The sequence below is a fragment of the Sphingomonas sp. LY29 genome (genome assembly GCF_035593985.1).
Lineage (GTDB): Bacteria > Pseudomonadota > Alphaproteobacteria > Sphingomonadales > Sphingomonadaceae > Sphingomicrobium.
Map to the genome: position 1 here is coordinate 1,514,432 of NZ_CP141587.1, position 90,569 is coordinate 1,605,000.

At 67.0% G+C, this 90,569-nt stretch carries 92 protein-coding genes, 1 tRNA gene and 1 pseudogene (2 of these 94 running past the window's edge); 61 read left to right on the forward strand and 33 right to left on the reverse strand.

Going from position 1 to position 90,569, the window contains the following annotated elements:
* The 3 genes in view from SH584_RS07690 to SH584_RS07700 are tightly spaced (at most 27 nt apart) and all read left to right on the forward strand, a layout consistent with a single transcriptional unit that may run on beyond the window.
* A protein-coding gene (locus SH584_RS07690) for a fimbrial biogenesis chaperone (RefSeq protein WP_324806048.1) crosses the window boundary here: on the forward strand, positions 1-463 show its 3' portion. Its footprint begins 365 nt before the window's first position; 463 of the gene's 828 nt are visible here — the last part of the coding sequence; its start codon lies off the left edge, out of view; it ends in the stop codon at positions 461-463.
* A gap of 27 nt (positions 464-490) precedes the next feature.
* Complete coding sequence (locus SH584_RS07695; RefSeq protein WP_324806050.1) at positions 491-3,013, forward strand: carboxypeptidase regulatory-like domain-containing protein; 2,523 nt, start codon at positions 491-493, stop codon at positions 3,011-3,013.
* The gene (locus SH584_RS07700) at positions 2,922-3,218 is read left to right on the forward strand and encodes a hypothetical protein (RefSeq protein WP_324806052.1); all 297 of its coding nucleotides are present in this window, start codon (positions 2,922-2,924) and stop codon (positions 3,216-3,218) included. The genes SH584_RS07695 and SH584_RS07700 overlap by 92 nt, the downstream gene beginning before the upstream one ends.
* Before the next feature lie 78 nt (positions 3,219-3,296).
* Here SH584_RS07700 and SH584_RS07705 read toward each other — a convergent pair.
* Positions 3,297-3,383 (reverse strand) — tRNA-Leu (locus tag SH584_RS07705).
* 166 nt (positions 3,384-3,549) lie between these two features.
* Between SH584_RS07705 and SH584_RS07710 the strand changes: the two genes are divergently transcribed.
* Positions 3,550-3,813, forward strand: coding sequence for a hypothetical protein (locus SH584_RS07710; RefSeq protein WP_324806054.1), 264 nt, complete (start codon positions 3,550-3,552; stop codon positions 3,811-3,813).
* Between the two features lie 3 nt (positions 3,814-3,816).
* Here the strand turns inward: SH584_RS07710 and SH584_RS07715 are convergent, their stop codons facing one another.
* Positions 3,817-4,722, reverse strand: coding sequence for a zinc-ribbon domain-containing protein (locus SH584_RS07715; protein WP_324806055.1), 906 nt, complete (start codon positions 4,720-4,722; stop codon positions 3,817-3,819).
* A gap of 111 nt (positions 4,723-4,833) precedes the next feature.
* Between SH584_RS07715 and ftsE the strand changes: the two genes are divergently transcribed.
* From ftsE to SH584_RS07735, 4 genes are read left to right on the forward strand one after another with little or no spacing between them, the layout of a single operon-like run.
* Positions 4,834-5,559 carry a cell division ATP-binding protein FtsE gene (ftsE, locus tag SH584_RS07720; RefSeq protein ID WP_324806057.1) on the forward strand — a complete coding sequence of 242 codons (726 nt, stop codon included), beginning with the start codon at positions 4,834-4,836 and terminating at the stop codon, positions 5,557-5,559.
* A complete protein-coding gene (locus tag SH584_RS07725) occupies positions 5,556-6,422 on the forward strand; it encodes a cell division protein FtsX (protein WP_324806059.1) in 867 nt (288 codons plus the stop codon). The genes ftsE and SH584_RS07725 overlap by 4 nt, the downstream gene beginning before the upstream one ends.
* On the forward strand, positions 6,419-6,958 hold the full coding sequence (locus SH584_RS07730) for a YdcF family protein (protein WP_322841772.1): 540 nt from the start codon (positions 6,419-6,421) through the stop codon (positions 6,956-6,958). Before SH584_RS07725 ends, SH584_RS07730 begins: the two co-directional genes overlap by 4 nt.
* Positions 6,958-7,647: a lysophospholipid acyltransferase family protein gene (locus SH584_RS07735; RefSeq protein ID WP_324806061.1), complete on the forward strand. Its 690-nt coding sequence runs from the start codon at positions 6,958-6,960 to the stop codon at positions 7,645-7,647. The genes SH584_RS07730 and SH584_RS07735 overlap by 1 nt, the downstream gene beginning before the upstream one ends.
* On the opposite strand, the gene pheT is transcribed toward SH584_RS07735, so the two are convergent.
* Genes pheT through SH584_RS07750 form a run of 3 tightly spaced genes read right to left on the reverse strand, consistent with a single transcriptional unit; the run spans position 7,631 to position 12,518 of the window.
* Positions 7,631-10,003 carry a phenylalanine--tRNA ligase subunit beta gene (gene pheT / locus SH584_RS07740; protein WP_324806063.1) on the reverse strand — a complete coding sequence of 791 codons (2,373 nt, stop codon included), beginning with the start codon at positions 10,001-10,003 and terminating at the stop codon, positions 7,631-7,633. The two genes, SH584_RS07735 and pheT, sit on opposite strands and share 17 nt — an antisense overlap.
* A complete protein-coding gene (gene pheS, locus SH584_RS07745) occupies positions 10,000-11,055 on the reverse strand; it encodes a phenylalanine--tRNA ligase subunit alpha (RefSeq protein WP_324806065.1) in 1,056 nt (351 codons plus the stop codon). Before pheS ends, pheT begins: the two co-directional genes overlap by 4 nt.
* A 56-nt stretch (positions 11,056-11,111) precedes the next feature.
* Complete coding sequence (locus tag SH584_RS07750) at positions 11,112-12,518, reverse strand: helix-turn-helix domain-containing protein (RefSeq protein ID WP_324806067.1); 1,407 nt, start codon at positions 12,516-12,518, stop codon at positions 11,112-11,114.
* Positions 12,519-12,655: 137 nt separating this feature from the next.
* Between SH584_RS07750 and aceA the strand changes: the two genes are divergently transcribed.
* The 3 genes from aceA to aceB are packed head-to-tail and all read left to right on the forward strand — an operon-like array spanning position 12,656 to position 15,713.
* Positions 12,656-13,930, forward strand: coding sequence for an isocitrate lyase (gene aceA, locus SH584_RS07755; protein WP_324806069.1), 1,275 nt, complete (start codon positions 12,656-12,658; stop codon positions 13,928-13,930).
* Between the two features lie 14 nt (positions 13,931-13,944).
* On the forward strand, positions 13,945-14,148 hold the full coding sequence (locus SH584_RS07760; RefSeq protein ID WP_324806071.1) for a DUF4170 domain-containing protein: 204 nt from the start codon (positions 13,945-13,947) through the stop codon (positions 14,146-14,148).
* Complete coding sequence (gene aceB, locus SH584_RS07765; protein WP_324806072.1) at positions 14,145-15,713, forward strand: malate synthase A; 1,569 nt, start codon at positions 14,145-14,147, stop codon at positions 15,711-15,713. The genes SH584_RS07760 and aceB overlap by 4 nt, the downstream gene beginning before the upstream one ends.
* On the opposite strand, the gene SH584_RS07770 is transcribed toward aceB, so the two are convergent.
* Positions 15,710-16,258: a hypothetical protein gene (locus SH584_RS07770; RefSeq protein ID WP_324806074.1), complete on the reverse strand. Its 549-nt coding sequence runs from the start codon at positions 16,256-16,258 to the stop codon at positions 15,710-15,712. The genes aceB and SH584_RS07770 overlap by 4 nt on opposite strands.
* Positions 16,259-16,388: 130 nt before the next feature.
* On the opposite strand from SH584_RS07770, the gene SH584_RS07775 reads away from it, so the two are divergent.
* The gene (locus tag SH584_RS07775) at positions 16,389-17,303 is read left to right on the forward strand and encodes a DUF5996 family protein (RefSeq protein ID WP_324806076.1); all 915 of its coding nucleotides are present in this window, start codon (positions 16,389-16,391) and stop codon (positions 17,301-17,303) included.
* A 55-nt stretch (positions 17,304-17,358) separates the two neighbouring features.
* Here SH584_RS07775 and rplT read toward each other — a convergent pair whose 3' ends face one another.
* The 3 genes from rplT to SH584_RS07790 all read right to left on the reverse strand — a co-directional run bounded on the left by rplT (position 17,359) and on the right by SH584_RS07790 (position 19,031).
* Positions 17,359-17,736 carry a 50S ribosomal protein L20 gene (gene rplT / locus SH584_RS07780; RefSeq protein WP_322841762.1) on the reverse strand — a complete coding sequence of 126 codons (378 nt, stop codon included), beginning with the start codon at positions 17,734-17,736 and terminating at the stop codon, positions 17,359-17,361.
* A gap of 13 nt (positions 17,737-17,749) precedes the next feature.
* Entirely contained in the window at positions 17,750-17,953 is a 204-nt protein-coding gene (gene rpmI / locus SH584_RS07785) for a 50S ribosomal protein L35 (RefSeq protein ID WP_322841761.1), read from the reverse strand.
* Between the two features lie 145 nt (positions 17,954-18,098).
* Positions 18,099-19,031 carry a ribose-phosphate pyrophosphokinase gene (locus SH584_RS07790; protein WP_322841760.1) on the reverse strand — a complete coding sequence of 311 codons (933 nt, stop codon included), beginning with the start codon at positions 19,029-19,031 and terminating at the stop codon, positions 18,099-18,101.
* Positions 19,032-19,130: 99 nt separating this feature from the next.
* On the opposite strand from SH584_RS07790, the gene SH584_RS07795 reads away from it, so the two are divergent.
* The 8 genes from SH584_RS07795 to ribH all read left to right on the forward strand — a co-directional run bounded on the left by SH584_RS07795 (position 19,131) and on the right by ribH (position 26,717).
* On the forward strand, positions 19,131-20,777 hold the full coding sequence (locus SH584_RS07795) for an NAD+ synthase (RefSeq protein ID WP_324806079.1): 1,647 nt from the start codon (positions 19,131-19,133) through the stop codon (positions 20,775-20,777).
* Positions 20,778-20,819: 42 nt separating this feature from the next.
* Complete coding sequence (locus SH584_RS07800) at positions 20,820-22,139, forward strand: glutamate--tRNA ligase (RefSeq protein ID WP_324806081.1); 1,320 nt, start codon at positions 20,820-20,822, stop codon at positions 22,137-22,139.
* Between the two features lie 89 nt (positions 22,140-22,228).
* On the forward strand, positions 22,229-22,918 hold the full coding sequence (locus SH584_RS07805; protein WP_324809531.1) for an energy transducer TonB: 690 nt from the start codon (positions 22,229-22,231) through the stop codon (positions 22,916-22,918).
* 56 nt (positions 22,919-22,974) lie between these two features.
* On the forward strand, positions 22,975-23,295 hold the full coding sequence (locus SH584_RS07810; protein WP_322841756.1) for a hypothetical protein: 321 nt from the start codon (positions 22,975-22,977) through the stop codon (positions 23,293-23,295).
* A gap of 48 nt (positions 23,296-23,343) precedes the next feature.
* Positions 23,344-24,294 (forward strand): bifunctional diaminohydroxyphosphoribosylaminopyrimidine deaminase/5-amino-6-(5-phosphoribosylamino)uracil reductase RibD, encoded by a 951-nt coding sequence (gene ribD / locus SH584_RS07815; RefSeq protein ID WP_324809533.1) that lies wholly within the window; start codon positions 23,344-23,346, stop codon positions 24,292-24,294.
* Positions 24,295-24,361: 67 nt separating this feature from the next.
* Positions 24,362-24,964 carry a riboflavin synthase gene (locus SH584_RS07820; RefSeq protein WP_324806084.1) on the forward strand — a complete coding sequence of 201 codons (603 nt, stop codon included), beginning with the start codon at positions 24,362-24,364 and terminating at the stop codon, positions 24,962-24,964.
* Between the two features lie 45 nt (positions 24,965-25,009).
* Positions 25,010-26,296, forward strand: a complete 1,287-nt coding sequence (ribB, locus tag SH584_RS07825) for a 3,4-dihydroxy-2-butanone-4-phosphate synthase (protein WP_322841754.1) — start codon at positions 25,010-25,012, stop codon at positions 26,294-26,296.
* 1 nt (position 26,297) lies between these two features.
* A complete protein-coding gene (gene ribH / locus SH584_RS07830) occupies positions 26,298-26,717 on the forward strand; it encodes a 6,7-dimethyl-8-ribityllumazine synthase (protein ID WP_324806086.1) in 420 nt (139 codons plus the stop codon).
* Here the strand turns inward: ribH and SH584_RS07835 are convergent.
* Both SH584_RS07835 and SH584_RS07840 read right to left on the reverse strand, forming a co-directional pair.
* On the reverse strand, positions 26,710-27,339 hold the full coding sequence (locus tag SH584_RS07835; RefSeq protein WP_324806088.1) for an SOUL family heme-binding protein: 630 nt from the start codon (positions 27,337-27,339) through the stop codon (positions 26,710-26,712). The two genes, ribH and SH584_RS07835, sit on opposite strands and share 8 nt — an antisense overlap.
* A gap of 34 nt (positions 27,340-27,373) precedes the next feature.
* On the reverse strand, positions 27,374-28,462 hold the full coding sequence (locus SH584_RS07840) for an alkene reductase (RefSeq protein ID WP_324806090.1): 1,089 nt from the start codon (positions 28,460-28,462) through the stop codon (positions 27,374-27,376).
* A 28-nt stretch (positions 28,463-28,490) separates the two neighbouring features.
* Between SH584_RS07840 and SH584_RS07845 the strand changes: the two genes are divergently transcribed.
* The 5 genes from SH584_RS07845 to ssb are packed head-to-tail and all read left to right on the forward strand — an operon-like array spanning position 28,491 to position 32,798.
* Positions 28,491-29,414 (forward strand): DMT family transporter, encoded by a 924-nt coding sequence (locus tag SH584_RS07845; protein ID WP_324806092.1) that lies wholly within the window; start codon positions 28,491-28,493, stop codon positions 29,412-29,414.
* 5 nt (positions 29,415-29,419) lie between these two features.
* A complete protein-coding gene (locus SH584_RS07850; protein ID WP_324806094.1) occupies positions 29,420-30,073 on the forward strand; it encodes a COQ9 family protein in 654 nt (217 codons plus the stop codon).
* 53 nt (positions 30,074-30,126) lie between these two features.
* Positions 30,127-30,381, forward strand: coding sequence for a FeoA family protein (locus SH584_RS07855; protein WP_324806095.1), 255 nt, complete (start codon positions 30,127-30,129; stop codon positions 30,379-30,381).
* Complete coding sequence (gene feoB, locus SH584_RS07860) at positions 30,378-32,228, forward strand: ferrous iron transporter B (RefSeq protein WP_322841747.1); 1,851 nt, start codon at positions 30,378-30,380, stop codon at positions 32,226-32,228. The genes SH584_RS07855 and feoB overlap by 4 nt, the downstream gene beginning before the upstream one ends.
* Before the next feature lie 60 nt (positions 32,229-32,288).
* Positions 32,289-32,798, forward strand: coding sequence for a single-stranded DNA-binding protein (gene ssb, locus SH584_RS07865; RefSeq protein ID WP_324806098.1), 510 nt, complete (start codon positions 32,289-32,291; stop codon positions 32,796-32,798).
* Positions 32,799-32,843: 45 nt separating this feature from the next.
* Here the strand turns inward: ssb and SH584_RS07870 are convergent, their stop codons facing one another.
* Together SH584_RS07870 and SH584_RS07875 are read right to left on the reverse strand one after the other, a co-directional pair.
* On the reverse strand, positions 32,844-33,371 hold the full coding sequence (locus SH584_RS07870; protein WP_324806100.1) for a YceD family protein: 528 nt from the start codon (positions 33,369-33,371) through the stop codon (positions 32,844-32,846).
* Positions 33,368-33,883 carry a ubiquinol-cytochrome C chaperone family protein gene (locus tag SH584_RS07875; RefSeq protein ID WP_324806102.1) on the reverse strand — a complete coding sequence of 172 codons (516 nt, stop codon included), beginning with the start codon at positions 33,881-33,883 and terminating at the stop codon, positions 33,368-33,370. Before SH584_RS07875 ends, SH584_RS07870 begins: the two co-directional genes overlap by 4 nt.
* 116 nt (positions 33,884-33,999) lie before the next feature.
* Between SH584_RS07875 and SH584_RS07880 the strand changes: the two genes are divergently transcribed.
* The 3 genes from SH584_RS07880 to SH584_RS07890 are packed head-to-tail and all read left to right on the forward strand — an operon-like array spanning position 34,000 to position 36,392.
* Positions 34,000-34,455: an outer membrane protein assembly factor BamE gene (locus tag SH584_RS07880; protein ID WP_322841743.1), complete on the forward strand. Its 456-nt coding sequence runs from the start codon at positions 34,000-34,002 to the stop codon at positions 34,453-34,455.
* A gap of 18 nt (positions 34,456-34,473) precedes the next feature.
* Positions 34,474-35,235 carry a tryptophan 2,3-dioxygenase gene (locus SH584_RS07885; RefSeq protein WP_324806104.1) on the forward strand — a complete coding sequence of 254 codons (762 nt, stop codon included), beginning with the start codon at positions 34,474-34,476 and terminating at the stop codon, positions 35,233-35,235.
* Positions 35,232-36,392, forward strand: coding sequence for a kynureninase/PvdN C-terminal domain-containing protein (locus SH584_RS07890; RefSeq protein ID WP_324806106.1), 1,161 nt, complete (start codon positions 35,232-35,234; stop codon positions 36,390-36,392). Before SH584_RS07885 ends, SH584_RS07890 begins: the two co-directional genes overlap by 4 nt.
* Here the strand turns inward: SH584_RS07890 and SH584_RS07895 are convergent.
* On the reverse strand, positions 36,389-37,042 hold the full coding sequence (locus SH584_RS07895) for a TetR/AcrR family transcriptional regulator (protein ID WP_324806108.1): 654 nt from the start codon (positions 37,040-37,042) through the stop codon (positions 36,389-36,391). The two genes, SH584_RS07890 and SH584_RS07895, sit on opposite strands and share 4 nt — an antisense overlap.
* A 105-nt stretch (positions 37,043-37,147) precedes the next feature.
* Between SH584_RS07895 and SH584_RS07900 the strand changes: the two genes are divergently transcribed.
* From SH584_RS07900 to SH584_RS07925, 6 genes are all read left to right on the forward strand, one after another.
* A complete protein-coding gene (locus tag SH584_RS07900) occupies positions 37,148-39,544 on the forward strand; it encodes a TonB-dependent receptor (protein WP_324806110.1) in 2,397 nt (798 codons plus the stop codon).
* Positions 39,545-39,597: 53 nt separating this feature from the next.
* Positions 39,598-40,890 carry a spinster family MFS transporter gene (locus tag SH584_RS07905; RefSeq protein ID WP_324806112.1) on the forward strand — a complete coding sequence of 431 codons (1,293 nt, stop codon included), beginning with the start codon at positions 39,598-39,600 and terminating at the stop codon, positions 40,888-40,890.
* 124 nt (positions 40,891-41,014) lie between these two features.
* Positions 41,015-42,259 (forward strand): hypothetical protein, encoded by a 1,245-nt coding sequence (locus SH584_RS07910; RefSeq protein ID WP_324806114.1) that lies wholly within the window; start codon positions 41,015-41,017, stop codon positions 42,257-42,259.
* 85 nt (positions 42,260-42,344) lie between these two features.
* Entirely contained in the window at positions 42,345-42,905 is a 561-nt protein-coding gene (locus tag SH584_RS07915) for a fasciclin domain-containing protein (protein WP_324806117.1), read from the forward strand.
* A 115-nt stretch (positions 42,906-43,020) separates the two neighbouring features.
* Positions 43,021-44,124, forward strand: coding sequence for a DNA polymerase III subunit beta (gene dnaN, locus SH584_RS07920; protein WP_324806118.1), 1,104 nt, complete (start codon positions 43,021-43,023; stop codon positions 44,122-44,124).
* Between the two features lie 7 nt (positions 44,125-44,131).
* The gene (locus SH584_RS07925) at positions 44,132-44,872 is read left to right on the forward strand and encodes a DUF2059 domain-containing protein (protein WP_324806121.1); all 741 of its coding nucleotides are present in this window, start codon (positions 44,132-44,134) and stop codon (positions 44,870-44,872) included.
* 32 nt (positions 44,873-44,904) lie between these two features.
* Here SH584_RS07925 and SH584_RS07930 read toward each other — a convergent pair whose 3' ends face one another.
* Complete coding sequence (locus SH584_RS07930; RefSeq protein WP_324806122.1) at positions 44,905-45,378, reverse strand: hypothetical protein; 474 nt, start codon at positions 45,376-45,378, stop codon at positions 44,905-44,907.
* 36 nt (positions 45,379-45,414) lie between these two features.
* Here SH584_RS07930 and recF point away from each other — a divergent pair, with 36 nt between their 5' ends.
* The 5 genes from recF to SH584_RS07955 all read left to right on the forward strand — a co-directional run bounded on the left by recF (position 45,415) and on the right by SH584_RS07955 (position 53,173).
* The gene (gene recF / locus SH584_RS07935) at positions 45,415-46,491 is read left to right on the forward strand and encodes a DNA replication/repair protein RecF (RefSeq protein WP_324806125.1); all 1,077 of its coding nucleotides are present in this window, start codon (positions 45,415-45,417) and stop codon (positions 46,489-46,491) included.
* Between the two features lie 166 nt (positions 46,492-46,657).
* Positions 46,658-48,178 carry a DEAD/DEAH box helicase gene (locus SH584_RS07940; protein WP_416385122.1) on the forward strand — a complete coding sequence of 507 codons (1,521 nt, stop codon included), beginning with the start codon at positions 46,658-46,660 and terminating at the stop codon, positions 48,176-48,178.
* 54 nt (positions 48,179-48,232) lie between these two features.
* Positions 48,233-49,678: a S41 family peptidase gene (locus SH584_RS07945; RefSeq protein WP_324806127.1), complete on the forward strand. Its 1,446-nt coding sequence runs from the start codon at positions 48,233-48,235 to the stop codon at positions 49,676-49,678.
* A gap of 161 nt (positions 49,679-49,839) precedes the next feature.
* Entirely contained in the window at positions 49,840-52,368 is a 2,529-nt protein-coding gene (gene gyrB, locus SH584_RS07950) for a DNA topoisomerase (ATP-hydrolyzing) subunit B (RefSeq protein ID WP_324806130.1), read from the forward strand.
* Positions 52,369-52,402: 34 nt separating this feature from the next.
* A complete protein-coding gene (locus SH584_RS07955; RefSeq protein ID WP_322841729.1) occupies positions 52,403-53,173 on the forward strand; it encodes an endonuclease/exonuclease/phosphatase family protein in 771 nt (256 codons plus the stop codon).
* 146 nt (positions 53,174-53,319) lie between these two features.
* Here SH584_RS07955 and rpoN read toward each other — a convergent pair whose 3' ends face one another.
* Genes rpoN through SH584_RS07980 form a run of 5 tightly spaced genes read right to left on the reverse strand, consistent with a single transcriptional unit; the run spans position 53,320 to position 57,384 of the window.
* Positions 53,320-54,780: an RNA polymerase factor sigma-54 gene (gene rpoN / locus SH584_RS07960; protein WP_324806132.1), complete on the reverse strand. Its 1,461-nt coding sequence runs from the start codon at positions 54,778-54,780 to the stop codon at positions 53,320-53,322.
* 18 nt (positions 54,781-54,798) lie between these two features.
* On the reverse strand, positions 54,799-55,581 hold the full coding sequence (gene lptB / locus SH584_RS07965; protein ID WP_322841727.1) for an LPS export ABC transporter ATP-binding protein: 783 nt from the start codon (positions 55,579-55,581) through the stop codon (positions 54,799-54,801).
* 5 nt (positions 55,582-55,586) lie between these two features.
* Complete coding sequence (locus SH584_RS07970; RefSeq protein ID WP_324806135.1) at positions 55,587-56,111, reverse strand: LptA/OstA family protein; 525 nt, start codon at positions 56,109-56,111, stop codon at positions 55,587-55,589.
* A gap of 5 nt (positions 56,112-56,116) precedes the next feature.
* The gene (gene lptC / locus SH584_RS07975; protein ID WP_324806136.1) at positions 56,117-56,755 is read right to left on the reverse strand and encodes an LPS export ABC transporter periplasmic protein LptC; all 639 of its coding nucleotides are present in this window, start codon (positions 56,753-56,755) and stop codon (positions 56,117-56,119) included.
* Between the two features lie 5 nt (positions 56,756-56,760).
* The gene (locus tag SH584_RS07980; RefSeq protein WP_324806137.1) at positions 56,761-57,384 is read right to left on the reverse strand and encodes a ribonuclease D; all 624 of its coding nucleotides are present in this window, start codon (positions 57,382-57,384) and stop codon (positions 56,761-56,763) included.
* A 255-nt stretch (positions 57,385-57,639) separates the two neighbouring features.
* On the opposite strand from SH584_RS07980, the gene SH584_RS07985 reads away from it, so the two are divergent.
* The gene (locus tag SH584_RS07985) at positions 57,640-58,533 is read left to right on the forward strand and encodes a cold-shock protein (protein ID WP_322841723.1); all 894 of its coding nucleotides are present in this window, start codon (positions 57,640-57,642) and stop codon (positions 58,531-58,533) included.
* Positions 58,534-58,616: 83 nt separating this feature from the next.
* Positions 58,617-59,135 (forward strand): GNAT family N-acetyltransferase, encoded by a 519-nt coding sequence (locus SH584_RS07990; protein WP_324806139.1) that lies wholly within the window; start codon positions 58,617-58,619, stop codon positions 59,133-59,135.
* On the opposite strand, the gene SH584_RS07995 is transcribed toward SH584_RS07990, so the two are convergent.
* The 3 genes from SH584_RS07995 to SH584_RS08005 form a co-directional block, all read right to left on the reverse strand.
* Complete coding sequence (locus SH584_RS07995; protein ID WP_324806141.1) at positions 59,132-60,730, reverse strand: cisplatin damage response ATP-dependent DNA ligase; 1,599 nt, start codon at positions 60,728-60,730, stop codon at positions 59,132-59,134. The genes SH584_RS07990 and SH584_RS07995 overlap by 4 nt on opposite strands.
* A gap of 35 nt (positions 60,731-60,765) precedes the next feature.
* A complete protein-coding gene (locus tag SH584_RS08000; RefSeq protein WP_322841720.1) occupies positions 60,766-61,077 on the reverse strand; it encodes a hypothetical protein in 312 nt (103 codons plus the stop codon).
* A 79-nt stretch (positions 61,078-61,156) separates the two neighbouring features.
* Entirely contained in the window at positions 61,157-61,420 is a 264-nt protein-coding gene (locus SH584_RS08005; RefSeq protein ID WP_324806143.1) for a hypothetical protein, read from the reverse strand.
* Between the two features lie 172 nt (positions 61,421-61,592).
* On the opposite strand from SH584_RS08005, the gene rpmG reads away from it, so the two are divergent.
* Positions 61,593-61,760: a 50S ribosomal protein L33 gene (gene rpmG / locus SH584_RS08010; protein WP_322841718.1), complete on the forward strand. Its 168-nt coding sequence runs from the start codon at positions 61,593-61,595 to the stop codon at positions 61,758-61,760.
* A 124-nt stretch (positions 61,761-61,884) separates the two neighbouring features.
* Here the strand turns inward: rpmG and SH584_RS08015 are convergent.
* A pseudogene (locus SH584_RS08015) lies at positions 61,885-62,232 on the reverse strand (response regulator); the annotation flags it as partial.
* A 57-nt stretch (positions 62,233-62,289) separates the two neighbouring features.
* Between SH584_RS08015 and SH584_RS08020 the strand changes: the two are divergent.
* Genes SH584_RS08020 through SH584_RS08045 form a run of 6 tightly spaced genes read left to right on the forward strand, consistent with a single transcriptional unit; the run spans position 62,290 to position 66,215 of the window.
* Positions 62,290-62,556 carry a DUF3572 family protein gene (locus SH584_RS08020; RefSeq protein WP_324806146.1) on the forward strand — a complete coding sequence of 89 codons (267 nt, stop codon included), beginning with the start codon at positions 62,290-62,292 and terminating at the stop codon, positions 62,554-62,556.
* Complete coding sequence (locus SH584_RS08025) at positions 62,553-63,164, forward strand: HAD family hydrolase (RefSeq protein ID WP_324806148.1); 612 nt, start codon at positions 62,553-62,555, stop codon at positions 63,162-63,164. Before SH584_RS08020 ends, SH584_RS08025 begins: the two co-directional genes overlap by 4 nt.
* A complete protein-coding gene (locus SH584_RS08030; RefSeq protein WP_324806150.1) occupies positions 63,161-63,910 on the forward strand; it encodes an SDR family NAD(P)-dependent oxidoreductase in 750 nt (249 codons plus the stop codon). Before SH584_RS08025 ends, SH584_RS08030 begins: the two co-directional genes overlap by 4 nt.
* 32 nt (positions 63,911-63,942) lie before the next feature.
* Positions 63,943-64,404 carry a RidA family protein gene (locus SH584_RS08035; RefSeq protein ID WP_324806153.1) on the forward strand — a complete coding sequence of 154 codons (462 nt, stop codon included), beginning with the start codon at positions 63,943-63,945 and terminating at the stop codon, positions 64,402-64,404.
* The gene (locus SH584_RS08040) at positions 64,379-65,089 is read left to right on the forward strand and encodes a glycerophosphodiester phosphodiesterase family protein (RefSeq protein WP_324806155.1); all 711 of its coding nucleotides are present in this window, start codon (positions 64,379-64,381) and stop codon (positions 65,087-65,089) included. Before SH584_RS08035 ends, SH584_RS08040 begins: the two co-directional genes overlap by 26 nt.
* Positions 65,076-66,215: a GNAT family N-acetyltransferase gene (locus SH584_RS08045; protein WP_324806157.1), complete on the forward strand. Its 1,140-nt coding sequence runs from the start codon at positions 65,076-65,078 to the stop codon at positions 66,213-66,215. The genes SH584_RS08040 and SH584_RS08045 overlap by 14 nt, the downstream gene beginning before the upstream one ends.
* Here the strand turns inward: SH584_RS08045 and SH584_RS08050 are convergent.
* Positions 66,191-67,111: an isoaspartyl peptidase/L-asparaginase family protein gene (locus SH584_RS08050; RefSeq protein WP_324806159.1), complete on the reverse strand. Its 921-nt coding sequence runs from the start codon at positions 67,109-67,111 to the stop codon at positions 66,191-66,193. The two genes, SH584_RS08045 and SH584_RS08050, sit on opposite strands and share 25 nt — an antisense overlap.
* A 94-nt stretch (positions 67,112-67,205) precedes the next feature.
* On the opposite strand from SH584_RS08050, the gene SH584_RS08055 reads away from it, so the two are divergent.
* From SH584_RS08055 to SH584_RS08065, 3 genes are read left to right on the forward strand one after another with little or no spacing between them, the layout of a single operon-like run.
* On the forward strand, positions 67,206-68,108 hold the full coding sequence (locus SH584_RS08055; protein WP_322841710.1) for an SPFH domain-containing protein: 903 nt from the start codon (positions 67,206-67,208) through the stop codon (positions 68,106-68,108).
* Positions 68,109-68,117: 9 nt separating this feature from the next.
* Positions 68,118-68,324 carry a type II toxin-antitoxin system antitoxin gene (locus tag SH584_RS08060; RefSeq protein WP_322841709.1) on the forward strand — a complete coding sequence of 69 codons (207 nt, stop codon included), beginning with the start codon at positions 68,118-68,120 and terminating at the stop codon, positions 68,322-68,324.
* Positions 68,317-68,565: a hypothetical protein gene (locus SH584_RS08065; RefSeq protein WP_324806160.1), complete on the forward strand. Its 249-nt coding sequence runs from the start codon at positions 68,317-68,319 to the stop codon at positions 68,563-68,565. Before SH584_RS08060 ends, SH584_RS08065 begins: the two co-directional genes overlap by 8 nt.
* Here the strand turns inward: SH584_RS08065 and SH584_RS08070 are convergent.
* From SH584_RS08070 to SH584_RS08085, 4 genes are read right to left on the reverse strand one after another with little or no spacing between them, the layout of a single operon-like run.
* Positions 68,562-69,449, reverse strand: a complete 888-nt coding sequence (locus tag SH584_RS08070; RefSeq protein WP_324806161.1) for a S1/P1 nuclease — start codon at positions 69,447-69,449, stop codon at positions 68,562-68,564. The two genes, SH584_RS08065 and SH584_RS08070, sit on opposite strands and share 4 nt — an antisense overlap.
* A gap of 31 nt (positions 69,450-69,480) precedes the next feature.
* Entirely contained in the window at positions 69,481-71,283 is a 1,803-nt protein-coding gene (locus SH584_RS08075; protein WP_324806163.1) for a DUF4231 domain-containing protein, read from the reverse strand.
* Positions 71,284-71,303: 20 nt separating this feature from the next.
* Positions 71,304-71,765 (reverse strand): hypothetical protein, encoded by a 462-nt coding sequence (locus SH584_RS08080; RefSeq protein ID WP_324806165.1) that lies wholly within the window; start codon positions 71,763-71,765, stop codon positions 71,304-71,306.
* 2 nt (positions 71,766-71,767) lie between these two features.
* A complete protein-coding gene (locus SH584_RS08085; RefSeq protein WP_324806166.1) occupies positions 71,768-73,933 on the reverse strand; it encodes a toll/interleukin-1 receptor domain-containing protein in 2,166 nt (721 codons plus the stop codon).
* A gap of 97 nt (positions 73,934-74,030) precedes the next feature.
* Between SH584_RS08085 and ispG the strand changes: the two genes are divergently transcribed.
* Positions 74,031-75,164 carry a flavodoxin-dependent (E)-4-hydroxy-3-methylbut-2-enyl-diphosphate synthase gene (gene ispG, locus SH584_RS08090; RefSeq protein ID WP_416385123.1) on the forward strand — a complete coding sequence of 378 codons (1,134 nt, stop codon included), beginning with the start codon at positions 74,031-74,033 and terminating at the stop codon, positions 75,162-75,164.
* A gap of 41 nt (positions 75,165-75,205) precedes the next feature.
* Positions 75,206-76,105 (forward strand): DMT family transporter, encoded by a 900-nt coding sequence (locus SH584_RS08095; protein ID WP_324806171.1) that lies wholly within the window; start codon positions 75,206-75,208, stop codon positions 76,103-76,105.
* Here the strand turns inward: SH584_RS08095 and SH584_RS08100 are convergent.
* A complete protein-coding gene (locus tag SH584_RS08100) occupies positions 76,102-76,746 on the reverse strand; it encodes a DUF1345 domain-containing protein (protein ID WP_324806173.1) in 645 nt (214 codons plus the stop codon). The genes SH584_RS08095 and SH584_RS08100 overlap by 4 nt on opposite strands.
* Before the next feature lie 53 nt (positions 76,747-76,799).
* Here SH584_RS08100 and SH584_RS08105 point away from each other — a divergent pair, with 53 nt between their 5' ends.
* A complete protein-coding gene (locus SH584_RS08105) occupies positions 76,800-77,114 on the forward strand; it encodes a DMT family transporter (RefSeq protein WP_324806175.1) in 315 nt (104 codons plus the stop codon).
* Here the strand turns inward: SH584_RS08105 and SH584_RS08110 are convergent.
* On the reverse strand, positions 77,104-78,621 hold the full coding sequence (locus tag SH584_RS08110; protein ID WP_324806176.1) for an amidase: 1,518 nt from the start codon (positions 78,619-78,621) through the stop codon (positions 77,104-77,106). The genes SH584_RS08105 and SH584_RS08110 overlap by 11 nt on opposite strands.
* A 101-nt stretch (positions 78,622-78,722) precedes the next feature.
* Here SH584_RS08110 and SH584_RS08115 point away from each other — a divergent pair, with 101 nt between their 5' ends.
* A complete protein-coding gene (locus SH584_RS08115; RefSeq protein WP_324806177.1) occupies positions 78,723-81,377 on the forward strand; it encodes a TonB-dependent receptor plug domain-containing protein in 2,655 nt (884 codons plus the stop codon).
* On the opposite strand, the gene ppa is transcribed toward SH584_RS08115, so the two are convergent.
* Together ppa and SH584_RS08125 are read right to left on the reverse strand one after the other, a co-directional pair.
* On the reverse strand, positions 81,374-81,916 hold the full coding sequence (gene ppa, locus SH584_RS08120; protein ID WP_322841697.1) for an inorganic diphosphatase: 543 nt from the start codon (positions 81,914-81,916) through the stop codon (positions 81,374-81,376). The two genes, SH584_RS08115 and ppa, sit on opposite strands and share 4 nt — an antisense overlap.
* 55 nt (positions 81,917-81,971) lie before the next feature.
* On the reverse strand, positions 81,972-83,906 hold the full coding sequence (locus SH584_RS08125; RefSeq protein WP_324806178.1) for a M61 family metallopeptidase: 1,935 nt from the start codon (positions 83,904-83,906) through the stop codon (positions 81,972-81,974).
* A gap of 54 nt (positions 83,907-83,960) precedes the next feature.
* Here SH584_RS08125 and hisS point away from each other — a divergent pair, with 54 nt between their 5' ends.
* The 6 genes from hisS to SH584_RS08155 form a co-directional block, all read left to right on the forward strand.
* The gene (gene hisS, locus SH584_RS08130; RefSeq protein ID WP_324806180.1) at positions 83,961-85,238 is read left to right on the forward strand and encodes a histidine--tRNA ligase; all 1,278 of its coding nucleotides are present in this window, start codon (positions 83,961-83,963) and stop codon (positions 85,236-85,238) included.
* Positions 85,202-86,308 carry a peptide chain release factor 1 gene (gene prfA / locus SH584_RS08135; RefSeq protein ID WP_416385124.1) on the forward strand — a complete coding sequence of 369 codons (1,107 nt, stop codon included), beginning with the start codon at positions 85,202-85,204 and terminating at the stop codon, positions 86,306-86,308. The genes hisS and prfA overlap by 37 nt, the downstream gene beginning before the upstream one ends.
* On the forward strand, positions 86,305-87,129 hold the full coding sequence (gene prmC, locus SH584_RS08140) for a peptide chain release factor N(5)-glutamine methyltransferase (RefSeq protein ID WP_416385125.1): 825 nt from the start codon (positions 86,305-86,307) through the stop codon (positions 87,127-87,129). Before prfA ends, prmC begins: the two co-directional genes overlap by 4 nt.
* Positions 87,130-87,376: 247 nt before the next feature.
* A complete protein-coding gene (locus SH584_RS08145) occupies positions 87,377-88,150 on the forward strand; it encodes a DUF4167 domain-containing protein (protein WP_324806185.1) in 774 nt (257 codons plus the stop codon).
* Positions 88,151-88,265: 115 nt separating this feature from the next.
* Positions 88,266-89,666, forward strand: a complete 1,401-nt coding sequence (locus tag SH584_RS08150; RefSeq protein ID WP_416385126.1) for a DUF4139 domain-containing protein — start codon at positions 88,266-88,268, stop codon at positions 89,664-89,666.
* Between the two features lie 10 nt (positions 89,667-89,676).
* A protein-coding gene (locus SH584_RS08155; RefSeq protein WP_324806190.1) for a DUF4139 domain-containing protein crosses the window boundary here: on the forward strand, positions 89,677-90,569 show its 5' portion. It continues 637 nt past the right edge of the window; only the first 893 of its 1,530 coding nucleotides appear in the window; the start codon lies at positions 89,677-89,679; the stop codon falls past the right edge of the window.

A 90,569-nucleotide genomic window follows, 5' to 3' on the forward strand; every position in this document is an offset into this window, starting at 1 on the left:
CGATGGCGAATATCGCGCGCACCTGTTGTTTCGCGCCGTGCCGCCGCCCCGCGCTGCCGCTGCGCCGGGCGCAAAAGTCGAAGGCGTCGCCTTCCAGCTGACCCCGATCTACGGGGTCACCATCCCGGTCATCGTCCGCCTCGGCAATCTCGAGGCCAAGGCCGGCATCGCCAATGTCCGCAAGGTGGTCGAAGATGGCCAGCCCGCGGTCGCGGTCGATCTCAGCCGGTCGGGCAAGCGCTCGACTTTCGGCGAAGTGCGCGTGCTGAAAGCCGGCGTCTCGGACCCGATCGCGGTCGTCCGCGGCGTCGCGGTCTACACCGAACTCGATTCGCGGTCAGTGTCGGTGCCGATCGATCCCAAATATGCTGCGCAGGCCAACGGCGCGGTGACCGTCCAATATATCGAGCCGACCGATACCGGTCCGGTGACCATCGCCGAAACCAGCGCGGTCCTGCGCTAGGGAGGGCCGGGGGGCGGAGCCAGCAGCATGAACCGGCCGCAAGGCCTGGTGCGCGGCGCTCTTGCGTCGATGGCGCTCGCCGCGGCGGGCGCTGTCGCTGCGTGGGCGGCCACGCCGGTGACGCCAGGCTGGACCGCCGACCCCGAGACCCAATATCTGCTCGACGTCAACATTCGCCAATTGCGCCTTGGCGACGGAGTGCGCGCCTATCAGACGCCCGAAGGCACTTGCGTCGTCCTTGGCGACTTCCTGACGACGCTCGACGTGCCGATGAAGATCGACCTCGCCGCCAAGCACGCAAGCGGCTGGGCGTTCCGCGAAGATCACAAGATCGATATCAACGTCGCTGCCGGAACGGTTCGCTTCGGAAGTGTGCAGGAAAAGCTTTCTCCCTACAGCGTCCGCGAAACACCCGAAGGTTGGTGCGTCGACAGCGCGGCGTTGGGCCGTTGGTTCAAGCTTGGGATCACGGCGGTGCCGTCGGGCTCGATCCTGCTGCTCGAATCGGAGGCCAAGCTTCCGATCGAGCTGCTGCGCGAGCGGGAGGCCCGCGCCGCCCGGATCAGGCCCGCATCGATGCCGCTCGAAGGCGCGCCGCGGGTCAAGCTCCCCTATCGAATGTGGCGAGCGCCCGCGCTCGACTTCATCGTCAGCGCCGGCGTCACATACAATGCCGGCACCGGGACCAAGGTCGATCGCGGCGCGTCAGTGCTCGCGGCGGGCGAAATCGCCAATCTCAGCTACGACGCGGCACTGGCGACCGACAATCGCGGAAAACCGCGCTCGCTCCGCCTTCGCGCTTATCGCTCCGAACCCGATGGCGGCCTGCTTGGACCACTCAACGCCACCCATTTCGCGGTCGGTGACGTGCAAGGCCTCACCAGCCGACTCGTTCCAGGCCTGACCGGGCGTGGCGCAGAGGTCACCAACCGCCCGCTGTACAACCCGGTCGCCTTCGACCGCACCCGCTTCGAGGGCGAACTCCCGCCCGGTTGGGACGCCGAACTTTACCGCAACGGTGAATTGCTCGCCTTTAGTCGCTCGACCGGCGCCAATCGCTATCAGTTCGACGACGTGTCGCTCGTCTATGGCGACAATCGGTTCGAAATCATCCTCTACGGTCCGCAGGGACAGCAGCGCAGCCGGCTCGAATCGATCAACGTCGGTGACAATCAGGTGCCGGCGGGAAAGACCTGGTATTGGGCGGGGGCCAGCCAGCCCGGCAAGAGTCTGCTCGGCAAAATGCTGGGCGAGGACGGCACCACGACGCCGCTGGCCCGCAATGGACCCGCCGACTTCCGCCAGCCCGATCTCCAGGCCGCGGTGCAGGTCGAGCATGGCCTCGACAAGCGCACCTCGGTCGGCGTGCTCGCGACGATGTTGCTCGACGGGGAAGAGCGGCTGACCTTCGTCGAAGGCTCGATCCGACGATCGATCGGACCGGCACTGGTCGAAACCGCCGTCGCGAGGGACAGCCGCGGCGGCACTGCCGTGCGTGCGCAGGCGCTTGGGCGGATCGGATCGGTTAGCGTCAGCGCCGATGCGCTGATGGCGAACGACTTCACGCTCAACGGCCGCCGCCAGCAGCATTATCGCGACGCGCGGCTGTCGCTCGACGCGCCGATCAAGCTCGGCCAGCGGCGGATCGCCGCGCATGCCGACGTTCGGATGATCGAGGAAGGAAAGGGCAATCGCTCGCTCGAAGCAGCGGGGCGGCTGTCGACCAACTTCAATGGCTTTAACTTGTCCGGCCAGGCACGCTGGCAGCGCGACATCGGCTCGTCCGACGCGAGGCCCGACCAGGTCGACCTGTCGCTGATCGGGACCGGCCGGATCGGCGAAGTTCGTGTTCGCGGTGAAGCCGTGTTCGACGCGGCGCCGCAGCGACGTTTCAAGGCGACCGAGCTGTCAGGCTATTGGTCCGCTTCGGAAAATGCCGATTGGGAAGGCGCGGTGGGGTATGACGCGTCGGTCAAACGCGGCCGCGCGCGCGTCTCGCATATCCGCCGCTTCAACGCGGTGGCAGCAGCAGCGTCGATCGAGGCGGGAACCGACGGCAGCGTCGCCGCGGGGATCAACCTCAACTTCTCGCTCGACGCGAGTGCTGGCGGCTTCCGCCCGACCAGCCAGCGACTGGCGAGCACCGGCGCGGTCGAGGCGCGGATCTATCGCGACCTTAACGACAATGGCGTCCGCGATTCGGCCGAACCGTGGGAAAAGGGCGCGAGCATCACCACCGGACAGCGCGTCTCGGACGCAGTCAGCGACGATGAAGGCCGCGTGCGGGTCGCGGGGCTCGCGCCATTTCCAGCCGCTTGCCGTGGGGATCGACACCTCGACGCTGTCCGATCCCTCGCTCGCGCCGCGCAAGGCGCTCCAGCGGATCGTCCCGCGTCCGGGCGTCGCCGCGACGATCGAGATCGGGCTCGTGGGGGCGGGCGACATCGAAGGGATGCTGGTGCGCGACGACGGGCGCGGGTTCGAAGGACTCGATGTCGAGTTGGTCGACGCGGCGGGCAAGGTCGTCGCGGCATCGCGCAGCGACTATGACGGCTTCATCCTATTCGAACGCGTCGCGTACGGTCGTTATTCGCTGCGACTGACGTCCACCAGCGTCGCCGCCTCGGGGTCAGCCCCAGAAATCGGCAATCCGATCGAGATCGGCGCGGATCGGACGGTCATCCGGCTGGGCGCCATCCGCATCGTCAAAGCCGACCGCGTCGCGCTCGCCGAGACGCCCGGGCCGCCGCGTTAACCAAAAGTCGTCTGGCACGACTTGGGCTGCGGACGCGGCTGGGCGGCCCGAAGGCAAGACTTTGATTTTACTGAAAAATGGTGCGGTCGAGAAGACTCGAACTTCCACGGGCTTTCGCCCACAACGACCTCAACGTTGCGCGTCTACCAGTTCCGCCACGACCGCACTCATGAAAAGGCAGCGGTCCATCCGGGTGCCGCTGCCTCTGGTAGGGCGCGGCCTCTAGCAAAGCATCGGGAGGCTGGCAACGGCAAAGGCGGCGTTTGCGTTTCGGTCCAAAATGGAACAATCCCTAACGGCGCGGTAACCAACCTGCGCGCTAGTCGTTATGGTGACCGAGATGATTGCGTCTTTGGCTATCCTGGCAGGCCTCGCGGCTCTCCCCGCCACCCCGGCGGTGTCGGAGCGCGTGGACACCACGACCTTGACCGCGAGCAGCGGTGCCAGCGTACGCGCGCAGGCCAGCATCAGGATCGTGTCGGGCGCGCGCTTCGGTCCCGGCCATCGCGGCAAGTCGGAAGGCGCCGGACAACGCCGCGCGCAGATCAACGAGCAGGGCATCGCCTACCCAGCCCAACTGCTTGAATTTCAATAGTTTTTAGACGCCAGTCGCGGGCGCGTTGCCCAAGCTGATCGTCAGTTCGTCGCCGCCTTCGGGGACGTCGGTCTTCGCGCTGTTGAAGTTCGCGCTCGCCCGCGGCGCCAGTTGCTGCGTCGGCGGGGCGATCGTCCAGCGATGGATGACCGCCTTCGACTCCTTGTTGCGTAGCTCGGCCTGGATCGGCGGGACATTCTGCGACTGATCGGTCGGATTGATGACCCGTCCGCTGATGACGACGAGCTCGTTACCGCTTTCGAGCTGCTGACGATCCTTCGTGGTGATCATGAGGAGCAAGGGGCTCGTTCCCGCCTGCGCGATGCCCGCACGAGCCTTCCATTCGGTCGGAGCCAAATACCAGAAGGCGACCGCGGCGAGCGCGATCAGGAAAACCAGCAAGATCGCCCACGGCCAACGGCGCCGCGGGCGCTCCTCGTCCTCGTACGGATCGAGATAGCCGATATATTCTTCCTCGGCCGCGGGCGCGGGCGGCGGAGCAGGCTCCCGCTCATACGCCGGCGGCGCAAAGGGCAGAGCGTCGCGGGCGGGCGGCGCGGGATCGGCTTCGACGGGATCGGTCGCCGGTTCGGGCGGGACTGGGTCCGACCAGCGATCGTAGGGCTCCGGCGTCTCGGCGATCATGCCGTGCGCTTCGGCCTCCGCGGGCACCTCGGCCGTCGTGTCCGTATCGGGCTCGCCGACGGCCCCGGGAACGGGCGGGCCACCGCCGATATCCTCGGCGACGGGGACATCGACTGGCGGGGCCGGATCGATCGCGGCGACAGGCTCGGGATCCTGGTGCCAGCTGTTCTTGCACGCGGCGCAGCGGACCTGGCGGCCGCCCGGCGGGACGGCGCCGTCCTTGACGACATATTTGGTGCCGCATGCGGGGCAGGTCAGGATCATTGGTCGCGGGCCCTCCTCAACGGGTAATCCTCGATAAACAGCAATGCTCCCTCCTTGGCAAGGCAGGCGCGGACGTGCCACATCGCACGTGGGGGACAGGGAGCGTACGCGTTGGCCGACAGCATCGTCGAATTTGACTCGGTCGGCCTGCGCTACGGCACGGGCGCCGAGGTGTTGCGCGACCTCGACTTTCGGCTGTCGGCGGGCGGATTCTACTTCCTGACCGGCCCGTCGGGCGCGGGCAAGACCTCGCTTCTCAAGCTCCTCTACCTCGACCAGCGGCCGACACGCGGGCGATTGAGCCTGTTCGGCGAGGAGCTGGGCGAGGCGTCGCGCGACGTGCTGCCCCTCTATCGCCGCCGCATCGGCGTGGTGTTCCAGGACTTCCGGCTGATCCGGCACCTGTCCGCCTTCGACAATATCGCGCTTCCGCTTCGCATCGCCGGCGCCGACGAGACCTCGGTCGAGGGGCCGGTCCGCGAAATGCTGGCCTGGGTCGGACTGGCCGATCGCGCCAGCGCGCGCCCGCCGACCCTGTCGGGCGGGGAACAGCAGCGGGTGGCGATCGCGCGAGCGGTCATTGCCCAGCCCGAACTGATCATCGCCGACGAACCGACCGGCAATGTCGACGCCGGCATGGCCGAGCGTATCCTTCACTTGCTGACCGCGATGAACCGCCTCGGGACGACGGTCATCGTCGCGACCCACGACCTCGGCCTGATCGCCGCAACGCCGGGCGCGCAGCTGATCCGGCTGGAAAACGGGCGGTTGATCGATCCGACCGGCTCGCTTCGCCACCCGCCGCAAGCCTCGGCGCACCGTGAGGCGCGCGCGTGAAGAGCTTGACCGCCTCTCCGCCCGAGCGCCGTCTGCTTCCCGGAGGCGGCGTGCGCGGCCCCGTTCCCTTGCTCATCGCCATCATGATGTTCGTCATGATCATCGTGTCGGCCACCGCGCTCGCGCTCGGCAACATGGCGGCGTTGGTGCGAACCGGGGTCGAGAATCGCTACTCGATCCAGATCGCGGACGGCGCGGCGAAGCAGCATATTGCGGTGGCGGCCGCGCGCCGTGCGCCGGGGGTGGTCGACGTATCGCCCGTTCCGCAGGAGGAGCTTCGCCGGACGCTCGAGCGATGGCTTGGCCCCGCCGCAGCCGACGCCGACCTGCCCTTGCCCGCCATGATCGACGTCGACCTGGCGCCGGGCGCGAATGTCGATGCGGTCAGGTCGATCGTCGAGCGAGCCGTGCCAAGCGCAAGGCTGACGGCCCAAGGCGACAGCCTCGCCCCGCTGCTCGCGGCGCTTCGCGGGTCGATCGCGCTTGCGGTCGGCCTGGTGGTGCTGATCGCGCTCGCAACCGGGGCGGCGGTCGTGCTTGCCGCGCGGGGCGCGCTCAACACGCACCGCGCGACGATCGAGGTAATGCATGGGATCGGCGCCACCGACCAGCAGATCGCGCGGCTGTTCCAGCGACAGATAGCGGTGGATTCGCTGATGGGCGGGGTCGCGGGCGCCACGCTCGCGGGGGTCGTCCTGCTCCTGGCACTGGGCGGCGGCGCGCTCGACACCTTGCTTGGCGGAACGCGCCCGCTCGGCTGGAGCGATGCGCTTCTGCTCGCGGTCTTTCCGCTGATCGGGGCGGCGCTTGCAACTTTGGTTGCGCGAAGAGCCGTGCTCGGGGCATTGCGGGCGCGACTATGATTACTCGCCTGCTGTCCTTCCTGGCCATCGGCTACGCGCTCGCCTTTGCCTTGTTCGCGGTCACGCTCGGCAAGCCCGCGCCCGCCGCCACACCAGCCGTCGACGCGATCGTCGTTATCACGGGGGGCAAGGGGCGCATCGAATATGGCGTCGACCTGCTCAGCGACGGCAAAGGCAAGCGCCTGCTCATCGCCGGCGCCGATCCCTCGGTGCGCAAGGCCGACCTGGTCGCCCGTGTCGGCGGCAAGAAGCGCGAGCTGTTCCGCTGCTGCGTCGATCTTGGATCGGAATCGGTCGACACGCGATCGAACGCGGAGGAGGCCAAGCGCTGGCTCGACCGGCGCGGCTACAAGCGTTTCCGCCTCGTCACCAGCGACTGGCACATGCGCCGCGCCATGTACGAGTTCAACCGCGCCTTCGACGACCGCTATACCATCGTCCCCGACGGCGTGCGAACCGAGCCGGGATTCATGACCCTGTTCGCCGAATATAATAAGCTGGTGTTGCGCCGGCTCAGCGTCTGGCTCGACATCTGATGGATGCGATACGCTCTGCGCTGTTCGCGCTGCTCTTCTATCCCGGCACGCTGGTCTACGTGCTCACCGTGATCGCGGTCGCGCCGTTCGGCGACCGGCCGGTGCAGGCGGTGGTCCATGCATGGTCGGCGTTCCACCATCTGCTCGTGAAGCATGTACTCCGGATCCGGATCGAGTGGGACGGCCGCATTCCCGACGGCGCCTACCTGATCGCGGTCAAGCATCAGTCGATGATGGAAGCGGTCGATACGCTCCACTTCGCGGATACGCCGGTGGTGGTGATGAAGCGAGAGCTGACGGTAATCCCGCTCTTCGGCTGGGTCACGCGGCGCTACGGCGTCATCGGCGTTGACCGGGAGGCTGGCGCGGCGGCGCTGCGGGTGATGATGGCCGAGGCCAAGGCGGCGGTCGCCGGCGGGCGCCCGGTGATCATCTTCCCCGAAGGAACGCGCATCGCCTACGGCGAATCGCCACCGCTGCGCCCGGGCTTCGCCGGCCTTTACCGTGCGCTCGGCCTGCCGGTCGTCCCGGTCGCGCACGACGTCGGCAGGCTGTGGCACAAGGGCTTCCTCAAGCGGTCGGGCACCGTCCACTTCAAGGTCGGCGAAGTCATTCCCGCCGGCCTGAAGCGCCCCGAGATCGAAGCGCGCGTCCACGCCGCGATCAACGCGCTTACCCTCGAAGCGTAGCGCCCAGCTTCGCCGCGGCCGCGACGACGCGCTCACCGATCGCGGCGATTTCCGCTTCGGTGAAGCTCTTCTCGCCCGGTTGCAGCGCGACCTCGACCGCAAGGCTCAGGCCGGCGTCGCCTTCATAACGATCGAACAGGCGCACGCCCGTGATCGACGCCTTGTCGGCGCCGCGGATCGCGCGGAGCAGCGCATCGGCGGCAAGTTCGGGCGGGACGATGAACGCGAAGTCGCGCGTCACCGGCTGAAGCGCGGGTGGAGTGAAGGCGGCGCGAGCGCGGCCTGATCCGCGCGCGGGCGGGATCGCGTCGAGGTAGAGTTCTGCCGCGACCGTGCCGTCGGGCGCATCGAGCGCCTTGGCCACGCGCGGATGCAGTTCGCCGAACGCGGCCAATATCGCTTTGCCGAGGCGCAGCGTCGCCGATCGGCCGGGGTGCCAGGTGTCGCCCGCGTTCATGTCAAGTTGCAGGTTCGCCACCGGTGCGCCGGCCGCTTCCAGTAGCGCCATGACCTCGGCCTTGGCGTCGTAGGCGTCGAAACGGCCGGGCTTGCCGGCCTGCCAGTCGCGCGGCCCGCGGTCGCCCGCCAGCAGCAGCCCGACGGTCGGCTTCTCTCCGTCGGCGAGGTAGCGCCGGCCAAGCTCGAACAAGCGGACAGATGTCGCGCCGCGATCGACGTTGCGGCGTGCGGCAGCGGCAAGGCCGGGAAGCAGCGAGGGACGCATGTGCTTCATTTCCTCGCTAATCGGATTGGCGAGCACGTGCGCGGCGCCACCGAACAACGCGGCGTCGGCCTCGCCGATGAAGCTCCAGTTCACCGCCTCGTCGAGCCCGCGCGCGGCGGCGGCGCGGCGAACCCGGCGCTCGATCATCTGCGATCGGGTCGCGGTCGGGCGGGCGACGCCTTCGGCACGCGGAAGCGGGGTCGAGGGAATGGCGTCGTAGCCGACGATCCGCAGCACTTCCTCGACGATGTCGGCAGGACCGTGGACGTCGCGGCGGCGGCCCGGCGCCACGATCGACCAGTCTTCGCCGACTTCGAAGCCGAGCCGCGACAGGATGTCGCGCTGCTGCGGTTCGGGCACGGAAATCCCGCCGAGCGTCTCGGTAAGCGTGGGATCGTAGCGGAAGCGGTGCTCATGCTCGGGCACGTCGTCGGCCTGGTCGTACAGCGCGGCGCGGCGTGTGACGTCGCTCGGGCTGCCACCGCACAGCTCGAGGATCATGCGCGTGGCGAACTCGATCCCGCCTTCGACGAAATCGGGATCCACGCCGCGTTCGAACCGCTGGCGGGCGTCGCTGGTCAGGTTGAGCTTCTGCCCGGTGCGGGCGATGCTCTCGGGGTCGAAGAAGGCGCATTCGAGGATGATGTCGGTCGTGTCGGCCTGAACGCCCGAATGCTCGCCGCCCATGATCCCGCCGATGTCGTGCGCGGCATGATTGTCGGCGATCACGGTCATCGTCTCGTCGAGCGTGTAGCTCTTGCCGTTGAGCGCGACCACTTCCTCGCCCGCCTTCGCCTTGCGGACGATCATCGGGCCGGAGAGCTTGGCGACGTCGTAAACGTGGAGCGGTCGCCCAAGGTCGAACATGATGTAGTTGGTGATATCGACCAGTGCGCTGATCGGCTTCTGACCGATCGCCTTCAGCCGCGCCTGCATCCACTCGGGCGAGGCGCCATTCGTCACCCCGTCGATGCGGCGGGCGTAGAATGTTGGGCAGCCATAGGGATCGTCGAGGCGAACCTCCGGTCCGGCACCCGTCCCGGCGACGGCTTCGATCTTGAGCGGCTTCAACGTGCCAAGGCCCGCGGCGGCAAGGTCGCGCGCGATCCCGCGGACGCCCATGCAATCCTGGCGGTTGGGCGTGATCGCGACATCGAACACCGCGTCGTCGAGCCCGGCATAGTCGGCGTAGCTCGCACCGACCGGAGCGTCGGGGGCAAGCTCGATGATGCCGTCATGATCGTCGCCAAGCTCGAGCTCGCGCGACGAACACATCATGCCGTTGGATTCGACCCCGCGGATCGACGTCTTCTTCAGCGTGAAGTCGCTGCCCGGGACATAGGTCCCCGCGCCGCCGAACACGCCGACCAGACCGGCGCGCGCGTTGGGCGCGCCGCACACGACCTGCAGCGGTTCGCCCTCGCCGGTATCGACGGTCAGCACCTGCAGCTTGTCCGCCTGCGGATGGCGTTCGGCGGTCAGCACGCGCGCCACCCGGAACGGCGCAAGTGCCTCGGCGGGATTGTCGACGCTTTCGACTTCAAGCCCGATGCGGGTCAGCGTTTCCGAAATGACGGTTGCGTCAGCGTCGGTGTCGAGGTGGTCCTTCAACCACGAAAGGGTGAACTTCATGCGCCGACTCCCCCGCTCAGCGTGGGAACGTCGAGGAAGCCGAACCCATAATGTTTCATCCAGCGAAGGTCGCCGTCGAAAAAGGCGCGCAGGTCGTCCATGCCATATTTGAGCATCGCCAGCCGGTCGACGCCGGTGCCGAAGGCGAAGCCCTGCCACTCGGCGGGATCAAGCCCGCAATTTGCGATGACGCGCGGGTGAACCATGCCGCTGCCCAGCACTTCCATCCATCCTTCGGACCCGCCGACGACGCGGCGCCCCTTTTCCATCGACCAGCCGACATCGACCTCGGCCGACGGCTCGGTGAAGGGGAAATAAGACGGTCGCAGGCGAAGCACGATGTCGTCGCGCTCGAAAAAGGCCTTAAGAAAGGTCTCGAGCGTCCACTTGAGGTGACCCATGTGGATCCCGCGATCGATCACCAGACCTTCGATCTGGTGGAACATCGGGGTGTGGGTCGCGTCGGAATCGCTGCGATAGACGCGCCCCGGCGCGATCACGCGGATCGGCGGCTTCTGCGACATCATCGTGCGGATCTGCACCGGCGAGGTGTGCGTGCGCAGCACCATCCGCGGCGCCTCGCCCTCGACGTAGAAGGTGTCGTGCATCGCGCGAGCGGGATGCGTCTCGGGAATGTTGAGCGCGGTGAAATTGTGCCAGTCGTCCTCGATCTCGGGACCTTCGGCGACCGCGAAGCCAAGGTCGGCGAAGATTTCAGCGAGTTCGTCCATCACCTGACTGACCGGATGGATCGACCCCTTCGGCGTTTCACGCGCCGGAAGCGACAGGTCGACGCGCTCGGTGGCGAGGCGGCGATCGAGTTCGGCGGTCTCGAGCGCGGCCTTGCGGTCGGCGATCGCGGCCGTGACCGCTTCGCGCAGCGCGTGGATCTTGGGGCCTTCGCTCTGGCGCTGTTCTGGCGTCATGCCGCCAAGCGTCTTCATCAAGGCGGTGACGCTGCCCGACTTGCCCAGCGTCGCAACGCGCAGGGCGTCCAGCGCGGCGAGGTCGGGGGCGGCGGCGATATCGGCGGTAATCTGCTGCGGTTCCATCGCCCAGCGCCTTAGCGTCGCCGCGCCGCACAATCAAAGGTGCGTGCGGTTCGTCTTTATCCTGCCACGAACGGATAAGGCGAAATCGTCTTCTGCAGCCGATCGACCGCCAGCTTGCGTCCCGCCGGCGCGGTCGCGCGATAGCCGCAGTCGGTGCGTGGACACAGCGCACACGCCGGCCCGACCGGGGTCACCGGCGCTCGCTCGAGGTCAATCCCTTCGGCGCACGACAATTTGTGCGCATGGGCAATGTCGCAGCCAAGACCGATCGCCATCAGTCCGCCCGACAGGTCGGTCTTGATCGGTCGTTCGATCGTCCGTGCGACGGTGAAATAACGGTGGCCGTCGGGCGTCTCGATCAGCTGCGTGACGACCTGCCCCGCCGCCTGGAACGCCGCGTGCAGGTTCCAGCGCGGGCAGGTGCCGCCGAAGCGCGAGAAGGGAAATTGGTCGCCGGCGTAACGCTTCGAGATGTTGCCCGCGGGATCGACCCTCAGCATGAAGAAGGGCACGCCGCGCGCTCCGGGGCGGCCGAGCGTGGTGAAGCGATGCGCGACCTGCTCGACGTTGGCGCCGAACTCGCCGCACAGCCGGTCGATCGAATAACGCATCTCCTCGCACGCGCGCAGGAAACGGCCGTAGGGCATCATGATCGCGCCCGCGGCATAGTTGGCCAGGCTCATGTGGAGCAGCTGCGCGATGCCCTCGTCGGGCGGCGCGGCGGCGGCGACCATCGTGGTCAGCACGTCGGCGAACTCGGTCAGCGCCAGTTGGTAGGCGAGCGCGAAGGTCCGGTTCTCCGCGCGAAGTTGCGACGACAGCAGCAACTGACGGCGATCGGGATCGAACTGCTGGCTGATCCCGCCCAGATCGGCCTGCGGCACGACGCGTGCGTCGATCCCCCACGCGTCCTTCAGCCGTCGCCGCATCGGTTCGGCCATCGACAGCGGATCGCTCAGCGCGCCGCCGAGCGTCTCGGCACACCGCTCGAGTTCGGGATAATGGTTGCGGTGCTGCTGGATATAGTCGCGCACCCAATTCTCCGGCGTAACCAGCACCCGCGCATCGCCGCCTTCGGCCATGCTCGGATGACGGTCGGCCTCCTTCAGCGCGCCATAGAGGCGGGCAATGGCGTCGGCGATCGCGGGGGCATTGTGCGCCAACTCGGCCAATTCGTAGCGCGGGACCCCGAGGTCGCCGAGCAGCGTGTCGGCAAAGATTTCCGACAGTTCGTCAGGTCCGGTGCGCGTCCCGCCGCCCGCGGCAAAGCTGCGCACGTCGATCTCGTAGCGTTCGGCCAATCGTAGGAGCAGCGTCGCAGTGACCGGGCGCTGATTGCGTTCGAGGTGGTTGAGATAGCTTGGACTGATCCCGAGCGTTCCCGCCATGTCGGTTTGCGACAGCGACTGATCGCGGCGCAGGCGGCGCAGGCGGTGGCCTAGGAAGAGCTTGGCGGTGGACATAAGGGCGATGCTGTCAACTTCGCTCAACGATCACAAGTCACGATGTGACAAGGCCGCACTAATTGCCGGTGCTTTTGCGACCCGCCTCTGTTGCACTGCACCATCAGCCAATGACGGTACGCGAAGAGAGCAAGCCCATGACAAGTTTTGACCAGTTCGTCCCCGCCCCTCCCGGTCGCTTCGAAGGAATCGTTCGCCCCTATTCGGCCGACGATGTCGCTCGGCTGCGCGGTTCGTTCGTCCCCGACCATTCACTCGCCCGCCGCGGCGCGCTCAAGCTGTGGGAGCGGCTCAAGCAGCCCGACCCGGTGCGCGCCCTCGGCGCGGTCACCGGCAACCAGGCGATGCAGATGGTCCGCGCCGGGCTCGACGCCATCTATCTGTCGGGCTGGCAGGCGGCGGCCGACGCCAACACCGCCGGCGCGATGTACCCCGACCAGTCGCTGTACCCCGCCAACAGTGGGCCGGAGCTTGCGCGGCGGATCAACCGCACGCTGCAGCGCGCCGACCAGGTCGAGCATCAGGAAGGCGGTGCCTCACGCGACTGGTTCGCGCCGATCGTCGCCGATGCGGAGGCCGGGTTCGGCGGGCCGCTCAACTGCTTCGAGATCATGAAGGCCTATATCGAGGCGGGCGCGGCCGGGGTCCATTTCGAGGACCAACTGGCGAGTGAAAAGAAGTGCGGCCACCTTGGCGGAAAGGTGCTCATTCCGACGCAGGCGGCGGTGCGCAACCTCGACGCAGCCCGGCTCGCCGCCGACGTGATGGGCGTGCCGACCTTGCTTGTCGCGCGCACCGACGCCGAAAGCGCCAAGCTGATCACCTCGGACATCGACGAGCGCGACCGGCCGTTCCTGACCGGTGAGCGGACTCCCGAAGGATTCTTCCGCCTCAAGGACGGCACCGGGCTCGACCATTGCATCGCGCGTGGGCTGGCATTCGCCGAGCATGCCGACTTGCTATGGTGGGAAACCAGCCATCCCAACCTCGACGAGGCGCGCCAGTTCGCCGAGGCGGTGCACGCGGTGCATCCGGGCAAGCTGCTCGCCTACAATTGCTCGCCCAGCTTCAACTGGGCAGCGAAGCTCGACGCCGCCACCATCGCCAAATTCCAGCGCGAGCTGGGGGCGATGGGCTACAAGTTTCAGTTCGTCACGCTCGCGGGCTTCCACAGCCTCAACTATTCGATGTTCGAACTGGCGAGCGGCTATCGCGACGAGGGGATGGCGGCCTATTCGCGGCTTCAGCAGGCCGAGTTCGGGAGCGAGGCGGCGGGCTACACCGCCACCCGTCACCAGCGCGAGGTCGGCACCGGCTATTTCGACGCGGTCGCCAGCGCGATCTCGGCCGGGCAAGCGTCGACCGGCGCACTCGCCGAATCGACCGAAGCCGCGCAGTTCGCCCACGCCTGACGGGAGCCCGCATCATGACCCATCGTTACTGGATCGTCGGCGGCGATTATGCCGACTGCAACTTCGCCCGGATCACCCCGGGCACCGAAACCATGGCCGGTCCGTTCGCGGACGAAGGCCGCGCGCGCACCGAGTGGCAGCGGCTGACCTTCCGCGACCGCTGCAACGCCACCACGCGTTACTCGATCGCGGTCGAACCGCAGGGGATGGGCCAGTGAGCGTGATCGAGCGGACGGCGGCGGACATCACCTCCAGTGGCGTGGCGCGGTCGGGCGAGGTGCTCACCGAGGAGGCGCTCGCCTTGGTCGCGGCGCTTCACCGGGCCTTCGACGAGCGGCGGCACGACCTGCTCACTGCCCGCCTTGAGCGGCAAAAAGCGTATGACGGCGGGGCGCGGCCCGACTTCCGGCCCGACACCGCCGCCATTCGCGACGGCGACTGGCGGATCGGCGGGATCCCGGCCGACCTCACCGATCGGCGGGTCGAGATCACCGGTCCGACCAATGCCAAGATGGTCATCAACGCGCTCAACTCGGGCGCGAAGGTGTTCATGGCAGATTTCGAGGATGCGACGTCGCCGCGATGGGACGAGCTGCTGCGGGGGCAACTTAACCTCAAGGATCGCTGGGCGGGGACACTCGCCTTCACCGATTCCGGCAGCGGGAAAGCCTATGCGATCGGCGCCGATCCGGCGGTGCTCATCGTCCGCCCGCGCGGCCTCCACCTCGACGAAGTCCATTGCCGCGTCGACGGCGCGCCGGTGTCGGGCGCCTTCTTCGACGCCGCGCTCTGTCTCGTCCACAATGCCCGCGCCGCGTTGGCGGCGGGCAGCGGCCCCTATTTCTACCTGTCCAAACTCGAGAGCATGGAGGAGGCCGCGCTGTGGTCGGACGTGCTCTCAACTTGCGAGGATGCTCTCGGGCTGGAGCGCGGGACGATCAAGGTCACCGTGCTGATCGAAACGCTCCCGGCCGCCTTCGAGATGGACGAAATCCTCCATGCACTGAAGGAGCATGTCGTCGGGCTCAACTGCGGCCGCTGGGACTACATCTTCTCGGCGATCAAGCGGATCGGCCGCTCGCCCGACTGGCTGACCCCCGACCGCTCGGCGATGACGATGGATCGCGCCTTCCTTGCCGCTTACTCGCTGCGGCTGGTGGCGACCTGCCACCGGCGCGGCGCCTTCGCGATGGGCGGGATGGCGGCGTTCATCCCGGTCAAAGGGGACGAAGCGGCCAATGCTGTTGCCTTCGCGAAGGTGCGCGCCGACAAGCAGCGCGAGGTCGCCAACGGCCACGACGGCACCTGGGTCGCACACCCCGCGCTGGTGCCGGTGGCGATGGAAGCCTTTGACAAGGTTGACCGAAACCAGCTTGACGTCATGCCGCCGTCGATCCCGGGCCGCGAGGCGATGCTGTCGCTCCACGAGGGGCCGCGCACCGAGGCGGGGGCACGCGAGAACATCCGCGTCGCCATCCAGTACATCGCCGCATGGCTCGGCGGGCGGGGCGCGGTGCCGCTTTACAATCTGATGGAGGATGCCGCGACGGCGGAGATCTGCCGAGCGCAGCTATGGCAGTGGCTCCGCTTCGAGTCGCCGTTCGACGACGACGTCCGCTTCAGCCGCGACCTGTTCGAACATTGGCACCAGGAGGAGGTGCTCGCACTCGGCGACGCGCCCCATGTCGCTGAGGCGGCGCGCCTGCTCTACCGCTTGGTCACCGACGACGCATTCGAGGAGTTTTTGACGCTTCCCGCCTACCCGATGCTCGATCGAGGCTAATCGAACAGGCGGTCTAGTCCCTTGCGCTTCTCGACGTCGCAGCGGTCGAGCGCTTCGAACATCAGGCCGAACAGCGTCATGTCGCTTGAAACCTGCTTGGTCGCGGCATGGAATTCGTTGAGCGGGTAGCGTTTGGCCAGGTCGTCGAGCACGGGCTCGGCCTCGGCGTCGCTCGCCTGCCCGTCCTTGGTCACCGCCTTCAGACGGGCGTAGTCGGGGCTCTTGTAGAATGCAGTCAGCTCGCGGCGCTGCGCCGACGTCAGTTTCAGCGCGGTCTCCCGAAGCGCCCGGCGCACCGCGTCATTGTTCGCCTTGGCAGTGCACGCGGTGAAGTCGCGGAATATCAGCCGGACCGCATCGACCTGCTTCGGATGCTCCTTTTCGGCGAGCGCTCGTTGCTCCGCCGTGGCGGCATCTTCCTTCGCCGGCTGATCGATCGTCTCATATTCAGGAAGCGCGGCCAGGAAGGCCGAAACTTCGGCCTCGGTCGAGGCATCGGCCGGGGTCTGCATGGCGAGCGCGGCGGCAAGGAAAGTCAGCAACATGGTCGTTCCCCCAAACGAATGATGCCTCGTTGATATCGCGGCCCGGGCGCGGCGTTAAGTGGCTCGTGACCGGGCTTCCCGCACCTCGTGGCGCGGAGTAGGCTGGCGACTCAGCAAGGGGAGGGTGCCGATGCCGTGGCCACGTCTCGACGAACAGCAGGATCATGACACGATCGCGCTGCTCCATTTCGCCAGCCAGATGCTCGGCAAGCTTCGCGTCGCTCATTCGACCTGGACCAACCACGGCTGGAACGTGACGCTTCACCCGGTGCCCGAGGGCCTGACGATCGAGCCGATCGCCGCGCCCAACCTCACTTTCGCGCTGACGATCGACCTGACCCGCCACGCGATCGTGCTGAGCGCGGGCGATGGCGAGCGCGACGTGCTGCCGATCGATCTGGGAAGCGTTGCGGCGCTGCATCGCAACCTCGTTGCCATGCTCGACGCGCATGGGCTGCCGTCCAACTTCAACGGCGTACCCAACGAGATCGAGGGCGCGCTTCCCTTCGCTCAGGATGTCGCCCCGCGTGTTTATTCTGAAGACAGCGCCGAGCGGCTGCACGCTGCTTTGTCACTGATCGAACCCGTGTTCGACCGCTTCCGCGCAGGCTTTGCGGGCAAGTGCAGCCCGGTGCATTTCTTCTGGGGAAGCTTCGACCTCGCGGTCACGCGCTTCTCGGGTAAGCTGGCGCCGCCGCATCCGGGCGGAATCCCTGGCCTTCCCGACCGCATTACGCGTGAGGCCTATAGCCACGAAGTCTCGAGCGCGGGCTTCTGGCCCGGCGGTGCGGCAATGGTGAGCGAGCCGATCTTCTACAGCTACGCCTATCCCTCGCCCGACGGGTTCAGCGCGGCGGCCGTGCAACCCGACGCCGCGCGGTTCGACGAGGCACTCGGCGAATTCGTATTGCCTTACGAAGCGGTGCGGACCGCCGCGGACCCAGCCGCGACGCTGCTCGCCTTTCTGGAAAGCACTTACGCCGCTGCTGCCGAGCTTGCCGGCTGGGACCGCGAGGCGCTCGAGCGGGTACCGGTCGCCCCATAGGAAAAGGGCGCCGCCGTCGCCGGCAGCGCCCTTGTCTGTTTCACAAGTCGGTCGTTTACGCGGCCTGCTTGGCTTCCTTGGGAAGCGCGGCCTTCGCCTGGGCGATGATGGCCGAGAATGCTTCGCCTTCGTGCATCGCGATGTCGGCCAAGACCTTCCGGTCCAGGTCGATGTTCGCCAGCTTCAGCGCGTGGATGAACTGACCATAGGTCAGGCCTTCGGCGCGGACGGCGGCGTTGATGCGCTGGATCCACAGGGCGCGGAAGCTGCGCTTCTTAACCTTGCGATCGCGATAGGCGTACTGCCCGGCCTTTTCGACGGCCTGGCGGGCGATACGGATCGTGTTCTTGCGACGGCCGTAATAGCCCTTCGCATTTTCCAAGATCCGCTTGTGCTTTGCGCGGGTGGTTACACCCCTTTTGACGCGTGCCATGGTTCGCTAGCTCCTAGTTGAGGCCGTAAGGGGCCCAGAGCTTGACGCGGGCCGTGTCGGCCTCGGCAAGCACGAAGGTGCCGCGGTTCTGGCGAATATACTTGGCGTTGTGGCTGATCAGACGGTGGCGCTTTCCAGCGACGCCGTGCTTGATCTTGCCCGTGGCCGTGAGCTTGAAGCGCTTCTTCACGCCGCTCTTGGTCTTGAGCTTGGGCATTTTCGTCTCCTTGTAGTCCCGCGCAGGTTTCCCTGGGGGACGACGTTATGAAAACCGCCACGGCAGCCCTAACTGGCCGGGCGATTCGTTTTTCCAACGATCTGGAAAGCGCGCCCCTTAAGAGACGGTGCGGTTTTGCGCAAGCTTAGTCGAACAGGCTCGACACGCTGCTTTCATCGGCAATCCGGTGAATCGCCTCGCCGAACAGCGGCGCGATGGTCAGTCGGCGGATCTTGCCTCCGACGCTGAGGCCCTCGCGATAGATCGAATCGGTAACCACCAGCTCGGTCAGCACCGACGCACCCACGCGCGCTTCGGCGGCGCCCGACAGGACACCGTGGCTGCAATAAGCGATGACCTCGGTCGCGCCCTGGTCCTTCAGCGCGGCGGCGGCGTTGCAGAGCGTCCCTGCCGAATCGACAATGTCGTCGACCAGGATGCAGCAATGCCCTTCGACGTCGCCGATGATGTTCATCACCTCGGACTCGCCGGCGCGCTCGCGGCGCTTGTCGACGATGGCCAGCGGCGCGTTGTCCAACCGCTTGGCAAGGCTGCGCGCGCGCACCACGCCGCCGACGTCGGGCGACACCACCATGAGGTTCTTCGCCGAGTATCGCGCCTGGATATCCGCCGCCATCACTGGCGCAGCCCATAGATTGTCGGTCGGAATGTCGAAGAAGCCCTGGATCTGCCCGGCGTGGAGATCCATCGTCAGCACGCGGTCGGCGCCGGCCTTGGTGATGATGTTGGCGACCAGCTTGGCCGAGATCGGGGTGCGTGGACCTGGCTTCCGATCCTGCCGGGCATAGCCGAAATAAGGGACGACCGCGGTGATCCGCTTGGCCGACGCGCGTTTCAGCGCATCCATGCAGATCAGCAGTTCCATCAGATTGTCGTTGGTCGGGAAGCTGGTCGACTGGATGACGAACACGTCCTCGCCGCGCACATTCTCATGCACTTCGACGAACACTTCCTCGTCGGCGAAGCGACGGACGCTGGCGCCGGTCAACGGCAATTCGAGGTAATCGGCGATCGCTTTCGCCAGCGGCAGGTTCGAATTCCCGGCGAGCAGCTTCATGTGTCGATCATCCGTGTCGGTGGCCCCTGACGCCCTCTTAGTCGCGTTGGCGGTCAGGGCAAGGTTGCGGTGACGCGCCGCGGCGCTATTGCACGTGGCGTGACCGATCGGCTTCGCATCGCCCTTGCACAGATGACCCAGCGCGTCGGCGACCTCGACGGCAATGCCGCGGCGATGCTCGAATGGCGCGCACGGGCAGGGGCAGAGGGCGCGGACCTCGTGCTCTTTCCCGAAATGCAGCTGCCCGGCTACCCGGCCGAAGACCTGATCCTGAAGCCAGAATTTGTGCGGCGGACGATGGAAGCGGCCGAGCGGCTGGTCGACGCGACCGCCGAGCCGGGGCCCGCGATCCTGTTCGGAACGATCCATTCCGAAGGCGGCGTGAACTACAACGCGATGATCCTTGCCGACGACGGGCGCATCGTCGGGCGCACGCTTAAGCATGAGCTCCCCAATTACGGCACCTTCGACGAAAAGCGTGTGTTCGCGCACGGGCCCCTGCCCGACCCGATCGAGTTTCGCGGCGTCCGGATTGGCGTGCCCATCTGCGAGGACATCTGGCAGGAAAAGGTCGTCGCCCACCTGGCGCGCGCCGGCGCCGAAGTCCTGCTGGTGCCCAACGGAAGTCCGTTCGAACTCGACAAGGACGATCTTCGCGGTCGGCTGGTGCGCGACCGGGTGATCGAGTGCGGGCTGCCGATGGCCTACCTCAACCGCGTCGGCGGGCAGGACGAATTGGTGTTCGACGGGTCGAGCTTCGTCGTCAACGACGATGGTGGCGTCGCGGTGCAGATGCCCGATTGGGAGGAGGCGCTTCAGCTCACCGACTGGGTGCGCGGTCCCAATGGCTGGCGCTGCGAGCCCGGGCCGCGCGCGACGCTCGCGCCCTACCCTGAGGACATCTATCGCGCGATGGTGGTCGGGCTTCGCGACTATGTCGGCCAGAACGGCTTCCCGGGCGTCATCCTGGGCCTCAGCGGCGGGATCGACAGCGCGCTCAGCGCCGCGGTCGCGGTCGATGCGCTTGGGGCGGACAGGGTGCGCTGCGTGATGATGCCGTCCAAATATACCTCGGACCACAGCCTGGAGGATGCCGCCGAATGCGCGCGCCTGCTCGGCGTGCGGCATGACGTCATCCCGATCGTCCCCGGCGTGAATGCGCTTGCCGACATGCTCCCGGGGATCGAGGGGCTGGCGGCGGAGAATATTCAGGCGCGGTTGCGGATGGTCACGCTGATGGCCCTGAGCAACGCCGAAGGGCAGATGCTGCTCACCACCGGCAACAAGAGCGAGATGTCGGTCGGATATGCCACGCTCTACGGTGACATGGCTGGCGGCTACTCGGTGCTGAAAGACGCGTACAAAACGACCTGCTTCGCCCTGTCGCGCTGGCGCAACGCGCATCGGCCGAAGGGCGCGCTCGGCCCCGACGGTCCGGTCATGCCGCAACGCGTGATCGACAAGCCCCCGACTGCCGAGCTTCGACCCGATCAGAAGGATGAGGACAGCCTTCCGCCCTATCCGCTGCTCGACCGCATCCTTGAAGCGATGGTCGAGCGCGAACTGTCGGTGCGCGAGACCGCCGAGGCAACCGGCGCCGATCCCGCGCTGGTTGCCGATATCGAGAAGAAGCTGCTTCGGGCCGAGTACAAACGCCGCCAAGCCCCGCCGGGGGTGAAGCTCGGCAGCCGCAATTTCGGCCGCGATCGCCGCTACCCGATCACGAACGCCTTCCACACCCGCTGACGCCTCTCTGGCCTCCGCCCCGCGATGGCGTATAGGCGGCGCATGACCGTCACCACCCGTTTCGCCCCCTCGCCGACCGGCCGGCTTCACGTCGGCAACATCCGCACCGCGCTTCACAACGCACTGTTCGCCAAGGCGCATGGCGGGCGCTTCCTGTTGCGGATCGACGATACAGATGCCGAGCGCAGCCGCGACGAGCATGTCGACGCGATCCGCGCCGATCTTGGCTGGCTTGGCCTGATCCCCGACGGCGAGGCGCGCCAGTCGGAGCGGTTCGACCTGTACGAGCGCGAATTCCAGCGCCTTCGTGACGCGGGCCGAGTCTACGCCTGCTACGAAACGCCCGAGGAACTCGACGTCCGCCGAAAGGTGCTGCTCGGTCGCGGCCTGCCGCCGGTGTACGAGCGCAAGCCGGTGGACGCGCCGGTCCCCGACGGCATCGCGCCGCACTGGCGTTTCCGCCTCGACCACGATGCCCCGATCGAGTGGGACGACCTTGTCCGCGGCCACCAGAAATTCGACCCCGCGCTGATTAGCGACCCTGTGGTCCGCCGCGCCGACGGCAGCTGGCTCTATCTGTTGCCCTCGGTGATCGACGACATCGACCTTGGCATCACCCACGTCGTTCGCGGCGAGGATCACGTCTCGAACAGCGCGGTGCAGCTGCAGATGTTCGCCGCGCTCGGCGCCGCGCCGCCCGCTTTCGCGCACGAAGCGCTGATCGTCGCGGCGGAGGGCAAGCTGTCGAAGCGGCTGGGCTCACTCGGCGTCGACGCGCTCCGTGACGCCGGGATCGAACCGATGGCGGTCAATTCGCTGCTGGCGAGGCTCGGCACCAGCCAGCCGGTCGAAGCGCGTGCGACGCTCGACGACCTCGCTGCCGGGTTCGACTTCGCGACCTTCGGGCGAGCGCCCGCTCATTTCGATTTGGCCGAGCTCGAACTGCTCAACGCAAAGCTGCTTCACGCGCTCGACTACGCGCAGGTCGCCGACCGACTGCCTGCCGAACTCGGCGAAGCGGAGTGGGCGGCCTTGCGCGGAAACCTTGCACATCTCGGCGAGGCGGCGAACTGGATCGATGTCCTCCACGGCGACATCGCAACGCCGGAAGTCGTGCCAGACGACAAGCCGTTCCTCGCATCGGCGGCCGAAATCGCCGCGACGATCGAGTGGGACGACAATCCCTGGAAGGCGCTCACTGACGCGCTCAAGCAGGACACCGGGCGCAAGGGTCGGGGCCTGTTCCACCCGCTCCGCCTTGCGCTCACCGGTCGCGACTCGGGCCCCGAGATGGCGTCAATGATCCGCCTGATCGGCAAGGCTCGCAGCGTGGCGCGCTTACAGGCAGCCGCGCAAAACTGAGGAAATTGACGGTTTTTCTTTCCTTCAAGACCAGCTTGTCAACGTAATGTAATAGTGTATCATCACAGCTTCCCAGTAGGAGGCTCGTGATGTTAGGTTACGCTTCCCCGTCCCGGCCCGCCGAGCGCGCCGGATCGCCCAAGTTCCTCGGCCTGATTCTGATCGGCCACATCGCAGTGGTCGGAATCGCCCTGACCACGAAGATGGCGATCGATCCCGGCGGCCTTCCGGTACCGATCGACATCTTCAACGTGCCGCTCAAGCCGCCCCCGCCCCCTCCGCCCAAGCCGACCGAGCCGGTCGAACCGCGCCAGACGGTGGAGCCTCGCACCGAGACGATCGTGATCCCCCCGCCCCCACGTCCGCTGCCCAACCCCTTGCCTGGGCCGACGCTGGACAGCGGAACGACGACGCCAAACAGCGGACCCACGATCGGCAGCGGAGATGTCGACTTGCCCCTGCAGCCACCGCCGCGGCCGCTGGTCATGCCGGTGCGCAAGGCGGCGCGCTTCATCACCCCGCCCGATTCGATCCGGCCGCCCTATCCCGTGTCGAAGATCCGGTCGGAGGAAGAGGCGTCGCTTCGCCTTCGCCTGACGATCGATGCGCGCGGGCGGGTGACGGCGGTCGAGCCCGCAGCGGCGGCCGACCCGGCGTTCCTGGAAGCGGCACGACGTCATATCGTCAGGGCGTGGCGTTACGCCCCTGCGACGCTCGACGGCGAAGCGGTGGAATCAACGACGGTGATCACGCTGCGCTTCCAGCTCGACGACGCGTGACGTGAAAAGGGCGGGGCTGGCGAAGCGCGCCGTCCCGCCCTATCTTTGACGGCGTCATGCCCATGCTTCCCCCCGCGGTCAGCCCCCGCGCCGCCTTCGCCGACCTTCGCGCCTTTCTTCGCCAGCGGAGCCGCGAACAGGTGCTCGGCCTGATCATGTCGCTGCTGGTGACGACGATCATCCTCATCATCTTCACCGTGGATGCGAAGGTGAACACCGCCCCGCCGCCGACAATCGTCTATGTCGAAAATTACGCCCCCGACCGCACCGATGCCGACATCATCGCCCAGCAGAAGATCGATGCCGAGGCGAAGCGCGCCGCGGCCGAGAAGCGCCGTCAGGAATATCAGGCGCTGGAAAAACAGCTTGGCATGTAAGCCGGCGGCACGCGCGTGATCGGGTCGGGGGGCGACGATGCGCGCTGGATGGCCGAAGCCGTCCGCCTAGGCGACGCCGCGCGCGGACGCACCGCACCCAATCCGAACGTCGGATGCGTGATCGTCGCGGACGGTGAGATCGTCGGGCGAGGCGCGACCGCTCCGGGTGGCCGACCGCATGCCGAGGCGGTCGCGCTCGGAGAGGCCGGTCAAAAAGCCAAGGGCGCCACGCTCTATACCTCGCTTGAACCCTGCGCGCATCGAAGCGTTCGCGGCCCGACCTGTTCGGACCTGATCGCCGCCGCCGGGATCGGCCGCGTCGTCGCCGCGCTAGAAGATCCCGATCCGCGCACCGCGGGCCAAGGGTTCTCCCGCCTTCGCGACGCCGGGATCGAGGTCGACGTCGCCGTCGGCGCCGAAGCCGCGCGCCGGTCGATGGCCGGGTATCTGACCCGCATGGCGCTTGGCCGTCCGCGCGTCACGCTCAAGCTGGCGCTGTCGATCGACGGCAAGATCGCGCTCCCCTCGGGCGAATCGAAGTGGATCACCGGGGAGGACGCGCGCGCCCACGTCCACCTTGAGCGCGCGGCGAGCGACATGATCCTGGTCGGTCGCGGTACCTACCTCGCCGACCGGCCAAGTCTGGACGTTCGCCTGCCGGGGCTGGAAATGTGGTCGCCGCGCAAGGCGCTGCTCACCCGCGGCGAACCCGTCGACGGCTGGGAAACGCTTTCTTCTCCGCAGGATGTCCATCGACTTCATGACGTCAACGACCTGCTGGTCGAGGGCGGATCGTCGACCGCGACCGCCTTCCTCGCCGCCGACCTGGTCGACCGCATCCTGATCTACCGCGCCCCGATCCTGGTCGGGGAGGGCAAGTCGAGCGTCGGCTACATCGGGCTCGATGCGATCGCCGATGCCCACGGCCGCTGGCGCGCCGCCGATGCCGCTCACCTTGGCATCGACCGGCTCGAAGTCTACGAGCGCGTCAGGGATTAGCTGAGTGTCATCAGGAGTAGCGGGATCCGATTTTCCGCCCAAATGATACGACAAGAAAAGGCCGCGCATGTTCACCGGAATCATCACCGACATCGGCACGGTTCGCACCCGCGAGGAACGCGGCGACACGCGGCTGGTGATCGGCTGCCGCTACGATACCGACACCATTGCGCTCGGCGCATCGATCGCTTGCTCGGGCGCCTGCCTGACCGTGGTCGACAAGGGCCCCGACTGGTTCGCGGTCGATGTCAGCGCGGAAACGATCGCGCGCACCGGCGGCGGACTGTGGAATGAAGGCGCTCGCCTCAACCTCGAACGCGCGCTCCGCATGGGCGACGAACTCGGCGGGCATATGGTCACCGGTCACGTCGATGCGGTGGCAACCGTGTCCTCGGTGGAGGAGGTCGGCGGCAGTTGGACGGTCACGATCGACGCGCCGCGCAAGCTAGGGGGCGGGATCGCGCCCAAGGGATCGATCGCGCTCGACGGCGTCTCGCTGACCGTCAACGACGTCCGCGACGAGGGCGACGTGACGCGGTTCACCGTCAACCTCATCCCCCACACCGGCGATCACACCACGCTAGGCGGGATCGCCGTCGGCCGCCAGCTCAACCTCGAAATCGACGTGCTCGCACGTTATCTCGAGCGGATGGCCGCCGCACGAATGTGAATCGGCCCGCTGGCATATCACACTGGAATGTGATAGCCGGCGTTCATGTCTACCAATCTCATCGAACGGCTCAGCAGCCTCGTGTCCTCGGGCGAGGCGAGCCGTAGCGGCCTCGCCCGCGCCGCCGGCCTCCACCCCAACTCGCTCCGCAAGCTTGGCGCGGCCGACTGGAATCCGACCGCGGATACGCTCGTCCGGCTCGAAAAGCTGCTCGACCGCGGCGTCCAGGACGTTTTGGTCGGGGCCGAAGCGATCATCGACGAGGCGCGCAACGGGCGCATGTACATCCTTGTCGACGACGACGACCGCGAGAATGAGGGCGACCTTATCATCCCGGCACAGATGGCGACCCCCGATGCGATCAACTTCATGGCGCGCCATGGCCGCGGGCTGATCTGCCTGGCGCTCGGCAAGGCGCGGGTCGACCAGCTTGGGCTGGAGCCGATGACTCGCAACAACCGCACCTCGATGGAGACTGCCTTCACCGTGTCGATCGAGGCGCGCGAGGGCGTCACCACCGGGATCAGCGCCGCCGACCGCGCGCGCACCATCGCGGTGGCGATCGATTCGTCGAACGGGCCCGACGCGATCGTCTCGCCCGGCCATGTCTTCCCGCTCGTCGCCCGTCCAGGCGGCGTCCTGGTGCGCGCCGGTCATACCGAGGCCGCCGTCGACGTGTCGCGGCTCGCCGGGCTCAATCCCTCGGGCGTGATCTGCGAGATCATGAGCGAGGACGGCACGATGGCGCGCCTCGACGGCCTGATGGAGTTCGCGCGCACCCACGGGCTGAAGATCGGCACGATCCGCGACCTCATCGCTTACCGCTTGAAAAAGGACCACATGGTCGAGCCGGTGGCGGAAACGCGGTTCACCGCTCGGTCGGGCGCGGCGTGGACGGCGCGCGTGTTCCGCGACAAGGCGAGCGGCGAGGAGCAACTAGCGCTCGTCCACGGAGCGATCGACCCGTCTGCGCCGACGCTGGTGCGGATGCACTCGATCGACCTGTTCGCCGACCTCCTTGGCGAGGCCAGCCCGCGCGCCGGCCTGCTCGACGGGGCGATGGCGATGATCGAGGCCGAGGGCTCGGGCGTGGTCGTCGCGCTGCATGCCGCCGCCGCCGGTTCGCTCAGCCGCGCGACCGACCTCCGATCGGGCAAGCCGGGTGACGCCAATCCGACGCTGCGCGGATATGGCATCGGGGCGCAGATCCTCGCCGCGCTCGGCATCCACGACATGATCCTGCTCAGCAACACCAGCCACACGCCGGTCGGCCTGAGCGCATATGGCCTCGCGATCGTCGAGGAACGCTGCATCACCGGGAAGGACGCCTGACATGGCCCATGTGCTGATTGCCGAGGCGCGCTTCTACGCTCACCTCAACGACATGCTCCTCGCCGGTGCGCGCGGGGCGCTCGACGCGGCGGGGCATAGCCACGAAACGATCACGCTTCCGGGCGCGCTCGAACTCCCCGGCGCGATCGCGCTTGCCGCCGAAAGCTCGCGCTTCGACGCCTATGTCGCGCTCGGCGTCGTCATTCGCGGCGAGACGTGGCATTTCGAGATCGTCGCCGGCGAAAGCGCGCGCGGCCTGATGGCGCTGACGATGGACGGGCTTGCGGTCGGCAACGGCATCCTCACTGTCGAGAATGAAGCGCAGGCGATCGTTCGTGCCGATCCGGCACAGGCGAACAAGGGCGCCGGCGCCGCCGAGGCCGCGCTGGCGCTGCTCGCCGTCCGCAACTCGTTCAGCTGAGCGGCAACCACACTTCGTTGCGGCGCAGTGGTCCGGGAATCATCGGCGAATTGTAAAAGGCATATTCGGGCTCGGCCTCGCTCGCCTCGCCGCGACGGGCAAGCCAGCCGCGAAGCCGGTCCTCCTGCTCGGCCAGCAACCGATCGTCGGCGCGACCGGCAAAGCTGATCACCGCGACGCGGCGTGCGCCGATCTCGATCAGGTCGACACCGTCGGGCGCGGCGGGAAGGTCATCCTCGGTCCGCCCGGCGGGCATGACGAAGCGGGTCCGCCACGCGCCTTCCAGATCGTCGTCGAACAAGGGCGGATCGCTCGCCATCGGATCGCCCGCGTCCTGCATGACGGGGACCGTCATCGGCAATTCCTCTCCGTCCCGCGACTTGGCGAAAATATAGTCGGCGAGCACGCGGAAGCCGCGGCCCAACGCGTCCTTGCGTCCGCCCTCGACGACCGTCTCGGCGACCGTGATCGCGGGATATTCGCGAATCTGGCAATCGCCATCGGTCGCGAGCACGCGGTAGTCGGGTTCTTCGGTCTGCCGCTCGCGCAGGACGTATAGCGCCGCACCGCCGAGCAGGGCCGCGCCCACCGCGGCCGCACCAACCATCACATCCTTGCGCATCGTCATCCTCCTGATTGGATGAACGACGAACCGGTCAGGCGGGGTTACGTTCCCCCAGTGTCGGGTAATCGGTGTAGCCCTGCGGTCCCGGCGAGTAGAAGGTGCCGACGTCCCAATCGTTGAGCTCGGCGTCCTTGCGAAGCCGATCGACGAGGTCGGGATTGGCAAGGAACGGCCGGCCGAAGCTGATCGCGTCGGCATTGCCTTCGTCGAGCCGCGCCTGCGCGGTCCCGCCGACATAGTCGCTGTTGAGCACGAGCGTCCCGGAAAAGACCTTGCGGATCGCCGGGCTGACCGGCGGTTCGTCGGTCGGGCGGAAGGTCGAGCCGGGACCGGGCTCGCGCAGTTCGAGCCACGACACGCCGAGATCCTCGAGCGCCGCCGCCGCCGCGGTGAATAGCGCGTGATTGTCGCTATCGTCGCAACCCTGAACGTCGCCGTTGGGCGACAGGCGAATGCCGGTCAGGCCCGTTCCAACCTCGGCAACCACCGCCTCGACGACCTCGCGCATGAAGCGCAGGCGGTTCTCGACCGGCCCGCCATAATCGTCGGTGCGAAGGTTGGTGCCGTCGCGAAGGAATTGGTCGATCAGATAGCCGTTGGCGCCGTGGATCTGGACGCCGTCGAACCCTGCCGCGATCGCGTTGCGCGACGCGGTCGCATAGTCGCCCAGGATGCGCTGAATGTCGTCGTGCGTCGCGGCGCGGGCCTGCGGATAATCCTTCTTGCCCTCATAGGTGTGGGCGTAGTGCGGCGCGTTGGTCGCCGATGCGCTGATGTTCGGAAGGCCGCTGACATTGTCGTGGACCAGCCGCCCCATGTGCCACAGCTGCGCGACGATGCGGCCACCGGCCTTGTGAACCGCCTCGGTGACCGGCATCCAGCCTTCGACCTGCTGCTGCGTCCACAGGCCCGGCGCATTGGGCCAGCCCAGACCTTCGCGGCTGATCCCGGTCGCTTCGGAAATGATCAGTCCGGCATCCGCGCGCTGCGCATAATATTCGGCCATGATCGGCGTCGGCACCGCTTCGCGGTTCGACCGTCCGCGAGTCAGCGGCGCCATCAGGATGCGATTGGGAAGGCTGAGGTCGCCCAATTCCACGGGGTCGAACAACGTAGGCATGGGCAGCATTCCTTAGTAAGGGGACCGGGTGGCAGAGATAGTAGCAAATCGAAACTTGCCAAGGGCGCATCCATGGGCGTTCGTCGCGCTTCTGGTCGGAAACCTTGCGCTGGCAGGGGGGCCGTTCCTCGTGCGCCACTCCGGCGTCGGGCCGATTTCGGCGGGTTTCTGGCGGCTGGCGCTGGCCTTGCCATTCTTGTGGCTGATCGCGCGGATGGCAAAGCAGCCGGTCGACTGGCCGAAGCGCGCCGTGACCGTCGCGATCCTGTTCGCCGCCGCCTTCTTCGCCGCCGACCTTGCCGCCTGGCATGCGGGGATCGAGTTGACGAAGCTCGGCAACGCAACGCTGTTCGGCAATCTCTCGAGCTTCCTGTTCGCGGCATGGGGCCTGTGGCTGATCCGCAAATGGCCGTCGCTGGTTCAGGCGGTAGCGCTCGCGCTGGCGGCGCTCGGCTGCGGGTTGCTGATGTATGGCAGCGCCGAACTGTCGGCAGCGCATTTGCGCGGCGACCTCCTGTCGGCGCTCGCGGGGCTGCTCTACACCGGCTACCTGATCCTGGTCGAACGGACGCGCGGGACAGTGAAGCCGGTTCCGCTGCTGTTCATCGCCTCGCTGTTCGGGGCGGCGCTGCTGCTCCCCGCCGCGATCGTATCGGGTGAACAGGTCGTGCCCGCCGACTGGACCGGGCTCGTCGCTCTGGCGCTGTGCAGCCAGGTCGTGGGGCAGGGGCTGCTGGTCTACGCGCTTGGCCATGTACCGCCGTTGGTGGTCGGGATCGCGATGCTGACCCAGCCCGCGCTCTCCGCGCTGCTGGGTTGGCTCTATTATGGCGAAAGCTTCACTCCGCTCGACTGGACCGGCGCGGCGATGATCGTGGTCGCGCTGGTACTGGTCAAACGCCCCGACAGTGGACCACCGAACTTGCGCGCCGAAGCGCCCGTGCCCAAGTAATGGCGATGGCCGACCCCACTCCGCTCGAGGCGCTTCGCCTCCGACTCGCGCTTCCCGTTGGCGAAAATGCCGTGTTCGACGGATGGACCCAAGCGGCAGTCGACAGCGCCGCCGCGCAGATTGGCTTCGACGCGGCGCAGGCGCGCTTGGCCTATCCCAAGGATCCGGCGGGAATGATCGACGCGTGGATCCAGGGCGTCGACGCGGCAATGGAGGCGCATTTCACGCCTGAAGTCGTCGCGGCGATGAAGGTGCGCGACCGCATCCGCTCGATGATCTGGTTCCGCCTTGAAACAACCGCGCCGGCCCGGGAGGCGGTGCGCAAGGCGCTCGCGATCCTGTCGATGCCGCAAAACGTGCCGCTCGCGCTTCGCACCGGCTGGCGCTCGGCGGACCTGATGTGGCGGCTGGCGGGCGACACCGCGACCGACTTCAACCATTACACCAAGCGCACCATCCTTGCGGGCGTCTACACCTCGACCCTGCTGGCGTGGCTCGACGATGACAGCGACGATTTTGCCGACACCGCCGCCTTCCTTGACCGCCGCCTCGGCGACGTGATGCGCTTCGAAAAGTGGAAGGCCGGCTGGAAGGGCAGCGATATGACGCGGCCCAGTCTTTCACGATTCCTCGGCCGCCTGCGCTACCCGCCGCGCTAAGGCATAAGCGATAGCGCTTTGCATTTCGTGCTGTTATTGATAATCAGTCGCAAATGGCTGACGATCTCTTTCTCGATCAACTGAAGCTTGGACACCGGGCGCGGATCGCCGCGATCGCCTGGGCCGAGCTGGACGAGGGCGAAGCGAGCCGCCTGCGCCACTTCGGCTTCGACGAAGGCGTCGCGGTCCAGCCGCTCCATCTTGGTCCGTTCGGGCGCGATCCGCTCGCGGTTCGCGTCGGCCGAATGACCGTCGCCATCCGCAAGGTTCACGCCCGCGCTGTTCGAGTCGTTCCCGAGGCCGCATGATCGAACTCCCGCTGGTCGCGGTCGTCGGCAACCCCAATGCCGGCAAGAGCGTCCTGTTCAACGCGCTGACCGGCGCTCGCCAGAAGGTCGGCAACTACCCCGGCGTCACGGTCGAGCGCCACGTCGGCCGCGCCAGCCTGCCCGACGGGTCGGCAATCGAACTGGTTGACTTGCCCGGCGCCTACGGCCTCGACCCGACCAGTCCCGACGAGGAAGTCACTCGCGATGTCCTGCTCGGCAAGCAGCAGGGCGAACGGCTTCCGCAGGCGCTTCTGATCGTCGTCGATGCCTCCAATCTCGACAACCATCTTCGCTTTGCCTTGCAGCTGATCGACCTCGGCCTGCCGACGGTGGTTGCGCTCAACATGGTCGACCTTGCCAAGCGGGACGGGCTCGAACTTGACGCCAAGCGGCTCGAGGAACAGCTCGGCGTTCCGGTGATCGAAACCGTCGCGGTGCGGAAGCGCGGGCTCGACGAGCTTCGCACCACGCTCGGCGACCTGCTCGCCACGCCGACGAAGATCCGCGCCGGCGACGGGCCGAGCCACGATCCGCTGCTGCTGCAACGCCGCGCGCGCGATATCGCGATGGCCTCGATCCTCAGCGAAACGCCGACCCGTCTGATCACGCATCGCCTCGACGGCGTGCTGCTCCACCCCTTCATCGGCCCGCTGATCCTCGCCGCCGTCCTGTTCGTCATGTTCCAGGCGGTGTTCGCCTGGTCCGCGGTCCCCGCCGACGCGCTGGAGGCGGCAACGATCGGACTGGGCCAGGCGATCGGCGACGCGATGCCCAGCGGCGTTCTGCGCTCGCTGGTTGTCGACGGGCTGTTCGCGGGCGTCGGCGCAGTGATCGTTTTCCTGCCGCAGATCCTGATCCTGTTTCTATTCATCCTCGTCCTCGAATCGACCGGCTACATGGTCCGCGCCGCCTTCCTGATGGACCGGCTGATGAGTCATGCCGGGCTGTCGGGGCGGGCGTTCATCCCACTGCTGTCGAGCTTCGCCTGCGCAGTGCCGGGGATCATGGCGACGCGCACAATCGCCGATCCCAAGGACCGGCTGACGACGATCCTCGTCGCGCCGTTGATGACCTGCTCGGCGCGGCTTCCGGTCTACACGCTGATCATCGCCGCCTTCATTCCCGAGCGCTCGCTCGCGCCCGGGATCGGGCTGCAGGGCGTGGTGATGTTCGTGCTCTACCTCGCCGGGATCGTCGGCGCGCTGATCGCCGCGGTCGCTCTGCGCAAGACCGTGGTGAAAGGCGGCGGCGGGGCGTTCATGATGGAATTGCCCAAATATCAGATGCCGCGCCTCGCCGACGTCGCGATCGGCCTGTGGCAGCGCGCGGCGATTTTCCTCAAGCGCGCGGGCACGATCATCCTGTTGACCACTGTCATCCTGTGGGCGCTGGCCAGCTTCCCGCAGGCGGGACCGGGGCAGAAACAAAGCGACGTGTCGATCGCGGGGCGGATCGGCGATGCGATCCACGTCGTCGTCGCGCCGATCGGCTTCAACAAGGACATCAGCCTCGCGCTCTTGCCCGCCATGGCCGCGCGCGAAGTCGCGGTCGCGGCGATCGGCACCGTCTATTCGCTCGATGCCGAGGACGAAGGCGGGCTGCAGACGCTCGAACAACGGATCGCGGGCCGATGGAGCCTCGCCACCGCGCTCGCCTTCCTCGCCTGGTTCGTGTTCGCGCCGCAGTGCATCTCGACCATCGCCGTCACCCGCCGCGAAACCAACGGGTGGAAGTGGCCGATCTTCATGGTCACCTACCTGTTCGTGCTGGCCTATATCGCCGCCGGCGCGACCTACTGGACCGCGGTCGCCTTGGGGCTCGGATAGGCTGTTGCCGCCGCCGTCTGCGCGGCTTAACGCTCATCCAAATCGAAAAAGGAGAGCGGCATGGCCGGCGTGAACAAGGTGATTTTGGTGGGCAATCTGGGCCAGGACCCGGAAAGCCGCTCGTTCAGCAACGGCGGCGAGGTGGTCAACCTGCGAATCGCCACGTCGGAAACCTGGAAGGACCGTGACGGCAACCGCCAGGAAAAGACCGAATGGCATTCGGTCGCGATCTTCAACGAAAACCTCGGCCGTGTCGCCAAGAGCTATTTGCGCAAGGGTTCGAAGGTTTACATCGAAGGCCAGCTTCAAACCCGCAAGTGGCAGGACCAGTCGGGCGCCGACCGCTACACGACCGAGATCGTGCTCCAGAAATTCCGCGGTGAACTCGTCCTGCTCGACGCGCGCGGCGAAGGAGGCGGCGGTTCGGGCGGCGGCGACTATGGATCGTCCTCGGGCGGCGGTGGCGGCGGCTTTGGCGGCTCGGGTTATGGCGGCGGCGGCTCGAAGCCCCAGTCGCGCCCGCAACCGTCGGCGTTCGACAGCGACCTCGACGACGACGTGCCGTTCTAAACGACATGAGGCGCGCCGCCATTGGGGGGCGCGCCGCTCTTCCGCCTAGGCGTCGGATCCGCCCATCTTCGCCTTGAGCGCGGCGAGTGCAGCGAAGGGTCCCGCTTCTTCCTCGCTGACCACGCCCGCCTCCCGCAGCGCCTCTTCGGCGTTCGCGCTGCGCGGATAGGGATCTAGCTCCAGCGCCAGCGTATCGGCGACCGCGGTGCCGAGGTCGATCGCCGCGCCGTCGTGGAAACTGGTGTCGAGGTCGTCGGCCTTCAGCTCGACCTCCTCGTCCCCCGGAACGCCGGTCGGCGCGGGGATGAAGCGCAGGCTGAACGCCTCGTCGACATGCTCCGACACCGGCTCGCCCGTCGCGACGCACGCTTGGGTGAGCGCGGCCTTCAGCCTTCCAGTCGCCAGCACGGTATCGCCATCGCGCATCAGCACCGCATGCGCGTCGAGCCGATCGAGCGAAAGCAGCCGCAGCCGGTCCGCGACCGCCTGGCATTCCTCGGGCGTCGCGACCAAATCGATGCGATCGCCGGTGCGGATCGAATCGAGCGACAGGCGGTGTGCAAAATCGCTCATCCGATTTTTCCTTCGATCAGGTGGCGGTCGTTCAGCCCGGACAGGCCTTCGTCGAACCGGCGCAACGCCTCGCTCGAATAGGTCAGCGCGGTTTCGACCGGCGGAAGCGAATCGCGATAGACGCTGAAGCGCACCGCATCTTCCCATAGGTCGCGATCCTCGCGCGCATTGCGCCAGCGGTCGACCCGCGTCGCCAGCGCCCCGACCATCGATCGAACCTGCTTGCCGATCGACGGATCGCCGAACCCCTGTTCGCGCATCTGCGCATCCATGTCGGCGATGAAGCTCTCGGTCAGCGCGACCGAGTGGCGCACCGCGGCTTCCTCGCCCGTCTCGAGGCGCAGGATGGTGAGCGCGGTCAGGCTGGCGAGCACCGCGAAACGACCGTCGAGCGTGTCCGCCACCGCGCCTTCGCGGTACCAGGCCGGGCGGCGAGCCTCCGCGACGACCGCGGCATAGAGCGGCCCCGCGTCGGGTCCCTTGGGGCGAAACATCGCCATGATCGAGCGCATCGAGTGTCTCCTGAGGCGGGCTGACGCCACGCGCGGCTTGCACCTGCCGCCTGTCCCAGCATATTGAGCGTCGCGGGGCATGTGACAAGACACCCGATCCAACGGAGACGTGACGAATGACCAAGCGCGCCATCGCAGCGACCATCGCCCTCGGACTGACGCTCAGCGCCTGCGCCGGGATCCGCGATCATCGCGGCTACGTCATCGACCGCACGCTCGCCGACGCCATCCAGCCGGGAATCGACAATAAGGAATCGGTGACCCGTTCGCTCGGCCGCCCGACCCTGACCGGCCAGTTCGACGCGAACGAGTGGATCTACCTGTCGCGCGACACCGCGCAGCTTGCTTTCCGCAACCCGCGCGTCACCGACCAGGAAGTGCTCCGCATCCGCTTCGACGCGGCGGGCAACGTCGCTTCGGTCCAGAAGAGCGGCGAGGAGTTGATCGCCTCGGTCGCGCCGTCGGGCGACGCCACACCGACGCTTGGCCGCCAGCGCAGCTTCTTCTCCGAACTGTTCGGCGGAATCGGCACCATCTCGCAGCCCGGCCTTCCCGGTTCGAGCCCCCAGTAAGCGAAAGGGTGCGTCGTCATGACCGCGACTCCGTCCGGCATGAGCTACGCCGACTATCTGCATCTCGACACCTTGCTGTCGGCACAGCGGCCGCTGTCCGACCTGCACGACGAGATGCTGTTCGTCATCATCCACCAGACCAAGGAACTCTGGCTCAAGCAGATGCTGCACGAGGTCGCGCTGGCGATCTCGCTCGTCCGGCAGGACCAGTTCGCCAAGGCCTATAAGGCGCTGTCACGGGTCAGCCGGATCCAGACGGTGATGACGCTGTCGTGGGACGTCCTCGCGACGCTCACCCCGGTCGACTACAGCGCCTTCCGTCACGTGCTCGGCACGTCCTCGGGCTTCCAGTCGGCGCAGTTTCGCGAACTTGAGTATCGGCTGGGCATCAAGGACCCCAAGTTCCTCGCCTATCACGAGGGCGGCGAGGAAGGTCGCGCGAAGCTCCAGCGCGCGCTTGACGACCCGTCGCTGTGGGACGCCGCCAATGCCGCGCTTGCCCGCGCCGGGTTCGACGTGGACGGCGACGACGCCATCGAAGCGTCGTGGCTCGCGGTCTATCGCGCGCCGGAAACCTATTTCGGACTGTATCAACTCGCCGAGAAACTGGTCGATCTCGATGACGCGCTTGCCGCATGGCGGCACAAGCACCTGCTTACCGTCGAGCGGATCATCGGCATGAAGACCGGCACCGGCGGATCGGCGGGGGCGGCCTATCTGGCCTCGACGCTGACCAAGCGCGCCTTCCCCCAACTCTGGTCGCTGCGAACCTCTCTGTGAGTTTCAAGCATCTGTTCTCGCGCTCGCTGGGCGCGGCGCCGAAGCGTCTGCACATGGCGGCGCACAGCCATCATCTGTGGCCCGATGCCTCGTTCGACGGGCAGGTCGAATGCTGGGAAGATGCCTCGCGCCTCGCCGACCGCAAGTGGGAACGGGTGATGGGCGAGGTCTGGCCCGAGGCGCAGCGCCACGTCGCCGAAGAGCTTGGCACCGGCGATCCGTCGGCGATCGTCTTCGCGGCGAATACCCACGACTTCCTGATCCGACTGGCCGCAGCCTGTCCGCGCGCCGATCCGCGTCGCCTCAAGGTGCTCGCCAGCGACGGCGAATTCCATAGCGCGCGGCGACAATTCGCGCGCTGGGCCGAGGACGGCTGGTTCCAGGAGACACGGGTCGCCGCCGAGCCGTTCGACGACTTCACCGACCGCTTCGTGGCGTCCGCCGAATCGGGCGATTACGATCTGATCCTGGTCAGCCATGTTCTGTTTGGAAGCGGGCAGCGGTTCGAGGGGCTCGAACAGCTGGCCGCGCTGGCTCGCCCCGACGGTCCGTGGGTCGTCATCGACGGCTATCACGCCTTCATGGCGATCGATGCGCCGCTTCCCGCTTCGCTCGCCGACCGCCTGTTCTACCTCGGCGGCGGCTACAAATATGCGATGGCGGGCGAGGGCATGGGTCTGATGCACTGCCCGCCGGGCTTCGGCCCGAGGCCGCCGCTCACCGGATGGTATGCCGAGTTCGACGATTTGACGCTTCCGCCGGGCATGGTCGGCTACGCGCCCGACGCGATGCGCTTCATGGGCGCGACCTTCGACCCGTCGTCGCTCTATCGGTTCAATTCGATCAAGCGGATGCTTGCCCGCGAGGGCCTGACGACCGCCACCATTTCGGCGAGGGTCGGCGATCTTCACCAGCGCCTGCTCGATTCGATCGACGGGTCGGCGCTGGCCAAGGCGGAGCTGCTCAACCCGCTCGACGGCAAGCCGCATGCGCGCTTCCTCGCCTTCCGCAGCTCCGAAGCTGCCCGCTGGTGCGAAGCGCTGATGAATCAGGGCTGCGTCACCGACGTTCGCGGTGACGTGCTTCGCATCGGGTTTGGCCTCTATCATGACGAGGCGGACATCGACGCCTTCGCCGCGCTCGTCCGAACGCTCTAGGATCCCATCCCGCGCCGGATAAGCGCGTTGGCGTGCGCCGCGACTTCGTCCGGGTCTTCGTCGCCCCACACCCCGAAGCGCAGGCCCAGGAAGACGTTCATTCCCATCAGCGCCCAGGCGCGAACCTCGGTCGCGAGCGCGTCGGCGGGCGCGATCTCGCCGCGTGTCGCTGCCGCATCAAGCCGCGAAGCGATGCGCTCCGCCGTCGTCTCATAATGCATGCGAAAGCCCGCCGGATCGACGAATTCGGCCTCGTCGATGATGCGGTACACTTCCTTGTGGCCCTCGACGAAGCGGAGGTAGGCGGCGAGCGCGCGGCCTTCCCCGTCCAGTCCGCTGGTCGCACCCTGTAATGCGGGGGCGACATGGTCGCGGACCTGTCCCGACATGTCGCGGACCAGCGCGGCGAACACCGCCTCCTTGCTGTCGAAGTAGGTATAAAAAGTGCCCAGCGCGACCTTCGCGCGCGCGGTAATTCCGACAATCGAGCTTTCGTGAAATCCCCGCTGGCCGAATTCGGCGAGCGCGGCATCGAGAATCTTGCGAAGCGTCTTTTCACCCCGCGCAGTGCGCGGCGCCTTGCCCTCGCTCGCGGGCGATTCCGCCTCGCGCGCCGCCGCTTCCAAATCCTGCTCGGTCGTTCCCCCCATGCTTTTCTTATTCCATAAGTTGAAACCCGGTTCAACTTTCATTATGCCTGTGTCTGAGGCCAAGACCGCGAACGGCGGCGCGTGCCACGCAAGGGGAGGATTTTCATGTCAAAGCGTTACCTTACGTCGCCGCGCGCGCTGCTTCTGGCGGGCAGTGCATTGCTCGCATTGCCGACCGCCGCGCAGGCGCAGGACCAGGAACAGGTTGCCGCCGACGCCAATGCCGCGACGCAGGCCGCCGAGCCCGCATCGACCGTCGACACCGGCGAGATCGTCGTCACCGCGCGCCGCCGCGTCGAAAACCTGATCGACGTTCCGATCGCCGTCACCGCTTATTCGGGCGCCGCGCTTGAACGGCAGGGCGCGACCGACATCACCGACCTTGGCGACACCACGCCCAACGTCACGCTGGAACCGTCGCGCGGAACCAACACCACGCTGACCGCCTTCATTCGCGGCGTCGGGCAACAGGATCCGGTCGCCGGCTTCGAATCGGGCGTCGGCATCTATCTCGACGACGTCTATCTCAACCGCCCGCAGGCCGCGGTCCTCGACATCTACGACGTCGAGCGGATCGAGGTGCTGCGCGGGCCGCAGGGAACGCTTTACGGCCGCAACACCATCGGCGGCGCGATCAAGTACGTCACCCGCCGCCTGTCGAACAACACCACCTTCAACGCGAAGGCGAACCTCGGCACCTACAAGCAGGCCGACCTCATCCTGTCGGGCAGCACCCCGCTCAGCGACACGGTCCGCATCGGCCTCGCCGGCGCACGGCTCAGCCGCGGCGGATTCGGCGAGAACCGCAACAACGGCGTCGACAATTACAACAAGGACATCTGGGCGGCGCGCGCGTCGGCCGAGTTCGATGTGACCCCCGATTTCTTCATTCGCGTGTCGGGCGATTATTCGAAGGACAATAGCGAGCCGCGCAACGGCCACCGCCTGACGGTCGGCCTGCTTTCGGGCGCCCCGATCCTCGACGACGTCTACGACACCCGCGCCGGCCTCGACACGCCCGAACAGGAAGTCGAAGCCTATGGCGGCATGCTCCGCGCGGAATATAAGGTCAGCGACGCGATCACGCTCAAGAACATCCTGTCCTATCGCAAGGACAAGACGCAGGCCGCGATCGACTTCGACTCGCTTCCCGCGGCCGACGTCGACGTTCCGGCGATCTACAAGAACTGGCAATTCTCGAACGAATTCCAGGTTACCTACGAAAGCGACCGGCTCCAGGGCCTGGCCGGCGTCTACTATCTCAACGCCAACGCCAACAATATCTTCGACGTGGTCCTGGCAACGACCAGCCCGGTCGCCCTGCCTGGGCTGACCGCTTCGACCTTCGGCGATGTCGATACGAAGACGTGGGCGGCCTTCGCCGACTTCACCTTCGACGTGACCCGCCAGATCGCGGTGTCGGTCGGCGGGCGCTACACTCACGATCGCCGCGACGCGACCGTCATCCGCGCCAATCTGCTCAACGGCCCGTCGCCGGAGCTTGGCGGCAACGGCGTTCAACTCGGCGCGCTGACCTCGAACTTCGAAGGCAAGAAGACTTTCAAGGAATTCACCCCGCGCGCGTCGATCAGCTTCCAGCCCGACGACAACAACACGCTCTACGCAAGCTATGCGAAGGGCTTCAAAGGCGGCGGGTTCGACCCGCGCGGCCTGTCGACCGCGGCGCCCGATCTCGATGCCGACGGCACGCGCGAGCCCGACGAGATCTTCGACTACTTCCTGTTCGAACCCGAAACCGTGAACAGCTACGAGCTGGGCTACAAGGCGGCCCTGTTCGACCGCCGCCTCCGCTTCGCGGTCGCGGGCTTCATCGCCGACTATAAGGACGTTCAGATCCCGGGCTCGGTCGGTGCGGTGATCAACAACATCCCGACCTTCGTCGGCGTGACCACCAATGCCGGCAAGGCCAAGTTCAAGGGCATCGAGATCGAAGGGACCGCGGCGCTCCTCCGCAATCCGGAGCAGCGCCAGTATGTGAACGTCAGCGGCACGCTCGGCTACCTCGACGCACAGTTCAAAGAATACATCACCAATATTCCGGGTCGTGGCCCGGTCGATGTCGCCGACTTCCGCAAGGTGCAGAACACGCCCAAGTGGACGATGTCGGGCTCGGCCGAATATGGTGTTGCGATGGGCACCGGCGATCTGTCGCTGAGCTCGACGCTGTCGTATCGCAGCAAGACCTATCAGTTCGAACTGCCCAGCCCGTTCCTGGATCAAAAGGGTTACGCCCTGCTCGACGCCAGCCTGGTGTGGAGCAGCGAAGCCGATCGCTTCACGATCGGCCTCCACGGCAAGAACATCCTCGACAAGCGCTACAAGACTTCGGGCTACCAGTTCCTGGCGACCGATCCCGTCACCGGCGTTCCGCTCCGCGCGGCCAATGGCAACGTGATCCCCAGCCTCGGCCGCGAAAGCGTCGCGACGGCATTCTACGGCAACCCGCGCCAGGTCGTGTTGTCGCTCGGCTATAAGTTCTAGGCCGGCTGTTACGGGGCGCTTGGCTTTGCCGGGCGCCCCGCTACACCATGATGATGAACCAGCAAGCCGCCGCCGCCGCGCCGACCACCCGCCTTCAGGCTCGCGTCCTCGCGCTGCTGCTGCTGGCCTACGTTTTCAACTTCCTCGACCGGCAGATCCTGTCGATCCTCGCCATTCCGATCCAGGCGGAGCTCAAGCTCACCAACGAGCAGCTTGGGCTAATGGGCGGCATCGCCTTTGCGGCGCTCTATTCGACCTTCGCCATCCCGATTGCGCGCTTCGCCGATCGCGGGCGCCGCGTCGCCACCATTTCGACCGCCGTCGCGGTGTGGAGCGCTTTCACTGCGCTGTGCGGCGCGGCGGGTAATTTCTGGCAATTGTTCCTCGCCCGCATGGGCGTCGGCATCGGCGAAGCGGGCGGAGTCGCCCCGTCCTACGCCCTGATTTCCGACTATTTCCCGCCGTCGCAGCGCGCCCGCGCCCTTGCGATTTTCTCGCTCGGAATCCCGATCGGCTCGGCGCTCGGCCTCTTCTTCGGCGGCTGGATCGCGACCGCGCTCAACTGGCGCTGGGCGTTCGTTCTGATCGGGCTGGCGGGGATTCCCATCGCGATCGCGCTTCGTCGCCTCGTTCCCGAACCCACGCTCGGCGCGCTCGATGCTGCGCCCGAAGCCGGCGCCTCGGTCAATCCCAGCTTCGGCGAAGTCTTCGCGACACTGGCGCGCAAGCCCAGCTTCTGGCTGCTCTCGTTCGGCGCCGCGAGTGGGTCGATTTGCGGCTACGGCTTCGGCTTCTGGCTGCCCAAGTACATGACCGCGCGGCTCGAACTCCCGCTCGACCAGCTCGGCCTCTACTTCGGCGTGATCGTCCTCGTCGGCGGGTCGCTCGGCATCTGGCTCGGCGGATTGATGGGCGACAAGTTGGGCGGCGCACGTCCGGGCGCCTACGCGCTGGTCCCCGGGATCGCCTTCCTGCTCGCCGCGCCGCTCTACGTCGTCGCGCTTCGCAACGAATCGCTCGCGCTCGGCCTGATCCTCTACACCATTCCTTATATGCTCTCGCTCGCGTGGCTCGGCCCGATCGTCAACGCGGTCCAGAATCTCGTCCCGCCGACGATGCGCGGGACGGCGTCGGCCTGCATGCTGCTGATCAACAATCTGATCGGAATCGGCTTCGGCATCTATTTCTTCGGCGCGATGACCGACCGCCTGACGCCCGAGTACGGCGACGCCGCGCTTTACCAGGCGCTGTTCATCGGCCTCGGCTTCTACATCCTCGGCGGCCTGCTTTTCCTCGCCGCGTCGCGGACGCTCAAGCGCGACTGGTATCTCCGCACCCCGGACTGACGCTCGTCGCGGCAGGGGCTCGACTCGTCAACGCCGTCAATTTGCGGTTCACGCTGGTGGCCCAACGCTTTCGGAACGTGGGTGGATTTGATCCGTTAAGCCCGCAATTCGAAGGAGAATTCCGATGACCAAATGGATGCTTGCCGCGGGCGCGGCAGCCTTGGCGATTGCGTCGCCGGCCCTCGCCCAGAAGGGCGGCCAAGGGGGCGGAAACGATAAGGGTGGCGGTGGCGGTGGCCCCGCCAAGGTCGAACGCGGCGGTGGCGGCGGTGGCGGTGGCCAGCGCGCGGAACGCGGCGGTGGCGGCCAGCAGCAGCGCGCCGAACGTCCCCAGCGTGCCGAGCGCCAACAGGCGCGCCAGGAACGACCGCAACGTGCGGAACGCCAGCAGGCGCGGCAGGAACGTCGTGTCGAGCGCGCCCCTGAGCGCCGCGAGGCGCGTCAGCAGGTGCGCCAGGAAAACCGCCGCGAGGTTCGCCAGGACAACCGCCGAGAGATTCGTCAGGTCGAGCGCCGCGACGATCGCCGCGAAGCCCGTCAGGACGCTCGCCGTGACGTTCGTCAGGACGCTCGCCGCGAGGTGCGTCAGGAGGTTCGTCGCGAAGCACGTCGCGACATCCGCCGTGATGCGCGCCAGGACTTCCGCCGTGCCTTCGCACAGCCGCGCGACGGCTATTCGACGTGGCGTGTCGGCCGCAGCGACGGCAACCGTCTCGACGACCGCTTCGTCCCGCGCTGGACCAGCGCAGGCCTGATCGGCGGTTATGGCGACGCCTGCCCGCCGGGCCTTGCGCGCAAGAACAATGGCTGCCTGCCCCCGGGTCAGGCCAAGAAGGTCGTCGGCACGTTGCTGCCGGCCTATCTGACGGGTCGCAACCTCGATGGCGCGTACAGCCAATGGTATCGCGACAATGACGATTATTACTATCGTTACGACGACGACTACATCTATCAGGTCGGTCGCAACGACAATTTGATCGATGCCTTCTTCCCGTACCAGGACAACGACTATTATTATTATCCGGTCGGGATGAGCTATCCGTCGGACTATAATTACTACAACGTGCCGTATCAGTATCAGTCTTATTATCCCGATGGCGGCGACTATGCATACCGCTACGGGGACGGCGCGATCTATCAGGTCGATCCGTCGAACGGACTGATCGAAGGCATCGCGGCATTGCTCGCGGGCGACCTTGCGGTCGGCCAGCCGTTGCCGCCGGCCTACAGCGCCTACAACGTGCCGCTGTCCTATCGTGATCGTTACTACGACACGCAGGACGACTGGTACCGGTACAACGATGGCAACATCTACCAGGTCGACCCGACGACCCAGTTGATTACCGCGGTAATCAGCGCGATTGTCTGACCGACTGGCGTGACACGGCAGGGCGCCGCGTGGGACCTCCCGCGCGGCGTCCGTCGCAAGCGAGACTAGGACGAGGAGTAACTGCATGTGCGTGAATGTTCGGCTGGCCGCGATGGCCCTTGGATTGACCGCTCTTGCCGGGTGCAGCGCGGACGGCGGCGAAAACGCCGCCGCCCCGACGACCGAAGCCGCGAAGGAAGCGGCGGGCTCCTCGACGCTGGCCGAGGGCCTTGGCGATGCGAAGACCTTCACCGCCGCGGTCAAGGCCGCCGGCCTCGACGGCACGCTCGGCGGTCCGGGTCCTTACACCGTGCTGGTTCCCAGTGACGCGGCCTTCGCCAAGCTTCCCGCCGGCGCCGCTGACGCGCTGATGAAGCCCGAAGCGCGTGCCGAACTGACCGGCGTCCTCACCTATCACGTCCTGCCCGGCACCATCCTCGCCGCCGACATCGGCAAGGCGATCGACAATGGCGACGGCAAGGCCCTGCTCGCGACGATGGCGGGCGGAACGATCACCGCGACCCGCGAAGGCAATGCGATCGTGCTGACCGACAGCGCCGGCACCAAGGCGACCGTGACCGGGGCTGAAGAGCAGAAGTCGAACGGCGTCATCCATCGCATCGATTCGGTGCTGATGCCCAGCTGATCGTGGCTGCGGCGCACCCGTTCGATCCGTACGCCGTAACCGCCGATTTTCCCCTTCCGCCTTGCCCTTGCCTCGCTATAACGAAGCGACATTCGCGACGGGGCAAGGATAGACAATGAAGGCGACGATCGAACGGGCGACCCTCCTCAAGAGCCTGGGCCATGTCCAGTCGGTGGTCGAACGCCGCAACACCATTCCCATCCTGTCGAACGTGCTGATCGAGGCCAAGGAAGACGGCTCGCTCCGCCTGATGGCCACCGACCTTGACCTGCAGGTCGACGAAAGCGTTCCCGCGCAGGTCAGCCAGGCCGGCGCCACCACCGTCTCCGCGCACACCTTTTTCGACATCGTCCGCAAGCTCCCCGAAGGCAGCCAGGTCGAACTCAGCGCCTCGGACGGCAAGATGCAGGTCGTCGCCGGCCGCGCCCGCTTCAACCTGTCGACCCTGCCGCGCGACGATTTCCCGGTCATCGCCGAAGGCGAACTGCCGACCCGCTTCGAACTTCCCGCCGCGACGCTTCGCCAGATCATCGACAAGACGCGCTTCGCCATCTCCAGCGAAGAGACTCGCTACTATCTGATGGGCATTTTCCTGCACGTCGCCGACGACAAGCTGAAGGCCGCGGCGACCGACGGACACCGCCTTGCCCGCGTCACGGTCGACAAGCCCGACGGCGCCGACGGCATGCCCGACATCATCATTCCCAAGAAGTGCGTCGGCGAACTGCGCAAGCTGCTCGACGAGGTCGAAGGCACGCTCGAAGTCTCGCTGTCGGCGACCAAGGTCCGCTTCGGCATGGGCAGCGCGGTGCTGACCAGCAAGCTGATCGACGGCACCTTTCCCGACTACAACCGCGTCATTCCGACCGGCAACGACAAGCTGCTCAAGCTCGATCCCAAAAGCTTCATGGCCGGGGTCGACCGCGTCGCCACCATCGCCAGCGAAAAGACCCGTGCGGTCAAGATGGCGGTCGACCGCGACCGCGTCACGCTAAGCGTCACCAGCCCCGAGAACGGCCTCGCGGTCGAGGAAATCCCCGCCGACTATGGCAGCGACAATATCGAGATCGGCTTCAACGCCCGCTATCTGATGGACATCCTCCACGAGATCGACGGCGACACGGTCGAAGTCCACCTCGCCGACGCCGCCGCCCCGACGCTTCTTCGCGAAAACGACAAGGCCGCGGCGCTCTACGTCCTGATGCCGATGCGGGTCTGATCCGACCGTGCGTACCCTGTTCGTCGCTGCCGTTCTCGCTTTGTCGTCACTGACGGCAGCGCCGTCGTTCGGCCAGACATCGACAAATGCGTCGGTCGAACGGCCGAGCGAAGCCGAGGCGCTGGCCTTCGTTCAGGCCTGGTCGCCGTCCGATCTGCGACGGGCGGCAGAACTGTCGATCCTGCGAAAGAGCTTCATTCCCGGCCTGAAGAAGAACCCGGACGCGGCGAAGATGCTGGAGGCCTTTCCCGCGTTGGGCCCGGCCATGATCGACGCGATGACAAGCCAGATCGACGTTTTCATCGCCGAGCATGACGCGCGCTTCTTCCCACGGGCTGCGGCCATCGTCCGGTCGGGCATGTCGCGATCGGACGCGCTCACCCTCACGACCTTTTATCGTTCCGAATTGGGCCGCAAGACGCTGACGATGTCGGGCGAAAATGCCGATGGCGACGAAGTCATCGAGCGCGCCCTGGCGAAGAAGCCGATCGACATCGGCGTGACGCAGCGGCAGGTGATGCGGGCAGGGCTCCGCACCTTCGTGGGCTTGACCGAGGCGGAGCGGTCCGAAATCGCCGCGACCTTCGACACGTCGGCTGGCCGCAACTTCAGAAAGTTGATGCCCGCCCTGCAGAAACTCCAGACCGAGCTTGCCGTCGATCCGGGGCCGAAGTTCAAGGCGGGAACCGAAAAGGCGATGGCGGCCGCGTTCGAGCGCGTCACGGGCGCACGGGTCAATAAGAACTGAGCTGCGCTAGCCTGAATGGCGCGCCAGCATCTCTACCGTTTCTTCTTCAACCGTCGTGCATTGGCCGTCGCGGCGGCGTGGATCGGGCGCATCGCGCGGTTGGAACTGGCCAGCGCGGCGCTGCCGAGCCGCTGACCGCGCGCCACCATCGCCTGCGCGGCGCGTGGCGTCGGGACCTGCCCCATCATCATCTGGCCGATCGCGACCGCTTGCGCGCTCATGTCCGACTGCATCGCCATCCAGTCGCGCGCCAGACTCGCGCCCGCGGTGCCGAACGCCATTCCCTTCTCGCTGACCATCAGGCCAAGCTCGACATGATCGGCATTCAACGGATCGCTCATCGCGTTCTCGATCGATTTGGTCCGATGCTTGACCACTTCCTGCGACGCCAGGAATGTCTCGCTCATCATCGTGCCGGCGCGCATCAGGCGCTGCCATTCGATCCACGGATTGACCATCTTCGACCCCTTCGCTGCGTCGCACGACCCTAGCGAACCGCGACGCATGCTTGTTCCACTCGCCCGACGCGCTACCACCGGACGGTGATCACGCGCCTCACCCTGACCGATTTCCGCAACCATGGCGAGGCGCAGCTTCTCGCCTCGCCGGGCTTCGTGCTGCTGTCGGGCCCGAATGGCGCGGGCAAGACCAACATCCTCGAGGCCGTCTCCCTCCTCACCCCCGGTCGCGGCCTTCGCGGCGCCAGCCTCGGCGAAATGGCGCGCAAGGACGGCCCTGGCGGCTTCGGCGTCGCGGCCCGGCTCGCTCCCTCGTCGGGCGATCCGGTCGACGTCGCCACCGGCACGCTCGCCGCCGCGCCCGAACGGCGGCAGGTGCGGATCAACGGCGCCGCGGCCAGCGTCAATGCCTTGTCAGAATGGCTGTCGGTGCTGTGGCTGACGCCGGCAATGGACCGCCTGTTCGCCGACAGTGCGGGCAATCGGCGCCGCTTCCTCGACCGGCTGACGCTGGCGCTTGAGCCGGGCCATGCGCGCCACGCCTCGCGCTACGAAGCGGCGATGCGCGCGCGCAACAAATTGCTTGCCGAGCCTGACGGCGCCGATCCCGACTGGCTCGCAGCGCTCGAAGCGGGGATGGCCGACCATGGTGCGCTGCTCGGTGAAGCCCGCGCCCGCACCGTCGCGTCGCTGAGCGAAGCCGCCGATATCGCCACCGACGACGACTTTCCCCGCGCCGGGCTCTCGCTTGATGGCTGGGACGGCGGCGATCTGGCGGCAGCGCTCAAGGCCTCGCGTGGCCGCGACGGCGCGGCAGGACGCGCGACGGTCGGCCCGCACCGCCAGGACCTCGGCGTCACCTATCTCGCCAAGAATCAGCCCGCCGCACTCGGCTCGACTGGCGAGCAAAAGGCGCTGCTGCTCGGCCTCATCCTCGCTCACGCCGACCTCGTTGCCGACCGTCGCGGCGCGCCGCCGATCCTGCTGCTCGACGAGGTGGCGGCGCATCTCGATCCGCGCCGCCGCGCTGCCCTGTTCGCGCGTCTCGAAGGTCGCGGGCAGGTGTGGATGACCGCAACCGAACCCAGCCTGTTCGACGAAGTCCCCGGCGGCCGGACCAGCCACTTTTACGTCGAGGATGGCCACGTCCGGGGCGGGTGACTGGACAAATCCGCCCGGTCGCTTATATTGCACCGCAACACGAGACGCCTTTGCAAGCGGCGTGATCGGAGTCTTCCCCGACAAAGGGATGTCCGGCCCGCGTCTCGACCCAGCTACCAAGCTCTCCATTTCACGCGGGGTGCACAACCCAACCCCTGGCGGGTCCGTGTCGTTCGACGCGGGCGTCCGCCTGTTCATACTGGAATATCTTTTGACCAAATTCACCGACCTCGGGCTCTCGCAGCCCCTTCTCGATGCACTCGCCACCAAGAATTACTCGGTGCCGACGCCGATTCAGGCGCAGGCCATCCCGACCGTCCTGACCGGACGCGACCTGCTTGGCATCGCGCAGACCGGCACCGGCAAGACCGCGGCGTTCATGCTGCCGTCGCTCGACCGGCTCGCCAATCCGCGCGTCCATCCGATCGCCAAGCGCGTGCGGATGCTCGTCCTTGCGCCGACGCGTGAGCTCGCCAGCCAAATCGCCGAAAGCGCGCGCACCTATTCGAAGAACGTTCATCTCAGCGTCGACGTGATCTTCGGCGGTACCGCGCCGATGAAGAGCGTCCGCGCCGTGGCGCGCGGCCTCGACGTGCTCGTCGCGACCCCCGGCCGCCTGCTCGACCTCGTCGACCAGCGTGCGATCGATCTTAGCCGCCTCGAAATTCTCGTCCTCGACGAGGCCGACCAGATGCTCGACCTCGGCTTCATCCACGCGCTGAAGCGGATCGTGCAGATCGTCCCGAAGCAGCGCCAGACGCTGTTCTTCTCGGCAACGATGCCCAAGGCGATCAAGCAACTCGCGGACACCTACCTCACCAACCCGGCCGAAGTGTCGGTGACGCCGGCGGCGACCACGGTCGACCGCATCGCGCAGACCGTGACGCACGTGAACCAGGCCGAAAAGGCCGCGCTGCTTACCCTGATGCTGAAGAAGGGCGATGCCGAACGCACGCTCGTGTTCAGCCGTACCAAGCATGGCGCCGACAAGATCGTCCGCCAGCTTGCCGCGTCGGGGATCGAAAGCGTCGCCATCCACGGCAACAAGTCGCAGCCGCAGCGTGAGCGCGCCATGGCCGCGTTCAAGTCGGGCCAGGCGCCGGTGCTGATCGCGACCGACATCGCCGCGCGCGGGATCGACATCCCGGGCGTCAGCCACGTCGTCAACTTCGACCTGCCCGACGTTCCGGAGCAATATGTCCACCGCATCGGCCGCACCGCGCGCGCCGGCGCCGACGGCATCGCGCTCGCGTTCTGCAGCCCTGACGAGCGCCTCAACCTGCGCGATATCGAGAAGACCACGCGTCTTCGCATTCCGGTGTCGCCGCTTCCCGAAGGGTTCGTCGCGGCCGCGGCGGCGCTCAAGGCGCTCAAGCTTCCTCCCTCGGCCCGCGAAGAGCGTGGCGGCGGCGGTGGTCGCGGCAGCCCGCGTGGCGGGGAACGCCGCGATCGCGACGGCCAGCGTTTCGGTCGTCCGGCCGCTCCGCGCGCCGCGATCCAGCCGACCGGCGGCCAGCGCCGCGACGACGGTCCGCGCTCCAACTCGACCCCGCGCATCGCGACGGGCGAAGGCGCCCCGCGCCCTCAGCGCACCGGTCCCGGTGGCGGCCCCAAGCGTCCGTTCAACGGTCGTCGGGGCGGCCCCGGTGGCGGCGGCGGCGGTCGTCCGCAGCGCGCGCAGGGCTGACCCTCGCCAGCCTGAAACGTTTCGGTTAGGTCATGAAGCGGGAGGAACCGCTTCATGACCAGGGCCTTCGACCGGCGCTCGATGCTCGTCGCGCTTGGCGCGGCGGGCCTTCCCTTCCCGGCCTTCGGCGCCACGCCGCGTAGCGACCCGCAATGGGTTCGCGCGCTCCTGCTGGCACTCCATCCCGGCCTGTTCCGCTACCAGTCGCCCGCCGAGTTCGACGCGCGCCATGCCGCCTTCGAGCGCGCATGGAACGCCACCGACCGGTTCGAGCCGCGCTACCTCGCGCTGTCGCGGCTGCTCGCGTCGATCCGCTGCGGGCACAGCTACGTAAATCCCTACAATCAATCGAAGGCCGTGATCGCGCGGCTGACCGGCGGCCGGCGCCTGCTGCCGTTCCGCTTCCGCTGGATCGGCGGGCGAATGGTCGTTACCGGCGATCCGCACCGCACCGGCCTCCGTCCGGGCACGCAGATCCTCTCGGTCGACCGCGTGCCGACCCAGCGCATCCTTGCCGCGCTGATGCCGCTGGCGCGCGCCGACGGCGGCAACGACGCCAAGCGGATCGACCTGATGGAAGTGCGCGGAGAGGATGAGTTCGAAGCCTTCGACCTGTTCCATCCTTTGCTGTTCGCGGTCGGGCCGACCGTACAGCTCGGGCTCGTCCATCCCGACGGGCGACGCGACATGCGCCGGGTCGCGACGGTCGATCGCGCGGCGCGTCTCGCGGCCCGCCCCGCCGATCCGCCCAAGGGCGATTCGGCGCCCATCTGGACCTTTGAACGCCGCGGCCCCGCCGCGCTGATGACCATGCCCGGGTGGGCGCTCTACGACAGCAAGTGGGACTGGAAGGGCTGGATCGACCAGCGTTTCGCCGAGATGGCCTCGTCGGGCACGCGCGGCCTAGTCGTCGACATCCGCGCCAACGAGGGCGGGCTCGATTGCGGGGACGAGATCATCGCGCACCTGGTCGATCGCCCGCTGCCCCCGCAATCGTCGCGGCGGCTGGTGCGCTTCCGCTCGGTCCCGACCGACCTGCGTCCACCGCTCGACACCTGGGACAAGAGCTTCATGGAGCTAGGCAAGGATGCGCGCCCGGCGCCGGGCGGCTTCTTCCGATTGCCCGATGCCGACAGCGGCGGATCGAACGCGATCGCGCCGCGCGCGCCGCGCTTCCGGGGAAAGGTCGCGGTGCTCACCTCCGCAACCAACAGCTCGGCCACCTTCGGCTTTGCCGAGCGCATCAAGCAGGCGCGGCTGGCGACGCTCGTGGGCGCGCCGACCGGCGGCAACCGCGGCGGAATCAACGGCGGCGCCTTCTTCTTCGCGCGCCTGCCGGACAGCGGGATCGAGTTCGACCTCCCGCTGATCGGCATCTTCCCCGACGTGCCGCAGCCCGATGCTGGCATCCTCCCCGACGTCGCGGTTCCGGTGACGGCCCGCGCAATCGCGCAGGGTCGTGACGAGGCGCTCGAACGGGCGCTTCGCATCGTTGCCTGAAATGGCCAAAAAGCTTGGCTTGATGCGCGTCATCTGCCATGGTGGCGGCATGATTTTTCGCGCCTTGCGGGCCGCCGATTTGCCGACCGGATTTCCGCCCCGCCGCCCCTTCGCGAACTAAGTCGAAACCACTCCACTTACCCTCAGGATAATCACCCCTCATGGCCTCCGACCAGAACCAGAACGACTATGGCGCCGACCAGATCAAGGTCCTCAAGGGCCTCGACGCGGTGCGCAAGCGGCCGGGGATGTACATCGGCGACACCGACGATGGATCGGGCCTCCACCACATGGTGTTCGAGGTCAGCGACAATGCGATCGACGAGGCGCTCGCGGGCCATTGCGACCGCATCCTGATCCAGCTCAATCCCGACGGGTCGGTCACGGTCGAGGACAACGGCCGCGGCATCCCGACCGGAATCCATGCCGAGGAAGGCGTCTCGGCGGCCGAGGTCATCATGACCCAGCTCCACGCCGGCGGTAAGTTCGAAAACACCAGCGACGACAACGCCTACAAGGTGTCGGGCGGCCTCCACGGTGTCGGCGTCAGCGTCGTCAACGCGCTGTCCGAATTCCTCGATCTCACCATCTGGCGCGACGGCGAGGAGCATTTCATGCGCTTCGCCCACGGCGACGCGGTCGCCCCGCTCAAGGTCGTCGGCCCGGCGCCCGAGGGAAAGAAGGGCACCCGCGTGACCTTCCTGCCCAGCCCGTCGACCTTCAAGATCACCGAATTCGACTTCGAAAAGCTCGAGCATCGCTATCGCGAGCTCGCCTTCCTCAACTCGGGCGTCCGCCTCGTCCTCGCCGACGCGCGGCACGAGGAGCGGGTCGAGCATGAACTGTTCTACGAAGGCGGGATCGCCGCATTCGTGAAATATCTCGACCGCGCCAAGTCGCCGCTGTTCCCCGAACCGATCGCCATCTCGGCGGTACGCGACGGCATCGGCATCGACGTCGCGCTCGAATGGAACGACAGCTATTACGAAAATGTCCTGCCGTTCACGAACAACATCCCGCAGCGTGACGGCGGCACGCACATGGCCGCGTTCCGCGCCGCGCTGACCCGCACGCTCAACAATTACGCCGAAAAATCGGGGATGCTCAAAAAGGAAAAGGTCACGCTGACCGGCGACGACATGCGCGAAGGCCTTACCGCCATCGTTTCGGTCAAGCTGCCCGATCCCAAGTTCAGCAGCCAGACCAAGGACAAGCTGGTCAGCTCCGAAGTGCGTCAGCCGCTGGAATCGCTGATGAGCGACAAGATGGCCGAATGGCTCGAGGAAAATCCGGCCAACGCCCGCTCGATCATCCAGAAGACGATCGACGCCGCCGCGGCGCGCGAAGCCGCGAAGAAGGCGCGCGAGCTGACCCGCCGCAAGGGCGTGATGGACATCGCCTCGCTGCCCGGCAAGCTCGCCGACTGCCAGGAACGCGATCCGGCCTTGAGCGAACTGTTCCTGGTCGAGGGCGACAGCGCCGGCGGCTCGGCCAAGCAGGGCCGCAACCGCCAGAACCAGGCGATCCTTCCGCTTCGGGGCAAGCTGCTCAATGTCGAGCGCGCACGCTTCGACCGCATGCTGTCGAGCCGTGAAATCGGAACGATCATCCAGGCGCTCGGCACCTCGATCGGCCGCGAGGAATTCAACCTCGCAAAGCTGCGCTATCACAAGATCGTGATCATGACCGACGCCGACGTCGACGGGGCGCACATCCGCACCCTGCTGCTCACCTTCTTCTACCGCCAGATGCCCGAGCTGATCGAGGCGGGTCACCTCTACATTGCGCAGCCGCCGCTCTACAAAGTCGCGCGTGGCCGGTCGGAGGTCTACCTCAAGGACAATAGTGCGCTCGACGAATATCTGGTCGACGCCGGGCTCGACGGCATGGTGCTCGAAACCGCCGACGGCCCGCGTTCGGGCAAGGACCTGCGAACGCTGGTCGAACATGCCCGCCGCGTCCGCACGCTGATGGCCTATGCGCCCAAGAAGTACGACTATGCCCTGCTCGAAGCGCTCGCGCTGTCGGGCGCGCTCGCGCCCGATCTCGGCGCCGACCGCCGCCGCGATCTGATCGCGACAGTGGCGGGCTGGCTCGGCAAGGGCGACTTGGAGGCCGAATGGTCGGGCGAGCTAGCGGCCGAGGGTGGCTACATGCTCAAGCGGCGCTGGCGCGGCGTGACCGACGCCTACATCATCGAACCGACCTTCCTCGCCTCCGCCGAAGCGCGCAAGCTCCACACGCTCGCCGCCGAACAATCGGCGACCTACGCCAAGCCGGCGGTGCTCAAAACGCTCAAGAAGGGCAGTGGTGCAACTCCCGTCCAACAAGATCCGCTCGTCCTGAGCGAAGTCGAAGGGCGCGTGGAAGGCGAAGAGCAAGTCAGCGACGAAGCCGAGACCAAGGGCAAGACCATCCCGATCACCCGCCCGTCCGAGCTGCTCGAAGCCGTCCTCGTCGCGGGCCGCCGCGGCCTCAGCATCCAGCGCTACAAGGGCCTTGGCGAAATGAATGCCGAGCAATTGTGGGAAACCACGCTCGACCCCGCCAATCGCTCGCTGCTCCGCGTCGAGGTCACCCAGGCCGACATCGCCGACGAAATCTTCACGCGTCTGATGGGCGACGTCGTCGAACCGCGCCGAGAGTTCATCCAGGAGAACGCTCTCTCCGTCGCGAACCTCGACGTTTGAGGAACACCGGGGGGCGGCAACGGTTGGCGCTGCGATGACCGCGTCCCCCACCATCACCGTCGCGTCGTACAATATGCGCAAAGCGATCGGGATTGATCGCAAGCGTAACCCCGACCGCATCCTCGACGTGCTCCGGCAGATCGACGCCGACGTCGTCGCGCTGCAGGAGGCCGACAAGCGCTTCGGGACGCGCGCATCGGCGGTCCCGCACGAGCTGATCGACGGCCACGGCCTCTATAAGCCGGTCGAATTCGGGGTCAGCCATTCGCGGCTCGCCCACGCCTTTCCGTTCGGCGAGCGGCTCGAAACGCGCCTCGGCCTCGCAACCCGCAACCTCGGCTGGCACGGCAATGCGTTGCTGGTGAAGCGCGATGTCGAGGTGATCGACATGGAAGCGCTGCACCTGCCGACGCTCGAACCGCGCGGTGCGGTGATGGCCGAGCTCGACGTGCGCGGGCAGCATTTGCGCGTGATCGGCATGCACCTCGACCTCAGCGGGCTGTGGCGGCGGCGGCAGGTACGCAGCATCATCGCCCACCTCGCCAAGCGCCACCGGCCGATGCCGACCGTGCTGATGGGTGACACCAATGAATGGCGCGCCGCGGGCGGATGCCTGGGCGAGTTCGGCGACTGCTACCGGATCGCGCCGACCGGCCCCAGCTTCCACAGCCGCCGCCCGATCGCCTCGCTCGACCGAATCCTGGTCCATACCTCGCTCAGGATCGAGGCCGCCGGCGTCCATGCCAGTCCCGAAGCGCGCAAGGGCAGCGATCACCTGCCGGTGTGGGCACGGCTCGGCGTCTGACGGTCCGGCTTAGATAAGACTGGAAATGTAGGAAATTTCTTGTCAGCCTCGCGTGGCGCACTGGTTAAATCAGCCCCGGATGCCCGCGACGCGTAAGTTCGCAAATCAGGCCTCAAAAGTGGCCTCACTCCACGAACTTTGTGAACTTAACCGCCCGCCATCTTTCGCTGGCGGCGGCGCTGGATCGACGATCCGATCCCCATCGCCTCGCGATATTTGGCGACCGTCCGCCGGGCGAGGTCGAACCCCTGCGCCTTCAACAGGTCGACCAGCGTGTCGTCGCTCAGTATCTCCTCCTCGGCCGCGATCAGCTTGCCGATCGCGGCCTTGACCGCCTCGGCCGCCGCGCCCTCGCCGCTGTCGCTGCCGACGCCCGATCCGAAGAAATACTTCAGCTCGAACTGCCCGCGGTCGCACGACAGATATTTGTTCGAGGTCACCCGGCTGACGGTCGATTCATGCATCCCGATTGCCTCGGCTACCTTCGCCAGCGTCAGCGGGCGCATCTCGGCCACCCCGCGCTCGAAGAAGCCCTGCTGGGCGCGCACGATCTCGGTCGCGACCTTGACGATCGTTTGCGCGCGCTGGTCGAGCGCCTTCACCAGCCAGTGCGCGCTCGCCAGCGATTCCGACAGCCACGCCTTCGACGCCTTGTCGGTTGCCCCCGCCTTCAGCTCGGCATGATAGCGGCGGTTGACCAGCACGCGCGGAAGCGCGGCGTTGTTGAGCTCGACCCGCCAACCCTCCTTCGTCCGCCGCACGAACAGGTCGGCGACGATCGCCTCAGGCTCCTTCGTGACGAAGCGGCAGCCGGGCTTGGGATCATAGGTGCGAAGCTCGCGCACCATGTCGGCGAGATCCTCTTCATCGACCCCGCAGATGCGCCGAAGGTCCGTCATCCGCCCCCGCGCGAGCAGGTCGAGGTTCGCGATTAGCCGCGCCATCGCCGGGTCGTAGCGGTCGGCCGCCTTGGCCTGCAGCGCGATGCACTCCTCCAGGCTCCGTGCGGCGATGCCCGGCGGGTCGAGCGATTGCACCAGCGCCAGCGCAGCCTCGGCCTCGCGCATCGTCCCGCCGATTTCCTCGGCGATGACCGACAGGTCGGTGTCGAGGTAGCCCGTCTCTTCAAGCTCGTGGACGATCGCCGCCGCCAGCCGCCCCTCGGTCCCGCCGACGCCATGAAGCTGCGCCATCAGATGCTCGCACAGCCCGCTCTCGCACGCCTCCAGCCGGTCAAAGTCGAACGCCTCGCCGCCGCCGCTGCCGCTGCCGACATCGGCCAGGCTGTCGGTCTCCAGCGCGCTCTCGCGCCAATCGATGTCGACCGGGCTGTCGTCGGTCCCCGCCATTCGCCCGATCAGTTCGTCGGCGCCGGTCGGGTCGATTGCCTCGTCGCCAGTCTCGCGGTCGGGGCGAACGATCACGTCGTCGGGGGTCGCGCCCTCGGACGATCGCGCCTCGAGCAATGGGTTCTTGGCCAATTCCTCGGCGATGACCGCTTCGATTTCGAGGTTGCTGAGCGCGAGCAGCTTGATCGCCGCCTGCAGCTGCTGGCTCATCACCAGCGACTGCGACACCCGAATGTCGATACGCGGACCCAGCCCCATGGCCGCTATTCTAGCACGTTAGAGCGCGAAGCTTTCGCCGAGATAGAGCCGGCGGACATTCTCGTCGGCGACCAGCGCCTGCGGCGTTCCTTCGAACAGCACCTGGCCATCGTAGATGATGCAGGCGCGGTCGACGATATCGAGCGTCTCGCGCACGTTATGGTCGGTGATCAGCACGCCGATGTCGCGCTGCTTCAGTTCCTTGACCAGGTCGCGGATGTCGCTGATCGAAATCGGGTCGATGCCCGCGAACGGTTCGTCGAGCAGCATGATCGACGGATCGGCCGCCAGCGCGCGCGCGATCTCGCAGCGGCGCCGCTCGCCCCCCGACAGCGCCATCGCCGGTGAAGTGCGCAAGCCCGTCAGGCCGAACTCGCCAAGCAATTGCTCAAGCCGGTCGGAGCGGGTGGCGCGGTCGGGCTCGGTCACTTCGAGCACCGCCAGGATATTCTGCTCGACCGTCATCCCGCGGAAGATCGAGGTTTCCTGCGGCAGATAGCCGAGCCCGAGGATCGCGCGGCGATACATCGGCAGCTGGGTTATATCGCGCTGGTCGAGGAAGATGCGGCCGGCGTCGGGACGGACGAGCCCCATCACCGAATAGAAGCAGGTCGTCTTGCCCGCGCCGTTGGGGCCGAGCAGGCCGACGACTTCGCCTCGCGACACGCTCAGGCTGACGTCGTGAAGCACCGCGCGCTTGTCATACGCCTTGGCGATCGAGCGCACTTCGAGCCCGCGCACGGGCTGACCCGACACCGCGGGCGCGCTCGCCTCGGGCTCGACCAGGAGCGCTTCGTTCATCGTGTCTAGTTGCGCTGCGGCACGGTGAAGCGGCCGGTGACCCGTCCGCCGCGTTGGTTGATGCCGCGCACCCCGCCGTCCATCACGGCGCGTCCGGTGTCGAGGTCGAGCGTCAGCCGCCCGCCGGTCAGATAGGAGGCGCCGCGGTCAAGGCGGACGTTGCCGACCATCGTGATCAGCCCCTTGTTGAGGTCGTAGACGGCGAAGTCACCGCGCGCGGTCTCGCTCGGGCTGGTCACCGTCACGCCGCCGCTGGCGTCGATGCGGTTGATGTCGATCCCGTCGGTGTTGGCATAGGCCAGCGTCAGCCGTGCCGTGCGGAGCGTGAGGTCGCCCTGCCGGACGACGACGTTGCCCGCGAAGATTGCGCGGTCAGCACGATCCTGTGCTTCCGCGCGGTCGGCGGAAAGGTCGATCGGCGCCTTGCTGTTGTGGCCTTTAAGCGCCGACACTCCGCTCTGCGCGCCGGCCATCCCCGCGCCGAACAGCGCGGTGGCGATGGCGGCAATCAGGATCGGCGAACGCTTCATGCCCCTCATCTGACCGCCCCTTGCCGGATTTTCAAGCGCACGCCCTGATCGAGCGTCACCGTGCGAGCCTCAAGGTCGGCGCTGAGCCGACCCGCGCTGAATTCGCCAAGCTCCATCGTCCCCGTTACCGCGCCCTTCGACTGCATCCGGCGCGAGCCCATGTCGACCGTCACGTCGCGGGTGTTGAGGCTATAGCCGTCGGGTCCGGCGACCTGCACCGGGCCGTCGATCGACACCTGTTCGTTGTCGAGGTCGTAGCGGCCACGCAGCGCATCGATGCTGACCGCCCCGCGCGGCATCGCCAGGCTGGCACGAATGCCCTCGATCGACACGATCGGCACGTCGCTCGACGGCTGGACCGCGCGGTTGGCGACGACTTCGAACGCTTGGTTCTTTTCGTCGCGGCCGACATAGCGCGCCGATTCGACCCGCATCCGCTCGGCGGCCTCGTCGACCTTGTTCTTGTCGAGGATAAAGCTGACTTCGCCCTTCTGTTCGAACGGCGCGATCGCAAGCAACAGCACCAACCCGCCGATCACGATCGGCAGGCCGAACTTGGCCGCCCGGACCGTCTTGTCGTGACGGCTCCCCGGTTCGGCCCAGTGGCGCTTGATCGCGCGATCCTTGGTGGCGGCGTCGGACATTGGGTTTAGCTGTGCGCGAAGATGTCGTCTTCGGCCCAGCCGGCTAGGTCGAGCAGCGCGCGCGCCGGAAGAAAATCGAAGCAGGCCTGCGCCAGCTCGACCCGATTCTCGCGCTCCAGCCGGATGTCGAGCTTGGCTTTCAACTGGTGGAGATAGCGCACGTCGCTCGCGGCATATTCGCGCTGCGCGTCGCTGATCTCGGCCGCGCCCCAGTCGCTGGTTTGCTGCTGCTTCGACAGGTCCTGGCCAAGCAATTCCTTGACCAGTTCCTTCAGGCCATGGCGGTCGGTGTAGGTGCGGATCAGCTTTGACGCGGTGCGCGTACAATACAGCGGCGCGGCCATGATGCCGAGGTAGGCCCGCATGATGGCGATGTCGAACCGCGCGAAATGGTAGAGCTTCAAGCGCTCGGGATCGGCCAGCAGCTTCTTCAGGTTCGGCGCGGCATAGTCGCTGTCGGGACCGAATCGCACGAGATGCTCGGTGCCGCTGCCGTCAGACAGTTGCACCAGGCACAGCCGGTCGCGGCCCGGGATCAGGCCCATCGCCTCGGTATCGACCGCGATCGCCGCGTCGGGCGCGAACAATTCACCGGCGGGAAGATCTTCTTCGTGAAAGTGGATGCTCATGATTTGACGCGTTTCCTCATAAGGCGTGCCCTGACCTCGGGCGCCTGAACGCGGCGTGACGGCGCGCAGGATTGCCTGCCTTAATCGCAATTTGGTCGGTGCTGCCAGCCTTTACCATCGAATCACTAGGATAGCCGCCGTTTTTCCTGTAGAGACTCGCGCCATGCGTGCGGACAATTCCGCGCGGGTGACCGGTTGCGCCATGCCCAGCGCGTTGGTTTTTCGATGACGGGGCAGAAGAGAGTTTGGATTTCCATGGGGTTCGATCGAGGGCGTAAGGGTGACCGCGGTGGTCGCGGCCGTGACAAGCGCGACGGTTTTGGTGGTGGCGACGAAAGCTTCGGCGGCGGTGACCGCGGCGGTTTCGGTGATCGCGGCGGCTTCGGCGGCGGTCCGGGCGGCGGCTATGCCGGCCCTGGCGGCGGCGGTGGCGGTGGCTATCGCGGCGGCGGTGGTGGCGGCGGCTACGGCGGTAACGCCGGCGGCGGTGGCGGTTATCGTGGCGGCGGCGGTGGCGGCGGCTTCGGTGGCGGCGGCGGCGGTGGTTTCGGCGGCGGTGGCGGCGGCGGCGGTGGATTCCGCGGCGGCGGTGCCGGCGGCGGCATGCCTCCCCAGGTCGTTGGCGAAGGCAAGGGCATCGTCAAATTCTTCAACCCGCAAAAGGGCTTCGGCTTCATCGTCCGTGACGATGGCGGCGAAGACGTGTTCGTCCACATCTCGGCAGTCGAGCAGGCAGGCCTGACCGACCTGGCCGACGGCCAGCCGGTGGACTTCACGCTCGTCGATCGCGGTGGCCGCATTTCGGCGACCAACCTGAAGATCGACGGCGAGCCGATGGAAGTCGTTCGCACCGGTGCCCCGGCACCGCGCGAAGGCGCCCCTCGCGATGCCGCCGGCGGTGGCTTCGGCGGACCGCAGCGTCAGCTGACCGGCGAAAAGGCGCAGGGCACCGTCAAGTTCTTCAACGCGATGAAGGGCTTCGGCTTCATCAGCCGCGATGACGGACAGGCCGATGCCTTCGTCCACATCTCGGCGGTCGAGCGCGCCGGCCTGCCCACGATCAACGAGGGCGACCGGTTCGAGTTCGACATCGAAGTCGATCGTCGCGGCAAGTTCGCCGCGGTCAACCTGTCGCCCCTCCAGGGCTGATCGGTCGATCCGACAAGAATGGGCCCGCCCGGAGCGATCCGGGCGGGCTTTTTCGTGGGCATCGATTGGGGCATGAACTGCCGATGCACCTCGAACCCGCCCGGCCCGACGACATCCCCACGCTCCATGCGCTGATCGAAAGCGCCTATCGTGGCGAGAGCGCGCGGCAGGGCTGGAGCCACGAGGCCGACCTGCTCGATGGTCAACGCACCGATACCGAGGCACTCACCGACACGATTGCCGATCCGGCGCAGCGCTTGCTGGTGCTTCGCGATGGCGACCGCATCGACGGCTGCATCGCGCTGACCGACAAGGGGGAAGGGCTGGTCTATGTCGGCATGGTCACGGTTGCTCCCGATCTGCAGGCGGGCGGGATCGGCCGGATGCTGCTCGCGGCGGCCGAAGACCGTGCCCGCGAAGATTTCGACGCGACTCGGGCGGAAATGACGGTGATCGAACAGCGCGCCGAACTGATCGCCTGGTATGAACGGCGCGGGTATCGCCTGACCGGCGAGCGCCGCCCTTTTCCCGCTACTGACCCGCGCTTCGGCCTTCCCAAGCGCGACGACCTCGCCTTCGTGGTGCTCGAAAAACCGCTCTAGGTCGCCAGCGCCAACAGCGTCTCGACGCGATCGGCCTCGTGCGCCGGCTTGTCATCGCGGATTCGGCTGATCCGGGGAAAGCGCATCGCCAATCCCGACTTGTGCCGCTTCGACGCGTGGATCGAATCGAACGCGACTTCGAGGACGAGCGACTTTTCGACCTCGCGCACCGGTCCGAAGCGATTGAGCGTGTTGTTGCGAACGAACTTGTCGAGCCACTTCAGCTCTTCATCGGTGAAGCCGAAATAGGCCTTGCCGACCGGCAGCAATTCGCCCGCCTCGTTCCAGCAGCCGAAGGTGTAGTCGCTGTAGTAGCTCGATCGCTTCCCTGACCCGCGCTGCGCGTACATCATCACGCAGTCGGCGGTGAGCGGGTCGCGCTTCCACTTGTACCATAAGCCGACGCGGCGCCCGGCGACGTAGGGCGAATCGCGGCGCTTGAGCATCATGCCCTCAACGCCCTCGTCGCGCACGCCGGCGCGCTTTTCCTCAAGCGCTTCGAAGCTGTCGGCCTCGATCAGGCGCGACAGGTCGAAGCGGTCGCTGTCGAGACTGGCGACGAACGCTTCGAGCCGCGTGCGCCGGTCCTCCCAGCCTAGCGCGCGCAGATCCTCGTCGCCGTCGAACAGGATGTCGTACAGTCGGACGAAGGCAGGGAATTGGCCCTGCACCTTGGCGCTGACGTTCTTGCGGCCGAGCCGCTGCTGGAGCGCGTTGAAGCTGGCGGCGGCGCCGCCGTGCGAATCGGCGCCCTGCGTTTCGCCGCGCACCAGCAATTCGCCGTCGAGCACGCCCTTGGTCGCGAACGCCTCGGCAATGTCGGGAAAGCTTCCCGAAATGTCGTCGCCGGTGCGGCTGTAGAGGCGCGTGTCGCCGCCGGCGTGGACCAGCTGGATGCGGATGCCATCCCATTTCCACTCGGCGGCATAATCGGCGAGATCGACGCGGCCCTCGTCGAGCGGATGCGCGAGCATGAAGGGCCGGAACACCGGGATGTCCTTGGCGGTCGGCTGCTCGGCGCGGCCTTCGCCCCAGTCGAACAGTTCGGCATAGGGCGGCTTTAACCCGTGCCATACCTCCTCGACCTGCTCGACGTCGAGGCCGAAGGCGTCGGCCAGCGCCTGCTTGGCCAGCCGCGCGGAAATGCCGACGCGCAGCGCGCCGGTGGCGAGCTTGAGGATCGCGAATCGCCCCGACGCGTCGAGGTGATCGAGCATGTCGGCAAGGACCTTCGGCGCGTCGGACCGACTGGCGCTGCGAAGCCGGTCGACCGCGTCGCTAAGCCGGATCGAGCCGTCGTCGACCTCGCCCGGCTCGCCTTCGGGGGCTGGCCACAGCAGCGACACCGTCTCGGCCATGTCGCCGACATAGTCGCGGCTCATCTTCAGAAGCACCGGGTCGATCCGCTCCTCCGCCAGCGCGCGGACCACCGCCGGCTTCACCGCGGGAATGTCGAGGGTACTCGTCAGCGCCGCGAGCGCGAGGCCGCGATCGGGATCGGGGGTGGACTTCAAATAGTCGCCGATCAGCGTCAGCTTGCTGTTGCGCGATCGCGTGTAGACGAGGTCGTCGAGCAGCTGGGAAAAGGCGCGCATTCCGCCTCAATGCATGAGGGCGGCGCTTGGGTTCCTCAGTGGAGCCGGATCGCCAGCGCGGCGAGGATCGATTCGCGGTCGGCGGCGCGGTCGCTGTCGAGCGCTTCGTCCATGTGGTCGAGGCAGGCGCGCGTCGCCTGCGCATGGCCCGGCATCATCGCATGGTGCGCGCCATAGTCGGCCAGCCCCTCCAGCGCGGTCAGCCCATGGTCGGCGGCCAGCGCACGGATCGCTTCCATCCGCGCGGCGATGTCCACTGGACGAAGTCGCGAGACGCGACGTTCGATGTCGGCGATGCGATCGCCGATTCGGGCGCGGACGATGTTGAGCGACTCGGAAGCGGCCATGACGTTGAATCCTCGTTGGGAGGATCACCGTCGCCGAAAATGGTTAACGCCGAGTCAAAAACCGCGTCGAACCCTGAGGTTACTTCGGTCTCGCCTCGCGCTTTTGCTCGATCTGCTTGGCCAGTTGCTCCCACTCATACCGAGTGCGGCATTCGACGCGGCCATTGGACTTGCGGACGAGGCAGGGCCGCGACCGGAGCGTGTCGCTGGGGGGCTGGCTGCTCATCGCCAGATTGCTGAAGTGACGGGCCGAGCCGGTCGAGACGCTTCCGCCCACGGTCTGCGACCAGGCCGGCGCGCAAGCGGCGGAGACGATCGCGAGGGCGCATAATGACTTCATCATAAGCAACTCCTTCGTTCGGCATGGATACATGAGGCGCGTCCTGCGGTAAATCGACGGTCGCTGGCGCGGGTGTCGGCTGCCTTGACTTTTGACCCCTGCGCCGCCATTGGGCGCGGGTTCGGGCGGCGTCATGCGCCGCCTTCATATTTTCTAGCGCACCAGGATATTTGCGATGGCCAAGCCGGCAACCATCAAGATCAAGCTCGTCAGCACGGCTGACACCGGCTTTTTCTATGTGACCAAGAAGAACCCGCGCAACACGACCGAGAAGATGTCGTTCCGCAAGTACGACCCGGTCGCGCGCAAGCATGTCGAATTCAAGGAAGCGAAGATCAAGTAACCCGTCAGGGTTGCCCCGGCTCCGCGCCGGGGTCGATCTTCTGCCTATCGATCGGGGCGGTCTCGGAAACGAGGCCGCCCGATTCGTTTGGCGCTTCCTCGGCGTCGCCGACAGGGCCGTCTTCCAGCAATTGGTCGACCGTCTCAGCGAATTTCATCACCGAAATCGGTTTGGCGACATAGGCCTGCGCGCCCGCGGCGCGGATTCGCTCGTCGTCGCCCGCGGCCGAATAAGCGGTCACCGCCATGATCGGGACCCGCTTCAACTCATCGTCGGCGCGAAGCTGCTGCATCAATTCGATCCCGCTGATGTGCGGAAGCTGGATGTCGGTAATCACCAGATCGGGGTGGAACGCCCGCGCCGCGTCGAGCGCTTCGCGGCTGTCGGTGACCGGTTCGGTCTCATGCCCGTGGGCGGTCAGCAGGTCGCAGAACAACTTGATGTTCAGGGCATTGTCCTCGACAACCAGGATCCTGGCCAATAGCTAAACCCCTGACAATCGAACGCGTGACTTCCCGACAGATAGGCGATGTTGACCCATCCGACAAATGACCCAGAGGCGCTTGCCCTGGCCGCGCTGGCGGCGACGCTTAGCGACGAGCGCCGCGCGCGCCGCTTCCTCGACCTGACCGGGCTTGAGGTCGACGAGCTTCGCGAGCGTGCCGGCGAGACCTCGATCCTCGCCGCGACGCTCGAATTCCTGGAGAATCACGAGCCCGACCTGATCGCGGTGGCCGATGCGATCGGCGTCGCCCCGACGGTGCTGGTTGCGGCGCGATCGGAGCTTGAACGATGAACCGCCCGCTGTTGATCACCGATTGCGACGAAGTGCTGTTGCACATGGTGTCGCACTTCGACCAATGGCTCGACGAGGCGCACGGGCTCGACTTCGCGTTCGAACGCGGCGGCTTCGGCGAGGCGATGACCGACAAGGTGACCGGCGAGCCGGTGGCAATCGAGCGCGTGTGGCCGTTGCTCGGCGAATTTTTCGAAACGCAAATGCATCGCCAGACGCTCGTCCCCGGCGCGCTCGACGCGCTGGGACGGATCGGCGAAGTCGCCGACATCGTCATCCTGACAAACATCCCCCAACTGGCGCACCCGTGGCGAGTCGACCAGCTCGCCAGCCACGGCATCGCGCACGAAGTAGTGTGCAATTCGGGCGGCAAGGGCGTTCCGGCACGCGAGATTGCCGAGCGCCACCGCGCCACCCGCGCCGCCTTCGTCGACGACCTGCCGGTTCACCATGCCTCGGTCGCCAAGCACGCGCCGGAGATTCACCGACTGCACATGGTCGCCGAGCCGCGGCTGGCCCCGGTCGTTCCCAAGGCCGAGGAAGCCGAGGCGCGAATCGACGATTGGCCGACCGCGACGGGCTGGCTGCTGGAAAGGCTGACCGCATGACCAAGACCGCTTTCATCACCGGCGGAACGTCGGGAATCGGCGAAGCGACCGCTCGGCGCCTCGTTGCCGACGGCTGGCAGGTGATTGTCACCGGGCGGCGCCGCGACCGGCTCGACGCGCTGATGGCGGATCTGGGCGCAGGATGTCATCCGCTGCCGCTCGATATGCGCGACGTCGCGGGGATCGAGCCTGCGATCGCGAGCCTGTCCGAACAGTTCCGCCGCATCGACCTGCTGGTCAACAACGCCGGGCTCGCCCCGCCGATGACCGACCTGCAGAATGCGGAGCAGGCGCCGATCGACACGGTGATCGACACCAATGTCGCCGGGCTGGTCGCACTGACCCGCGCGCTGTTGCCGACGCTGATCGAGACGAAGGGCGCCATCATTAACCTGTCGTCGGTCGCCGCGACCTATCCGTACAAGGGCGGCGCGGTCTACGCCGGGACCAAGGCGTTCGTTCGCCAGTTCGGGCTCGGCCTGCGCTGCGACCTTGCCGGGACCGGAGTGCGCGTCACCTCGATCGAACCGGGCATGGTCGAGACCGAATTCACGTTGGTCCGCAACGGCGGCGATCAGGCGGCGAGCGATGCGCTTTATGCCAACATGAACCCGATGACCGCCGAGGACATCGCCGAGACGATCGTCTGGGTGGCGACGCTGCCCGCGCACCTCAACATCAACGCACTGGAATTGATGCCCGTCAGCCAGAGCTGGGGCGGTTTCGCGGTGACCCGCGAGGCTTGACCTAGGCAGGCCAAGGGTGTTGAGCGCGGGTCATGAGCATCGATCAGCGCCTTGCCGAACTCGGCATCACCCTCCCCGCCGCTGCCGCCCCGGTGGCCAGCTACGTCCCCTTCGTCGAGGCCAATGGCCTGCTGCACGTGTCGGGGCAGATCAGCTTTGCCGAAGACGGCAGCCTGATTACCGGCCGGCTGGGCGAGACGATGGACCTTGAAGCGGGACAGGCCGCGGCGCGTCGTTGCGGAATCATGCTTCTGGCGCAGCTGCGCAACGCGCTCGGCTCGCTCGACCGCGTCGAGCGGATCGTGAAGCTTGGCGTGTTCGTCAATTCGACCGGCGATTTCACCGACCAGCCCAAGGTCGCCAATGGCGCGTCGGAACTGATGCAGGACGTGTTCGGCGAAGCCGGCCGTCATGCCCGCTCGGCGGTCGGCGTTCCGGTGCTTCCGCTCGGCGTCGCGGTCGAAGTGGATGCGGTCGTCGCGATCCGCGCCTGATCCACTTGAGCCCGGCCCCGCCGGGTTCGCGCATCGCGGCGTTCATCGCTGGCCCGAAATCCCGGAGAACAGCCTCGCCGCGGCCGCGGCCGCAATCGAGATGGGCGCCGGGATCGAATGCGATCTCCGGCTGACCGCCGACGATGAAATCGTCGTCTTCCACGACAAAGATGCGAGTCGGTTGTGCGGCAACCCCGCTCTGATCCGCGACCTGACCCTGGCCGAGGTGGCATCGCTTCGGGTCGCGGGCGAACCGGTCCCGACGCTTGGCCAGTGGCTCGACCTCGTCGATGGGCAGGTGCCGCTACTGCTCGAAGCGAAGGTCGACGGGAACGTGGCGCGGTTCGGGGCGGCGCTGGTTTCGGCGCTGCGCGATTATCGCGGGCGCGTCGGCGTGATGAGCTTCGACCCGCGCCTGATCCGCTGGCTGGCCGCCAATGCCATCCTCATTCGCCGCGGGCTGGTCGTCCGGGACAGTTTGCCCGACTTCAAGCGTTGGGTGGCGATGAACCTCGCCGACCCGCACTTCATCGCCGTCGACCGTCATTGCCTCGGCAAGCGCTGGGTCGAGGACGCGCGCCGCGACATGCCGGTGTATAGCTGGACGATTGCGAGTGCCGAGGAACGGCAGGCGACCGCGCCTTTTGCCGATGCGCTGATCTGGGAAGCCGATGGCCGACCGTGAAGCGGCGCTGACCGCGCGGATCGCGTCGGGGTTCGGCGCGATCGAGGCCAGTGAGTGGGACGCGCTCGCCGGGACCGGTGACCCGTTCCTGCGCCACGCCTTCTTCAACCTGCTCGAAACGTCGGGGAGCGTCGGGGCCGAGCAGGGCTGGAGCCCGCTTCCCATCCTGGTCGATCGTGACGACCGCGCGGTGGCGGCCGTGCCGGGCTGGCTGAAGACGCACAGCCAGGGGGAATATGTCTTCGACCATGGCTGGGCCGACGCGTGGGAGCGCGCCGGCGGGGACTATTATCCCAAGTTGCAGGTCGCGGTGCCGTTCACGCCATGCCCGGGGCGGCGACTGCTGGGCTCGTCGCCCGACGCCGCGCTGTCGGCGATCGAGGCGGTGACGGTCCAGAACCAGCTATCGTCGGCGCACATTACCTTCCTGACCGACGACGAGGCCGATCGCGCCCAGACGCGCGGCTGGCTTCGCCGCGACGGGCTGCAATTTCACTGGCACAATCGCGGCTACTCCGATTTCGACGACTTCCTAGCCGCGCTGTCGAGCCGCAAGCGCAAGGTCATTCGCAAGGAGCGGGCGGCGGCAGTCGAGGGGCTCGAGGTGCGGACGCTTCGCGGCGCCGACATCGATCGCGAGGCGGTCGCCGCGATGTGGCGCTTCTACCAGGACACCGGCAGCCGCAAATGGGGTCGGCCCTATCTGACGCGCGCTTTCTTCGACGGAATGGTCGCGGCCATGGGTGACGCGCTGCTGATGTTCATGGCGTATCGCGATGGACGGCCCATCGCCGGTGCGCTCAACTTCGTCGGGGCGGATGCACTCTACGGGCGCTATTGGGGCGCGGAGGAGGAAGTGCCGTTCCTCCATTTCGAGCTGAGCTATTATCGCGCGATCGAGTGGGCGATCGCCAACCGGTTGCCCGCGGTTCAGGCCGGGGCGCAGGGCGAGCATAAGCTGGCGCGCGGCTATGAGCCGGTGATCACCCCCTCGGTCCACTACATTCCCGATCCCGGCTTCCGCCGCGCGATCGCCGACTTCCTGGTGCGCGAGCGCGAAGCGGTGGCGCAGGAACGCGAATGGGCGATGGCCGCCTTGCCCTACCGCTCGACGCCCTCGGCATAGACGGCGACGCGGCGACCCTCGGGCCCAGCAACACCGCGATACATGCCGGGCGTGGTGAACCCCCACGCGGCCTCGCCCGATGGCGACACGGCGATCAGCCCGCCGGTGCCGCCAAGCGAGCGAACGTCGGCCAGCACCGCGTCGAGCGCGGTCTGCAGGCTTTCTCCGCCGATGCGGATTCGCGCGGCCAATTCATGCGCGGCGGCGGCGCGGACGAAGGCTTCGCCAAGTCCGGTGGCGCTGACGGCGGCGGCGCGGTCGTCGGCGTAGGTGCCCGCTCCGATCAGCGGCGAATCGCCGATCCGGCCCCAGCGCTTGGCGGTGAGGCCGCCAGTCGACGTCGCGGCGGCGACATGGCCTGCCGAATCGACCGCGACCGCGCCGATCGTCCCATATTTGATGTCGGCATCGAACGCGCCGCCCGCCGCCATGACCTTTTCCAATTGCGCCCGGCGAAGCGGGGTTTCGAACCAACTATTGTCGACCTGCTCCAGCCCATGGTCGCGCGCGAATCTGTCGGCGCCGGTGCCGGTCAGCAGGACGTGGGGGCTATGCGCCATCACCGCGCGCGCCGCGCTGATCGGCGCGCGCGTCGTCCGCAAACCCGCGACCGCGCCGGCACTCCGGTCGCGCCCGTCCATGATCGCCGCGTCGCAGTCGATATGGCCCTCGGCGGTGAGCACGCTGCCGCGTCCAGCGTTGAAGGCCGGATCGTCTTCCAGCACCCGCGCCGCCGCTTCGACCGCATCGAGCGCGCTGCCGCCAGCAGCGAGAACCTTCTCACCCGCGTCGAGCGCCGCTTCCAGTCCGGCGCGCGCCGCTTCTTCCTGTTCGGGCGAAACGGTCTCAGGCCGCATCGCGCCCGACCCGCCGTGGATCATCAGTTTCCAGCTCATGGCGCCGCCCTACCGCCACGAAGACCTTCGCGCCACCACTTGCGCACGCTTCAAAATGATATTAAATAGATATCAGTTTAACAGGGAGGGACTCATGGCCGACTCGGCAAATTTCGCACTGAACAGCAGCCGGGAGCGCACCGCGTCGACCGGCAGCGGGTATATCATGCTGCTCGTCCTGCTGGCGGTCATCGCGTTGCAGGTGTTCGGGGTCGTGAGCCTTGCCAACGATCGCCATGGGGCCTTGGAGATCGCGGCGACGGTGATCTCGCCGCTGCTACTGCTGTTCGTCGCGTGCGGCTTCTACATGCTGCAGCCCAATCAGGCGGCAGCGATCACCCTGTTCGGCGACTATAAGGGCAGCGACCGGTCCACCGGGCTTCGCTGGGTCCTGCCGTGGATGATCCGCAAGAAGGTTTCGGTCCGCTCGAACAACTTCATTTCCGAGCGGATCAAGGTCAACGACCTGCGCGGCAACCCGATCGAGATGGCGGCGCAGATCGTTTGGCGCGTGGTCGATACCGCACAGGCGCTGTTCGACGTCGACGATTACAAGGAATTCGTGAAGGTTCAGGTGGAGGCGGCGATCCGCACCATCGGCTCGCGCTACCCTTACGACGACTTCGCGCACATGGAAGTCACGCTTCGCGGCAATCATGACGAGGTCGGGGCCGAGCTTCGCGAGGAGCTGATCGCGCGCCTGTCGGTCGCGGGGATCACGGTCGACGAATGCGGCTTCACCCACCTTGCCTATGCGCAGGAAATCGCCGGGGCGATGCTTCGTCGCCAGCAGGCGCAGGCGGTCGTCGCGGCTCGACAGACGCTCGTCGAAGGTGCGGTCGGCATGGTCGAGATGGCGCTGTCGATGCTGAGCGAGAAGAATGTGGTCGAGCTTGACGATGAGCGTCGCGCGGCGATGGTCAGCAATCTGATGGTGGTGCTGTGCGGCGAACGCGACACGCAGCCCGTCGTCAACGCCGGCTCGCTCTACCAGTAAAGCAGCGACTTGGCCGACGCCCGCAAATCCTACCCGCTAAGGGTCGACCCGGCGCTGTGGGCCGCGATCGAGCGGCTCGCCGCGACCGAGCTGAGGTCGGTCAACGCGCAGGTCGAATGCCTGCTGCGCGAGGCGATGAAGGATCGCGGGGTCAAGCTGGCCGCGCCCAAGCCGGTCCGGCGCGGCCGGCCACCGAAGGAGGATAGCAATGAGTGATCGACTCGAGTGGTTTTCGGCGAAGAAGCGTGGCTATGGCGCCGGCCTTCCGATCGCGTGGCAAGGCTGGGCGCTGATGGTAGGTTACATGGTCGTCGTGCTTGGTGCCGGGCTTTTCCTCGCCGATCGCAGCGTACTAGGCTTCATTTCGGTGATCGTGCCCGCGACCCTGCTATTTCTGTTCGTCTCCGCCAAAACCACCCGCGGCGGCTGGCGTTGGCGTTGGGACCGGCTGGACTAGTTTCGACGGGCAGGCGGCGCCTTTCCCTCGGGGCCGAGCGCGTCGTCGAGCAGGCGGGCGAGGCGAAGTCCACCGGCGGTGACGTTCTCGCGCACCAACGGGATCAACGCCTGCACCTCGGCCTCGTCGAGCACCGGTCGGCCCGGCGCGACGGTCCCACAGGGGTCGCCGACGGTGGTCTTGTAGGCAAGGTCGCGCGACTTCGCCCACATCTCTCGGCTCCACTCCTCGACCGTCCCGCCGGCGATGCGCTCACGTTCGGCAGGGGCGATGGCGGCCAACAAATTCGACGGTCCCGCCGGCGGGGTGGTGATGGCGCGCTCGGCCAACCAGCCGTCCCAGATGCTGTGCAGATTGGTGCGCCCGCCGATCAGCCCGTAATTGGCCGCGACGCGGTTGCCGCCAAGATCGCCATGATCGCCCGCGTGCATCGGCTGATGAAGATCGCCGACGAAATGGATCAGGTTCGCCAAGGCAATGACCTTTTCGCGGGTCGGGACCTTGGCATCGGCAAGCAGGCGCGCGTTGCGCTCGACCTGCGCCGACACGCAATTGCCGTCGCGGCACGGACCCTTTAGGTCAAACGGCTTGCACACGTCGACGTTCTGGTAGTGCCACGGCGCGGTGTAGTTGAACCGCTCGAGCGGGCGGACGCAGTCGGCCCAGACGCTCGCGGTTTCCAGCGTGTTGATCGGACAGTCGGGGGTTTCGACCGATCGGCCCTGGCGCAGCAGCGCGGCAACCCTGGCCCGCGTTGACGGGCGCATCTGCTCCCACGCGATCCGGGCGACGCTTTCGTGGCCATATTCCCAATAAGCGGCGGCGGGAGTCGCGGCGAACAGGGCGAGTGCGCCGGCGAGCGCGGCGAAAAGACGATTCGGCATGGTTAGCGCTGTAGCGACTTCGCCGCGGATTTCAGCTTGATATCGACAGGTCGTGTTGCTGATTGACGAGCCGCCATTCGCTGAGATCCGCGAACATCGCGCGTGCCGCCTGCTCGGTCAGGTCGGCGACGCGGCTCAAGCCGAGCGCGGGGCGTCGCAATTCCCGCGACAGGTCGCCGAGCGCCGTGGCGGTCGCGTCTGATCGAAGCGCGCTTCCGCCGAAATCTCCCTGGAAACGGATTCCGAAGACGGCGGTGCCGACAGCCGGCAGCCCCGCCGACACCAGGGTCAGCCAGTCTTGCCAGCGATCGACCCACTGCGGGGCGAGCACCAAGGCGGCGATCGTCGCCACGGATGCCAGCAGCGTGACGATGAAGATCGTCGCGCTGACCCGTTCGAGCCGTTCGTCGAGCGCCATGATCTGGCGGCTGTTCCGGCGGTGATAGGAAACCTGCGGATCGACCTCATGCGTTGCGATCGACGCTGCGATCCGAGACACCTCCGCCGCTGTCACGGCTCCACTGGCGCAGCCCATCGCGCGCCATACGGCGGTTGCATACCATTCGGTCCATCTTCGCGAGACCGGGTTGCTTGCGCTTCCCGGCGGGTCGGGGGCGGCGATGCCGATCAGTTTCAGGCTTCGAAAGGGACGAAGGCGCTCGGCAAGTTGGCGATAGTCGAGCCAGCGCCGGTGCCATTCGCGGGCGACGCCGACCCGCGTGTTGACGATGATGGTCAGCGCCAGCACGAATTCGATCGCTGCCAGCCACAGGCGCGCTTCGGCGAACAGGAATCCGCCGAGCCCGATCAGGACCGCGCTCGCGGCGAGGACGAAGTTCAGGACGTGCCCGCTGCGATATGTCTGGGCGTACCGGCTGGCGAGGCGATCGCTCCAGCGGTGGGTGTCGCCGACCAGGTCGAGCGGGACGGCCACGCCGTGCCGCCCCGCGCAACCCGCACAGCCGTGATGCCAGTCGCGGTCGCCAGCCGACTCCGATGCCGTTTCCCGAAGCGTCGCCCATCCGAGGCGGGACACGCCGGTCGCCGCCAGCAGCATCGGATATTCGAGCCGAAGCCGCCAGTTGCGCCGTCGTTCGCGACCGAACCGTTCAAGATAGCCGCGTTCGCGCGGGTCGATCGGTGGCGACAAGAGCGTGACCAGCAGTGCGTCGACTTGGTCACGATCGAACCGCCGTCGGTCGATGTCGCTGCTGTGGCTGGTAATCACCGCCGGATCGTAAGCGCTCCAGATCAGCGTCATCGGCGCGGCGGGGTCGATCGGGATCTGGAGGACCGGTGTCCCGCGCGCGATTGCCCATTCGACCACTTCGCCGGTTCCGCCGCGACCGCGCGGGAATTGGCCGTCCCACACCGCGATCAGGATATCGGCCTGCGCCACTGTCGCGCGGCCGGCCATGACATAGGCCTGTAGCGGCTGCCGAAGATCGCCCGGAAGTTCGAACCGGCACGCCGCCTTGTCGAGCAGGCGTTCGAACGATGCGCGCGCGGCATCGGGCAAGGTCTCGCGATAGGTGGCGACCGCGAAGGGCAGGATCGCCTGCAGCGCGAAGCCGCGATCGATCGCCGACTGAGCCGCCATCTGGTCCGCGCCGTCGGCGAGTGGCGAGACCAGCGACAGCAGTGGCGATGACGCGTCGAACCAACGCCGCTCGCGTTCGTGAAGCGCGAGCGCCGACGCTTTTAGCGCGTCGATCGCCTCGTCGATCCGCGCGCCGGTCGATGCCCGATGCGGCGCGATCAGTTCTTCGCGGTGACCGACGATGCCCAACGTCATTGCGAACGGCGGCAGGGGCGGGGACTGCCCCCGCGCCATGCCGCCTTCGGTCATCCTCGTCAGACGCTGCCGCCGTTTCGGATAATCGGATCGTAGTTATAGGGCGGGCCCGACTTCGACCGATCGCCGTCAAAGCGCAGCGCATAGTGCAGGTCGACCGCACCGCCTTCGTTGCGGTCATGGATGGTCAGCTTCTTGCGATTCAGGTCGACGTCGGAATGCGCGATCTGCCCATTGCCGTTGCCCGGACCTGACGGGCACGATCCGACTGCGATCCAGATTGCGTCGGTCGGGTCGTCGAAATAGCGGAGCTTCAGGCCGGTCTTGTCGTCGAGGTCGAATATGAGGTGATGCGCACCGCTTCCGCGCGGAAGGTCGATCGGCCCGCTGCCTTTGTTGCCATTGGGCATCTTCCAACCGCACTCGAATTTTACCTCGCCGTCGTCCAGCGTGGCGACGACGTCGATGTGGACCTTGTTGGCCATCGACGGCGACGGACTGTTTCCCATTTCCAGCGACATTGTCAGCTTCCTCCCTGTTGAACGGCGGTGAGATAGGTCGGCTCGCGGTAGCCCATCGCCGAGAGGCGGCGGGCCAAGTCACTTGCCTCCGCGCCACGGTTGAGCCGACGGAGCAGGACCACGTGCTCGGCAATCTCGCGCGGGGTCTGTTCGACGTTGGCCGGCCAGTTCGTCGCGGCGCGCTGCCATGCACCGAGCGCTTGCTCGCGTTGCCCGGCTTTCGTCAGAGCTTGGCCCAGCGTCAGGTCGGCGGTGGCGAGCGCGAAGCCGCGATCGATCGGATTGGCGTGGCCGCGTGCGATCGCGAGCGCTTGCCGCGACAGGTCGGCCGCCTCCGAATTCCGCCCGCTGCCGAGCGCGACCCGCGCCTTGGTCGTCAGGCAAGTGAACTGCATCGTGGTGCGCCACTTGGTGACGCTGCGGTCGCGATCGATCAGTCGGCGTGTCACGTCGCACGCCCGCCCTGCCGAAGCGGCGGCCGCATCGGCGCGTCCGGAAGCCAGTTCGAGCGCGGCGCGATCGAAGTCGGCGCCCGCACCCGCTTGCAGCCACTCGGTATTGTTCGCCTCTGTCCGCGTCAGCCACTGGCCGATCGCCGATGCCTGCCCGGCCTGCGCAAGCGCCTGCGGCATCTGACCCTTGGCGGCGAGGAGGCGAGCGATCGCGCGGCGGGCGGTCAATTCCATCCGCCGGACGTCGGTATCACCGCGATTGGCGGCCCACAGTCGCGACAACAGCGCGACCTGCCGTTCGCGCAGGGCCAGCGCCTCTTCCAGTTCGCCGGACTTCTCTCGGGCGTCGGACAGCCATGCGAGCGTGTCCGACAACTGCACCTGCGTGTCGCGATTGGTTGGCGTTCGCGCCGCTAGCGCCTCGACCGGGGCAAGGGTGTCCTGATACACCGCAGCCGCCTCGCGATACTTGCGCTGGTCCATCAGCACGGTGCCAAGGTTGGTGTCGGCGTAGATTCGCTCCAGCCGATACTCGTCCCTCGCGGGGGCCAGCGCGATCATTCGATCGGCAAGCGCTCGATATTTGCGAAAAGCGGCGTTGGCCTTGTCGAGGCGACCGCGCTGATAGTCGATGTAGCCGACCCAGAAGACATTCTGCGCATGGTCGAACAGGCCTTGCGGCGCGTCGGGATTGCGCCGCGCGGCTTCCCCCGTGCTGGCCATTGCCTCGCGGTATCGCGCCAGTGCGCCGTCGAGGTCGCCGCGGGTGAACGCCATCTCGCCCATCAGCGTCAGCGCCTTGGCGCGTTGCGCGAGCGCGGCGTCGCCGAGGTTCTTCTGGTCCTGGCCTTCATAATATTCCAGCGCGCGCACCCCGACCGAATCGAGCACGTCGAGACGGCCGAGCGGTTCAAGTTTCTGCCGCAGGTCGCCGAGCATGAAGCCGATCAGCCCCTCCGCCTCGCGCCGCTGGTCGCGAGCCTCGTCGCGGGCCTGGACGGCGGTGTAGGCGAGCCCGCTGGCGACCAGCATCCCCGCGACCGATGCGGCGGTGATCAAGGTCATCCGCCGTTGGCGGCGAAGGACTTCGCGCTGCACCAGGTCGTCGAGCCCGACCCCGAGCATCCCGGCAACAATCTTGAGCAGTCCGGCCTGACGCCCGTCCCCGCTGTCGCGAAGGTCCGCGGCGATCGGCTCGGCCCTCTTGGCGGTCGGCTTCCCGCGGCGGTCGTAATGAACCCTCAGGGCGGGGGGAAAGCATTCTTCCGCCTCGCGCCCCGGCATCGTGCTGGCGTAGGGCTCGCCGTCGATGATGGCGGCCAGGATATGCTCCTCACCGTGGATTCGCTTGAAGCAGTCGATTTCCTCGTCGATCCAGCGCGACGTCGCGGCCTTGGGCGAGCACAGGACGATCAGGAAACGCGATCCGGCGATCGCCTCCTCGATCTCGTCGCTCAGGTCACCCGCGGCGGCAAGCTCATGCCGATCGCGGAAGATGGGGGTCAGGCGATGGGGGACCGGGCCGACCTCGGTCAGGCGACCGACCAGCCGCGGCGGGACCCGGAATCGCTCGAGACGATCGTGCAGCCAGCCGGCCGTTTCCTCGTCGGAATGGCTGTAGCTGAGGAAGGCCATGTAGCGTTGCTGGGGAGAATGGCGACGGGATCGCGATCCGCGCGCACGCGGGCGTCGTCCAATTTGGGTCAGTTCGGTCATCGACCACCCCCGCGCGACTCCGTTAACCGCTATTAGCACGCCACGTTAACTGCAGCGAATCGCGAGGGTGCTTTCGCCCGGCCCACGCACCGCCTATATGCGGCCCATGTCCGCGATCCGTCCGTGGCGCACGATCGAGCGTCGAAAATCCCGTCAGATCATGGTCGGCAACGTTGCCGTCGGTGGCGATGCGCCGGTCACCGTCCAGACGATGACCAACACGCCCACTTCCGACGCCAAGGCGACGATCGAGCAGATCCGCCGCTGCGAAGAGGCTGGCGTCGACCTGGTCCGCGTGTCGTGTCCGGACGTCGAATCGACCACCGCGCTGAAGCAGATCGTCCGCGCGTCGCGCGTGCCGATCATCGCCGACATCCACTTTCACTATAAGCGCGCGCTCGAAGCCGCCGATGCCGGCGCCGCGTGCCTGCGCATCAACCCGGGCAACATCGGATCGGCCGAGCGGGTTCGCGAAGTCGTCAACGCCGCGAAGGCCAACGGCTGCGCGATCCGCATCGGCGTCAACGCGGGCAGCCTTGAGAAGGACCTGCTCGAAAAATATGGCGAGCCGTGCCCGGAAGCGCTGGTCGAGAGCGCGCTCGACCATATCCGCATCCTCGAGGACCATGATTTCCGCGAGTATAAGGTCGCGGTGAAGGCCAGCGACCTGTTCCTCGCGGTTGCGGCCTACAGTCAGTTGGCGGGCGAAGTCGATTGCCCGCTGCACCTTGGCATCACCGAGGCTGGCGGCTTCGTTGGCGGCACGGTCAAGTCGGCGATCGGCATGGGCAACCTGTTGTGGGCGGGGATCGGCGACACGATCCGCGTCTCGCTGTCGGCCGAGCCCGAAGAGGAAGTCCGCGTCGGCTACGAAATCCTGAAGGCGCTCGGCATCCGCAATCGCGGCGTCCGCGTCGTTTCCTGCCCGTCGTGCGCGCGCCAGGGCTTCGACGTCATCCGCACGGTGCAGGCGCTGGAAGAACGGCTGCAGCATATTCGCACACCGATGTCGCTGTCGGTACTCGGATGCGTCGTCAACGGCCCGGGTGAAGCGCGCGAAACCGACATCGGGCTCACCGGCGGCGGCAACGGCAAGCATATGGTGTTCCTGTCGGGGGTCACCGACCACCATGTCCAGGACGCCGACATGATCGAGCATATCGTCAAGCTGGTCGAGGCCAAGGCAGCAGAGATCGAGGCGGGGATCAGCCAGACGCGCGACGCGGCCTGATCGCCGTTTCGCTTGCCCGTCACGCCCGCTAAGGCGCGGTCATGACCCCGCGCCCCAATCTGATCGCCGCTTATGCCGCGGGCATCGCCGGGATCGCGCTCTTCTCGATCATGGACATGGTCATGAAGGGCCTGACGATCGCGATCGGCGTCTTTCCGACGATGCTGTGGCGGTCGCTGGTCGGCATTCTGATTGCGGCTATTCCCTATTTCGCGCTCCGCAAGGCGTGGCCGTCGCGCGCGGCGCTCGGCTGGCACGTGCTTCGCGGCGTGATGATGGTGCCGATGGCGCTCGCTTTCTTCTGGGGGCTGGCGCGGGTGCCGATGGCGCAGGCGGTCGCGCTGACGTTCATCGCGCCGCTGATCGCCTTGGTGCTTGCAGCGCTGCTGCTGAAGGAGCCGATCGGCCGCCGCACCGCGCTGGGATCGATGGCGGCGTTCGTCGGGGTGGTTATCATCTTCATCGGGCAGGCGCAGGCCGAACTTGGCCCGGTCGCGCTGCGCGGATCGGTGGCGATCCTGTTTTCGGCAGTGATCTACGCCTTCAACATCATCGTCATGCGGCGGCAGGCGCAGAATGCCGGGCCGGTTGAGATCGCCTTTTTCCAGAACCTTGTCATCGCGGTGGTGCTTGTCTTGCTCGTGCCGGCCATCGGCGCGCCGCCGTTGCCGACCGGGCATTGGCCCGAACTAATCCTTGCCGCCGCGCTGGCGCTGGGATCGCTGATGCTGCTTGGCTGGGCCTATGCACGGGCGGGCGCCGCCTATCTGTCGACGACCGAATATAGCGCCTTCCTATGGGCGATCGCGCTCGGCTGGTGGCGGTTCGGCGAACAGGTGTCGCCGTTCACGCTCGTCGGCGCCGCGCTGATCGTGGCGGGCTGCATCTTCGCGGCGCGCAGTCGCCCGGTCGAGCATCCCGCGCTGGAAGCGAGCGCCTAGCGTGCGCCGAGCACGTTGATCGACAGGGCCAGCACGAACAGGTTGAAGAAGAAGCCGGCGATCGACTGGATCAGGACGACCCGGCGGACATGGCGCGAGGTGATCGCGACATCGGCGGTCTGCACTGCCACCCCAATGGTGAAGGCGAAATAGGCGAAGTCGGCCATGTCGGGCTTGTCGGTGCCGGGAAAATCGATCCCGCCGCAGTCGCGATCGTCGATCCCGGGCGTGTAGAAGATGTGCGCGTAATGCAGCGTCCAGATGGCGTTGGCGAAGCTCCACACCAGCACAAGCGTCGCGGCGATGCCGACCTTCTCGCGCGTACTCAGCGTGAATTCGGTCGACAGTTCGACCGCCACGGCGACGAGGATGACCGTGGCCACCAGCCCGCTGACCAGCAACATCACGGTGCGGTTCGCATCGTTGCGCGCGGCCAGCGCCCGCATCTGGTCGCTGTGATGAAGGAACAGTGGCGCGCAACTGACTAGGAACAGCGCCGCGCCGACGTCGAAGCCGGCCATCAGCGCCAACTCCCAGTCCCACCATCGCAGCGCCACCGCGCTTGCCGCGGCGAACAGCAGCAGGAATGCCAGAAAGCGCGGCGGCGCGATGGTGTTGCCGATGGTGGCGGGGACGGGCATGACGCGTTCAACGAGGGCAACAGGTCTTGGTTGCGCGGGCGAAAGGATCAACGATGGCGTGGTTTCTGCTGATCCTGGGAGGGGTGTTCGAAGTCGGCTTCACCACCGCGCTTCGCTTCGTCGACGGGTTTCGCAACCTGCCGTGGACGCTGGCCTTCCTTGGATCGGTCACCGCGAGCATGGGCCTGCTCGAAGTCGCCTCGCGCACGATCCCGATGGGCACCGCTTATGCGGTATGGGGCGGGATCGGCGCGGTCGGGACCGTGATCGTCGGCATGGCCTTTTTCGACGAGCCGAACACCACGATCCGGCTGCTGCTCATTCTCGGCATCGTCGCGTGTATCGCCGCGCTGAAGATTACCGCCTGACGGGTTTCGCGAGCAGCGGCGCGATCTCGGGGGCCTGTTCGATCGCGGGCAGGAAGCGGGCGCCCGGCAGCGGACCGCGCGCCATCTCGTAGGCATTGCCGAGCGACAGGATCGTCGCGTCGGACCATTTTGCCCCAAGGAAACTCAGGCCCACCGGAAGTCCCTTCACCTGGCCCATCGGCACGGTGAGATGCGGATAGCCCGCCACGGCGGCAAGGCTCCCTGCGCCACCGCCCGAAATCTGGTCGCCGTTGACCGCGTCGATCTTCCACGCGGGCGGCATCGTCGGACCGACGAGCGCCACCACTCTGTTCTCGCGCATCAGGCGATCGATCCCTTGGGCGCCGGCCAGCCGAAGCGACTTGGCGCGCGCGGCGAGGTAGGCGGGGTCCTTGATGCCTTTGGTCTTTTCGGCCTGATCGAAGTTGCCCTGATCGAACAGCGCGAGCTCGCGCGGGGTGGCGCGGTTGAAGGCGATCACGTCAGCCAGGCTGCGCACCGGGATCGGCGCGGGCGAGGACTTCAGATAGTCGTTCAGCCCGTCCTTGAACTCGGTCAGCAGCACGGTGAATTCGTTCGAGCCGATGCCAGCGTCGTCGAACTTGGCGATGTCGACCAACGTTGCTCCCTGCGCCTTGAGCAGCGCGAGCGCGGCCTCGAACGGCGCATCGGTGCCGAATCCGTCGGCAAAGCGCATCACCCCGACGCGGGTGCCGCGAAGCGCGTTGGGTTTGAGCGCCGCGGCATAATTGACGCGGCGGCGATCGGCTTCGCGGGTCGCGCGGTCGGCGGGGTCCGACCCGGCGATCACCGTCAGCAACTCGGCGGCTTCGCGAACGGTCAGCGTCATCGGGCCGGCGGTGTCCTGGCTGACGCTGATCGGGATGATGTGGGTGCGACTGACGAGGCCGACGGTCGGCTTGAACCCGACGATGCCGTTGATCGCGGCGGGGCAGGTGATCGACCCGTCGGTTTCGGTGCCAATCGCGAGGCGGACGATGCCCGCCGCGACCGCGGCGCCGCTGCCGCTCGACGATCCGCACGGGTTGCGATCGAGCGCGTGCGGGTTGCGGGTCTGTCCGCCGACCGCGCTCCAGCCCGAGATCGAATTGCCCGAACGGATGTTGGCCCATTCGCTGAGGTTGGCCTTGCCGACCACGACCAGCCCGGCCGAGCGCAGGCGCGTGACGATCGGCGCGTCGCGGCGGGTGTCGTTGGCGACGAGCGCAAGGCTGCCCGCGGTCGTCGGCATTCCGGCGACTTCGATATTGTCCTTGATCAGGATCGGCTGGCCGGCCAGCGGCCCGCCGCCGGGGCGGGTATCGACGGCGCGCGCCTGCGCAACGGCGTCGGGATTGACGGCGAGCACCGAGTTCACGTCGCGGTCGAGCCGTTCGATCCGCTGAAGCGCATCGCGGACCCGAACCTCCGCCGGTCCCTGCGCCGCCAGCGGTGACGCGGTCGCCAACGTCACCGCCGCCAGCCACATCTTCTGCCCGTTCGTCATCCGCCACGACCCCCTTCGTCGAAGAATAGGCAGCAGTCATGGCAGCTTCATGTTGCGGCCGCCACCCGGACCTTTCCCGTCCCCAGCCAGTTACGAGTGCCATGAACCGCCTTTCTCCGCTTGCCCTGCTCCTTGCCACCACGACGCCGCTCGCGGCCCATGCGCAGGAAGTGGCCGCTCCGCCCGCCGACACCTCCGAAGCCACCCAGCCGGTGGCCGAGGAAGTCGTCGACGACATGGCGGTCGAGGATGAGGCGGAAGAAGTGGTGGTGACCGGCCAGCGCCTTCGCGGTTCGGTCATCGGCGACATTCCCGCCGAGAACACGCTCAACACGCGCGACATCCGAGCGACCGGCGCGACCTCGATCAGCGAATTGCTTGATTCGGTCGCGGCCCAGACCGGCAGCGCTCGCGGACGCTCGGGCGGGCGGCCGGTCCTGCTGCTCAACGGGGCGCGAATCTCGGGCTTTCGCGAGCTTCGCGATCTTCCGCCCGAAGCGATCGAGCGGATGGAAATCCTGCCCGAGGAAGTTGCGCTGAAATATGGGTATGCCGCCGACCAGCGCGTGGTGAACATCGTGCTTCGCCGCCGCTTCAACTCGACGAGCGTAGAGGCGCGCGCCCGCACCGCGACCGAGGGCGGTTATGTCGCCGGCCAGCTCGATGGGACGCGCCTGACGATCCGAGATGGGCGGCGGACGTCGTTCAACATTCGCGCCGAGGGCAACAGCGCCTTGTTCGAGGACGAACGCGACATCGCGCTCCAGCCGATCCTCAGCCTGCCGACCGCGGTCGATCCCCGCTCGTCGCGGACGCTGGTCGGTGCGCGGCAGAATGTCCGCCTGACCGGAACCGCCAACCGTACGATCCTTGAGGACGTATCGGCGACCTTTACCGGCGAAGTGTCGCGAGAGGCCGGTCGGTCGCGGTTCGGAGTTCCGGTCGGAACGCTCGACGACGACGGCACCGAGATCCTGCGCGCCTTCCCGGGCGATCCGCTGACCCGGCGGTCGGTCACCGATAGCGGCGCGCTCGGCGCTGCCTTCAATACTCAGCGGGGACGCTGGCGGCTTTCGTCGACGGCCAATGCCGAATTGTCGCGAAGCACGACCCGGAGCGATCAGGGGTATGACCTCAGCCTCGCGCAGGCCCGGCTCGATGCCGGCGATGCGACCTTCGACCCGCTCGGCGATCTGGGGCCGCTCGACGCGCTCGACCTCAATCGCGCGCGATCGGTTCGCCGGTCGCTGACCGCGGACGCGACCGCCAACGGTCCCTTGTTCGAGCTTCCGGCGGGCAATGCGACCGCGACGTTCAAGGTCGGAGCGTCGAGCGTCGACCTCGACAGCCGCGCGACGCGCGCCGGGATCGTGACGCGTTCGGATCTCGGTCGCGACAGCGGCGAAGGCTCGGTCAACCTCGACCTTCCGATCACGCGCCGTGATTCGCCGATCGGCAGGCTGTCGGCCAACGCTAATGCCGGCCTGACCCAGCTGAGCGATTTCGGGACGCTGACAACCTATGGCGGCGGCCTCAACTGGTCGCCGAAGAACCGACTGAACCTGCTGACCAGCTTCACCCGCGAAGAAGGGGCGCCGTCGCTGCAGCAGCTGGGCGACCCGCTGCTCGAAACGCCGGGCAACCGCTTCTTCGACTTCACCCGCGGCGAAACCGTGTTCGTGACGACCGTGACGGGCGGGAACCCCGACCTCGATGCGGATCGGCGATCGGTGTTCAAGGTCGGCGGCAACTGGCAGCCGAAGGAGTCGCTCGATCTGCGCCTTCGCGCCGAATATGTCCGGCAGACGATCGACCGGCCGCAGGCAAGCTTTCCGGCCGCGACCGCCGCGCTGGAAGCGGCCTTCCCCGACCGCTTCGAACGCGATGCCGACGGCAATCTGACGCGGGTCGACCTGCGCCCGGTCAACTTCGAAAAGTCGCGCCGCGACACCTTTCGCTGGGGGTTTGACTTCACCAAGCCTCTGAAATCGGCCGCGCCGTCACCGGCGGCGATCGCCGCGCTCCGTCAACGGTTCGGTGCGCCGGGTCAGCGTCCTGGGGCAGCGAACGCCACGGGGCAGCCCGGCGCAGCGACACCGCCAACCGGCACCGCTCCGACTCCGCCGGCAGGCGAAGCTGGCGCCGCGCCACCGCCCGCAGAGGGTGGCGGTCGTCGCTTCGGCGGTCCGGGCGGAGGTGGCGGTGGCCGCTTCGCTGGCGGACGCAACGGCGGCCGGCTGACCTTTTCGCTGACGCACACGGTCAATCTGGTCGATCGGGTGACGATCGCCGACGGCCTGCCCGACCTCGACTATCTTGATGGCGAGGCATTCGGCCAGTCGGGCGGAAGGCCCCGGCACGAGGTTCGCGTCGAGACCGGCTATTTCAACAATGGGCTGGGAGCGCGGATCGAAGCGAATGTCCGCAGCGCGTCGCGTGTCGACAGCGGCGCGGGCGAGCTTCGGTTCTCGCCCTACGCCGATGTCGATCTTCGCCTGTTCGCCAATCTCGGCGAGCGGTTCGACCTCGTTGCCAAGCATCCCTGGCTGGCAGGGACTTCGGTGCGGTTCGACGTCGACAACGTCTTCAATGCACGCCCCAAGGTGCGCGATGCGTTCGGCGAGACGCCGTTCAGCTACCAGCCCGGACTGATCGAGCCGATCGGTCGCACCGTTGGGATCACGATCCGCAAGCTGTTCCTGCCGCGCCGCTTCATTCGCCGCGCCGCCGGGGCAGGGCGAAACGCCGGGAGTTAAACCCCGGCGTTCTTCGCGTCCGCCTTCGCGATCGAATCGAGGACGACCTGCTTGGCGGCGGCGGCATCGCCCCACTTGCCGATCCGCACCCACTTCTCGGGCTCGAGGTCCTTATAGTGGGTAAAGAAGTGCTCGATCTGCTGAAGCACGATGGGGGGAAGGTCGGTGCCTTCCATCACGTCGGCATAATAGGGCGAGGTCGACGCTTCGGGCACCGCCAGCAATTTCTCGTCGCCGCCGGCCTCGTCCTCGAGATAGAGCACCGCGACGGGGCGCGCGCGGATGACCGAGCCGGGGATCAGCGGCCAACGGGTCATTACCAGGCAGTCGAGCGGATCCCCGTCATCGCACAAGGTCTGCGGAATGAAGCCGTAGTTGGTGGGGTAGCGCATCGGCGTGTGCAGGATGCGATCGACGAAGATCGCGCCGCTGACCTTGTCGAATTCATATTTGACGGGCTCGCCACCGATCGGGACTTCGATGAGGACGTTGATGCTGTGGGGCGGGTTGGATCCCGCTGGAATCAGGTCGATGTTCATGGACGCGGCCCTTAAGCCCCTGCGCGGCGAGGGCAACCCCCGCCGCGCCGGAAGCTCATCGCGCGCGAAGCAGCAGGTCGAGGGGGCCGTCGCCGCGACCGACCTTTTCGAAACGCGGATAGCGAAGGCCGCCGTTGTAGCGAATGTCGACCGGCCGCACTTCGTCGCCGCGCTGGACCATCAGGCGGATCGGCGCATTGCCGCCTTTCGCCGCGGTAATCGCGGCGCGGATCGCCTCGCCGCTGTAGACCTTGCCGTTCACCGACACGATCGTCTGGTTGACGGTCAGGCCGGCATCGAAGGCGGGCGACCCCCATGCGACTGAGGTGATGCGCGCTTCACGGCCGACATTGATGCCGATCGACAGGCCGAGATCTTCGTAATTGCCGAGCCGGGCGCGGAGCTTCGCCGCGTCGGTCATCGTGTCGGTGTAGACCAGGCGATAGCCCGAACGCGTGAAGCCTTCGAGTGGGGCGCGCGGGCTGGCCGTGTCGACCCGGGCGCGGAAGAAGCCCGCCCAGTCGTACGGGTGGATGCGGTTCAGCGTCGCGATCACGTCGTCGCGAGTGTAGGTGACCTGCCCCCAGTCGCCGTCGTTGATCCCGAAGAAGGCGCGCGCGAAATCGTCCATGCCGCGGCGGTTGGCGGTGCCCTGGCGGATGATCGCATCGGCCTCGGTCCAGATCAGCAGGCCTTCGTTGTAATAATCCTCCGACCGCTGGAAGCTCGGCCACGCCTTGGGTCGGCGGGCGGAGATGATCGGGTCGTTGGTCGTATCGATCAGCGGGCGCCACGCGCGGCCCGCCTGATTGTCGAGCCCGGCGGCGATCAGCGCCAGCTTGTCGAGCACTTCCTGCTTGGTCGAAAGCCCCGATCGCGCTTCGAGGACATAGCCCCAGAACTGCGTCTGGCCCTCGTAGACCCACAGCCCGCTGTCGCGCATCGGCGTCTTGAAATCGGGCGTCCACAGGTCGGCCGGGCGGCGGTACTTGCCGTCCCAGCTGTGTACGAATTCGTGCGGCAACAGGTTGCGGTCGAACAGGCTGTCCTTCCAGTTGATGAAATAGCCCGGATCGTTGCTGTTCTCGCTGCTGCGCTGATGCTCCAGGCCGATTCCGCCGAGGCGGTCGGTGATCGCGTGCAGGAAGTCGTAATGATCGTAGTGCCGCGCGCCGAACAGCTTGATCGACTGGTCGACGAGCTTGCGATGCTTGGCGAGGATGTCGGCGGGAAGCGCGAGTTCCTTGGCGGTGTCGGCGACGGTGTTGAGCGTCACGCCATGGCCAAGGTCGTCGGCGCGGAAATATTTGCCCGCGAAGACGGGCGAGTCCTGCAGCGTTTCGTAACTGACCCGGCCGTAGGTGATGACGTTGGCCGCCGGAGCCGCGCCAGCGGCGGGGCGAAGCGCGGTCGCGGCACGCCAGCCGGGGGGAACCGTCAGCGTCGCGACGATCGGGATCCGGCGGGTGAAATAGCCGGCGGGATAGAGCGATACCTGCTCCCACTGGATGTTCATCATTTCGCGGGTGATCGTGACGCGGCCCTGGTCGGGCGCGGTTGGGGTGAGGAACATGAAGCGCGCTTCGACCTCGCTCACGCCGGCCGGAACGTCGATGTGGAAGGCATAGACATCGCCCGGATCGCGGGTCCACGCGATCTTCTGGCCGTTGGCGAAAATCTCCAGTCCGGCGAGCTTCTCGATCTGGCCACGCGGTGCGTGATTCCCCGGAAGCCATTGCGGGAACAGCAGCGTCATCCGGCCCGGATTGGCGACCGGGATGGTCTCGCGAACCTTGAGGATCCGGCGGTCGAGGTCGGTCGCGTCGACGTTGAGGCGGATCGTGCCCGGATAGGCGACGTCGCGGGCGACGGGGATGGTGGAAACGTAGGGCACCGGCTGCGGCGCGCTGTTCTGAGCAAGGGCGCCGGTCGCCATCAGCGAGAGGGGCAAAGAGACGGAGAGCGCGAGCGCGCGATACAGGCTGGTCATGGGCGGGGAGGCTAGCGTCGTCGCCACAGCACCGCTAGTGGCGCTGACAACCATATGTCGAAAATCCAGACCCCCCAGCCCATTCGCGGCATGCAGAGCCTGCTCGGTGAAGAAGCCGACCGATTCCATGCGGTCGTCGCCGCCTTCGACCGGGTGCGAAAGCTGTACGGCTTCCGCCGTGTCGAGGTGCCGGTGCTGGAGCCGACGGCGGTGTTCGCGCGGACGATGGGTGAGACCACTGACGTCGTGTCCAAGGAAATGTATTCGTTTGAGGACAAAAGCGGCGATAACGTCACGCTTCGTCCCGAATTCACCGCCGGGATCGCGCGCGCTTATTTAAGCGAAGGCTGGCAGCAATATGCGCCGCTGAAGGTCGCAACGCATGGTCCGGCTTTCCGCTACGAACGCCCGCAGAAGGGTCGCTTCCGCCAGTTCCATCAGCTCGACGCCGAGATCATCGGGGCGGGGGAACCACAAGCAGACGTTGAGGCGATCGCGCTCGGCGCCCAGTTGCTCAAGGAACTGGGGATCGAGGGAGTCATCCTGAAGCTCAACACGCTTGGCGACCCCGAGACGCGGAGCGCATGGCGCGATGCGCTGCACGAGCATTTCGCGAGCCGCCGCGCCGACCTTAGCGAGGAAAGCCGCGACCGGCTCGACCGCAATCCGCTGCGCATCCTCGACAGCAAGGCGCACGCCGACTGGCCGATCGTCGACGCGGCGCCGGGGATCGACGAATTTCTGACCGGCGAAGCGAGCGACTTCTTCGCGGCAGTCACCGCCGGGCTCGACGTCGCCGGGGTGGCGTGGGAGCGCGCGCCGCGGCTGGTGCGGGGGCTCGATTATTATCGCCATACCGCGTTCGAATTCATCACCGATGCGCTCGGCGCGCAGGGGACGGTGCTGGCGGGCGGCCGCTATGACGGGCTGATCGAAAGCCTGGGCGGGCCGCACACGCCGGCGATCGGCTGGGCGGCGGGGATCGAGCGACTGTCGATGCTGATCGATGCGCCGGTTCGCGACGGGTTCGTGATCGCCGTCATTGCTGACAGTCCCGACCAGGCGCTGGAGGCCGAAGCGATCCGCTCGGCGCTTCGGTCCAACGGCGTTGCCGTAGCGATGAGCTATGCCGCGAAGGCCAAGCGGCAGATCGAGCTGGCGAAGAAGGCTGACGCCGATGGCGTGCTGATCGTGCGACCGGCCAATTCGGATGGCCAGCCGCGGCTGCACCTTGCCGGAGGCCATCGCCTCGCGGCCGACCAGCTTGCGACGGTCGAGCGCGCACTCCCGTCTGGATGGGGATCGATTTCGGGCGGCGAGGCTGTGCGATGATCTCGCTCGACCGCATCGTCTCGATCGAGACGAAGAAGGCCGAGATCGCGGCGGCGATGGCGGCGGGCGATCTTCCGCCCGAAGAGTTCGTCCGCATGTCGAAGGAATATGCGCAGATCGAGCCCGTTGCCGCGTCGGCGCGCGAGGTTCGGCGGCTCCGCGCCGAGCGCGAAAGCCTGCAGGCGATGACGCGCGAGGCCGACGAAGAGTTGCGCGCGATGGCGGCCGAAGAGCTGTCGTCGATCGAGGCGCAACTGCCGGTCGCCGAACGAGCGCTCGCGGTGCAGCTGCTCCCCAAGGACAGCGCCGACGAGCGCGCGGCAATGCTCGAAGTGCGCGCCGGGACGGGCGGCGACGAGGCCGCGCTGTTCGCGGGCGACCTGTTGCGCATGTATCAACGCTTTGCCGAAGAGCGCGGGTGGAAGTTCGAGCTGATCTCGGCCAGCCAGTCAGACGTCGGCGGTTACAAGGAAGCGGTCGCGTCGATCGCTGGAAGCGGCGTCTTCGCGCGACTGAAGTTCGAAAGTGGCGTCCACCGCGTCCAGCGGGTGCCGGCGACCGAAAGTGGTGGGCGGATCCATACCTCGGCGGCGACCGTGGCGGTGCTTCCGGAAGCCGAGGAAGTCGATGTCCAGATCAACGACGCGGACCTGCGCATCGACGTCTATCGTTCGTCGGGTCCGGGCGGGCAGTCGGTCAACACGACCGACAGCGCGGTTCGGATCACCCACCTTCCTTCGGGGCTGGTGGTGATCCAGCAAGACGAAAAGTCCCAGCACAAGAACAAGGCCAAGGCGCTCAAGGTGCTTCGCACGCGCCTGTTTGAACTGGAGCGCGAACGGCTGGCGTCTGAGCGGGCCGGAACGCGCAAGTCGATGGTCGGGTCGGGCGATCGGTCGGAGCGAATCCGCACCTATAATTTCCCGCAAGGCCGCGTCACCGACCACCGCATCAACCTGACGCTGCACAAGCTCGATACGATCCTGGAGGGCCCGGGCCTCGGCGAGTTGACCGAAGCGCTGATCGCCGAAGACGAAGCGGAACGGCTGGCCGGCCTCGAGGAGGCGTGACCGCCATCTCCCGAGCCTTGTCGCGGGCGACCGAACGACTGTCGAGGACCAGCGACACGCCGCGGCTCGATGCCGAATTGCTGATGGCGGCCGCTTTGGGGATTGGCCGCGACCGCCTGATCCTGTCGCCGCCGAAGGGTGAGGAGCCATCGGCGTTCACAGAATATGTAGAACGCCGTTCCGCAGGCGAGCCGGTGGCCTACATCACCGGTCAGCGCGCCTTCTGGACGATCGACCTTGAGGTCGGGCCCGGCGCACTGGTGCCGCGCCCGGACAGCGAGACGCTGATCGCCAGCGCGGTCGAGCATTTCGCCGGGACAGCGGGTCCGCGAACGATCCTCGACCTCGGCACCGGGCCGGGCACGCTGTTGCTCGCCGCGCTCGACGAATGGCCCAAGGCGTCAGGGGTTGGAGTCGACGCCTCGCCGATCGCGCTGGCTTACGCGCAGCGCAATGCCGAGCGGCTTGGGCTGTCGGGGCGAGCCGCGATGCAGCTGGGCGACTGGGCGCAGGGGATCAATCGCCGCTTCGACTTGGTGTTGATCAACCCGCCCTATGTCGCGACTGACGCGCCGACGGGACCGGGCGTGGCCGAGTTCGAACCTGCCGAGGCACTGTTCGCGGGCGGGGACGGCCTGGACGAATATCGCCGGCTCGCTCCGCAACTCGGCCGATTGATTGCGCCGCGCGGGCTGGCGGCGATCGAAATCGGCTACGACCAGGCGACGAGCGCGGCAGCGCTGTTCGATGCGGAGGGCCTCCCGTCGACGCTCGCGCGCGACCTCGGTGGGCGGCCGCGCGCGTTGATTATCAAGGGATAGAGTCGAAATCGCTTGGAATTTAGCGTTGCGCCCTTTACACCGGGACGCAGGGACGGGGCTGCTCTCACGAAAATGACGCGCCCCCGCCGCTGACCCCCGACGAACATTGCCGCTCTTCCGTACGCTCAAGGGCAACGCAGACCGGCAGGGAGGGTCGACCAGCGTTTCGATGCTGGCCGGCCGTCGCGAAGGGACAAAACCTTACCCCGGAAGGGAAGAATAGGGGCGCTCGGCAAGACGGGTGCCAGTGCGACAGGGAAGCCAAAATTTGATCAACAATCGTCAAGGCGGCCGCCGTCGCGGTCGCGGTGGACAGCGTCCCCAGGGTATGTCCGGCAATGCCGGCGGAAATGCCCGCGATACTCGCCAGCGCGGCAACGCCGCCCAGCTGCTTGAAAAATACAAGAGCATGGCGCGCGATTCGCAACTCGCGGGCGACCGCGTCCAGACCGAATATTATCTTCAGTTCGCGGACCATTATTTCCGCGTGCTCGAGGAAAGCCGCTCGCGCTATGAAGAGCAGCAGGGCCAAGGCCAGCAGCGCCGCCGCAACCGCGACGACGAAGACGAAGAGTTCGACGGCGACGAGGACATGAACTCGGACGGCCAGGACGAGGGCGACGAGGACGGCGACAACGACGTCCGTGCCCGTCCGCAACGCCGTGATCGCAACGAGCGCAGTGAGCGCGCACCTCGTGAAGACCGCGCCCCCCGTGAGGAACGCTCCGAGCGGGCACCGCGCGAAGAGCGCAGCGATCGTCCCGAACGCGCCCCGCGCGAAGACCGGCCGCAGCGCGAGCGCTTCGCCAACGACCGCGGCGACCGCCCGCAGCGCGATCGGCCGAGCACGCCGCGCCGTGACGCCGGCGACAATGAAAATGGCGAAGAGCGGATCGCGATGGGCGTGCTGCCCCCCGCGATCGGGACGTCGGACGAGGTGGCCGAAGATGCGCCCAAGCCGCGTCGCCGCGTCCGCAAGCCGCGTGACGAAAACGGCGAGGACATCGCTCCGGCGGCTTAAATCCTCATCGACCTACGCATGAAGGGCGGGCCGGAAACGGCTCGCCCTTTTTCATGCTCGCTTGACTTCACCGCGCAATGAATCACGATCATGCGTGAGTAGGGGGAGAGTGAGCATGCGTATGCTTGTTGTCGGCGTGGCCTTGTTGACCAGTGCGCCGTTGTTCGGTCAATCGGCGATCCAGCCGGTGCTGCCATCCCCGACCCGCACCGCCCAAGGCGATGTCGCGATCACCATCTATAACGACGACCGCGCGCTGATCCAGGATCGGCGTGAGCTGTCGCTCCCCGCCGGGCGATCGCGTCAGGAGTTTCCGGATGTGTCGGCGCGTATCCGTCCGGAGACCGTGACGCTGACCGGCCAAGGCATCGGCATCATCGAGCAGAATTTCGATTTCGACCTGCTGACCCCCGCCGCGATGATGCAGAAGGCGGTGGGCGAGACGGTGACGCTGGTCCGCACCAACCCCGCCAACGGAGCCGAGACTCGCGAGCGGGCACGCATCCTCGCGGCCAATGGCGGGGTCGTCATGCAGATCGGCAATCGCATCGAGGTGCTTCGCGACGACGGCCTGCCAACGCGCGTCATCTTCGACCGGGTGCCAGAGCAGCTTCGTGCGCGGCCGACCCTGTCGATCACGATGGAAACGCCGCGCGGCGGGCGCCAGCCGGTGACGCTCAACTATCTGTCGGGCGGTCTTGGCTGGTCGGCCGACTATGTTGCGCTGTTCGACGAGGCCAATGGCCGGATGGACGTGCAGGGCTGGATCACGCTGACGAACAGCAGTGGCACCGCTTTCACCAATGCGCGCACCTTGCTCGTGGCAGGCGAAGTCGGCGGTGGCGGTCGCGGCTATCCGTCGCGCGGCGGAATGGTCGATGCGGGCACCGAGACCGCGGGCCGCGAACGGCTCGGCGGCTTCTATCTCTATCCCCTGCCCGAACGAACGACGATTGCCGACAAGCAGACCAAGCAGGTCAGCTTCCTCGACGTGAAGGGGGCGACCGCCGCGCGCGCGTATGAGTATCGCAATGGCTGGCTCGGCACGTCCGCGGAACCGCGCAGCGCGTCGAGTGTCCTGCGCTTTTCGAGCAGCCGCGCCGCCGGTCTGGGCGATGCGCTTCCGGCGGGAACGGTGCGCGTCTATCAACGCGACGCGCGTGGAAATCCCCAGTTCGTCGGCGAGCATGAGATCGGCCACACGCCGATGGGATCCAACCTGTCGCTCGCGACGGGCGAGGCGTTCGACGTCAAGGTCCGTCCCGTCGTCGAGGAACGAGTCCGCGCCAGTGCCAACGGCGCGCGGTGGACGACGCGGATGCGCTACACGCTGACTAATGCCGGGCCGGCACCGGTGACCGTCGACCTGGTGCAGGACGGACTTTGGGGAGACGTTCGGGTCACGGCGCAAAGCCAGGAGGGCGAGCGTCTGAACGCCGACCAGATCCGCTGGAAGGTCGGCGTGCCGGCCAATGGCGAAGCGGTCGTCACCGCGACCTTCGACACGCGCTACTAAGGCGCGGACGATGCGCGTCGGCGCACTCCTGCTGATGGCGTTGGCAAGTTCGTCGGCTTTCGCGCAGACGGTCGTCGTCTCGCCGCGGGCGGACGCGGTGGCGGTCACCGTCTACCGCGCGCCCAATGGCCGGGGGCCGATGGATCTGGGCTGGCTGAATGGATTCGCGCTGATCAGCGAAACGCGTCGCGTGTCGCTCCCGGCGGGGGAGAGCGAATTGCGGTTCGAAGGGGTCGCGGGGGGACTGATTCCGCAGAGCGCGGTCGTCGATGGCTTGGGCGACGGGGTGACCGAAAAGAACCGCGACGCGAAATTGCTGTCGCCCGGCACGTTGCTACAGGAATCCTTGGGCCGACGCGTGACGCTTCGGCGGACGTCGCGCGCGACCGGGGCGGTGCGCGTGCAGGACGCGGTGATCCGGTCGGCCACCAATGGCGTGGTCCTTCAGACGGCGGAGGGGGTCGAGGCGCTTCGCTGTACCGGGCTCGGCGAGACGCTGCTTCCCGACAAGGTGCCGGCGACTCTCTCCGCCAAGCCGACATTGTCGGTGCGGCTTCGGGCTGAGCGACCCGTCGAAGCGACGGTCAAGCTGACCTACCTCAGCAGCGACTTCGACTGGCGCGCGCACTATGTCGCCACCCTGGCGCCCGACGGGAAGACGGCGTCGCTGTTCGCGTGGCTGACGCTGGCGAATGGCGACGAGACCGGCTTCGTCGATGCGGAGACGATGGCGGTGGCGGGCCGGCTCAATCGCGAGGAAGTTCGCATCCAGCCTCCCGAGGTCCGGCCGATCTCGCTCAATTGCTGGCCCGACGACCGCACGCACGAAATCCCGCTCGAGGAAGAGGATTACGGGCCGCCTCCGCCTCCACCGCCTCCTCCGCCCCCGCCGCCACCTCCTCC

Coding starts and splice junctions, on each gene's coding strand:
- SH584_RS07695 (WP_324806050.1), top strand. CDS start 491: ATGAACCGGCCGCAAGGCCTGGTGCGCGGCGCTCTTGCGTCGATGGCG.
- SH584_RS07715 (WP_324806055.1), bottom strand. CDS start 4,722: ATGATCCTGACCTGCCCCGCATGCGGCACCAAATATGTCGTCAAGGAC.
- SH584_RS07730 (WP_322841772.1), top strand. CDS start 6,419: ATGATTACTCGCCTGCTGTCCTTCCTGGCCATCGGCTACGCGCTCGCC.
- SH584_RS07735 (WP_324806061.1), top strand. CDS start 6,958: ATGGATGCGATACGCTCTGCGCTGTTCGCGCTGCTCTTCTATCCCGGC.
- pheT (WP_324806063.1), bottom strand. CDS start 10,003: ATGAAGTTCACCCTTTCGTGGTTGAAGGACCACCTCGACACCGACGCT.
- pheS (WP_324806065.1), bottom strand. CDS start 11,055: ATGGAACCGCAGCAGATTACCGCCGATATCGCCGCCGCCCCCGACCTC.
- SH584_RS07750 (WP_324806067.1), bottom strand. CDS start 12,518: ATGTCCACCGCCAAGCTCTTCCTAGGCCACCGCCTGCGCCGCCTGCGC.
- aceA (WP_324806069.1), top strand. CDS start 12,656: ATGACAAGTTTTGACCAGTTCGTCCCCGCCCCTCCCGGTCGCTTCGAA.
- SH584_RS07760 (WP_324806071.1), top strand. CDS start 13,945: ATGACCCATCGTTACTGGATCGTCGGCGGCGATTATGCCGACTGCAAC.
- SH584_RS07770 (WP_324806074.1), bottom strand. CDS start 16,258: ATGTTGCTGACTTTCCTTGCCGCCGCGCTCGCCATGCAGACCCCGGCC.
- SH584_RS07775 (WP_324806076.1), top strand. CDS start 16,389: ATGCCGTGGCCACGTCTCGACGAACAGCAGGATCATGACACGATCGCG.
- rplT (WP_322841762.1), bottom strand. CDS start 17,736: ATGGCACGCGTCAAAAGGGGTGTAACCACCCGCGCAAAGCACAAGCGG.
- rpmI (WP_322841761.1), bottom strand. CDS start 17,953: ATGCCCAAGCTCAAGACCAAGAGCGGCGTGAAGAAGCGCTTCAAGCTC.
- SH584_RS07790 (WP_322841760.1), bottom strand. CDS start 19,031: ATGAAGCTGCTCGCCGGGAATTCGAACCTGCCGCTGGCGAAAGCGATC.
- SH584_RS07800 (WP_324806081.1), top strand. CDS start 20,820: ATGACCGTCACCACCCGTTTCGCCCCCTCGCCGACCGGCCGGCTTCAC.
- SH584_RS07805 (WP_324809531.1), top strand. CDS start 22,229: ATGTTAGGTTACGCTTCCCCGTCCCGGCCCGCCGAGCGCGCCGGATCG.
- SH584_RS07810 (WP_322841756.1), top strand. CDS start 22,975: ATGCCCATGCTTCCCCCCGCGGTCAGCCCCCGCGCCGCCTTCGCCGAC.
- ribD (WP_324809533.1), top strand. CDS start 23,344: ATGGCCGAAGCCGTCCGCCTAGGCGACGCCGCGCGCGGACGCACCGCA.
- SH584_RS07820 (WP_324806084.1), top strand. CDS start 24,362: ATGTTCACCGGAATCATCACCGACATCGGCACGGTTCGCACCCGCGAG.
- ribB (WP_322841754.1), top strand. CDS start 25,010: ATGTCTACCAATCTCATCGAACGGCTCAGCAGCCTCGTGTCCTCGGGC.
- ribH (WP_324806086.1), top strand. CDS start 26,298: ATGGCCCATGTGCTGATTGCCGAGGCGCGCTTCTACGCTCACCTCAAC.
- SH584_RS07835 (WP_324806088.1), bottom strand. CDS start 27,339: ATGCGCAAGGATGTGATGGTTGGTGCGGCCGCGGTGGGCGCGGCCCTG.
- SH584_RS07840 (WP_324806090.1), bottom strand. CDS start 28,462: ATGCCTACGTTGTTCGACCCCGTGGAATTGGGCGACCTCAGCCTTCCC.
- SH584_RS07850 (WP_324806094.1), top strand. CDS start 29,420: ATGGCCGACCCCACTCCGCTCGAGGCGCTTCGCCTCCGACTCGCGCTT.
- SH584_RS07855 (WP_324806095.1), top strand. CDS start 30,127: ATGGCTGACGATCTCTTTCTCGATCAACTGAAGCTTGGACACCGGGCG.
- feoB (WP_322841747.1), top strand. CDS start 30,378: ATGATCGAACTCCCGCTGGTCGCGGTCGTCGGCAACCCCAATGCCGGC.
- ssb (WP_324806098.1), top strand. CDS start 32,289: ATGGCCGGCGTGAACAAGGTGATTTTGGTGGGCAATCTGGGCCAGGAC.
- SH584_RS07870 (WP_324806100.1), bottom strand. CDS start 33,371: ATGAGCGATTTTGCACACCGCCTGTCGCTCGATTCGATCCGCACCGGC.
- SH584_RS07875 (WP_324806102.1), bottom strand. CDS start 33,883: ATGCGCTCGATCATGGCGATGTTTCGCCCCAAGGGACCCGACGCGGGG.
- SH584_RS07880 (WP_322841743.1), top strand. CDS start 34,000: ATGACCAAGCGCGCCATCGCAGCGACCATCGCCCTCGGACTGACGCTC.
- SH584_RS07885 (WP_324806104.1), top strand. CDS start 34,474: ATGACCGCGACTCCGTCCGGCATGAGCTACGCCGACTATCTGCATCTC.
- SH584_RS07895 (WP_324806108.1), bottom strand. CDS start 37,042: ATGGGGGGAACGACCGAGCAGGATTTGGAAGCGGCGGCGCGCGAGGCG.
- SH584_RS07900 (WP_324806110.1), top strand. CDS start 37,148: ATGTCAAAGCGTTACCTTACGTCGCCGCGCGCGCTGCTTCTGGCGGGC.
- SH584_RS07905 (WP_324806112.1), top strand. CDS start 39,598: ATGAACCAGCAAGCCGCCGCCGCCGCGCCGACCACCCGCCTTCAGGCT.
- SH584_RS07910 (WP_324806114.1), top strand. CDS start 41,015: ATGACCAAATGGATGCTTGCCGCGGGCGCGGCAGCCTTGGCGATTGCG.
- SH584_RS07915 (WP_324806117.1), top strand. CDS start 42,345: ATGTGCGTGAATGTTCGGCTGGCCGCGATGGCCCTTGGATTGACCGCT.
- dnaN (WP_324806118.1), top strand. CDS start 43,021: ATGAAGGCGACGATCGAACGGGCGACCCTCCTCAAGAGCCTGGGCCAT.
- SH584_RS07930 (WP_324806122.1), bottom strand. CDS start 45,378: ATGCGTCGCGGTTCGCTAGGGTCGTGCGACGCAGCGAAGGGGTCGAAG.
- SH584_RS07945 (WP_324806127.1), top strand. CDS start 48,233: ATGACCAGGGCCTTCGACCGGCGCTCGATGCTCGTCGCGCTTGGCGCG.
- gyrB (WP_324806130.1), top strand. CDS start 49,840: ATGGCCTCCGACCAGAACCAGAACGACTATGGCGCCGACCAGATCAAG.
- SH584_RS07955 (WP_322841729.1), top strand. CDS start 52,403: ATGACCGCGTCCCCCACCATCACCGTCGCGTCGTACAATATGCGCAAA.
- rpoN (WP_324806132.1), bottom strand. CDS start 54,780: ATGGGGCTGGGTCCGCGTATCGACATTCGGGTGTCGCAGTCGCTGGTG.
- lptB (WP_322841727.1), bottom strand. CDS start 55,581: ATGAACGAAGCGCTCCTGGTCGAGCCCGAGGCGAGCGCGCCCGCGGTG.
- SH584_RS07970 (WP_324806135.1), bottom strand. CDS start 56,111: ATGAAGCGTTCGCCGATCCTGATTGCCGCCATCGCCACCGCGCTGTTC.
- lptC (WP_324806136.1), bottom strand. CDS start 56,755: ATGTCCGACGCCGCCACCAAGGATCGCGCGATCAAGCGCCACTGGGCC.
- SH584_RS07980 (WP_324806137.1), bottom strand. CDS start 57,384: ATGAGCATCCACTTTCACGAAGAAGATCTTCCCGCCGGTGAATTGTTC.
- SH584_RS07985 (WP_322841723.1), top strand. CDS start 57,640: ATGGGGTTCGATCGAGGGCGTAAGGGTGACCGCGGTGGTCGCGGCCGT.
- SH584_RS07990 (WP_324806139.1), top strand. CDS start 58,617: ATGCACCTCGAACCCGCCCGGCCCGACGACATCCCCACGCTCCATGCG.
- SH584_RS07995 (WP_324806141.1), bottom strand. CDS start 60,730: ATGCGCGCCTTTTCCCAGCTGCTCGACGACCTCGTCTACACGCGATCG.
- SH584_RS08000 (WP_322841720.1), bottom strand. CDS start 61,077: ATGGCCGCTTCCGAGTCGCTCAACATCGTCCGCGCCCGAATCGGCGAT.
- SH584_RS08005 (WP_324806143.1), bottom strand. CDS start 61,420: ATGATGAAGTCATTATGCGCCCTCGCGATCGTCTCCGCCGCTTGCGCG.
- rpmG (WP_322841718.1), top strand. CDS start 61,593: ATGGCCAAGCCGGCAACCATCAAGATCAAGCTCGTCAGCACGGCTGAC.
- SH584_RS08020 (WP_324806146.1), top strand. CDS start 62,290: ATGTTGACCCATCCGACAAATGACCCAGAGGCGCTTGCCCTGGCCGCG.
- SH584_RS08025 (WP_324806148.1), top strand. CDS start 62,553: ATGAACCGCCCGCTGTTGATCACCGATTGCGACGAAGTGCTGTTGCAC.
- SH584_RS08030 (WP_324806150.1), top strand. CDS start 63,161: ATGACCAAGACCGCTTTCATCACCGGCGGAACGTCGGGAATCGGCGAA.
- SH584_RS08035 (WP_324806153.1), top strand. CDS start 63,943: ATGAGCATCGATCAGCGCCTTGCCGAACTCGGCATCACCCTCCCCGCC.
- SH584_RS08040 (WP_324806155.1), top strand. CDS start 64,379: ATGCGGTCGTCGCGATCCGCGCCTGATCCACTTGAGCCCGGCCCCGCC.
- SH584_RS08045 (WP_324806157.1), top strand. CDS start 65,076: ATGGCCGACCGTGAAGCGGCGCTGACCGCGCGGATCGCGTCGGGGTTC.
- SH584_RS08050 (WP_324806159.1), bottom strand. CDS start 67,111: ATGAGCTGGAAACTGATGATCCACGGCGGGTCGGGCGCGATGCGGCCT.
- SH584_RS08055 (WP_322841710.1), top strand. CDS start 67,206: ATGGCCGACTCGGCAAATTTCGCACTGAACAGCAGCCGGGAGCGCACC.
- SH584_RS08065 (WP_324806160.1), top strand. CDS start 68,317: ATGAGTGATCGACTCGAGTGGTTTTCGGCGAAGAAGCGTGGCTATGGC.
- SH584_RS08070 (WP_324806161.1), bottom strand. CDS start 69,449: ATGCCGAATCGTCTTTTCGCCGCGCTCGCCGGCGCACTCGCCCTGTTC.
- SH584_RS08075 (WP_324806163.1), bottom strand. CDS start 71,283: ATGGCGCGGGGGCAGTCCCCGCCCCTGCCGCCGTTCGCAATGACGTTG.
- SH584_RS08080 (WP_324806165.1), bottom strand. CDS start 71,765: ATGTCGCTGGAAATGGGAAACAGTCCGTCGCCGTCGATGGCCAACAAG.
- SH584_RS08085 (WP_324806166.1), bottom strand. CDS start 73,933: ATGACCGAACTGACCCAAATTGGACGACGCCCGCGTGCGCGCGGATCG.
- ispG (WP_416385123.1), top strand. CDS start 74,031: ATGCGGCCCATGTCCGCGATCCGTCCGTGGCGCACGATCGAGCGTCGA.
- SH584_RS08095 (WP_324806171.1), top strand. CDS start 75,206: ATGACCCCGCGCCCCAATCTGATCGCCGCTTATGCCGCGGGCATCGCC.
- SH584_RS08100 (WP_324806173.1), bottom strand. CDS start 76,746: ATGCCCGTCCCCGCCACCATCGGCAACACCATCGCGCCGCCGCGCTTT.
- SH584_RS08105 (WP_324806175.1), top strand. CDS start 76,800: ATGGCGTGGTTTCTGCTGATCCTGGGAGGGGTGTTCGAAGTCGGCTTC.
- SH584_RS08110 (WP_324806176.1), bottom strand. CDS start 78,621: ATGACGAACGGGCAGAAGATGTGGCTGGCGGCGGTGACGTTGGCGACC.
- SH584_RS08115 (WP_324806177.1), top strand. CDS start 78,723: ATGAACCGCCTTTCTCCGCTTGCCCTGCTCCTTGCCACCACGACGCCG.
- ppa (WP_322841697.1), bottom strand. CDS start 81,916: ATGAACATCGACCTGATTCCAGCGGGATCCAACCCGCCCCACAGCATC.
- SH584_RS08125 (WP_324806178.1), bottom strand. CDS start 83,906: ATGACCAGCCTGTATCGCGCGCTCGCGCTCTCCGTCTCTTTGCCCCTC.
- hisS (WP_324806180.1), top strand. CDS start 83,961: ATGTCGAAAATCCAGACCCCCCAGCCCATTCGCGGCATGCAGAGCCTG.
- prfA (WP_416385124.1), top strand. CDS start 85,202: ATGGGGATCGATTTCGGGCGGCGAGGCTGTGCGATGATCTCGCTCGAC.
- SH584_RS08150 (WP_416385126.1), top strand. CDS start 88,266: ATGCGTATGCTTGTTGTCGGCGTGGCCTTGTTGACCAGTGCGCCGTTG.